This window comes from Pseudomonas sp. CCC4.1 (genome assembly GCF_035019225.1).
Lineage (GTDB): Bacteria > Pseudomonadota > Gammaproteobacteria > Pseudomonadales > Pseudomonadaceae > Aquipseudomonas > Aquipseudomonas bubulae.
In genome coordinates this window covers 1-115,343 of the sequence record NZ_JASJWL010000001.1, presented here as the reverse complement: position 1 = coordinate 115,343, position 115,343 = coordinate 1, and the positions used below count along the sequence as shown (strand labels likewise).

The window sequence follows — 115,343 nt, the reverse complement described above, 5'->3', positions numbered from 1 at the left end:
GGCGTGGCTGGTTGCCGGGCCAAGGCAGCCGAGCACACACCATTGAATATCACGTATTGGTCTTGAGCTTGGTCCACAAACGGGTGCTCAGACGGGCGATTTTGGCCGGCAGGTCTTCCACGGTGAACAGGGTGTCGATCACTTCACTGGACGGGTAGATCGCCGGGTCCTGTTTCACGTCCGGCGCCAGGTACGGGTCTGCCGCCTGGTTGGGGTTGGCGTAGTGGATATGGTTGCTGATAGTGGCAATCACTTGCGGGGTCAGCAGGTAGTTCATGTAGGTGTAGGCATTTTTTTCATGGGGCGCGCTCTTGGGCATGACCACCATGTCCAGCCATAACGTCGAACCTTCCTTTGGGATCGAATACGCAATGTCGATCCCGTTCCCGGCTTCCCGCGCACTTGCCGCAGCCTGTACCACATCACCATTGAAGCCGATCACCGCACAGATATTGCCGTTGGCCAGATCACTGATGTATTTGGATGCATGAAAATACTGAACATAAGGTCGTATTTTCAGCAGCGCCGCTTCGGCTTTCTTGTAGTCCTCAGGCTCATGACTATGGTGCGGCAAGCCCAGGTAGTTGAGAGTGATCGGCAACACTTGCGTCGGATTGTCGATAATCGCCACACCGCACTGGCTCAGTTTTTTGATGTTGTTTTCATCGAAAAACAGGCTCCAGGAGCGGGTGACATCCGTGGTACCAAAAATCGCCTTGATCTTCTCGACGTTGTAGCCGATCCCAGCCGTGCCCCACATGTAGGGGTAGCCGTACTGATTGCCGGGATCGTTGGCTTCCAGTTTGCTCATTAACACCGGATCCAGGTTCTTCCAGTTTGGCAACTGGCTCCTGTCCAGTTTCTGGATGGCACCGGCCTTGATCAGGCGGGACATAAAGTGGTTCGAAGGGCTGACCACGTCATAGCCGGTATTACCGGTCATCAACTTGGATTCCAGCACTTCGTTGCTGTCGTGAATATCGTAGGTCGCCTTGATCCCTGTTTCCTTGGTGAAGGTGGTCAGGGTGTCGTCGGCAATATAGCCGTTCCAGTTGGAAATATTCACGCTCTCGTCGGCGTGGCTGACGGCCGAAAACGCGGCGAGCATGACCGCAAGGGAGACCGGGCTGATGTTCATGTTCAATCACCTTTTCAAGGAGCTTTTATTCTTTTGTGGTGTGAGAGTGTTCAGATTTCTGTTTTGGCTCTGAGGGCTTCCATGCGCATGCGCAGCGCTGCACCGACGTCAAAAAATGGCCGTGGCGGCAACCAGCCCGGCTGCGCTCTGTCCATGACCGACTGCAGCAGGGGCGAGCTGGCGCCACAGGCCAGCTCTGCGAGCAGACGGCCCCACAGCGTGCCGCGGGCAACCCCGGAGCCATTGCAGCCCGCCACGGCATAGATGCCTTCCTCGACCTTGGCAAAGTACGGCTGGCCACTGCGGGTAGCGCTCAGATGGCCGGTCCAGGTGTAGCGGATGTCTTGCTCACCGAGCCCGGGGAAGCGACGTTGCAGGCCCAGTGCATGGTGTTTTCGACGCAGTGACAAGTCACTGCCGGACAAATCGCGCGTACGGTATTCCGCGGTATTGCGGATCATTACCCGCCGATCCGGAGTCAGTCGCACCGTGGCGCCCAGCGGCCTCGTCGACAGCACGCCCCAGGGCTCGACACTGCCGATGGCCTGATACTCCTTGTCGCTCAGGGGGCGGGTGAGGCTGGCGCTGAGCTCCATCGGGAAGGTTGCGCTGTTGTCGATCCCGGCGCGGGGGATAAAGGCATTCAGGCATACCAGTACCTGTGCGGCTTCAATGCTGCCCTGGATACCCTTGGCCCGAATGCGTCCGCCACTCAGGCGTTCAAGCCCGATGATGTCGGTGTTTTCAAAAAGGCTGACATTGGCCGGCAAGGCATCCAGCAGACCCTTGACGTATTTCGCCGGCTGCAACAACGCATTGCCATTGCCGCACCAGATGGCCGCCTGGTAATGGCGGGTGCCTAGTGTCTGCGCCAGTTGCGCGCCTTCCAGAAAGTGTGCAGATGCGCCGACTGCATGCAGGGTCTTGAGCTTGGCCTCAACCTGGGTCAATTTGCCCGGGTCGTTGACGGCGAAGTAGTAACCCGAATCCCGGTACTCGCAGTCGATGCCGTGGCGCGCAATGCGCATGCGCACTTCATCACCGGCCGCCTGGCCGATTGTCGAGTCCACGGCATAGCCGGCAAATCCGCTCTTGCCGATCAGCTCGTCATCAGCCGGGTTTTCATGGGCCACCGCGTAACCGGAGTTGCGTGCCGATGCCCCTTGGGCTGCACGTTGCCTGTCGACAATCAGGATGCGAGCTTGCGGGTGCAATTGCGCCAGGGAATGGGCCGTACTGAGGCCGGTAATGCCCGCACCGATAATCAACCAGTCGGCTTTCTCGACGCCTTTGAGGTGATCACGGAGGGGGGAGCTTCCTGCCAGGGCAATCCAGCCACATTCATTCTTCACGTTTCACCTCATTTGCCGGTCAGGGGGCTGCCCGGCCTTTGAATACATGCGCTAATTGCATGGCTGGCCGTTGCTGGCGCTGGTTATGGATGGAATTTAGGCGGTACCAAGTGATATAACCAACGCTATTAATTCATTGATTGATGCAAAAAACACATGGATAAGGTTCGTCACGTACCCTCGTTGCAGGGTTTGCAGGCACTGGTAGAGGTGGCTGAATCGGGCAGCTTCACACAGGCGGCGCAGACGCTGTGTCTGACCCAAAGCGCTATCAGCCGGAAAATCCAGCAACTGGAAGCTCACTTTGGTGTGACGTTGTTTGTCAGAACCAGTCGCAGCGTGCGCATGACCGTCGAAGGCGAACAGGTGCTGGCCAGTGCCCGCGGCATTCTTGAACAGTTAAAGCTGCTGGAAGATCGTTTGTCGCCGCAAAAGCGGCCCTTTCGCATCCGCATGCATGTATCGCTGGCCGTGCGCTGGTTACTGCCCAAGCTCAGTGACTTTTACTTGCAGCACCCGGACATAGCCTTGTCGATTGAAACGGTCGCCACCGAGGTTGTCGAACCGGCCAGCGACAGCGATGCCTACATCCTGTACTTGCCCCGACCCTCCACTGACCCGGCCTGCATGGCTTTATTCGATGAGGCTCTGGTGCCAGTGTGTGCACCCAGCCTGGGGCCGCTGGCGTCGATGGAGGATCTGCTGCGCTTTGCGCTGTTGCATCGCTCGGCCGACCAGCAAGCCTGGCACGACTGGCTCGCCGCCAATGACGGCAAGCCACTGCACAGCTATCGGCATATCCCGTTCAATCTCGATGAGCTGGCCCTCGATGCTGCCGCGCGTGGCTTGGGGGTGGCGGTCACGGACATGACCCTGGCGGCGGAGTCCATTCAACGCGGGGCACTGGTGATTCCGTTTGGTGAACCGTTGAAAACCGGTGGTAACTATTCGTTGTGCCTGCAACCTGCTGCAGACTTGCATCCGGCGTGTCCGGCGGTGCTGCAATGGTTCGCCAGTCAGGTCGAGCAAGGCGGAGGAGGGAGAACTTGTTAAATTTTGTAATAAGTCCGCTAACAGGAAATGAGTTTAATCGCTGTAGGATTGCATCCCCAATTCACTAAAGGCTTGTATGAACACCCTTCAGGAACCACCCAGTCGCAGTTTTGAATCTGCGCTTGCCCCAGGCTTGATCCTCGCAATCGAGCACGTGTTACCCATTCCCCGCCCTCTATTTTGCGCCAGCACCTCTGCTGCTGCGCTTGTCTGTGCGCGCTCGCCGTTAACCCAGCACCTTCGTGAGATTGACTGATACCTATGGAATGGATTGCAGATCCCACGGCCTGGCTCGGCCTGTTGACCCTGATTGTGCTGGAACTGGTACTGGGTATTGATAACCTGGTGTTTATCGCCATCCTCGCCGACAAACTGCCGCCGGAGCAGCGCGACCGTGCCCGGGTCATCGGCCTGACGCTGGCCCTGGTCATGCGCCTGGGCCTGCTGGCAAGCATCTCGTGGATGGTCACGCTGACGCAGCCTTTGTTCGAAGTCTTCGACAAAGCGTTCTCGGGGCGCGACCTGATCATGCTGTTCGGCGGCTTGTTCCTGTTGTTCAAGGCCACGATGGAGTTGCATGAGCGCCTGGAAGGGCATGTGGCCGAGCGCTCATCGGCGCTGGGCTATGCCATGTTCTGGCCGATTGTGGCGCAGATTGTCGTGCTCGACGCGGTGTTTTCCCTGGACGCGGTGATTACCGCGGTAGGCATGGTTGAACATCTGTCGGTGATGATGATTGCCGTGGTGTTCTCGATCGGCCTGATGATCATCGCCAGCAAACCGTTGACCCACTTCGTCAACAGTCACCCTACGGTGATCATGCTGTGCCTGGGCTTCTTGATGATGATCGGCTTCAGCCTGACTGCCGAGGGCCTGGGCTTTCATATCCCGAAAGGTTATCTGTACGCCGCCATCGGCTTCTCGATCCTGATCGAAGTACTCAACCAGATTGCCCGTGCGCGCCGCAAGAAAAGCGTGCAGGGCCTGCGACCCATGCGCGAGCGCACCGCCCATGCGGTGATGCGCTTGCTTGGCGGGCGCACCCTGAGTGCTGATGAAGTGGGCGAAGAGATTGCCGACATGCTTGACGGTGGCAGTCATCAGAACGTCTTCCATCGACGCGAGCGCGTGATGATCAGTGGCGTATTGCAACTGGCGGAACGGTCGATTCGCACGGTGATGACGCCCCGTGCCGAGATCGATCATATCGATCTGGCTGATTCGGCAGAGATCATTCGTACAAAGCTGATGCATTCATCGTATTCCCGACTGCCCCTGATCCGGGATGGCCGGGTAGATGAACCCTTGGGCTTTGTGCATAAAAAGGAGCTGCTCAAGGAGCTGTTGGCGGGGCATGAACCGGATCTGGAGGCGATGGCGCGCAAGGCCATCAATCTGCTGGACAGCTTCACGATTCTCAACGCTCTGGAACAGATGCGTAAAGAGTCGACGCACATTGCGTTTGTCATCAACGAGTTCGGTGACTTCATCGGCCTGCTGACCATGACTGACATTCTCGAGTCGATCGCTGGTGAACTGCCGGATGCCAGCGAGATAGAGGGGCCCAATATCGTTGCCCAGGAGGAGGGTTATCTGGTCAGCGGCGCCTTGAACCTGAGCCAGATTCGCCAGCACATCGGCTTTGCAGCCAAGGCCACGGATGACTATCAGACACTTGCAGGTATGGTCATGAGTTTACTGGATCGTCTGCCGATGATTGGCGACAAGCTGACGTGGGAAGGCTGGACCTTGACCGTAGTCGAGGTAGAAGAGCGGAGGGTGACGCGGGTGTTGCTGAGCAAATCCGCTCCCACAGTAAAAAGTTAGCGCGGTCATTGTGGGAACCGGGCTTGCCCGCGATGCAGGCAACCCGGTCTGTCTGAAGGACCGAGGCGCTGCTATCGCGAGCAAGCCCGCTCCCACAGTAAAAGGTTAGCGCGGTCAGTGTGGGAGCCGGGCTTGCCCGCGATGCAGCCGACCCGGTCTGTCTGAAGGACATAGGCGCTGCCATCGCGAGCAAGTCCGCTCCCACAGTAAAAAGTTAGCGCGGTCAGTGTGGGAGTCGGCCTTGCCCGCGATGCAGGCGACCCGGTCTGTCTGAAGGATCGAGGCGCTGCCATCGCGAGCAAGCCCGATCCCACAGTAAAAGGTTAGCGCGATCAGTGTGGGAGCCGGGCTTGCCCGCGATGCAGGCAACCCGGTCTGTCTGAAGGATCGAGGCGCTGCTATCGCGAGCAAGCCCGATCCCACAGGGGAGGGCAGTGCTTAGTTGCTGTCAGGCAGTGCGTAAGCGATCACGTAGTCACCGCGATCCGGCGACTGACGGGCACCACCAGCGGTGATCACGATGTATTGCTTGCCGGTTTTAGGCGAAACAAAGGTCATCGGACCGCCCTGGCTGCCAACAGGCAAACGGGCTTTCCAGGCTTCTTCACCGTTGGCCGAGTTAAAAGCGCGCAGGTAGAAGTCTTGAGTGCCAGCGATGAACACCAGGCCACCTTGTGTCGACAGGGTACCGCCCAGTGTAGGCATGCCGATCGGCAGTTGCAGACCCATCTTGATCCCCATCGGGCCGGTGTCCTGCACGGTACCGACCGGTACTTGCCAGGCGACCTTCTGAGTCTTCATGTCAATGGCGGTCAGCGTACCGAAAGGCGGGGCCTGGCACGGAATACCGGCTACCGACAGGAAGCGGTTTTTGTTCACCGCATAAGGCGTGCCCTTGAGCGGTACGGCACCCATGCCGGTGTTCAGCGCTTCACCGCCAGAAGAGGCCTTGGCGTCTTTTTGCTGCGGAACCATCTGCACCCACAAGCCCAGGCGCATGTCGTTGACGAAAATAAAGCCGTGTACAGGGTCAGTCGACAGGCTGCCCCAGTTCATGCCACCCAGCGAACCCGGGAAGCTCAACGACACATCAGTGCCCGGCGCGGTGTACAGACCTTCGTAACGCATCTTCTTGAAGGAAATACGGCACAGCATCTGATCAAACGGGGTTGCACCCCACATGTCCGATTCAGTCAGGGTCTGCGCACCAATCTGTGGCATGCCCACGGATTTTGGCTGGGTCAGCGAGTAGGGCTCGTCCGGAATGTTCGAGGCCTTGACCGGTACTTCTTCAACCTTGGTCAGCGGCTGGCCGGTGTGGCGATCGAGGACAAAAATCTGCCCGGCCTTGGTGCCAATCACTACCGCCGGGACCTTGCTGCCGTCCGCTTTGGCGAAGTCGATCAGGCTTGGTTGCATCGGCAGATCGAAGTCCCACAAGTCATTGTGGACGGTCTGGTATACCCATTTTTCTTCGCCAGTGGTGGCGTTCAGTGCCAGTACCGATGCACCGTACTTGTGGTTCAGCTCGGTACGTTCGACACCATAGATGTCGGTGGACGAGCTGCCCATCGGCAAGAATACGGTGTTCATCAGCGGGTCATAGGACATCGGTGCCCAACTGTTCGGCGTGCTGCGAACGTAGGTCTTGCCTTCTGCCGGTGCTTGCTTGTCCTGCGGGTTGCCCGGGTCGAAGGCCCAGCGCATGGCGCCGGTCACTACGTCGAAACCACGGATCACGCCACCTGGCATATCGGTCTGCACGTTGTCAGCCACGCGACCGCCAACCACCACCGTGGTACCTGCCATCAACGGTGCCGACGACAACTGGTAGTAGGAATCGGGCACATTGCCCAGGCCGGCCTTGAGATCGACCTGGCCATTACTGCCGAAGTCCTGGCAGAACTTGCCGGTGTCCGCATCGACGGCAATCAAGCGGGCATCGATGGTGTTGGTCAGCAGGCGACGCTGGCACGCCGCGCCCGGGGCAACGGTGACAGCTGCGGCCGGGGTGCTGCCATCGGTGGGTGCTGCGACTGGGGCGCTGGCATCAAAGTAGGCCAGGCCACGGCAACGCTGCCAGACGGCGGCCTTGGCATTGATGTTGTTCTTCCACAACTCTTTACCAGTATCGGCGTCCAGCGCGATCAGGTTGTTGTGTGGCGTACAGATAAACACTTTGTCGCCCACTTGCAGCGGGGTCATCTGGTCTTCTGCGCCATTGCCATCACTGATGGCCACATCGCCGGTCTGGTAGGTCCAGGCCGGTACCAGCTTGGACACGTTGCTACGGTTGATCTGATCCAGAGCAGCAAAGCGGCTGCCACCTTCGTCATTGCCGTAGTGTGCCCAGTCTTTCTGGGCTTTGGCCGGGTCAACCTTGGTCAGGCCCGGGCCGTCACCGGTCGGTGCGATCGAGGCGTGAGGCTGGAACATCCCCCAGAAGCCGGCGGCGATGGCCACGGCCAGCACTGCACCCAGCGCATAACCGGCGTTGCCGCTCAGGCCATTGGCCTTGCGCAGCGAAGGGTAAGCCAGCGCCACGACCAGGCTGAGCACAGCCAGGGCAAACAGACGTGAAACCAGCGGCCAGAACACCAGCCCGGCATCAGCCAGGGCCCAGATAACACTGGCGCCCATGATGGCAGCAAACAGCCAGGCACCTGCCAGGCGTCGCTTGAACAGCAACACGGACGAAGCGACCATGCCCAGGCCCGCAAGCAGGAAGTACAGGCTGCCACCGAGCGTGGCCAGGTAGCCGCCACCGGCGACATAGAGCAAACCGAAAACCAGCACGCCTAAAGCGGCGACCCAGATGGGCCAACGGCTTGCGGCTGCCGAAGGTTGAGCGTTATTCATTGTGCATGACCCTATTGATGCATGAACGGTTGGGAGGAGGGCATAGCGTTTAACTGTAGCGGCTTGCAAGGCAGGCGCAGACGTGTCGGCGTTTCTGCACGTCGTCGAGGCCTTGAACAGGCCAGGTCGACAGACCGGGAAACGTCCGAAACAGTTATGTACTAAACGGTTAGTTTTATAACTTTAACAAAAACCCGGGCCTGCGACAAATTGTCAGTGTCGAGAGTCCGATAAGAGGGGATGTCAGGGGGAGGGCAAAGGGCGCGCAGATGCCCTTCAGCCATAGGGGCTGCCATCTTTATGGACGAAGTGCCATGTGCCGTCGACTGCCGTCACCGCCTGTATATCGTCTGACGGGTAAGTCACGCTATCTCCGACACTACGGTCGCCTACTTCAAGAACCACGCAGAGGGTGTCAGTTTTATTCTCCAGATGGTGGGCAAGCCCTTTGGCGGGGAAGCCCGCAATCATCCCCGGAGCCAGTTGCACGCTTTCATCACCTCTGAACAAGGTCGGATGACCCTCCAGGACATAGATAAATTCGTCCTGTAATGAGTGCGAGTGATGAAGGGCGGAGAGACTGCCTGGCGGCAGGTGTACAAGGTTGACGCCAAAATTCTTCAAGTTGAACAGATCACCCAGAGGCCGTTTGGTGCGGCCCTGCATCAGGGACGCGAAGGGCTCGGGGTAGTTGCTGGGGCGGGTTCTCTGCGCTGCATCGCAAGCATTGATCGGGCCTTGCTCAGTGGGGCGGATCATGGTGCGTCCCTCAAGATCAACAGCCAAACACAGAGGGGCAGTGCAACCGCCTTGGCAATCTGCACTGCCTGAAAGTGCCATCAGACATCCAGCATAGCCGGCACGTGGCTGTGCTGCTCTGAAACATGGCTGTCATTGGCAGGGGCTTAAATAGTGACTCCTTCCACTCGAGAAGATCATCCATGTCACAGTTTCCAGTCCGCCGTCGCAGCCTGATCCAAACGCTTTCTGCGGGACTTGTGTTGCCCAGCCTCGCGCCGGCTATCCTGGCGAATGTCCAGGACAGGCCCCAGATGACAGACGGCGTGCAATCCGGGGATCTACTGGGTGACCGCGCGATGGTCTGGAGCCGTAGTGACAGACCAGCCAAACTGGTGGTTGAGTGGGACACCACCAGCACTTTTGCTCAGCCCCGGCGCGCCGCTTCGGCGCAGGCACATGCAGGCACTGACTACACCGCCCGGGTTGAACTCAGAGGGCTGCCCGCCGATCAATCTATCTTTTATCGCGCCTGGTTCGAGGACGCCCGCACCGGAACAGCGGGCGAACCGTGGTTCGGGCACCTGCGCAGTGTGCCAGGGCAGCCGCGGGACATTCGTTTTGTATGGAGTGGTGATACGGTCGGTCAAGGGTTCGGCATCAACCCTGACATAGGCGGCATGCGCATCTACGACGCCATGCGTCGACGCTTGCCGGATTTTTTCTTGCACAGTGGCGACACTATCTACGCAGACGGCCCGGTTCCGGCCCAACAGGTCGTGGAAAATGGTCGCGTCTGGCGCAACCTGACCACTGAAGCCAAAAGCCATGTCGCGGTGACTGTCGACGACTTCCGGGGTAACTACCGATACAACCTGATGGACGAGAACGTGCGGCGGTTTAATGCCGAGGTACCGCAGATATGGCAGTGGGACGACCATGAAACGACCAACAACTGGTCGTCAGGCAAACAGCTTGACTCACGCTATGGCAGTGCCGCCATCAGGGATCTGCTCGGTCCGGCACGGCAAGCCTGGCTCGAGTACTCCCCGATGCGTCCTCAGCCTGGCGATAAGGACGGTCGCATCTACCGGAGCCTCCCTTATGGACCTTTACTGGAGCTCTTTGTGCTGGACATACGCAGTTACCGAGGGAGCAATGACGCCAACTTGTCCGCTGTCCCGGGCCCACAGACGGCGTTTCTCGGGCGTACGCAACTCGACTGGCTCAAGCAGGCGCTGGCACATTCAACGGCCCAGTGGAAAGTGATCGCTGCCGATATGCCGCTTAGCCTGGCCGTGGCGGATGGCGAAATGTCGCCCGGAGTACCGCGCTGGGAGGCAATAGCCAACGGCGACAATGGCAAACCGTTGGGACGAGAAATGGAGATTGGCGAGTTACTGGATTTCCTGCGCCAACGACAGGTCCGTGATGTTGTGTGGCTAACTGCCGATGTGCACTACTGTGCAGCTCACCACTATCATCCTGATCGAGCAGCGTTCCAGCAATTTGAGCCGTTCTGGGAATTTGTCGCCGGACCTTTGAATGCGGGCAGTTTTCCGTCTTGTGCTCTGGACATGACCTTTGGCCCGCAGGTGGTCTTCGAGAAGGCACCGACTGAACCGAACATCTCGCCCCTGGCAGGGCTGCAGTTCTTCGGCGAGGTCAACATTAATGCTCGTGACAAGAGTCTCACGGTAACCCTTCGCGACCTGGACGGTGTAGCGGTGTTTGAGCAGCAGTTGAAGCCTTTCGGGCATGAGGTATAGGCAGGCTTAAGAGTGGAGCCAGTCGTAAATCCGGGCGAGTGGAGGGTAGTCCTGATCCGCTGACCCTGCCGGAGCGGGCATGTCACCATGCGCCAGTAGCAGTCCGGAAGGGGAAACAGGGGGAGGAGAACTGCTTGAACCGGCTTGATTCGCCGTTGTTCGGTCTGGGCATCAGGTCGATTCGCCAGCCAGCTTTCAGAGGGATACTTTCCGGGCGGGACGGGCGTTTTATTCTGAGATTCAAAAACTCCTATTATAACTAAACTAAACAACCATTTAGTAGAGTTATAACCTAATCATCTTAAAAAGACCGATAATAGCAGAATTGGCCTCTCATTCACCCAGTTTCGCGCCCGCGAAACTCTTGTCCTGGTGAAGTTTCTCAAGGAATTCCATCAGATCGGCCTCCCGATAGTCATGAAAGTGCCCGTGTAGAAGCTCTTTCAGCTCTGTTTCACTGAGCCCCAAGATGCCCACAGCCCTTGAGATTCGGCCTTCTGAGTAGGTAATTACCTGGCTGATTTGCGCAACAATTCGAGCTTTTCTGAACATTTCTTCGGGGTTGGCCATGCCGATATCAGCGTAAACGTTGTCTGGAATGTCCGATTTTTCGACTGGAATCAGGCTGTTAACTTCTTCCAATGTTAGCGTTTTGGTGCGATCTGCATTGATCTCTAACAGTCGTTGTTCAGCAATACGAACGTCCTCCAGATCTTCCAGATTGCTAGACTCGTTATCTGTTTTCATGGCTGATTAACCTTGAGCGGCTTGAGACATTTTGGTCAGCGTTAACGAACCGTCAGGCTGTTTTTCAACGGTCAGCGTGTCACCAATGACAAGGCCCATTTGGCTGAGCAGATCATCGGGCAACGGCACGATCATGTCGCCAGTGCTGTCGGCAGCGTCTTGGCAGGTCACAGTCCAGCGTTGGTTTTCAGTACCTGGTGCAGGGTTCATGGTTTTGATCCCAAGATGGTCAGAGGTTGATAATGCCAGTCTGCCTGTTGAAAAGCAGCCTCCACTGACCCTGACGCCCCAATACTAAGGTTCGCATAATGTATATTATGTTAAATCATGTTCATGAAGTTCATAAGGTACTGAATCGACGAATCCGCTTTTGACGTCCACTCTCCCAACGGACCATAGACTTCGATGAGGTGGCTGCCGATGAAGCTGATTCAGTGCCGCTTTTCTTCAGGTCAGCGTGTTCCGCTGCTCGTGCACGCTGCTAACCCGGAGCCGTTGCCCATACGCGTTCTGTTCATCTACGTCCAACTCAAACTCAGGCACCGCGCTTACTATCGGCGGCGGCACATCTGCCTGCGGTCCAGGCTTTCTATACCTATGCCCAAAGTCGAGACGCTCATTTGGATGGCGTCATCTTGGTCTGCCACTTCGAGTCGATTCTGGCGTTGAATAGCCGCGGATTCTCTAGAGCCCCCCGAGCCTCACAATTGAGACTGTTGGGAGCTGAATACCTAAAGCTGCTGCATTAACCGGGCTTTCAAGGTGAGGCTATGGTCGGGCCGCTCTGCTGCGGGTCATATGGATGAGTGCTGATCTACGACTATCCAGAGAACTTCTCTCTTCGACAGCAAAGGGCAAGAAGCCTAGTTTTGGATATAGCAGCAAGCCTGCTGTATTTTCATTGAAGCACGAGATCTGCACCTCTGTGGCGTCATAGCGGTCGAACGCCAGAGCAGTCATCGTCTCCACGATGAAGGTCGCCACACCTTTACCTCGTGCCTCTTGGGCAACGATGACATTGCCGATACAGCAAACTCCACCCGTTTCAGCCCGATAAAAGTTAGCAAAACCGACGACGCTATTCCCCGCTTCGACAACCGTCGAGTCGAATCGTTGAGTAATAGCGTTAGACAGCTGAGCTTCAGTCAGGGGGTATTGAGCTTTCGGGAACATATAAAACAGTTCCTGAGCGTTAAGGGGAAAGCTACAGATAGTTTTGATGTCATCTGCCTTCACTGGCCTGTGTTGCAATATCATCGCGCGTCCTTGAGGTCTATGCATTCGGCATTCTAGCCCACTACTATTTGCTCAAACACCTTGCCTGGTTATCGGGGCACCCTTTGATGCGGCAGCAGCTCCGCAATCTCACTTGCCCGCTGAGTCGACAGGCGCATGAGGACGTCCTTCAAAATGGGTACGCCGCCGTCATCGAGATAGCGCGACAGCGCCATTAAACCTGCCAATTCTTGCTAGAATCACTAAACCCATAAGCACGCTAGTCAAGTCGATCACTAAGGATTGAGATTGCATGATCAAAACCCTGCCAAAAATTATAATTTCAGTTGCTGCACTTTTCGGTATGTTTATTAATTTGCACTTGATCCACACACTTAGCGATCACTCTGCTGTCTCTGGCGTCGAGGAATTGCTCAGTCTAAGGATGTATGACTGGAGCCAGTCAGTGTCCAAGAAATCAGACTTGGGTGGCTTTGTTACGTTTTCGATTCTTGGCGCTGTGATTGCCGCATATGTAGCGTCTAAATTTGAGTTTAATTTGGAAAAGGCCCTGTATTCAATCATCGCTACCGCCATAATATCTGGATTTGTTTTGGGGGGCGTCCAGAATGCTGTGGTATCTCATATTGGCACTTCTTTGGTTGAGAAGTACCCCGCCGCCGCCAAGCGCGCTATTTCCACCTATTATGAGCAACGTCTTGCGTGGCGCGATAACGGCTATAAAAACGTACTCATCCCTGAATATTCCGGCGATAACATTCGCACAATTGAGTCGAAGCTATTCAGTGTCAATATGTTTTATTTGGTTGAGGACCCCCTTTTCGTGACAGGGGACAAGACCAGAGGCAAAGACCTTATGGCACTGTACTTCAATGATGCTGTTGACGCGCAAGTCAAGCAGCAACCATGGGGACTGCCTAAAGATAACTGGATATATGAAGGCTTTGTAAGGGAATTTGATACTGCCCACTACGATTTGCGAAGAGTAAATAATACTGTCGTTGTACCTGTTGTGTTGGCCACGACCATTTTCAGTCTGATCTTAAGCATCTTGGTTTTCATAGGTGAAGTATTTGGATTGGCTGGTGGTAGCTGGCTAAAGATAAGGGTTTATGCAGTGGCGGGTGTTGCTATTGCTTTGCTGGTCACTCCCTTATTCGTGCAAACTCACTATCACTTGACGCCAGCAATACAGCAATTTAACTGCAGCTACAGCTATTGTAATTTGGCACAAGCCGTTATTGATTGGCTTTTCAGATTCGAACTGGGAGTCGTCAAATTAATCTCATTCGTCACCTGAGAATCTAGAGAAGGTCTCATCAGCTGTCTGCTGGCAGGAGACGTTGACCGTCACCTGAGTGCCCTCCTCACCTGCCCGCTGCCAATCGGCGATTTGCTTGCACACTCGGGAGATCACCCAATTGCCGACCTGGGTAAACAGAAGAGCTTTTGTTCCCGTGCAGGCAAGTTTTTTCAACTGCCTGCACGGGCATGACCCTATTTGCTTTTGTGGTGCTTCAACACAAACCAGACCAACAGGCTCAATGCGCCGACCAGTGCAGCCGCCGTCAGTAAAACCATGCTGTGGGAGGCACTAAAAGCTTTTTGCCCGGCTGCAGCAAGCTGCTGGCCTTGAATGCCTCCAAGTGTTTTGGCCGCAATCATCGTTTCACCAATAGACCGGACGGCTGTCTCGGCCATGGCAGATGGAATGCCGTCAGGCAGCTGTATGGATTTTTCATAGGTGGATACGAGAAGAATACCGAAAACGGTTATGCCCAATCCGGTGCCAAGGTCGTAACTCGTGGCCTCAAGGGCTCCGGCAGAGCCCGCTTTCTCCATTGGAATACTGTTCATGATCGCCACTGACGAGGCGGTCAAACCAATGCTCAGGGAAAGCCCCAGTGCCACCAGCATCACAATAACGGCTACCCCGCCGCTGCCCAGGTGTATCTGGGCCAACCCGACCAGACTTGCCGCGGACACCAGCAACGAGCAACTCGCAACCCACCGCAGGCCAATCGCCTTAAGGATGACCCCGGCAAGAGGTCCACCGATTGCAGCCGCAATCATCAGCGGCATCATGAAAATACCGGCCTCCAGGGGGGTACGCCCCATGACGAACTGCAGTTCTTGAGCCAGCAGCAATTCGAACCCGGCAAGCGCACCCATGGTTACCAGGGCCATGACGATACCGGTGCTGACCGCCGGAATGGAAAAAAGGCTCAGATCCAGCATCGGGGTCGTGGTGTGAAGCTGCTTGCGTACAAACCAGACAAGCATCAGTGCTCCGAAGACAAAACAGGCACCGGTTACGAAAACAGAGCTGTTGGTTTTGAAGCCCGATTTGAGGGCGTAAACACTTGCCATGACACCCAGGATCAGAATCAAGGACTGTCCAATGGTCCAGTTTCCATCGCCGACCACACTTCGTCGCGGGATGTAGGCGATCACCAAGGGTATGACCAGCAGCATCACGGGCACATTGATCAGGAACACCGACCCCCACCAGAAATGCTCAAGCAATGCACCACCGACCAAGGGCCCGATGGCGGCTCCGGTGGAGGCAACAGCGCCCCAGATACCCAGCGCTACTGCTTGATCGCTCTGATCTTCAAAGGTTTGTCGAATAATCGCGAGGACGCTGGGCATGACCATGGCGCCGCCGAAGGCCATGAACGCCCGTGCCCCGATCAACGATCCGACATTGGGAGAAAAGGCGGCCAATACCGAACCTGCGCAGAAGATACCCAGCCCGGCCAGCAGCATTCGGCGATGGCCGACCCTGTCCGCAAGCGTGCCCATGGGAATCAGCAGGCTGGCCATCAACAACGGGTAGATGTCGATGATCCACAGAATCTCGGTGCCCGTTGCTTGCAACGCAAGGGTCAGTGACGGAACCGCGACATGAAGAATGGTGTAATCCAGGACAATCGGCATAAAAGCCAGAATGACCGACATGAGGACTAACCAACGGTTTGAGTTGCCATTAGACACAATAAAGAGACCTTTTTACCGGGATCCCGGTCTTCAAACGGTTGTGAGCCGTTTTAAGCCGTTGTTGTTACCACGCTTGCGCCCCAAGGCTGCGCCGCGATGCTAACCCATATCCCCCAGCTTTCCCGCCGTGCAAATGTGAAGCTTTGTGAAGTCCAGGGTTTGAACCAGGACGATCCAGCCCTGCCCTGGAAACTGTAATCTGGCCTGATGAAAAGACACTATCGGCGCCCAGGCAGGCCCTGCTCGACCTCTATCGACTCGGTCCCCCTCAGCAGCGTCTGCCGTTCGGATACTTCCAGTGGGGCTCGGATACAATCTGCTCCAGCCTCTGTGGGAGCGGGCTTGCTCGCGATGGTCGTTAACGATGATGCGTAGTTACTGGGTAAATGCGCGGCCCTGAAGATCATCACGAGCAAGGCCCCCCTATGACCAGCCGCCTCTCAACTATTCGTCGAGTTCATGCTCAAGCTTCAATGCTCGCTTCCAGCTGTCCAGTGCTGCCAGGCGTTGCAGGTAAGCCTGCAGATGTGGGTACTGCGCCCCGCACTTCATCTGCTCGACCACCGTGATGGCAACAAAAGCCAGCATGAAGTCAGCCCCTGACAATGTGTCCCCCACAATGAAGGTTCTGTTCGCAAGCGTACTGTCCAGAAACCTCAGTACTTTATCGAACTCAGTCCGGGTATAGCCGTCCAGGAACTTGAGCTGAGTCCCTGCATTGATTTCAAACTGGGTGAACAGCTTGAGTAGCACCGGCACCATCGCCGAGCTTTCTGCAAAATGAATCCATTGCAGGTACTGAAGATAATCCGGTGAGCTGAACGCGGGCTCCAGCCGGGGCGCAAAGCGGCGAATCAAGTATTCGACGATGGCGCCGGATTCAACCAGCACTTGTCCGTCGAGCTCAATCACCGGTGACTTGCCCAGCGGGTGAATGTCTTTCAGTGAGGCAGGGGCGAGATGAGTGGCAGGATCACGCTGATAGCGAATCAGGGTGTAAGGCTCTCCCATTTCTTCAAGCAGCCAAAGAATACGCAGTGATCGGGACGCGTTGAGGTGGTGAAGTGTGATCATGAAGACTCTCTCTGTTTATGATGGATGATTAGAAGTTCTTCTTATATATTTTCCCGCCTTTCATAATCATGCTGAGAGTTGCATCCGGGGCCTCCAGAAACCCCAGGCTCACCGTGGGATCTCCCTCGACAACCAACAGATCAGCCAATGCACCTGCTTCTATCCGGCCAATTTTACCGGGATATGGATTGCGGGCTCCCGACAGCCCCAACAGGTCCCCATTCATCTTTGTCGCCATGTTCACGACGTCGTGTGCAGCGTAAAACCGGGTCAACTTTGCAAGCTGTCTTCCCTGAGTGGATGTCTTTTGCGGATTAAATAAAACATCAGTCCCCCAGGCCGTTTTTATATTGAAGCGCTGAGCAAACTCATAGGCTCTCGCGGTGCCCTCAGCCACCACGCGCTGGCGCTCACGCCGTACAGGATCAGGATAAACATTGGCATCTTCATCTTGCAGAAAAGGCTGAAGACTCCACCAGATATCGTTGTCTGCCATCATGCGCGCGGTTTCTTCATCCGCCAGTTGGCCATGCTCGATCGATTTCACACCGGCGCGAATGGCACGCTGGATACTTCTGGGCGTGTACGCATGCACCATCACATAGGTGCCCCAATCGGCAGCGGCTTCAACCGCCATTCTTAATTCTGACTCCATAAACTGGGTGCTATCGAGATGGTCATACGTAGACGCAACGCCGCCACCGGCCATCAATTTTAGCTGTGATGCCCCAAGCATAAGCTGTTCTCTGGCCCGTCGGAGCACTTCGGCATCGCCATCAGCTATGGCTGCAGCACCCAGTTGCTCAGTCACGCTCAGTGGTCTGAGTGAGCTGCGGGGAATCTCTGATCGCTTCCTGAAATCACCGTGGCCAGAGGTCTGTGAAATCATTGCGCCGGAAGGATAAATACGAGGCCCTGCAATAACACCCTCATCAATGGCACGCTTCAATGCGAACGAAGGTCCTCCAGGATCGCGAACCGTCGTAAAGCCGCGCATCAAGGTGCTTTCTGCTTCGCGGGCGGCGACTAAATGGATATAGCCCGGGTCTGCGCTCATCGCGTCAAGTTGCGTGATGCCCGCTAACGTAGTGTGCCAATGGGCATCAATCAATCCCGGCATCACCACTCTTCGCCCGCAATCGATAACCACGGCGCCTTCAACCTCTGTATTGGCGGGTAGCAGTGAGTCGATCACGCCACCCTTGATCAGGATGCAGACGTTATCGTCAAGCACAGCGCTACCGTTGAATAAGCGAAGATTCTTGAGCAACAGCGTGCTCGCGCTGGATTCAGCGTTTGTACCTTGTCCTGAGGCACTCGATGCGCGCACTGCAGAAAGTTGTGCACCTTTGGGTTTGATACCGCTATAGACGTCACGTCGAGACAGATCAAGCATCATTCTCGCGTGAAAGTCCTGTATATCCGGCGAGCTACAGGTGCACAGGTCATGTACTTCACGTTCAACATGATGACTGGGTGTAAAACGCGTATTGGACCTGGCAGATTTAAGCCTCATATCGAACGTTCCGTAAGCATTTTCAGGAACAGAGACTATAGATCGAATTAAAAACGCTGATCGAGGGGAAAGCTCGAGAACATTTATCGTTTGTATCCCCGGTGCAGGTACACAGTGACAGGAAGCGCGGCACTGTCGCTTTCCTTTCAACCAGGCCGTGAAATACCGTGGTGTCGCAATTTGCGATAGAGCGTATTTCGGCTAATCCCCAGGCGGGCTGCAACATGGGCGATATGCCAATGTTCTGCCTCGATCAATGCCAGTAGCGTCTGCCGTTCGGATAAGCCAAGCGGATCTTCGGCCAACGCGACTGGCACTGCTACTGCCGGCAGCAACTCCGCCAAATCGTCCAGAGTGACACGCCCCTCCAATGACAACGCTACCAGCGTGCGCAGGCACGTACGCAGCTGCCGGACATTGCCCGGCCAGGGTTGCCTCAGCAAGCGCTCTCTGACGCCGGCCTCCAGCCGGATTCTTGTACCTTTTGTCTCTTCGAGCAGCAGAAGGTCGAGCACACTGCCCTTGTCTGATCGTTCACGCAACGGTGGAAGCTGCACGGTGAACCCGGCAATGCGATAAAACAGATCTTCGCGAAAGCGCCCCCCGACCACACCGGCGTTCAGATCCTGGTGACTCGCACTGATAAGGCGTACGTCGAGCGGACGTGCTGTCGCGCCACCTAGCGGCATCACCTGACGCTCCTCCAGCACTCGCAGCAGTCGGGTCTGAAGCGCCAGGGGCATATCGGCGATTTCATCGAGAAATAGAATGCCGCCATGGGCCTGCTCAAGTTTACCGACCATCCCGTCCTTGCGTGCGCCGGTGAAGCTGCCACCACGATAGCCGAACAGCTCGCTTTCGATCAGCGTTTCCGGAATGGCCGCGCAATTGATCGCCACAAACGGCTGGCCCGCTCTGGAGCTGGCACGATGCAGCGCTGCCGCAAAAGCTTCTTTGCCGGTACCGGTTTCGCCCTGTAAAAATACGGGAACGTCTCGCTCCAAAACCCGTAATGCGCGGGCAAAGCCGCGTTGCAGACGCGGGTCTTCCAGGCATACATGCACGTCGTTGATGATGGGCGCTGGCGGCGTTAGCAAAGGCGATCGGTGCACGGGTTCCCGCAACTGTCCGTAGATCAGGCGCCCGTCCACCAGCCGCATTGGCCAACAGACACTCGTCTGAGCGCTGGCCTGACTCATTATCTGATCCACAGGTGTTTCCAGCAGCATTGTCAGAGGCTGCCCAACCACCTGGTCACGGCTGAGGCCCAGCAGATCCAGCGCAGCATGATTGATTGAACAGATACGGGCACTCTCGTCGAAACTGAGCAGACCTTCACCCAGCAGCCCGACGAAACCAGCCTCAGGGTGCAAGCGCAGCAAGTAGCGATGCGGGTCATGCCCCAGGAAAAACGAGCTCTCGATCAGCCTGGCTGACAAGCTGGTCAATGCCATGGCCTGGAAGTGTTGCTGAAGGCTGTGGTCATCCCTCACGGATGAAAGGTTGAGTACGGCTAGCAGCTCTCCACTCGCATCGAATATCGGGCTCGCCGAGCAGGTAAGTCCGACGTGCTTGCCACGGAAATGCTCATCACGGCGGATGGTGACGTGCTGTCGCTCGACCAGGCAGGTACCGACACCGTTGGTGCCCTCACAATCTTCACTCCATACCGAGCCGAGCCACAACCCGGAACGCTGAACCTCTGCTCGCTCGGATTCGTTGAACACGCTGTCGATGGCCACCCCCCGTGCATCGGTGAGTAGTACCACATGGCCGTCACGCCCGAGTTGTTGGTGCAAGTTGCTCATCTGCCAATGCGCCACGGCGATGATGTGCTCCAGTGGCGCGCGGTGATCCTGCAAGCGTGGATGCTCAACCACGTTAGGTGCGCGGCGACTGGCAGGGTCGAGCTGATACTGGTCCAGGCAGCGGCGCCAGGAGCGTGTAATGGCCAGGTCAGCACCAGGGCTGTGGCTGGCGACAGTGCCCTGCACGGCTTGTAGCACTTGTTGTGCATGGGCGTTGATCAAGGCCGGCTTCATTATTCTTGTTCTCCGTTACGGTCAGGACACGGGTCTGTTGGCAGCTTATATGAAAAGATTGCAACGAGCGCTTTTTGCACCGGGTGACACTCTGTCATCAGCATTTCCAGAAACGTGACAGAGATCCGGATCAAGATCTGAGCCGTAATGCCGCAACGGCTCTGCAACGGGGTTTTGATAGAGATGGCCCGGGCCTTGCTCTGGGTAAGTTGTTACTAAAACAACAAGATCGGGAGAAGCCCCCATGAACATCGCTGTCGAAACCCCCCTGCACACGCCTACGGCTCAGCTTGCCGCTTGGATCGAGAGCCTCAACGAACGTCTCGCCCAGCGTGATCTGGACGGCACGCTGGCATTGTTTGCCAGCGAGTGTCACTGGCGCGACCTGCTGCTTTTCAGTTGGAACCTGGTGACCCTGGAAGGCAAACCTGCCATTCGCGACCTGCTTGAAACACGCCTCGACCAGACTCGCCCCGAGCGGTGGAAAGTGGAAGGTGAAGCGGCGCTGAATAACGGTGTACTCGAAGGCTGGATCAGCCTGGAAACACAAGCGGCGCGAGGTAAAGGCTATGTGCGGCTGAAGGATGGTTTGTGCTGGACGCTGCTGACGGCCATGCGCGAGCTCAAAGGTTTTGAAGAACCCAGTGGTCGCCGTCGTCCGATGGGTGCCAGTCATGGTCACGCCCACGCTGACAAGCGCAACTGGCTGGAGCGCCGCCGCGATGAAGAAGCATCGCTGGGGATCACCACTCAACCCTATTGCCTGATCGTTGGCGGCGGTCAGGGGGGGCTGGGGCTCGCTGCGCGGCTCAAGCGAATGGGCGTGCCTACCCTGATCATCGACAAGGCTGACCGACCCGGCGATCAGTGGCGTGGTCGCTACAAGTCGCTGTGTCTGCACGACCCTGTCTGGTACGACCATATGCCTTACCTGCCCTTCCCCGATCATTGGCCGGTTTTCACCCCAAAAGACCAGATTGGCGACTGGCTGGAAATGTACAGCAAAGTCATGGAGCTCAATTACTGGCCGCGTACGGAATGCGTGAGCGCCAGCTTTGACGAGCAAAGTGGCACCTGGAAGGTTGAAGTACAGCGTGATGGCGAACCTGTGACGCTACTACCGACCCAGTTGATTCTCGCCACCGGCATGTCTGGCGTACCCAATGTGCCACGTTATCCGGGTGCCGAGGTTTTCAATGGGCAGCAGTATCATTCCAGCCGCCATCTCGGTGGCGACGCCTGGAGCGGCAAGCGCGCGGTGGTCATCGGTGCGAACAATTCGGCTCACGACATCTGCGCCGACCTGGTGGAGAACGGCGCCGAGGTGACCATGGTGCAGCGCTCCAGCACCCACATCGTGCGTTCCGACAGTCTGATGGAGCTGGTCTTCGGCGGGCTCTACTCGGAAGACGCCCTGGAGACGGGTTTGACCACGGACAAGGCCGACATGCTGTTCGCCTCGATCCCGTACAAGGTGATGCCAGGCTTTCATCAACCCATCTTTGCGGCGATCAAGGAGCGTGACAAGGACTTCTACGAGCGCCTGGCCAAGGCTGGCTTCATGCTCGATTTCGGTGACGACGAGTCTGGCCTTTTCATGAAGTATGTACGCCGTGGTTCGGGTTACTACATCGATGTCGGCGCCAGCGAACTGATCGCTAACGGCACGATCAAGCTCAAGAGCGCACCTGGCCTTGGTGTCGAATGTATCGAAGCCGATGCCGTCGTACTCAACGATGGCAGCCGCCTACCGGCAGATCTGATCGTCTACGCCACAGGCTATGGCTCAATGAATGGTTGGGCGGCAAAGCTGATTTCCCAGGAAGTAGCTGACAAAGTCGGGCGCTGCTGGGGCCTGGGTTCTGGCACCACGAATGATCCTGGCCCTTACGAGGGCGAACTGCGCAACATGTGGAAGCCGACACAGCAGGAAAACCTCTGGTTCCACGGTGGCAACCTGCATCAGTCGCGGCATTATTCGCTGTATCTGGCGCTGCAGCTAAAAGCGCGCTTCGAAGGGATCAATACCTCCGTCTACGGCCTTGCAAAGAGTCACCACACTGGCTGATTCAAATGGCGCCCAGCTGTGGTTGGGCGCCTTTGCACAATTCCTAAGATAGATTTCGGACTAAGGGCCGCAGGTGTGTTCGCACGAAAGCGTTGTGTGCAGTCTCTGGTCATGATGACTATCCCCATGGCCTTGGCCCATATTCATACCGAAGCCTAAACGCTGCAAAAGCTTTGTCCTCGCTTCCTATGTTCAAGAAATCCGTCGTGCCGCCGACAACCTTTACCAACGCTGCATGGAGGCCATGCTGTGTCATACAAGGAGCATTACCCCATGCGACTCGGCGTCGATTTTGGTACCAGTTTTTGCAGCGCAGCGGTTTCCATCAACGGCACTATCGAGCACATCCGGTTTGGGCAGAGCTTGCAGTTTCGCACAGCAGTGTTCTTCCCGGACCGCCACGTGCCGGATTCGGACTTCGTCCTTACCGCAGAACACATTCGCAAAATCGACAACTCCGTAGCATTGGCGCGCAGCCTTTACAGCGAAGAATACGCGTTATATAGAGCCCGACTTTCAGAGATCGAAAGATCCCGAAAAGGACTCTTCAGTCAAACTGCCGAACAACTGGCGCAACGCCGGAAGTTGCTGACAAAGCCCAAGCAACACACAGACGATGAAGTCCGTCAGCGCACCTATGTCAATATCAAACGTGACTGGCGCGCCCAGCAAGACATCGCCACTTCGCAAGAACGCTTAAGCCTGCGCAAAGCCAACGGTCTATTCGGCGAGGAAGCGATCGACGCACTTTACAGTCAGGAACCAGGCAGAGTTGTTCAATCGCCAAAGTCGATGCTCGGGTTCAAGCTCGATCCTGAATCGGAAGATGTGGTCATTGGGTCGGTTACTGGAATCCTCAAGCATATTCGTTCGACTGCTAGCCGCCAGTTGGGACTTGAGATTACCGATGTGACCCTGGGACATCCTGTCCAGTTTCGTGGTGGGGCCGAGCAAAGTTCGGAGTACGCGCGGCAGGCTTTGAAGACCGCCGCGTTGAATGCGGGATTCACTGACATTCAATTCCTGGATGAGCCTTGCGCGGTTGCATATGGATACCGCTCTACAGAACCAGCACACGATGTGCTGATCATCGACATCGGGGGGGGTACCACTGATTTGGCCTATGCCAGAGTCGGTAGCGGGGTTCACGCACCAGTTATCCATCAGGCATGGGGTTGGGGTAAAGGCGGAACAGATATCGACCGAGCCTTGTCGATGTACGCGGCCATGCCCTTATTTGGCTGGCTGGATAATCCGGTCTTGCCTAAGCATGTGTATCGCAACGCTGCCAATGTCAGCGACTTGGGTGAACAAAGGAAGTTCATCAGGCACCCGTTGACCACGGTGGGGACGCCATTTCTTTCGCGGTTGAAAACACTGCAACAACCCGGCGTGACCGTAAAGGTCAATCATGATGTAGAGCAATTGAAAATTGCCCTTAGCGAAGTTGCCTTAACCGCGCAACCCCTGAGTTACATCGAATCTGGCTTGTTGATGGAGGCCTCACGTGAAGGCCTTGTAGTATGCACGGAACGCATGACGGATAGCTTGCGCGACTTCCTGGTGGAGGTCCGCAAACAACTTCCTGAGCAGTCACCTCGTATCTTGATGGCTGGTGGCACTTCGCGCGCACCGTATATCGTGCAGTGCGTGCGCGATGTATTCCCTGACTCTCAGATCACTCCTGGTGATGCCTCGTACGAGGTTGTAATCGGCTTGGCGCGGGCCGCTGAAGCCAGCCAGCCTTCTTGCCCAAAACCTAAGCCCAAAAACGAAGCAGCCATCGCAGCCGAGCGTAAGCACTTCATGGCCGGCATGGTCATTGCCGATCGAGTTGCGAAAACGTATGAGGCATCAGTAACTGCCTTTGAAGCGATGTACGCCGTTCAAAGACTACTGCTAAAAGGGACTACACCTGGACAATACCTGAAAGTGCTTAGTGCGCAGGTTTCTGAGGCAAAGTGGTTGAATGTGCAAGCAGGATGGCTGTGTCAGCATGCACAGTTCAGCGAGGAAGACTTTCTCAATGCGCTCATTCGCCGCGATCAAGGAGGTAAGCGGTTCAAGAACTATGCCCAGATCCCGTTTTTTCTACAAGAAGATGGCGATAATGATGAAGTCGATGAGGATTCGGACGAAGGCTTTCATATCTTCTGTGAGTTGCTTCGTGCAGAGTGCCGAGAGGCCTATGAGCAGATTAGGGAGCTTAGGGAAATCATGGATGATGAGCCAACTGGAGATGACATTTTCGACGCCATCGACTCATGGGCTGAAATGTCTGATGAAGACATCCAGTTGCGCAAAGAAGGGCAGGCACTGGCTAATAATCTCCGTGGAGGCTGGGAGGCATGTCGTAAAAAAGGGTTGGCATTACTCTGCATGGCGAACCAATGGGGAGACAACGACCCTGATTGGGATCTGGCGATGCACATAATGGAGAGCTAGTGAATACTTCCCCTGCTCATCTGGTTGCTTCACCAGGATTTCTCAACGTGATCCCGTTTCACATGAGTTCGGTTTTACATTCATTTCTGGACGGTGTTTAAACTTTGGGTAGGAGTACGGATTATGTCGATAGATTTGTGCTGCGACCTGCAGTGATCATCATCTTTTTATATGGGTTGGTTACTCGGTGCGCAGTGGTAGCAGCAGACAGTTACGGATGAGCGCATCTTCGACACTCTGTTTCTCACCCAGTACCAAGTGAACGACAACAAGAAGTTCGCCTTCTATGATTTCGTAGAAAACCCGCAATCTATCGGTGTTAAGTTCATGGTAATGGAGAACGCCTAACTCGCTGGCTTGCGGACTGACTTTATAACCCTTCGGATTGCTTGCAAGCTTTTGCTCTACCCCGTCAAGCGAACAAATCATGCGTTTAAAAGCAGACTCTACCCCTTGATGGATAGCCAGATGTTCTATCTGGTCTTCAACACTTAGTTCAGCTGTGTGAGTGTAGATCACAGAGTAGCGGTCTGATAGCAGCGTCATGTACGGTTCTCATATTGTTATGTGTCAGCAAACCTCCTGCTCAAGCGTGCTTTTAGTTCATCAGTAGAACAGTGCTTGCCTTGGGCATGATCGCGGGAACTGATGGCGAGTAGTTTCACCAGCGCAATTGCTTCATCGCGGCGTTTACGCTCAGCGTAAGACTCCACTACGTAGGCTGGAATACCGTTTTGAGTGACAACCATTGGCTCATCAAGAGGCAGATCAGATGCGTATTTTTTTAAAAAACTGACTGTTTCGACTCGCATTTGCGAAATCTCCTTGCGCGTCCCATTTTTGGGGCAGCAAAAGCTCTGTTTCCGGGCCAGACCCCCTCCCGCGGCTGAAAATTGCCTTACCGTACGCTCATTCTATCTTGGGGGTGGTCTATAGCAAGTCTTTTTGTGGGCCTGTTGTCGAGATATAGTCCCATTTACGGCTGGCTAGAACACCAAAAACAGCCGATCCGTCATCCAGGGGACTGGATTATGAAGCTGCCCAGGCCCACAGTAGAGCTGCAGGAGTTGGGCTGCTCAAAGATTTAGATGGGTTACAACCCTAGGTCTTCGGTGAACAACTCGCCACGAAGTTGTAAGTCCAGATTACAGCCCGGGATAGACTTAGCTGCCCTGTAGACATCCTGATTATCGCTTCCCGACAGGTACATGTTTGCCAGCGTAAAGGTAGCATCTGCCTTCAGAAGCTTAGCCAGCCTTCTCAGTTCGTAATCGTGGGCAGATTCAATACCGTACCGCAGTGGAATCAATTTCTCGCGAATGGCTTTCCCGTTCAACGCGCTGCCCAGGCAGGCTTGCTCGAATTCATCGCCGAACTGGAGCGTTGCGTGGAGCGAACAGCGTTCTATCTCAGGCGAATCCAGCCAGCTTTCGATGAGGTTGGCAATCGTACTGTTCATGGCGCAGTTCATCTTTCAAATGTGCGGCCCGTAATTCTACCGTACAAAAGGAGCCAGTCCATCTGCACGCAACGGCTATCTAAACCCTGTCTACACCGGTGCCGAAAACTTCCTCTAAGGGCTATCGAAGCACTCTATGGATCTGCGAAATCACCTGCATCGTTGCGTCTTCGATGGTTCCTTCATTACGGCATAAAACCCAGCCGTGATCTGCAATCGCCCGCTCGAACGCCTGGGTACAGGCAACATGTTCTTCCAGCTTATGGATCACCGTACTGTTCAGCCCTCGCGAGCGGGCCGCTGCCCTCGCCCATGAAATATCAGGGTCGGTGACAACCCCGACATGCAGGTCCGGGACTTGCACGTTTCGATCAATGTTCAACTGCAGAATCTCTGCAAACGGGATTATCCGGCGAAATGCGGCATCAGAGGGGTACCAGCGATCAATCAGGATGATGCTGTCGGGTGGCTGCTTAGCCAATACGTGCCGGGATATCCAGGTACGGCTGTCAGCAAGGCGTTCACAAACCCGCAACTCTAATTCCCGGCCGGGATTTCTGACGAGTTTGTTGACGAGGGCCATTGTTTCACCTCGATAGGGATCGCTTTTTTTCTCGCAAAGCCGGATCACCTTTTTGTTGTCTGCCCTCAGAGCTTTGGTGACGGCCTCCAGCAGTGTGGTTTTTCCAGCGCCCTTGGGCCCATCCAGAGAAACAAACAGCGCACGGTTCATTCTTCACTTAACAATTGATTCATTGATGAGCACTCTAACCTGAATAGGTACCAACGGGCCTGAAAATTACAGGCTTACAGCCGCTGCAGCCAAAGCCGCCAACCAGCAATCATCGCGTTTCACACCGCCACCACCACCCGCTCGACCGCAACACCCTCCCCATCCAAGCGTCGGGCCAGCAAACAGGTGAACGCCAGTACCGGAATCACGGCACAGGCAGCGGCTATCCACAACAGCATCGTGTAACCCTGACCCACCAGTTGCCCGGCCAGTGCCGGCCCGGCCATGGAGCTCAAGGCAAACGCGCCGGGGATCAGCATGATCGAGCGGCCACTGCGGTCCAGCCGTGCAATTGCTGCTGTCTGATAAACGCAGCCCCAGGTGAAACCTACTTCCCAGATCCATGCGCCCGCGGCATACATCACAAAGCCTTCGGCATTGCCCAGCAACAACAGCCCGGTGCCCAGCACCAGCATGACGATGAGATGCGGCACGCGTACGCCCAGGCGGTCACCGACCGCGGCCAGAGTTAGTGCTGCGGCCCCTCCCAGCAGTTTCAATACGGCAAAAACGATACCCAGTTCGCCCGGTTGCAGTGCCAGGCCATGGCCCAGTCGCTCCAGGAAAGCCCACAGGCCGATTTGCCCGGCGCCGAACAGGAAGAAAAACCCCAGCGCGGCATAAGCCGCTGGCGGTAATTGAAAACGTGACAACACCGAACCATCCCGCGGTGGTATGTCTCTTCCGATAAAGTCCTCGCGCCTGGGCAATGCCAGGGCACTGAGGCTCAGCAGCAGGATGATCGCTGCGAGCATTACTACGGCACCGGTGTAGTGGAAATACGCGATGACCAGCGAAGGCAGCGCGAATAACACGGCTGCCACCAACCCCAATTCAATGCCCAGGCGCAAGCCCAGGGCGCGCTCTTTGTTGGCCATTTCGCCCATGATACGCATGCCCAGGCAGGTCATGAGTGCGGCAAAAAAGCCAATCAGCGCCCACAACGGCAACTGCGCCGTGGCGGGCAGCCATGACGTCATCCAGTACGCTGCAGCCGCGCCAGTGGCGCAGCCCAGCGTCAGCCAGCGCCAGTTCAAACGGTCGATCAGCACGACGGCCATCAGGGTGCCCAGCAGGTAGCCGGCAAAACAAACGGCACCCAGCAGGCCGACCCGTTCGACACTGAAGCCCAGGCTGTCAACCATCGAGCCAAGCAGGATCGGCAAGGTATTGAACGGCAAGCCGCCAATGGTCGAGGCGAAGCTGGCGGCCAGCATGATCGCCATTGTCTTGCGGCCACTCATGTTCATTGCGCGTTCCTGCCCGGAGTTGATCAGTGATGGTCGACGGTGATGATTTCACTGCGCCCGGCAGTCGATGCCGGCACGCTGTCTTCGTCCATAAAGAACTGGGCGTACCAGTCGCGCAGTTGATAGACCGGACCATCACCTTCAGCCAGCACCGGTTTGTCGACCCGGATCTTGTGTTGCCAGATCACCACGTCCTGATAGAACGCATCGCGATTACGCAGCACATAATCCTGGGCCAGCGCCCTGCTCTGCTCTTCGCTCCAGCCCGGGATCTTTTTCACCATGCAACCAAAACGCAGCTCGAAACTGTTGGCGTCGATCGGGACGTGGCAGTTGAGCAGGATCGAGTGAATTTCCATGCCCTCGAACACTGCGCGCATGCGGGTAAAATGCGTCGCCGGGCCGTAATAGGCAGACTCGGCAACCAGGTCCCCGCCCAGCCGGTCCGAGTCGCCGTGGAAAATCTGCTGGGCAATATGGCCTTCGAAAATATTCGCGAAGTACTTGGTCGGCGTGCCATGCACCGGGCCGAAGTGCTGGGCGTCCGCGAGGTTGTCGACCAGTTCCCGGGGGTTGGTCTCAATGACCAGTTTGTCCATGTGCCAGTCATGCAGCCATTCATCGCTGTCCTTCTCCGGCAAATGCGGGATCACCACATTGTCTGCCGGGGCCTTGCCCTCAGGGTTGTTCCACACGAACAGCAGGTTGTTTTCTTCACAGGTCAACCAGCGGCGGGTTTTGGCCTTGGGCGGGATGCGCTTGCAATATGGAATCTCGACGCACTTGCCACTGGCGTCGTATTGCCAATGGTGAAAGGGGCACACAACCCGGTCGTTTTCCAGGGTGCCTTGTGACAGGTCGGCGCCCATGTGCGGGCAATGGGCATCGATCACGCTGATCTCGCCACTGGCCGTGGCAAACGCCAGCAAGCGTGTGCCGAAAATATTCAGTGTATGGAGCTGGCCATCACGGTAGTCGGCCGCATCACCCAGGCAATGCCAGCCCCGGCCAAAGCGAGGTGCCAGAATACTGTCAACGTTGATTGCTGCGAGTTTGGTCATTGTTATTGTCCTCGTGTGAAAATCCCCGGTCCTATGCCCGCTGGATTTTCACCGAACCCGCTGCCGTCCTCATCCTCCGCATGGACTAACAATGCCTGCTTTCAGGCACTGTTTTGCGTCAATCCGGTTTTTTTTCTGCTGGCCTTGGCGCCGGGCAATAACGCCAGCCCTGGCTTACCCAGGGCAACCACACTGTTGAGGATGATGCGCACCAGTTCAGTCTGGCGGCGCACACCGGTCTTCGAGAAAATCGAGCGCAGGTGTGCCCTTGCAGTATTACGACGCACATTCAACGCCTCGGCAGCTTCTTCCAGGGACAGGCCATTGGCCAGTTCCATCGCCAGGGCGGTTTCAGCCCGGGTCAGGTTGAACAGCTGCTTGGTCAGGGTTTCGCTGGCCATGGACCGTCCTGCAGCGTCGCGGATGTATACCACCACCCCTGGGGTGCCTTTGCCCTCGGCCCAGTCCTGAGTCGCAATGGCCTCGACCACCACCCCCAGGTTGATCTGCCCCGAGGGCCTGGAGACTGACATGGCTTCAGCCTGCGTGCCTTCCTGCACATTGCCGGTGTCACGGTTAAAGGCGTTGCGGACCAGGCGCTGCAGTTCGCGATTGTCGCTGGGGTAAGTCGCCTCAAGGTGTCCGCCAACCAGTTTGAGGCCGTCTGCCTGCTCCAGCAGTTCGCTGGCCATCGGGTTCAGGCTCAGGACCTTGCCCTGTTGATCCAGCACAATGGTGGCCACCGACAGGCGACTGATCGCCTGCGAGTACAGCTCGGTCATCGACTCGCTGCGGTCGATCAGGTTGTGCACATGCATGGCACGGCGCAAATGCGGTATGAACATGCCACACAGGCTGCGTTCACTGGCACTGAAGTTGGGCGCGGATTTTGGCCGGGTAATGCGAAAGCGCAGCTTGCCGCCATCAGGCGTGGAAATATCGGCAGCCATGATGTGGTAGGTGTCGTGCACGGTGCCATAGGTCTTGAAGTAAGCCGAGCGGGTCCACTGTTCCTCACTCATCAGGTCGTCGACAGTGAACACCCGGTCCATTGGCGGGTTGTTGAATGGCGTGAGCGCTTGTGGATAGGCCCAGTAACTCACCTCGCCTTCGCGGTCAATGTCACCCACTACGATCATCAGGCCCAGGTCAGGTTGCTCGGGGACGCGCAAGATCAGGATGACATAGTTGGCCTGGTACAGATTGCGCACATGGCGCAGGGTCTTGGCCATCAGCCTGGGCTCCAGCGAGCCGTCGTAAAACTCGCCGATAAGGCTGTCATACTCGGTCAGGTTCAAGCCCATGTCTGCCAGGGTCTGAACACTCAAGCCGCTATTATCCATCGCCCTCTCCTCACGGGACACCGCCTGGGCCCTGCCCGTTGTTATTGTTATGTCGTGCCTGACTGAGGTTTACCGACAGTCGCTGTAAACGGTATGCGGGGCATCGTGCAGAAGACCTGCCCCGCAGGCCGACCGGTCACTGGCTGGTATCCCCGACAAAAGCGGCCAGGCCAATGCGCTCCAGCACCTGTGCGCTGTACGGCACATAGCTGCGGCTGCTGTCATCACGGATAAACAGCGGGTCGCTGAATGCTGCAGGGGCATAGCCCTGACGTTGCAGGTCGACCTTGCGCAACTTGAAGGTACTGGTCAGGTCAGCCGCTGCCGATACCCGGACGAACACCGGGGCGGCGTAACGCGGCAAGCGCGTTTCGGTCAATGCATAGAACGCCTGCGGGTCGAAGCGGCGGCCCGGCTGCATCAACACCGCCGCCATACCGGCGCGCCCCTCCTGCCCGGGTACTTGCACGCCATAAATGTTGATCAGCTCAAGGCCTTCGAAGTCGCCCAGCGCAGCCGCCACCTCAAGGGTGGAAACGTTTTCACTTTTCCAGCGGAAAGTGTCGCCAATGCGGTCGATAAAATACAGGTAGCCGTCCTTGTCAAAACGCAGCAGGTCACCTGAACTCCAGTAGGCATCGCCCTGGCTGAACACATTGCGACGAATCTTGCTGGCAGTCGCCTCGGCTGAGGTATAACCCTCGAAACGCCCGCCGCCGATGTCGGGATGGTTGATGATAAAACCCAGGGCCTCTCCCACCTCGCCCGCCTCGCACAGCTGGTAGAAGCCATTTTCGTCCCGTGGGTGGCTGTCGGTTTCAACGTCATAGCGCACCAGGCGCAAGTTGCTCTTTTCCCAGTACGGCACACGGCCGCAAGCCCCCAGATAATTGTCGACATTGACCACATTGGTGTTGGACTCGGTGGAGCCCCAGCCTTCAAACACGTGGATCGGCCCGAAACGGCGCAGCCAGTTCTGCCAGCTTTCGCGGGTCAACCCGGCGCCGAGCATGCAGCGCAGACCGTGGTCACGTTCACCGGCCACCTCGGGCTGGTTGAGCAGATAGCGGCAGATTTCACCGATGTACTGGAACACGCTCACATGATGCTTGCGCACATCATTCCAGAACTCACGGACACTGAATTTGCGCCGTACCACAATGGCTGCACCGGTTTTCAGCGCGGTGGACGTCACGGACGTGGCGGCTGCACCGTGATACAGCGGCAAGCAGCAGTAAAACACGTCATGGGCAGTGGTTTGCAGGGTGATTTCCATGATGTCACCGGTCGACATCCAGCGCATATGGCTATAACGCGCCGCTTTCGGCAGGCCGGTGGTGCCCGAGGTAAAGATCAGCAGGCACGGGCTCTCGGCTCTCAGGTCGGCGCGCACATCACGAGGGAATGGCATGGCGGGGGCTGTGGCCAGTGCTTGAGCCAGTCCGGTATCGACCTGTGACGGCATGGCCCCGGTCCATGGCTGCTCGGCATCCGCTACCAGCCATAAGGGCAGCGGTGGCAAGCCTTGAGTGGCAAGCACATTGCCCAGCACCTCTTCGCCGACCAGCATGGCCTTGGCATCGATCGCCTGCAGCGCGTGCACCAGTGGCCGGCCGCTGACCTGGGTATTGACGAAACCCGCCACCACGCCGAGCTTGGCCAGGGCGAACCAGCAACAGAAAAACTCCGGGCGGTTCTCCATCGCCAGGGCGCAGACATCACCCGGACGCAGGCCGCGGGCATACAGGACATGGGCCAAACGGTCGGCGCGGGCATTGATCAGGGCGAAACTGAGACGCTGTTCGCCATAAATGATAAAGGGCCGTTCGCCGTGACGTTGCGCCTGCTCTTCGAGGCGATCGGCAAGGGTGTAGCGATCGGCCGGTTTGATCCGGGCACTGGCGGCGGCCCGCAAATCGAGAATTGCCTGCGTCTGCTCCCGTGGCACAACTGCGCGTTCGGCACTGGACAGCAGGGTTGCGTTGTTGAAATCGTTCATCCTTATCTCCGATATTGGGGCCACTGCGTAACTCAGCGTTGTGTGCGCGGCATGCCCAGGCCGAACTGGGCAATCAGCTCGCGCTGGATCTCATTGGTGCCACCGCCAAAGGTCAGGTTGACCGATGCCCGCACCTCATATTCCAGCTCGCCAAGCAGATAAGCCGCTGCCGAACCGGCCCGGGTCAGGCCACTGGCACCCAGGATGGCTGACAGCTTGCGCAGGATCTCGATCGCCGACTCCGAGCCGTAGACCTTGGTGGTCGAGGCCAGTGCGACGTCCACACGGTCGCGTTCAAGGTCGGCGGCAATCCGGAAATTGATCAGGCGCATCGCTTCAAGCCGGGCATAACACTCGGCCAGATCGCGCTTGACCCAGGCCACATCGGTGGCGCGGTGGCCCTGCTCATCGGCGCAACGTGCCCACAGATAGACGCGGTTGAACAGGCTGACCACTTTGTCGGACCAGGCCCCCAGGCCCAGGCGTTCGTGGTTGAGCTGAGCCGTAATCAGTTTCCAGCCGCCATGCAGCTCACCCACCAGCATGTTGCGTGGCACCCGCACATTGTCGTAATAGGTGGCCGCCGTAGGGTTGCCGGAGGTCGGGATCAGGGTGCTGGAAAACCCTTGGGCAAGGGTGTCGAGAATCAGGATCGAAATGCCCTTGTGACGCGCCTGCTCGGGGTCGGTACGGGCCGCCAGCCAGATGAAGTCGGCCGCATCGGCGCCCGAGGTCCAGAGCTTGCTGCCATTGACCACAAAACCGTCGGCATCTTCACGGGCGGTGGTTTTCAGTACCGCCAGATCGCTGCCAGCACTGGCTTCGGAGTAACCGATGGCGAAGTTGATGTCCCCGGCGGCGATCCCTGGCAGGAATTTATCCTTTTGCAACGCCGAGCCGTGGGCCATCAGCGCCGGGCCAACGGTACTGATGGTCACGAATGGCAGTGGCGCACCGGCGATATTGGCTTCTTCAAAGAAAATCAATTGCTCGGTAGGGCCATAACCCTGCCCGCCATAGGCCTTGGGCCAGCCTACCGCCAGCCAGCCATCGCGACCGATTTGCGCGATGGTGCGGCGAAACAGCTCGCCACCTTCGGTACCGCGCATCTGCTGGCGCAGCTCGGGAGTCATCAGGTTCTGGAAATAGTCCCGGACCTTGAGTCGCAATGCATGCTGTTCAGGGGTGAGATCGACAAACATGGGGACGCGCCTCCAGACTGTTAGAAAACGTGCTTGTGTGCGGCTCACTCTAAGGCTGTCTGCGCCCCGCCGCTTCGTCTGTATGGACGAACAAAACAACCGTCTGCCAGGATCAATCCCGAGTGATCTGCGCCAGCATTGCCGCCTCGAAATGCTCGCTATAAGGCGGCAGCAAGCCCCATTCGCCGCGCGGATCGTGGTCGGGTGCCTTAAGTACGGTGCGCAGGTGGCTGAATTCAAGGAACCCTTCACGGCCGTGGTAATGGCCCATGCCCGAGCCGCCGATACCGCCGAACGGAGCATCATGCAAGGCGGCATGCATCATCACGTCATTGAGGGTGACGCCACCGGACAGGGTGTGCTCCAGCACATGACGCTGTTCAAGGGCATCGTTGCCAAAGTAGTAGAGGGCCAGTGGCCGTGGCCGGTCATTGATATGCGCAATCACCTGGTCGACCTCGTCGTAGGGCAGCACGACCATGGCCGGGCCGAAGATCTCTTCGTGCATGATCAGGCTGTCTTGAGGCGGGTCGATAACCAGTTGCAACGGACGCCGACGGTTTTGCATATCGACCGCTTGCGCATAGGGCAGGCTTATCACCCGGGCACCGGCCTGACGGGCCTGGTCAACCAGATTTTCCACCCGGGCCAGATGTTGTGGGTTGACCACGGCAACTACATCCGGGTTGTCGCTTACCTCGGGGATGAACCCGCGGTAAGCGCCAGCAAAGGCATTGATAAACGCCTCAAGCTGCTCACGGGCAACGTAGACCAGGTCCGGGTTGATGCAGACCTGACCGCTGTTGGTGGTCTTGGACAGAGCAATGCGAAAGGCCGCCGTGGCGAGATCCGCGCTGCGGGCAACGATCACTGGCGATTTACCGCCCAGTTCCAGTGTCACCGGCACCAGATTTTGCGCTGCATTACCCATCACCGAGCGGGCCACGGCGGTACTGCCGGTAAACACCAGGTGATCAAAGGGTTGCGCAGTAAAAGCCTGGGCCAGGTCGGCGCCGCCGGTGACCACCCCCACTTCCAACGGGTCGAACAGTTCGGCAAACAGCCTGGCAACCAGCGCGGCAGTGCGCGGTACCACCTCCGAGGGCTTGAGGATCGCCCGGTTACCTGCCGCCAGCGCCGAAGCCAGCGGGCTGAGCAGTGTGTACAGCGGCGCGTTCCAGGTCCCCAGAATGCCCACGGTGCCCTTGGGCTGGTACATCACCCATGCCTGGGCACCGAGCTGGTCATAGGGGCTGAAGACCTGTCGCGGTTCATCCTGCATCCAGCTTTCGAGGTGGTCCCGGGCGTGCTTGAGCGAGCCCAGTGCCCCCAGCACATCGTTCATCAATGAGAACCCCCGGGGGCGACCGCCAAAGTCGGCATCCATCGCCTCGGCCAGCGCCAGGTGGTGGTCCACCAGTATGTCGATTACCCGCTGGATTCGCGCCCGGCGCTGCGCAGCGCTGACTGCGCCCTGAGCGTTGAACGCGGCTTTCTGCTCAAGCAACAGGGCTGCCAGACCATCAGCGCAAGAAATTGCACAACTCATTGATGCCTCCTCAACTGAACAAGGGCCCGCACAACACCCTGAGCGAAAGCTAGCCCGATCCTGCGTGCAAGCGCCTCGTCCAAGTGGACGAGTAAGTCAGAGTGGCCCCGTAACCTGTACACCCCGCCAAGGGCGAAGGTTTCCTCTGGTTGCGGTTGTCCCGCGCTTGGATTAACGTTCAGTCCAACTGCCAACGTGACTTGAATCCCGTCACTACCTGCCCTTTCAGGAGGGCTGTCGGATGCAACGGTGCTTGCCGCTGAGTCTGCTGTTCATTGCCCTCGCAGGTTGTACCCTGGGGCCTGACTTTGTTCGTCCCGAAGTCGCTGCGGATGCCGGTTACTCCACGCACAACCTTACGACCACCGCCCGGTCCGATATCGACGCTGGCGGCGCTGCGCAACGCCTGATTGCCGGCATGGATATACCCGGGCAATGGTGGACATTGTTCCGCTCGCCGGAATTGAACGCTCTGGTGGAAGAGGCCTTGCGCGCCAACCCGGATATCAGCGCCGCGCAAGCAGCATTGCGCCAGGCCAATGAGCAGGTGTATGTCGATCAGGCTTCCTTGTTTCCCGCCCTGAGCGGCAATTTGTCGAAAACCCGCCAGAAAGTCTCCGGGACCACATCCGGTACGGCGTCGTCGCCGATTCTCACGCTCAGCTCCGCGTCACTGAGCGTGTCCTATGCGCCGGATGTCTTCGGCGGTACGCGGCGGCAGATCGAGTCGTCCACGGCGCAAGCCGAGTACCAGCGTTTTCAGCTTGAGGCCACCTACCTCACGCTATCCACCAATGTGGTCAATACCGCCGTCAGCCTGGCGTCCCTGCGCGATCAGATTGCGGCGACCGGGCAAATCATCCAGCTACAGAGCGACCAGCTCGACCTGCTGCAGGCGCAGCGGCGCCTCGGTGCCATTGCCGATACCGATGTATTGACCCAGCAAACTGCCCTGGCGCAAACCCGCGCTACTCTGGCGCCCTTGCAAAAGCAGTTGGCGCAAACCCGGAACCAGTTGATGGCCTACCTGGGCAGGTTCCCCAATCAGGACAAGGGCGAGCGTTTCAACCTGGCGTCCCTGCATCTGCCGCAAGAATTGCCAGTGAGTCTGCCCTCGGCAATCGTCGAACAGCGTCCGGATGTGCGCTCCGCTCAGGCGCAACTGCATGAGGCCAGTGCCAATATTGGCGTGGCGGTGGCCAATCAGTTGCCACAGTTCAGCATTACCGGTTCATTGGGTTCCACGGTAGCCAGCGGCAGCACGCTGTTTTCCGCAGGCTCGGGTGTATGGAGCCTGGCCGGGGCAATTGCCCAACCGCTGTTCGATGCTGGTGCGCTTGAACACCGAAAACGGGCGGCGGTTGCGGCATATGACCAGTCGGCGGCGCAGTACCGCGGTACGGTGCTTGCCGCATTCCAGGATGTGGCCAACGCGCTCAGGGCGCTGGAGGCCGATGCCGAGGCGCTCAAGCAGCAAGTGGCTGCGGAGCAGTCCGCCCAGGCCAGCCTTGCCCTGGTGCAGGCGCAGTATCGCCTGGGAGCGGTGGCTTATATCAACTTGCTCACGGCGCAGCAAACCTACCAGAACACCGTGCTCACCCGGGTCCAGGCCCAGGCCGTGCGCTACAGCGATACCGCAGCGCTGTTCCAGGCTCTGGGCGGCGGCTGGTGGAACCGCAGCGACCCTGACCCCCAGGGCCGCCCTGACCGATTCGGCTTGCCGACCTGGCAAGAACTCATGCCGAGTCACAACAAGACCGCGCCCGCCAAACCCACGCGGCTCGACTGAATACCATTGAAACAGCGAGAACAACCATGGCTGACGTCAACAACGACTCACTCGCGCAACCCACTGCAAGGCGCAGGCTGTGGCGGCCGATGCTTATCATGATCGGGGTGGTGCTGGTGATTGTCACGATCATCGCCGGGGTCAAGTTCGCGCAGATCTCAGCCATGATTAACCAGGCAAAGCAGCCCTTGCCCGCCGCCGTCGTCACCGCCATGCAAGTACCGTTCGACGACTGGCAGCCGACGGTGACCGCCGTGGGCTCGATAAAAGCCGTGCGCGGGGTCGATGTGACCACCGAAGCGGGCGGCATTGTGCGCAGCATCGGTTTTACACCGGGCCAGGAAGTGGCAGCACAGGCGCTGCTGGTTCAATTGAATGCTGATTCGGACATCGCCCTGCTCCATTCGCTGGAAGCCACGGCGGACCTGGCCGCCATCGTCCTCAAGCGTGACCGCGCACAACTGGCGGTCAACGCCGTGTCCCAGGCGCAAGTGGACACCGACAACGCAGACCTCAAAGCCAAACTGGCCGCCGCAGAACAGCAGCGGGCGCTGGTGGCGCAAAAAACCATTCGTGCGCCCTTTGCCGGGCGTATAGGCATTACCGCTGTCAACCCCGGGCAATACCTCAACCCCGGTGACAAAATCGCCACGTTGCAAACCTTCGACCCCATCTATATCGACTTCAACGTGCCCCAGACCCAACTGGAAGCCATTGCCGTCGGCCAAAAAGTATCGGTGACCGCCGACGGCCTCTCCAACCAGACATTCACGGGGCGCGTCAGCACCATAGACACCCGCTTCGACCCGACCACGCGTAACGTCACGGTCGAAGCCAGCGTTGCCAACCCCGGGAAGAACCTGGTGCCCGGCATGTTTGCCCGCGCAGTTGTCGACTCGGGGGCGGTGCTGCGCTACCTGACCGTGCCACAGACAGCCGTCACCTATAACCCCTACGGCACCACCGTTTTTATCGCGCTGTCGAGCAAGAACGACAAGGGTGAAGACGTTCTCACGGCACAACAGACCTTTATCAAGACCGGACCGACCCGTGGCGATCAGGTCGCCATCCTGTCCGGTGTGAAGGAAGGCGACCTGTTGATCACCAGTGGTCAGATGAAACTCAAAAATGGCTCACCGGTGCAGATCGACAACAGTGCTGCGCCGCTCAACGATGCGGCGCCAACGCCTCAAGAACATTAAAGGTGACCCATGAAGCTCACCGATACCTTTATCCAGCGCCCGGTCTGGGCCGTAGTGGTTTCGCTGTTTATCCTGATCTTGGGGCTACGTTCGATCTTCGAATTGCCGGTCAACCAATGGCCGCGAACCGAAAATGCGGTGGTCACTATTACTACCGCCTACTACGGCGCCGATGCAGCCACAGTTGCCGGGTTTATCACCCAGCCACTGGAGTCGGCGATCGCCCAGGCCCAGGGCATCGATTATCTGTCTTCGTCGAGTATTACCGGGGTCTCGACCATTACCGCCACGCTGCGGCTGAACTTCGACGCCAGCAAGGCCCTGACCGAGATCAACACCCAGGTCAACTCGGTCAAGAACCAGCTACCGGCCCAGGCCCAGGAACCGGTGCTGTCGGTTGCGGTGGGGCAAACCACGGATGCCATGTACCTGGGGTTCTACAGCGACACCCTGCCCACCAATAACATCACCGATTATCTGGTGCGGGTGGTCAAACCCAAGCTCGACTCGATCCAGGGCGTGCAAACCGCAGAAATCCTCGGTGGGCGCCAGTTCGCCCTGCGTGCCTGGCTGGACCCGGACAAACTGGCGGCCCATAACGTCACCGCCCAGGACGTAGTCGCGGCGCTGGCCAACAACAACTACCTGTCTGCCGTGGGTTCAACCCGCGGGCAAATGGTCACGGTAGACCTGACGGCCGGAACCGACTTGCACACGGTGGATGAATTCAAGCGGCTGGTGATCAACAACAACGACGATGCCCTGGTGTACCTGGAAGATGTCGCCACTGTGACCCTGGGTGCAGAAAGCTACGACAGCAGCGTGGCGTTTTCCGGCAAACGTTCGGTGTTTGTCGGTATCAAAGCCGCGCCCAATGCCAATATCCTCAGCGTTGCCAGCAGCGTGCGCGACGCCTTCCCCGAACTGCAAGCGCAATTGCCTGCAGGCGTGCGCGGCGAAATCGTTTATGACTCCACAGCGTTCATCAATACTTCGATTGTCGAGGTGGTCAAGACCCTGGTGGAAGCAATGGTCATAGTGTCGGTGGTCATCTACCTGTTCCTCGGCTCATTCCGCGCGGTGATAGTGCCACTGGTGGCGATACCGCTGTCGCTGGTCGGCACCTTCTTTGTCATGTATCTGCTGGGTTACTCGATCAACCTGCTGACCTTGCTTGCATTGGTTCTGGCCATTGGTCTGGTGGTGGACGACGCGATTATCGTGGTGGAAAACGTCGACCGGCATATCAAGGAACAAGGCAAAAGTGTATTTGAAGCCGCGTTGATGGCGGCGCGTGAACTGGGCGGCCCGATCATCGCGATGACGGTGGTGCTGATTGCCGCCTATGTGCCGATCGGGCTGCGCAGCGGCTTGACGGGGGCACTGTTCAAGGAGTTCTGTTTTTCCCTGGCCGGTGCGGTAACGGTATCGGCAGTGGTGGCCATGACGCTGTCACCGATGATGACCTCCCGGCTGTTGCAACCCGGGCAGGATGAAGGTCGCTTCGCGCGCCGGCTCGATCAGTGTTTTGACTGGCTGCGCGGGCGTTACCATCGCGTTTTGTCAGCCGGTCTGGATAGTTGGCCGGTGCTGGTGACCTTTGGCTTTGTCCTGTTTGTACTGGTCGCCGCCAGTGGCATGACCGCCAAAAGCGAACTGTCACCGACCGAAGACCAAGGGCTGGTGTTCATGATGATCAAAGGCCCGCCGACAGCTGCACCGCAACAGATGGAGCGCATTGCCGACCAGGCGTTTCAGATCGCCAGCAAGGAGCCTGAATACGCGCAGATGTTCCAGCTGACCGGGCTGCCCGCCCTCAATCAGGGCCTGGGCGGGGTCTTGCTCAAGCCCTGGAGCGAGCGCACACGCTCCCAGGCCGAGCTGATCTTCGATCTTCAGCAAAAATGGAACCAGGTGCCGGGGGCCACCGTCGCTGCCTTCCCATTGCCTTCGTTACCGGGCGCCCAGGGATTGCCGGTGCAGTTTGTGATCACCACCACCGACTCGGTAGAAAACCTCAATGAAGTGGCTCAGGCCGTGATGGCCGAAGCCCAGAAGCAACAGCTGTTCTGGTTTGCCGACATGGACCTGAAACTGGACAAACCGCAGGCCAGACTGGTGGTCGACCGGGAAAAAATTGCCGCACTGGGCATGACCCAGGCAGATGTCGGCGCAGCCCTGTCAGCTGCATTGGGTGGCAACTACGTCAATTACTTCTCGACCGCCGGGCGCTCATACAAAGTCATCCCGCAAGTACTGCAGGTTGACCGGCTCAACCCCGAGCAGATTCTCGATTACTACATCCGTACGCCCGCCGGTGTGATGATCCCGGCGCGCACGGCGGCGCATATCGAGACCTCGACACAACCCGAGTCGATCAATCACTTCCAGCAGTTGAACTCGGCGACCCTCTCGGGCGTCAGCGGTGTGGCCCAGGGCGAGTTGCTGGCCAGGCTCAACACTATCCTGAACGATATTGCGCCCTCGGGTTACACCTCGGACTTTTCCGGCGAATCGCGTCAGTTCATGCAAGAGTCCGGCGGCTTTGTCGGCTTGCTGCTGTTCTCGATATTAATCGTCTACCTGGCCCTGGCCTTCCAGTTCGAAAGCTTCCGCGATCCGGTGGTCATTCTGTTCTCGGTGCCGCCGGCACTGTTTGGTGCGCTGGCCTTTATTACCATGGGCTTTGCCTCGATCAATGTGTACACCCAGGTGGGCCTGGTGACGCTGCTGGGGCTGATCACCAAGCACGGGATCCTGATCGTGCAATTTGCCAACGAGTTGCAACGCGCAGGCCGCAGCAAGCGTGAGGCCATTGAGGAAGCCGCCGGCGTGCGTCTGCGGCCGATCCTGATGACCACGGCCGCGATGGTACTGGGCGTGGTGCCGCTGGTCTGGGCTTCCGGTGCCGGGGCTGCAGGGCGCCATGACATGGGTCTGGTGATCTTCGCCGGGCTGTCTATCGGCACCCTGCTGACGCTGTTCATGGTGCCGGCGATGTATATGTTTATCGGTTCCAGCCATCACCTCCAGGCTGCACGACCCTCGACAGATCCGCGCGGCGGATGAATACAGGGAGCAAGGTTGACAGGGTCGCATACGTGCTCTAGGTTGACGCAAACGTAAACGTAAGCACAAAAACAAGCCAAAACAATAATTATAAGAGAGCCACCCATGAGCACGATGGCGATACTGATATCCCTTCTGTTGTTGATGTTTTTCGCCTACCGGGGCGTGACGGTTTTGATCCTGGCGCCGTTGATGGCCGCGCTGGCCGTTCTTCTCAGCGGGGCAGCCGCAGATATCATGCCCACCTTTACCCAGCTGTTCATGAAGGAGCTGGGGCTCTATGTGATCAAGTTTTTCCCCCTGTTCATACTCGGTGCCCTGTTCGGCAAGCTGGTCGCCGACTCCGGAGCAGCGCATACCATCGCTGACTGGTTTATGCGCAAACTCGGCCATCGCCATGCAATTCTCACCGTAGTGCTGGCCTGTGCGCTGTTGACCTACGGTGGCGTATCGCTGTTTGTGGTGGCCTTTGCCGTATACCCGATCGGGGCGGCAATTTTTCGTGAGTCCGGCACGCCAAAACGCTATATGCCAGCGGCCATCGCGCTGGGGGCCTTTACCTTCACCATGACCGCGCTGCCTGGCGCACCGTCGATACAGAACTCGATTCCCACGGCTTATCTGGGCACCACCACCTTCGCCGCCCCGGGCCTGGGCATCATCGCGTCGATCGTCATGCTGTGGATGGGCAGCTGGATGCTGCAATCGCGAGCCCGCAAGGCCATGGCCAAGGGTGAAGGCTACGGCCCCCATGACGACGAAATAGCGTCGAATGCCAGCATAAAAAAACCCGGACTGCTCGTAGCCCTGCTGCCCATAATCGTGGTGATCGGCCTGAACGCGGCGTTCAGCTACTGGATCCTGCCTGCCCTGGACCTCAGCGTTTTGCGTGAAGAGCGCTTTGGCAATATCGACCCGGTGAGCGTCATAGGGCTGTGGTCCGTGCTGTTGGCCCTGATGTGCGCAATCGTATTTGTGATCCTGCTCAACTGGCGCCGCTGGGACAACCTGACGGTCACCCTCAACAAGGGCACCATCGGCGCCCTGCTGCCGATCTTCAACACAGCTTCGGAAGTGGCCTATGGCGCGGTGATCGCCGGTATGGCCGGATTTGCGCTGATCAAGGACACCATCCTCAATGTCTCGCCGGAGCATCCGCTGATTTCGGCCGTGCTCAGCATGAACGTGCTGGCAGGCATTACCGGCTCCTCGTCCGGAGGCCTGAGCATCGCCTTCCGCACCCTGGGCGCGGACTATCTGCGCATGATCGAAGCCGCGGGCATCAGCCCCGACCTGTTTCACCGGGTCGCTACCATTGCTGCCGGCGGCCTGGACACCCTGCCCCACTCGGGCGCGGTGATCACCTTACTGGCAATTTGTAACCTTACGCACCGCCAGTCCTACCCGCAAATTTTCATGATGACGACCGTTGTGCCCATGACCGCCTTGCTGGTGGTCATGGTGCTGGGTTCAACGTTCGGCAGCTTCTGACCATGGCGCATAACAACAAGGACTCGACCATGAACACGGCACCTTTCTCTCCCAGCGACCCGCAACGGGATGCTTCGCAGCGTTTCAATATTGCCCGGGCTTGCTGTGACCGCTGGGCTGACGACCCCGAACGCATTGCGATCATCCAGAAAAATGCCGATGGCACGGTTCAATACCACAGCTTTTTGGCCTTGCAACAACAGGCCAACCGCCTGGCCAACAGTTTGCGCGCACAAGGTATCAACGCAGGTGACAGGGTCGGGATCATGCTCCCTCAAGGCCTGGAGGCCGGCACCGCCCATATCGCGCTGTACAAGCTGGGCGCCATTGCGGTTCCGCTGTTCAAGCTGTTCGGTGCGGACGCCATCGAACATCGCGCTTCGAACTGTTCAATGCGTGCGCTGATCACCGACGCCAGCGGCCTGCAGAAGATCGACGGAATTCGTGCCGGCCTTGCCCACTTACATCTGTGCTACGTTATCGATGCACCCGCGCATCGTAATGACGTGCTTGATTACCATGAGCAACTGCAGTGCCACAGTGACCAGTTCGAGACCCTCGATACGGCGGCCGAGGATCCGGCACTGATCATCTACACCTCCGGCACCACCGGCCATCCTAAAGGCGCTTTGCATGCCCATCGCGTGTTGCTCGGGCATTTGCCCGGCGTGCGCAGTTCACACGACGACTTCCCCCAGCCCGGTGACCGGATGTGGACCCCGGCAGACTGGGCATGGATTGGCGGGTTGCTCGATGTGCTGCTACCTGCCTGGTATCACGGCGTGCCGGTGGTGGCCCACCGCGCTGACAAGTTTGTACCTGAAGACGTATTTGCCCTGATTGAAGCATTGCAGATTAAAAATGTCTTCTTCCCGCCCACCGCCCTCAAGCTGTTACGCCCTGTCGAAAACCCGCAACAGCGCTGGCATCTCGCGCTGCGGTCGGTTGCCAGTGGTGGCGAGTCACTGGGTGATGAACTGCTGGCCTGGGGCGACCAGGCGCTGGGTGTGCGCATCAATGAATTTTATGGCCAGACCGAATGCAATCTGGTGGTGTCCTCCTGCGCCAGCCAGGGGATCTACCGCCCCCATGCCATTGGCCGCGCGGTCGAGGGGTTTGACGTGGCCATCGTCGACGACTATGGCGTGCCCGTGCCCACAGGTGGTTCAGGGCATATTGCCGTGGCCACGCCCAACGGCAGCCAGATGCTGCGCTATTGGGAAAACAGCCAGGCCACTGCCGAGAAATACCTCAACGGCTGGCTGGTGACGGGCGACAAGGGCTCGATGGATGAGGATGGCTATATCTTCTTCCTTGGACGCAACGATGACGTCATCACCAGCGCAGGCTATCGCATCGGACCGACCCCCATCGAAGACTGCCTGATCAAGCATCCGGCGGTGAAAATGGCGGCGGCTATCGGCAAGAAAGATCCGATTCGTACCGAGGTGGTCAAGGCGTTTGTCGTCCTCAACCACGGCTACGCCGCCAGCGACAACACCATACGCGAGCTGCAGGCGCATGTTCGCGCACAACTGGCGGCCCATGAGTACCCCCGTGAAATTGAATTCCTCGACGAACTGCCTATGACCACGACGGGCAAAATCATTCGCAAGGCCCTGCGCGAACTGGAAGAACAACGCACTGCGATGGAGCTGCAAGCATGAATTTTCTAGGAAAGGCTTTCGACGAAATTACCCGGGGCGAAACGTTTGGCCAGTCGCTGACCATCGATGCGTCACACATCAGCCGTGCCTGCGGCATGTTTGGTGACTTCAACCCGTTGCACAGCGATGCCCAATTTTGTGCCAGCAGCCGTTTCGGTCGACCGATCCTGCATGGGCCAATGACCAGCGCCTTCATGTCTGCTTCCATCGGCATGTACTTCTACGGCACCGCCGTGGCCTACCTTGAGCATAACTGCCGGTTTATCGCTCCGGTGTTTGCAGGCGACACCCTGAGTGTCGAATGGACCATTACCGAAACCCTCGACAAACCCCGCAGCAATGGCGGTATTGCGGTACTCAACGGCTATTGCAGCAACCAGCGCGGCGAGCAGATTGCCGAGGCCAGCGGCAAGATTTTGCTCAGCAATCGGACGCCGGTTTAGACCTTTTCCAACAGCCCGGCTGGCTGTGAACATTGCCCGCCACGACAAGTCGGCGGGTCCTTGAGGATGAATATGATATGTCCCGGCTAACGACCTCTCTGCAAGACACCGCAGCCCCCGATGGAGTCTGTTATGGCTGCGGCAGCCACAACCCTCACGGCTTGCATATCAAGAGTTACTGGCACGCAGACGGTGTGCATGTGATCGCCGAACACCTGCCGGACCCCAAATATTGCGGTTGGCCCGAACTGGTATACGGCGGCATGATCGCCATGCTGGTGGACTGCCATTCGAACTGGACGGCCATGGCTTATCACTACCGCATGGAGCAGCGCGATGCGGCCAGCCTGCCGCGGATCAATTGCGTCACGGGCAACCTGGGAATCAAATTTATCAAACCGACGCCCATGGGCGTACCGCTGACCTTGCGGGCCCGGGTGGAAGGCGACGTGGGGCGTAAAACGCGGATTTTATGCGAGGTCTATGCCGGGGATGTGCTGACGGCGGTGGGCGATTCGATTTTCGTACGGGTCGACACCGGGCAACTGGCCACGGCAGCCCATGGCCGCGCTGCGGGTTAAAGCTGATCGGCGTGACATCATCGCGAGCAAGCTCGCTCCCACCCTGATTGCCAGCAGCGCAATCGGTGGGAGCTGACTGGTCCGGGATCCAGCCGTTATTTACTCAGGACTCTGGCGTCTTTGGTGCGGATCTCCTTGATTACCGCATTGACGCGATTGACCAGCACATAGTGGCCGCTGATTTGCACCCACTGTTCATGTTCATCAGGTTTTGGCAGGCCCCGGGCGTGCCAGTCCTTGATCGCCTCCGCGTCCCGGATGAATTGATCAGGCGCCTTGTCGCCGTTGCCATAGCAACTGCTCAGGTCCATGGACTCAGCCAGTATCTGCCCCGGCTTGCAGTCCCCGGGTTTGTCGTCATCAGCCTGTGCTGCGTAAGGCATGGCGCACAAAAGACCGGCCATTATTGATGCAGAAATCAAGCTGCGCATGTTCACCTCAACGTATGGGAGTACAGGCTTTATGGACAAGCCCTCACTGCAGTACGTTCCAATATCTTAATCAAGAATATTGATCACGAGATCAGCAATGACGATTGGACTGCACTTATAGCTTGAGGTGAAGTAACCACAAGGCCGCTGAAAATAATAAACGGCCATTTGTGGAGAACAGCATGTCATTCAATATCAACAGCTTCAAGCTTGAGGGGCGTCGGGCCCTGATCACCGGATCAGGCCAGGGTATCGGGCTTGAACTGGCCCGCGGCCTGGGCGCAGCTGGCGCAACGGTGGTGATCAACACTCGCAATATCGATAAATCTCGTGCCGTGGCCGCTCAACTGCGCGACGAAGGGCTGAAGGCTGAATCCGTGGCCTTCGATGTGACCGACCGCGAGCAATTGCTAGCCGCGATCAACACCTTTGAGAGCGATGTCGGGGCCATCGATATTCTGGTCAACAACGCCGGCATCCAGCGTCGTGCGCCACTGGAGGACTTCAGCGCCAGCGACTGGCACGACGTGATGCGCACCAACCTGGACGGTGTGTTCCATGTTTCCCAAGCTGTTGCGCGGCACATGATCGCCCGCGGTCGCGGCAAGATCATCAATATCTGCTCGGTGCAAAGCCAGCTGGCACGCCCGACCATCGCCCCTTATGCCGCCTCCAAAGGCGCAGTGAAGATGCTCACCAAAGGCATGTGCGCCGAGTGGGCACGGCATGGCATCCAGGCCAATGGCCTGGCCCCGGGCTATTTTGCCACCGAAATGAATCGCGCCCTGGTCGATAACCAGGAGTTTTCCGAGTGGCTGTGCAAGCGCACCCCGGCTGGCCGCTGGGGCCGGGTTGATGAGCTGTGCGGAGCCGCGGTGTTCCTGGCTTCGCCGGCTTCGGACTTTATCAACGGGCAAACCCTGTTTGTGGACGGGGGCCTGACCAGCGTTGTTTGACCCGCACCTGAAAAACAATAACAAGGAACACCCCATGAGCACGCTTAAAGAACCAGCACTGCCCTTGAGCGAGATCGGCAGTGCGCAGGTCAAGACCCAGGGCTTCGCGACCAAACGCTGGCTGTATCTGATCCCGCTGATATTCATTACTTACAGCCTGGCCTACCTGGACCGGGCCAACTACGGCTTTGCCAGTGCGGCGGGCATCGAGCAGGACCTGGGCATCACCAAGGGCATGTCCTCGCTGATCGGTGCGCTGTTTTTTCTCGGTTACTTTTTCTTCCAGGTACCGGGGCGATCTACGCGCAGAAGTACAACGTGCGCAAACTGGTGTTCTGGAGCCTGATCCTGTGGGGCTTTTGCGCCATGGCCACGGGGTTGGTGACCAATATCCCGATGCTGATGTTTATTCGGGTTTCCCTGGGCATTGTCGAAGCGGCCGTGATGCCGGCCATGCTGATTTTCATCAGCAACTGGTTCACCCGCAAAGAGCGCTCGCGGGCCAATACCTTCCTGGTGCTGGGCAACCCGGTGACCGTATTGTGGATGTCGGTACTGTCCGGCTACCTGATCCAGGCCTGGGGCTGGCGCGAAATGTTCATCATTGAAGGCGCGCCAGCGGTGCTCTGGGCCTTCGTCTGGTGGCGCATGGCGCGAGACAGGCCTGAACAGGTGAACTGGTTGACGCCACAGGAAAAAGCCCGACTGGCGGCGACCCTGGCTGATGAACAGAAAGGCATGCAACAAGTGCGCAATTACCGTCAGGCGTTTACCAGCCCTGTGGTGATCCAGTTGTGCTGTGTGCATGCGCTGTGGAGCATTGGCGTGTACGGTTTTATCATGTGGCTGCCGAGCATTATCAAACAGGCAGCGGCGGCGGACATCGTGACAGTTGGCTGGCTAAGCGCAGTTCCTTATGTCGCAGCGGTAGCGACGATGCTGGCTGTGTCCTGGGCTTCGGACAAAACCCAGCAGCGCAAACCCTTCATCTGGCCGCTGCTGGCCTTGGGGGCGCTGGCCTTCTTCTGCTCGTTCCTGCTCGGGTCTTCACATTTCTGGTTGTCGTTTGCTTTGCTGACTATTGCCGGTGCTGCACTTTACGCACCTTATGGGCCTTTTTTCGCACTGATACCGGAGATTATTCCTTCGAACGTGTTCGGCGGAGCCATTGGCCTGATCAATGCCTGTGGCGCTCTGGGGGCCTTTGTCGGCTCCTGGATCGTGGGCTACCTGATCGGCCTTACCGGCAATCCGGGGGCGGCGTATATCTTTATGACGGCCGGGGTGCTGTCTTCGGCATTGCTGATGGCCTGGGTGAAAGTGCTGCGCTAGACATATCCAGCTTTGAGAGTGTTTCTCAAAGGGGTGACAGCGAAACAGGGAATGTTATACAGTATCAGTACTTTATAACATTCCCTTGCCAGCGACCCTTCAATGACCCTCCCTACTCCCCCCTTGAATCAGCGCCTGCTGTCCATCGATGCCCTGCGGGGCCTGGTTATCCTCTTTATGCTGCTGGACCACGTGCGCGAGACATTCTTCCTGCACCGGCAAGTAGCCGACCCGATGAATATCGAGATCACCGACCCTGCACTGTTCTTCAGCCGTACCCTGGCCCATCTGTGTGCGCCGGTATTTGTCTTGCTGACCGGCCTGTCGGCGTATCTGTATGGCGAAAAGTATCAGGGCAAACGCGATGTTTCGGCGTTCCTGTTCAAGCGCGGGCTGTTTCTGGTGCTGCTGGAGTTCACTCTGGTCAACTTCGCCTGGACTTTCCAGTTGCCGCCGTCGGTGATCTACATGCAGGTCATCTGGGCCATTGGCGTCAGCATGATCGCCCTTGCCGCCCTGGTGTGGCTGCCACGCCCGGTTTTGCTGATACTTGGCCTGGGAATCATCGCCGGGCACAATCTGCTGGATAACCTGCATTTTGCGGCGGGGTCGATGATGCATGTGCCCTGGGCGATTTTGCATGATCGCGGCTGGATTGAAGTGGGCGACAGCTTACGCATGCGCACGTCCTATCCGGTGTTGCCGTGGATCGGCGTGATTGCTCTGGGTTATTGCCTGGGCCCCTGGTTCACCCGCTCCACCCCGCCAGCCCTGCGCCAGCGCTATCTGTTGCTGGCGGGCAGTGGCGCCCTGCTCGGCTTTATGCTGCTGCGTTTGTTCAATGGCTATGGCGAAGCCCCCTGGGCAAGCCATGACTCCGCCATGCACAGCGTGATGAGTTTTTTCAATATCACTAAATACCCGCCTTCGCTGTTGTTTCTCGCCTTGACCCTGGGTGTGGGCCTGTTGCTGTTGCTGACGTTTGAGCGGGCACAACAGCGCAAGTGGATCAGCACCCTGGCCGTGTTTGGCGCAGCCCCGATGTTTTTCTATCTGTTGCATCTGTATGCACTCAAAGTGCTGTACCTGGCCAGTGTTGCCCTGTTTGGCTTGAATCAGGGCAACTATTTCGGTTTCGACAGTATCGGGGCGGTGTGGTTAACGGCCGTGCTGCTGGCCATTTCGTTGTATTTGCCGGTGCGCTGGTTCGCCAGCTTGAAAGCCCGCCGGCGGGATATCACCTGGCTCAAGTATTTCTGATTCTGACGGCGCCCCCCTTTGCCCAACAGGATCGATTATCATCTCGCCGCCGGTCCCCCCTAGCGGGGGGTTAAAAGGGAATCCGCAGTGCTTTTACAGCACCCAACGGAACTGCCCCCGCAACTGTAGATGACGAGCCTGCTCCAAGATTGCCACTGGGATACCCCCCGGGAAGGCTGGAGCAAGCGATGACCCATCAGTCAGGAGACCTGCCGGCAAAGTCCACACACTAACCGGCGGGGTGTCCGGGGAGGCATCCTGCTTTGTACTGTTGCTGCAGCAGTACCCGATGATGCATTCCCGTCCGTGCACCTGTGCCCCGTGTACGATCAAATGGAGATTGCATCATGCTGTTGCACCGCGTTGTTACGCTCATGGTCACGCTGGCCTTGCCGGCCCTGGCCCATGCGACCCCCACGCAATACCCCCTGACCCTGCAGAACTGCGCCACCCCGCTGACGTTTGAGCATGCCCCCAAAAGCGCGGTAACCATTGGCCAGGCCGGCACCGAAATGCTCTATGCCCTGGGCCTTGGTGACAGGCTGGTGGGTACTTCTTTGTGGTTCAACGATGTCCCCGTGCAATACAAGGCACAGAACGACAAGGTTGAGCGCCTGGCCGACAATGACCCGAGCTTTGAAGCCGTCATTGGGAAACGCCCGGAGCTGGTGGTCGTGCAGCTGGAGTGGATGGTGGGGCCGCAGGGTGTGGTGGGCACCCGCGAGCAGTTTCACGAACTGAAGATACCGACTTACCTGATGCCTTCTGACTGCGAGGGCAAAGACAACCTGGTTGGCGCCGACGGCACGCGCATGCAGCCATTCAGTATCGACACTGTCTACAAGAGCATCAGCCAGCTGGCAGAGATCTTCGATGTGCAGGCGCGCGGTGAACAACTGAACAACCAGCTCAAGGCGAGCCTGGAAAAATCCATTGCCTCGCTCAAGGGCAAGGACCTGAGCGCCACCAGTGCGCTGTTCTGGTTCTCCAGTGCGGACATGGATATCGACCCATATGTTGCCGGGCGCAAGGGTATCCCCGACTTTATGCTCAACACCCTGGGCGTGCGCAATGTGGTGGAGTCCGATGAAGAATGGCCAACTGTCGGCTGGGAAACCCTGGCCAAGGCCAACCCGACATTTTTGGTCATCGCGCGCATGGATCGCCGACGCTTCCCGGCGGATGACGTCGAGAAAAAACTTGAATTCCTGCGTACCGACCCGGTAACCCGCAATATGGATGCCGTGAAAAACAACCGCATCATTGTCCTCGATGCCCACGGGATGCAGGCCAGCCTGCGCCTGTTCGACGGCATCGAAACACTCGCAACTGCGATCAGCCGCCACGACCTGCCTAAATGACTGCACGGTTGATCACTGCCTTCGCCGCCTGTACAGCACTGCTGCTGGCTGTACTCGCCGGGGTCGCTATCGGTGAAACTCCGATCGCACCCGATGTGGTGCTGCAGGTACTGGCCAACAAACTGTGGGGCGCCGGGCATGCACTGGACCCGATCGACGAAGGCATTGTCTGGAACTATCGCCTGACCCGAGCTCTGGTGGCCGCGGCCTGCGGTGCGGGGCTGGCCATCTGCGGCGTGGTATTGCAGTCCTTGCTGCGCAACCCGCTGGCCGACCCCTACCTGCTGGGCATTTCTGCCGGGGCGTCCACAGGTGCCGTTGTGGTCGCGGTGCTTGGCCTGGGCGCCGGGGCCATTTCACTGTCGGCCGGGGCCTTTGCCGGGGCGATTTGCGCCTTTGCCCTGGTTATTCTGCTGGCACGGGCCAGCGGGCCCTCCGGTGTAAGTGCCCGGATCATCCTGGCAGGCATTGCCGGTTCTCAGTTGTTCAACGCAATCACTGCCTTCCTGATCACCAAATCGGCCAGTTCCGAGCAGGCTCGCGGGATCATGTTCTGGTTGCTGGGCAACCTCAGTGGCGTGCGCTGGCCTTCGGTATGGCTGGCAGTGCCTGTTGCGGTGCTGGGGCTGGCGGTGTGCCTGTGGCATCGACGGGCGCTGGATGCGTTCACCTTTGGTGCTGACTCTGCGGCCTCATTGGGTATCCCGGTGCGCCGGGTGCAGCTATTGCTGATCAGTTGTACGGCGCTGGTGACGGCGGTGATGGTGTCGATTGTAGGCTCCATCGGTTTTGTCGGGCTGGTCATTCCCCACGCCGTGCGCTTGCTGGCCGGTACCGGGCATGGCCGCCTGCTGCCCGTCAGCGCCCTGGGCGGGGCCTTGTTCCTGATTGCCGCCGATGTGCTGTCACGCACCTTGATAAAAGGCCAGGTGATTCCCGTCGGCGTGGTCACTGCCCTGGTGGGCGCGCCCGTATTTGCGCTGATCCTGATCGGCCGGAGACATGCACGATGACGGTACTGAGTTGTAGCAACCTGAGTTACCGCGTGGGTGATACCCAGCTGTTGCAGGGCATCACCCTCAGTGTGCAGCGCGGCGAAACCCTGGGGATAGTCGGGCCCAACGGCTCCGGCAAGTCCACATTGCTCAAGCTGCTGGCCAACCTGCGGGTGCCCGGCCAGGGCCAGATTTTACTGCACGGGCAAGCGCTGCGCAAAATGAGCCAGCGCAACATTGCGCAAACCCTGGCGGTGGTCGAGCAGCATGCCGACACCCACGACAGCATTGGCGTTTTTGATGCCGTCGCGCTGGGCCGTACACCCTGGCTGTCGGCGCTAAGCCCGTGGTCAGCCGGGGACACGGCCATTGTCGAGCAGGCACTGGCCGATGTGGATGCTACGCATCTGCGCAACCGTACCTGGCGCGGGCTCTCGGGTGGTGAGCGACAACGCGTGCATATCGCCCGGGCCCTGGCCCAGCGCCCGCAAATCCTGTTGCTGGATGAGCCCGCCAATCATCTGGATATCCAGCATCAGCTGGCCATATTAAAAACCATACATGCCCTGCCCGTGACCACCCTGATCGCCATGCACGACCTCAATCAGGCCCTGAGCTGTGATCGCCTGGCGATTCTTGAACGTGGCCGCTTGATGGCGCTTGGTAAACCCCTTGAAGTCCTGACCCCGCAACGGCTGCAGAGCACATTCGGGGTACAGGCGCATTACCTGACTGACCCTTTTGACGGCGCGCAGATCCTGCGTATGTGCGTTTGAATACTATTTAAGAGAGCCACCCATGCGTATTTCATCCCTGACCCTGCTGCTGACCACTGCCCTGCTCTGTACTTCGGCACTGGCACAAACCCACGAAGTGAAAATGCTCACCCGCAGTGCCACGGCCGGTATGGTCTATGAACCGGATTACCTGCAGATCGCCCCCGGCGACACGGTCAGGTTCATCCCCACACAAAGCGGCCACAATGCGGCCACACTGCCCGGACTGCTGCCTGAAGGTGCGCAACCGTTCAAGGGCAAGATCAACCAGGAGGTAGAGCAAACCTTCAGCGTGCCCGGCCTCTACGGCATTCAATGCACCCCGCACCTGGCCATGGGCATGGTCATGCTGATTCAGGTGGGCGAACCTTCTGCCGAGCCCCCGGTGCTGCCCGCCACGTTACCCAAACGCGCACTGGACCGTTTGACTGCTGCACTGCAACAGCAGCAGGTGGCGAAATGAGTGCCGTGGGTACGCGCTCCGCGATCCTGATCGCCCTCGCCAGCCCCCTGGCCGTGGCGGAGTCGGCCCAGGAGCAAGCCAAGGGCTTTATTGAAGACAGCACCTGGAGTGTGGTCAACCGTACGGTCTACGACAGCCGTGAGTATCGCCACGGAGCCAGCAACAGCGGCGCACGCAATGCCTATAAATCGCGCTCCGATCGCAATGGCTATGCCGAAGAGTGGGCCTACGGCTTGATGGGCACCTTGCAATCAGGCTTTACCCAGGGCCTGATCGGTGTCGGGGTGGATGCCCACGCCTATATGGGCCTCAAGCTGGACAGTGGCGGCGGTCGCGCCGGCAAGGCCCGCCTGCTTGGGCTGGACAACGACGGCTACCCCAAGGACAACTACGGCCGGGGTGGCGTGGCGCTCAAGCTGCGTATGTCAAACACGGTGCTGTCCTGGGGCGAGCAGCGGGTCAAGACCCCGGTGTTCAGCTCATCCGACAGCCGCTTGCTGCCGGAAACGGCCACGGGGGTGTTCCTCACCAGCAACGAGTTCAATGCCCTTAAAATGGTCGGTGGGCATTTCACCGAAAGCACCGACCGCAATGCCAGCAGCCACAATCAGGGCTTTGTGGTCAATTATTCCAATGGCCCCAAAGGCAATGCATTCGACCTGGCCGGGCTGGTGTATACCCCGAGCAAAAACCTCAGCGCCAGCCTTTATACCTCGCGCTACGAAGACACCTGGAACCAGCATTACCTGGGCGCCGTCTTCAGCCACGCGCTGGATGAAAACCGCTCGCTGTCGCTGAACCTCAACCTGTACCGCACGACCGATGAAGGCAAGGCGCTGTCGGGCAATATCGATAACACCACCTGGAGTTTGCTGAGCACCTATGCCCAGGGCCCGCACAGTTTCAGCGTGGGCTATCAGAAAGTGCATGGCAACACGCCATTTGATTATGTGACACGGGGCGCGATTTTCCTGACCAATGCGGTCCAGTTATCTGACTTCAACGCACCCAACGAACAATCATGGCAAGCGCGTTACGACCTGGCGATGACACCCTGGGGTATGCCGGGGCTGGTGTTCAGCGCAGCGTATGTGCGAGGTAGCCAGATTGACGGCAGCCATGTAGATCCGCGGGGCGGCTATGCGTACCTGGGCTATGGCAAAGGCGGGAAGCACTGGGAACGGGATCTCGAAGCGCGCTATGTGGTGCAGAGCGGTGCAGCCAAGGGCACCATCATGTCATTGCGACATAATGTCCATCGCGGCAATACCGCACAGGCCGAACTGGATGCGGACCAGATACGCCTGGCGGTCGAATACCCGCTGACGGGCAGGTTTTAGGTAAACCAACCGTAGCAGCTGCCGAAGGAACGAGGCTGCTGCTACGGCGTTTAACTGCGAATCAGTGCATCGAACCATGATCGTGGTGCATCGGCATGCTATTAAGTGCACGCGCCTCGGCCTTCACCTCAATCTGTTCCTTGACCCCTTTGCTGTCTTCAACAATAAGGGTCAAAGGTACCTGGTCACCGGCTTTGACCTGATTGACCAGGTCAATCAGCATCACATGGTAGCCCTCAGGTTCGATGGCCACGCTCTTGCCCGCCGGTAGCGCTACCGATGTCACTGGCTGCATGCTCATCACGTCGTTTTGCATCTTCGATTCGTGGATCTGTACGGTCTTGGCTACCGCAGAACGGACTTCAACCAGCTTGCTGTCGGTGCTCGAAGTAATGTGCATAAAGGCACCGGTCGAAGGCTGACCGGCCACGGTGGCGCGTACCCAGGCATCATCAACAACGGTTTGCGCAGAAACGTGCAGGCTCATGCCCAGCAGTGACAACAGTAGATACTTAACAGGCTTCATAGGGTTGGCTCATTCCAAAGTGCACAGGATTAGCAGACTGACATCACGGTGAGCAGGTCTTCGGCACACTGCTTGGCTGACAGTGAAGGCGACAGGCCAAGACGCAACACACCACGGGAATCGAAAACGAAACTGGTTGCGGTGTGAGACAGGGTGTAAGAATCACCGGTAGGGATCTTCTCGTAAAACACCTTGAATTCCTTGGCCGTAGCCGCGGTTTCTTCAAGTGTGCCGGACAAGGCAATAAAGCTCGGGTCAAAGGCTTTTACATAGGCATCAAGCATCGCCGGCTTGTCGCGCTCCGGGTCCAGGGTGATAAACACCACCTGCAAGCGGTCGCCGTCGGGGCCCATCATTTTCTTCGCCTGGGCGGCACGGGCCAGCGCGGTCGGGCACACGGCCGGGCACTGGGTAAAGCCGAAGAAAATCATCGGCATCATCCCGCGAAAACTGCCCAGCATCATCTCGTTGCCTTGAGCATCCCTGAGCTTGAACTTGCGCCCGAGGATTTCATTGCTGAGGTCTTTGCCGTACTTGTATGACAAACCGCTGCCAGGGTCGCAACCTGCGATCAAGCCCAGGCTGAGCAAGCCAAGACCGGTGACTACGCGGCGGCGAGTCAGTAAATCATTCATGTCAGGTTCCTTTAAGCGGCCTTTTCCAACGGAAAAGGCCTTTAACCTGCGTATTATCAGGCAGGTGTGTACGCTGCCCGATGCCAGGAGTGACCGGCTTGGCGCGCACGATTGCTGTGGGGTAGACGTGTTGCATGGGCGCAGAATTTACCACTGTCGCTAGGCTGTCGCACGGCAGTCACGCCCCTCAATGGTGCACTACAGCGCCAGCAGCCTGTAAAACCGGGGGATGCAGCAACGCCTGCGACAAATCGACACAGGCATGATTTCTGGCGGATTCAGCGCTTTGCACTATGGGCAATCACCTGTCGCACCGTTATAAACAGCAACGCAGACAACACGGCATACAGGCCAAAGAGCCAGGCGGCAGCATTGGCGGCACCCTCCACGCCACCCGTAGCGGATAAACCGGCCATATTCGCAATCATCCCCGCCAGTGCCGCGCCAATCGCCGTGGCAATCAGTTGCACGGTGGTAATGGACGCACCGGCAATGTCCTTTTCGCTGTCAGGCACATTGGCCAGTACTCGGGTAAGCAGATGCGGCCACGCCAGCCCGATCCCTGTACCGACGCCGATCATTGCCAGGGAAACGCCGGTCAGGCTGATCAATGAACTGCCGCTTTGCGGCACACAGACAGCCGCCAGTGCCAGCCCCGACACCACAAATACGGGGCCGCAGCAGATTGCCCGGTTGGCAGATGCCAGCGCCAGGCCGCTGCTGTAAAAGGCGCCAAGGGTCCAGCCGGCCGCCATCAGCGCTGCAATATAGCCCGCCACCAGCGGGGTTTGCAGATGCAAAACCTGCAAGAAGTACGGTACAAACACTTCGCTGGTCATGCCAATGACCATCAGGCTCATCGACAGATAGATCGGCAACAGCGCACTGCCAGGGCTCAGGCTGTGCTTGGGCAACATGCGGTGCCTGTCGCTGCTTTCAACACGGTACACGGCATACAGCAGTACCAGCCCGATCACCAGCCCAAGCGCGTTATACAGCGGCGATGGCTTGATGCTGCCCAGGGCAATCGCCATCACCACGCCAGTCAACAGCAACAGTTGCAGCCAGGGCAAGACCAGACGAGGTGATGCCTCGACTCTTTTCCCGGGCAGCATGGCCCAGGCCAGTAGCATAAACAGCAGGGTTACCGGGATCAGCGCCCAGAATGCTGCACGCCAGGCATCGTACTGCGCAAACACCCCGCCAACGGCCGGGCCAATCAAGGTCGCGGCGCCCCACATTCCTGAAATCAGGGCCATCGCCCTTGGCCACAGGGTTTGGTTGAACACCAGTCGGATCATTGAATATGGCAGGGCAAACAACAGTCCGCCGCCAAGGCCTTGAATGGTGCGCCCCAACACCAGCACGGCCATGTCAGGGGCGCTGCTGCACACCCCGCAACCCAGCGCAAAGACCAGCCCGGCGAGGCTATACGCGAGCCTGGGGCCAAGGGCCGACAGGCATTTGGCCGATACTACCGAGCCAATGATCGAGGCCACCACAAACAGTGTGGTGTTCCAGGCGTAGTAATCCAGCCCGCCGATATCCTTGACCACCGAGGGCAAAATGGTTGTCACCAGATACACGTTGATGGCATGCAACGCCACTCCGCCTGCCAGTGCCACCGATCGCAGCCCGTTGCGGCCCCATAGCAATGCCGACCATCCCGATGCCGTTGTCATTTCCCTTCCTTGAGTTCCATTTCGATGCAATCAGCCTATTATAAAAGCAAATGCTTTGGTAATTATTTATCCTCCAAGCGGTATGATCCCCCCATAAACCTCATTACCCTGATGACTTTGTACGATGCCCGTGACCGACTCTCCTGATATTGCACGCAACACCGGGGCCACTGCCGAGCGGATCCTGTTTCTGCTTAAAACCCGTGGGCCATTGAAAACCGCGGATCTTGGGGCAATGCTCGATATCACCCCGGAAGCTGCGCGCCAGCAGATTCAGAAGCTGGTAGACGGCGCCATGATCGTTGGCTGCCTGATGCCGCCGGTTGGGGCCGGGCGCCCTTCGCAAAAATGGGTATTGACCGATACCGCTCAAGCCAGATTCCCCAATACCCATGCGCAGCTCACGGCGCAGTTGATTGATTCAATCAAGCTGATCTACGGCAATGAAGGGATCGACAAAGTGGTCGAGAGCATGGAACTGGCCAATACCCGCGAATACGTTGCAGCCTGTGAGCAAGGGCGAAACCTGCAAGAGAAAGTTCAGGTGCTGGTGGCCATACGCGACAGCGCCGGGTATATGGCGAGCATGGAAGCTGAAGGCGAGAACTGGCTGATCATCGAAAATCACTGCCCGATCTGTGTTGCAGCGCAGCAATGCCAGGGCTTTTGCCGGGCAGAGTTGCAAGTGTTTCAGGCGGCCATCGGGGACTCGGGGCAGGTTGAGCGAACAGAACACATGATCACAGGCAGTCGCCGTTGCGTGTATCGGGTAACCCCTGCTTGACGCGCATTTTTTTCACATAGGCTTCACCTCTCCGCCACTTCCTCCCGATTAACGTGCTGGCCATAACTTACGTCGATAACAGGCGCGCAGATGGAAAGCATGGCTGGCGTTGTACCTTGCAATACCCGCACTCGAGGTGTTGAGCGCTGGGCAATACCCGGTTTGATCCTGGCTTTTGTCGTATTTTATCTTTTGCCGCTGATGAGCCACGGCTTATGGATACCTGACGAAACCCGCTATGCCCAGATCAGCCAGGAAATGCTCCATAGCGGCAACTGGGTAGCCCCACACTTTATGGGCTTGCGCTATTTCGAGAAGCCGGTTGCCGGTTACTGGATGATCGCTATCGGGCAAGCTGTATTCGGTGACAACCTGTTTGGTGTGCGGATCGCCTCGGCACTGAGTACCGGGCTGAGTGTCTGGCTGGCATGGCTGATTGCCGGGCGCCTGTGGCATGACCCGCGCAAGCGTTTTGCCAGCGCACTGCTGTATATGAGTTTTGGACTGGTGGCCGGGCAAGCCGGCTATGCCAACCTCGACCCGCAGTTCACCTTCTGGGTCAACCTCAGTCTGGTAGCACTCTGGTATGCCTTTGACAGCACCACCCGCCGCGCGCGCATCGGTGCCTGGGCCGTGCTGGGCGTGGCCTGCGGCATGGGCTTTATGACCAAGGGGTTTCTGGCCTGGTTACTGCCCGTGTTGATCGCCGCTCCCTATGCCTTGTGGCAGCGGCGCGTCAAGGAAGTGCTGAGCCATGGCCCGTTGGCGATCCTTGTCGCAGTGGCTGTCTGCCTGCCGTGGGCGCTGGCGATCCACCATCAGGAACCGGACTTCTGGCAGTTTTTTTTCTGGAACGAACACGTACGCCGTTTCAGCGCGGCCGATGCACAACATACCCAACCCTGGTGGTTCTACCTGCCGATCCTGTTGGCCGCCAGCCTGCCCTGGGCGGCCTTGCTGCCGAAAACCCTGATGGATGCCTGGAAACACAAGCGCCAACCTGCGATCGGCTTTCTGCTGTTGTGGATGCTGCTGCCACTGGCCATCTTCAGCATGAGCAAGGGCAAGCTGCCCACCTACATCATGCCGTGCCTGCTGCCTTTGGCGCTGCTGATGGGCCGAGCCGTGGTTTCATGGATTGAACAGGCAAAGGGCCGCACCCTGCGTATCAACGGCCTGTTGAATGTGCTATTGGCGGTTGCCGGCCTGGTTGGACTGGCTTACCTGCAATTCAGTCGCCCGGTGTATGAGAACACCGAGGTGTTCAGCCTGTCTCTGGCCTATATCGTGTTGCTGGGCTGGCTGCTTAGCAACGCCCTGCAAGCCCTACGCCCGCTGCTGCTGTGGGCAGCACCTGCGATGGGCATGGGTGTGCTGGTGGCGCTGTTGCCCGCTGCGATGCCGGGAGTGATCATCAACAGCAAAATGCCCGATCAGTTTATTGCCGAGCATGTACAGGAACTGAGTCAGGCCCGCACGCTGCTCAGCAATGACCTGGGCGCGGCATCGGCCCTGTCCTGGCGCCTGGGTCGGCCTGATATCACGCTCTATAACAGCACCGGAGAGCTTAAATATGGTTTGGATTATGCCGATTCAGCCGGGCGTCAGGTTGATATGGATAGCATCGATCGCTGGATGAAGGAGGCACGTTTACGCGGCTCGGTCGGCGTGGTCATGCGCGCTCATTCGGCACTGGAAACCCACGAAGTCGAGCTGCTGCCGCTGGGTGGCAAGCGCTACGAACGCGGTGATCTCGCGATTTTCATCTTTCCCAAGGTTCAGCCTGTATGACTCTGATCAAACGCTGGAACAGCGAGCAAAAAGGCTTGCTGGTGTTGTTGGCCGTATCTGCCCTGCTCTTGTTGCTGGGCCTGGGTTCACGGGAGCTCTGGGGCCCGGAAACCCGCTGGGCCAATATCGCCCTGCAGATGCTGCAGAGCGGTGATTACCTGGATCCTTATCTGAAAGGCTCGCCCTACTACGACAAGCCCCTGCCCTCGTACTGGCTGATCACGGCAACCGCAAGCTTGATGGGTGGCCTGGGCAACTGGTCCTTGCGCCTGTCATCCGTTATTGCCGCCTGGCTAAGCGTGTGGCTGGTGTACCTGCTCGGCGAGCAGTTGTTTCGCAAGGGCACCGGGCTGATCGCTGGCTGGATGCTGGCCACGACCTTCTACTTTGTATTCTGGGCGCGGGTGGCCACGGCGGACATCCTTACGGTGTTCGGCTTGCTGGCGGCAGTCTGGTGGTACTGGCGCGGCCCCGATGACACCCGTCTGAGCCGGTACTGTGTGTTTTTCCTGTTGCTGTCCCTGACCTCGCTGCTCAAGGGGCTGATCGGTTTTATCCTGCCAGGGCTGGTGCTGTTGCCTCATCTGCTAAGTGAACAACGCTGGAAGCGTCATCTGAACCTGCGTTTGCTCCTCGCCCTGGTGGTTGCCGGGGCCGTATATATGCTGCCCTTCGTGCTGTCCCACCTGTATGGCGCGCCCACCTATGGCGAAAGCGGGCTGGAACTGGTGCTACGTGAAAACGTGGTGCGGTTCTTCAACCCCTTTGACCATATGGGGCCGATCTACACCTACCTGATCTACTTGCCGGCCTACACCCTGCCCTGGGCACCATTCTGGATGATCGGGCTGTGGGTGGCCGTACGTCAATGGCGGCATATCGAGCCCAATACGCGGTGGCTGGTGTGGGGGCTGGGTTTGCTGTTTGTATTTTTCACCGCCAGCGGCAGCCGGCGCAGTTATTACGTGTTGCCGCTGGTGCCGTTGGCCCAGCTGCTGGCGGCCTGGTGGGTGACCCGGCGCATGGCGCAAGGCAAAACCAACCCGCGCCGCTGGAACATCGGTTTCGGCATGAGTGCGACGTTACTGCTGTTGGTGCTGGGGGTGTTCTATCCGTGGTCCAACGGCGGCGGCGGGGTTATCCAGTTTGGCCAGGATGTGAAAGCGCGGGCCAGCCAGCAGGCGCCCTGGGATCAGTGGCGCATGGTGATGATTGATGTCGACAACAAACTGCCCATGTATGTGCAGAATGAAGGCGAGCCGTTCTTCTATATCGACCAGAGCCAGGATTACCCTCGCGATGGCGACAGTGCCGGGTTAATGGCCTGGCTGGACAAAACCAGCGGCCAGCATTTCAACCCGCAACGTACGCTGATTTTTGCCCAGTACCGCAGTGGCGATCCCCTGCCCCTTGGCTACTTGAGCATGGATCACCAGACCCTCACCAGCCAGCCGGACAATGGCGACCGGTTGTTGCACAAACGCGAAGGTGGCAGCGTGGTGTATATCCCGCAATTACCCTGACCATACCCTGTGGGAGCGGGCTTGCTCGCGATTGCATCGACGCGCCGTGACAGGTACACCGCGCCGCTTCTATCGCGAGCAAGCCCGCTCCCACAGGTATTCAGAGAATTCGGTAGAGCAGGCGTTCGATCCGTACCCGGCTTACGCGACGCAGGAACTTGGCCACCGCTGGCGGATAATCAGCCAGGGTTTCCAGGTCCTTGAAGTTGTCGATACGTTGCGTATGGGCAAAGATAGCCTCCAGCTCCTTGCTGCGCGGCTCCAGCAACTCACGGCGCGGATCGTCGATCAACAGGCCGTTTTCCAGATCCAGGCGGAATGCCCGAGGATTGAGGTTATTGCCGGTCAGCAAGGTGTAGCGGTCATCCACCCACATGCCTTTAAGGTGGTAGGTGTTGTCACCTTCGCGCCACAGATGCAGGTTCAACAGACCGTTGTCGATCATGCGCTGATGGCTCTTGGCGAAGCGGCGCAGGCTCAGCTCATACAGATACGGCAGCGCTGCGATAACCCGAAACGGTTCGCTCGGCGGGATATAGAAGTCGTTGGCGGTCTTGTCGCCCACCACGATATCAATCCGCACTCCACGTTCCAGAGCCCGGTTGATTTCACGAGTCACCGGCAATGGCAGGTTGAAGTACGGGGTGCAGATGGTCAGCTGTTGCTGGCTGCTGGCGATCAGTTCACAAATAACCCGGCTCAGCTGATTGTTTTTACCCACCCCCAGTAGCGGGCTGACCGACAGGCCAAAGTGGCCGACAGTCCCGGCGCTGGTATCGTAGCTGGCTTTTTTCAGGTGGCTGCGAAAATCCCCGATAGCGCTGCGCAGGCTGCGAGTGGTAGGCAATGTGGGCAGGTCGAGGCGATGCACGGCCTTGCTCTCGATCAGATCATGCTGGACAAAGTGCTGCATGCTGTCAGCCAGCGGTTTGTTGTGCAGCAGGTGGTAACGGTCGAATCGATACTTGTCGAGCTTGTGCAGGTACACGTTGTTCAGGCTTGCACCGCTGTAGATCACGCAGTCATCCACGATAAAGCCCTTGAGATGCAGCACCCCGAACAGTTCGCGGGTCTGCACCGGCACGCCATAAATCGGCACATGGGTGTCGTGGGCTGCGGTTTGTGCCTGATACCAGGCCGCGTTGCCGGGCTGTTTGCCTGCACCGATCAACCCGCGCTGGGCGCGCAGCCAGTCAACCACCACGGCAATTTCCAGCTCGGGGCGCGCGGCCTTGGCGGCGTGCAGGGCATCGAGGATCTCCTGCCCGGCTTCGTCCTGTTGCAGGTACAAGGCCACCAGCGTGATGCGATGGCGTGCACCTGCAATCTGCTCCAGCAGGCAGCGGCGAAAATCCGCAGGGCTGGGCAAGATGCTCAGCGCATCGGCGGACAACGGAAAGCTGCGCAGTTTAGGCAGCAAGGAGCGTTTGAAGAGCGACGGCATAGGGCTCGCTAAGGGTCGAATGCGAAGAGCCGCAAAGCTTACACGATTCTGTGATGTGTAGCCTCAATGCGGGAGCTGGCTTGCCTGCGATGCAAACGACGCGGTCGATCTGGCAAACCACAGCGATGCTTTCGCGAGCAAGCTCGCTGCCACAGGGGGGGATTTAACCCCGGGCCAGGATCAGCAACCGCGCAATATCCCGCGCCCGGTCGGTGAGCAATGGTGCTGCCCGGGCGCAGGCGTCCTGCAGGGTCATCGGGCCGCTGGCAATTGCAAATGCCGCGTTGATGCCGTGCTCATACAGCGCCTGATACCCCTCGCCCAACGTGCCGGCCAATACCACCACCGGGACCCCTTCAGCGCGGGCGATGCTCGCCACGCCAAAGGGGGTTTTGCCGCGCAGGGTCTGGGCATCGAAACGGCCTTCACCGGTGATCACCAGGTCTGCGCCCTTCACCGCTTCTGCCAACCCTACAAGCTCGGCCACTACTTCAACCCCGGCGCGAAACTGCGCGCCGAAGAACGCCTTGGCAGCAAACCCCAGCCCGCCGGCAGCGCCCGAGCCCGGCTCGTGTCGCACATCCTTGGGCAGCACGTTTGCACAGTGATCGGCAAAGTGCCCCAGCGCCTGATCCAGCAAGCGCACCTGTTCGGCGGATGCGCCTTTTTGCGGGCCGAAGATTGCCGAAGCACCGTGTTCGCCACACAGCGGGTTGTTGACGTCGGCGGCAATTTCAAAGCGTACTTCGGCCAGGCGCGGGTCCAGGTCTGACAGTTCGATACGCGCCACATGGGCCAGCGCCAGGCCGCCACGCGGCAGGTGATTGCCCTGGGCATCGAACAAGCCCAGACCCAGGGCCTGCAACGCGCCTGCCCCGGCGTCGTTGGTTGCACTGCCGCCGATAGCCAGGATCACCCTGCGGGCACCGGCGTCCAGGGCAGCCTTGATCAGTTCGCCAGTACCGAAGGTGCTGGTGATGCAGGCATTGCGCTGCTCCGGCTTGAGCAGTTGCAGGCCGCTGGCTTCGGCCATTTCGATGATGGCTGTGTGGCTGTCCGGCAGCCAGCCCCAATGGGCCTCGATCGGCGCGCCCAGAGGGCCTTGCACATGATTGCGGCGCAACTGGCCATTACCGGCGGCGACGATCGCCTCGACTGTGCCTTCACCACCATCGGCCATCGGGCATTTGATCAACTGCGCGTGGGGCATGACATCAGCCAGACCGGCAGCGATCGCATCGGCGACTTTTTCGGCACTCAGACTGTCTTTGAACGAGTCGGGGGCAATCACGATTTTCATGGGGCGCATCTCCAGTTCTTATGCCTTCCATGCTGCCAGCAACGGGGCGAAAACACGCCAGTCGGGCGCACAAGCAATCACGGGCTTTGTTGTTCATTTGGACAATGCTCAGCTCTGGGGCAGTAACTGCACCCCCAGATAAAGGGCCAGCATGCCATTGAGGCTCAAGGGGTCGACGCCGCTCAATTCCGCGATGCGCTCCATCCGATAACGCAGGCTGTTGCGATGAATCCCCAGCGCATCGGCGCAGGCCTGGCTCTGGCCGTCGTGCTCGCACCAACTGCGCAGTGTGGTAATCAATTGGCCATTGGCGTCCTTGGCCACTACTTTGTGCAGCGGGCCGAGCAGTTCTTCCAATGCATCATCATTGCGATGGCGCCACAGCATTACCGGCAAGCGATAGCGATCAAGGGTTAACAACCGGGTGTGCGGCAGCACATCACGGCCATAGGCCAGCAAGTCCCCCACCCGGCGGTAACAGCGGCGCAACCCCTTGAGCGCATCGGCCTGCCCGCCCGCAGCAATGCGCAATACCTGCCAGCCCTGGCCGTCGAGCCTCTCCAGCAAACGCAGATCATCCAGTGCAGCGGTTGCAGGGCGGCACCACAGCAGGGACCCGGTTGCCGGGCACACACACCAGCTGTCCGGGTAGCGTGATTGCAACCAGGCACTCAAAGCCTCGGCACTTTGTCCCTTACCCAGCTCGAACAGATAGGGGATGCGAGACAGCTGCGGCTTGAGCCCCAGCTGCTGGGCCTCATCAATCAGGCGCGGGGAGTCACCGCCCTCGCTGAGCAGCAAAGCCACCAAGTCATCACAACGCTGGCGTCGCCATTGTTGCTCGGCCTGCTGAAAGCGCTGGCCCACCAGCATTTCAGCGGTCATGCGCACCAGTTCGGCATAGGTACGCAGCAGTTCGGGCTCGCCAGTCAGGCCCAGCACCCCGATCAGTCGCTGGTCGAGCAGCAGTGGCAAGTTGATACCCGGCTGCACGCCCTTAAGGCATTTGGCCGTTTGTGCGTCGATTTCCACCACCCGTCCATTGGCCAGCACCAATTGCGCCCCTTCGTGCCGGGTATTGATACGCTCGGGCTCGCCACTGCCCAGGATCAGGCCCTGGCTGTCCATAACGTTTACGTTGTAAGGCAAAATGGCCATCGCACGGTCAACGATGTCCTGCGCCAAATCGTGGTCCAGTTCAAACATGGGGTGACTATCCTTGGGTACATTTGTTCACGGGCACAGAGCGCTTGGCGAAATGCTGTGCGACAGCACAAAGACAGCAGCGTTGTGGTGACCGAGACTCAAGCTGCGGTCAACGTTACCCCTGGATCGTGAAAAAACATAATAAAGAGAGACATAAGATGTCACAGAGCGCCACCGCATCGCTGATCAGCGATGACGATAAAAACGCCATCTACAAACGCATCACCCTGCGCTTGATTCCGTTTATTTTTATCTGCTATCTGTTCAATTACCTCGACCGGGTAAACGTTGGCTTTGCCAAATTACAGATGCTTGACGCCCTCAAGTTCAGCGAAACGGTCTACGGCCTGGGTGCCGGGATCTTCTTTATCGGCTACGTCTTGTGTGGCGTACCGAGCAATCTGGCCCTGACCCGATTCGGCCCCAGGCGCTGGATTGCAGTGATGATGATCAGTTGGGGCACACTGTCGACCTGCCTGATGTTTGTCACCACGCCTACTGGCTTCTATACCCTGCGCCTGCTGACCGGCGCGGCTGAAGCGGGCTTTTTCCCGGGCGTGGTGCTGTATCTGTCGCAGTGGTTCCCGACGTTTCGTCGTGGCCGGATCATGGCGCTGTTCATGTGTGCCATTCCTGTTTCGGGCTTGATCGGTGGGCCGTTCTCCGGCTGGATCCTCAGCCACTTCGCTGCAGGCCAGGGCGGCCTTGCCGGCTGGCAGTGGATGTTCCTGCTGCAAGGCGTGCCTACAGTGTTGCTGGGCGGCCTGGCGATCTACCTGCTCAGTGACAGTTTTGCCAACGCCAAATGGCTGGGTGCCCACGAGCGGGCGGTACTGGAAGCCGACCATCGCCTGGACGCGGACAGCAAGCCGGCCTCTTCCACCGATTCGCTGCTGGCAGTGTTCAAAAACCCGGCCATCTGGGCCTTTGGCCTGATTTACTTCTGCATCCAGAGTGGCGTGTACGCGATCAACTTCTGGCTGCCGTCGATCATCAAGAACCTGGGTTTCAGCGACACCCTGGTGATTGGCTGGATCAGCGCCATTCCCTACCTGCTGGCAGCGGTATTTATGCTGCTGGTCGGGCGCTCGGCAGACCTGCACAAAGAGCGGCGCTGGCACCTGGTGGTGCCGATGCTGATGGGTGCGCTGGGGCTGGTGATTGCGGTGAATTTCGCCACCCAGCCGGCCATAGCGATTCTGGGCCTGACCATTGCCACCATGGGTGCACTGACCGGTTTGCCGATGTTCTGGCCGGTACCGACGGCGATGCTCAGCGCAGGGGCGGCCGCAGGCGGCCTGGCACTGATCAACTCAATGGGGCAAATGGCCGGTTTCCTCAGCCCGTATCTGGTGGGTTTTGTCAAAGACGCCACCGGTTCCACTGACGTGGCGCTGTACTTGCTGGCAGCGGTCATTGTGGGTGGCAGCCTGCTGGCACTGCGCATGACCCGTGGAATCAAAAACGCATAATCAAGCACAACCTGTGGGAGCCGGGCTTGCCCGCGATGGCAACACCGCGGTCTGACAGACAGACCGCGGCGTCTGCATCGCAGGCAAACCAGCTCCCACTGATTATCTGGCGCCCACAATCAATCAAGCATTTGCCCTGCAGCTCGCAGAGCCTCAAGCTACGCACTTCTAATAATCAAAATGCGTGTTTCAACGAGGCTGTTGTGTCCAAAGGTATTGTTCTGTCTGTTCTGGCATCGAGCCTGTTCGGTGTCATGTATTACTTCACATCCCTGCTCTGGCCCTTGAGCGGCGCCGAGATCTTCGGCTGGCGGATGCTCCTGACCCTGCCCTGCATGACCCTGTTCATGTGTTTTTCCGGTGATTGGCGGCTAGTGCCGGTGATTTTCTCGCGGCTGCGCCAACAACCGAAATTCCTTGCCGTGCTGTTGGCGTCCAGTGCCCTGGTGGGCGTGCAACTCTGGTTGTTTCTGTGGGCACCGCTCAACGGCCACAGCCTGGACGTTTCGCTGGGTTACTTCCTGTTGCCGCTGACCATGCTGCTCACCGGGCGCCTGGTGTATGGCGAGCAGTTGTCCCATCTGCAAAAAATCGCGGCTGCGCTGGCAACCCTGGGGGTTGCCAACGAGGTGTATCGAGTGGGTGGGTTCTCCTGGACCACATTGGTGGTGGCCATCGGGTACCCCTTGTACTTCGTGCTGCGCAAGCGCTCAGGCACCGACAACCTCGGCGGCCTGTGGGTCGACATGTTGCTGTTGATGCCGGTGGCCTGGTGGTTTGTGCAAAGCGGCGAACAGGGCTTTGATGTGGCCAGCCATCGCCCGGCACTGTACGCGCTGATTCCGGTTCTGGGAGGCATCAGTGCCCTGGCCCTGATCAGCTATATCCTCGCCAGCCGCATGCTCGCATTCAGCCTGTTTGGCCTGCTCAGTTATGTCGAACCGGTATTGCTGGTGCTGGTAGCGTTACTGCTGGGTGAAAGCATCAGCGCCGGGCAATGGCTGACCTACCTGCCGATCTGGCTGGCCGTGCTGGTGTTGATTTTTGAAGGCTTCAAGCATCTGGTACGCCAGCGCCGGTCTGTGTAAACAGTGGGAGCGAGCCTGCTCGCGAAGGCATCACTGCGATTTCCTGCAATGCTCGCGTTGCCTGCTTCGCGAGCAGGCTCGCTCCCACAATCTGCCCTTTTGCACCGTAACAGCCCACCGTTAATCAGTTTTTTTCAAAACACGAACGCACGTTTTAAACGACTTTGGCCCAGTAATTGCTTGCGATTTTCAAAGTTAAACATCACCAACAAGAATTACTCCCAAGTAACTGGTTTAAAAGGCGTTTGCCAATGACCGCCAACAGCCTCAAGCTATGCGCCCACTCACACGAGTAACGTTGTAGATCCATTGAGGTTGTTGTGTCTAAAGGCATTGTTCTATCGATTTTGGCTTCCTGTCTGTTTGGCGTTCTGTACTGGTTCACTTCCCTTCTCTGGCCCCTCGATGGCCAGGAAATCTTCGGCTGGCGAATACTGATCTCGCTGCCCTTCATGACCCTGTTTATCTGCCTCTCTGGCGACTGGAAATGGGTTCCTATAATTTTCAAACGCTTACGCGATAAACCTCTACTGATTCCTTGCGTGCTGCTTACCAGTTTCCTGGTCGGTCTACAGCTGTGGATGTTTATGTGGGGGCCGCTCAATGGACACGGTCTGGATGTGTCGCTGGGTTACTTCCTGTTGCCCCTGACGATGATCCTCACCGGCCGCATTGTGTACGGCGAGCACCTGTCGCACCTGCAGAAAATCGCCACGGCCCTGGCCGTGGTCGGTGTGGCCAATGAGCTGTATCGCACCGGCGGCTTCTCCTGGACGACCCTGGTGGTGGCCATCGGCTACCCGATGTACTTCGTGCTGCGCAAGAAGATCGGCATCGACAACCTGGGTGGCCTCTGGCTGGACATGTTGCTAATGGTTCCGGCGTCCCTGTGGTTTGTGCTGGCAGGGCCGCATATCGACCTTGGCGAGCAACGCCAGGCACTGTATGCGCTGGTGCCGCTGATGGGCATTATCAGTGCTGCGGCCGGCTTCTCGTACATCCTGGCCAGCCGCCTGCTGCCCTTCAGCTTGTTTGGCTTGCTCAGCTATGTCGAGCCGGTGCTGCTGGTCGCTGTCGCCCTGTTGCTGGGCGATAGCCTGGAAGAGGGTCAATGGCTGACCTATGGCCCTATCTGGCTCGCGGTGGTCGTGCTGATTATTGAAGGCTTGAAGCATGTGAGTCGCCAGCGACGTTCCATCTAGGTCGCAGTCTCCTTCTTCAGGCCGGCAACCAGAGCTTGAAGCGGGCGCCGCCCAGAGGCGATTGTTCGACATTCAGCGTCCCGCCCTGCGCTTGCAGGGCGCGACGACTGATCGCCAGGCCCAGGCCGAAGCCCCCGGTTGCCCGGTCGCGACTGCGATCCAGGCGGTAGAACGGCTCAAAAATTCGCTCGCGTTCCTGTTCGGGAATGCCGATGCCATCGTCATCTACCCACATCTCACAGCCTTGCGCAGTGACGCTTACACCCACCTGAATTCGTCGGTCGCAATAACGCATGGCATTGCGCAACAGGTTTTGCAGCGCCCGGGCAGTCAGGTGCGGATCAAGGGCAAAACGCTCTTGAGCACCGTGTAACAACACATCCAGCACGATTTCGGGCGCTTCGAGCTCCTCATCGAAACTGCCGAGGATGCTGTCGATAAACTCGTCCAGCGAGACCTCTACCCTTTCCGGCATCAAAGCCGGGTTTTGCAGGCGGCTGAATGACAGCAGCTCAAGCACCAGCCCATCCAGTTCGCGAATATGCCCCACCAGCACTTGCAGGCGCTCACGGCTAGCCCGGGGCAAGTCGTCGCACAAAACCAGGGCCAGGCCGAAGTCCAGGCGCGTCAATGGCGTACGCAACTCGTGGGATACCGCATTGAGCAGGTCCCGCTGCTGGTTGAGCAGGTGCTCGACATCCTGCGCCATGGCGTCGAACACCGTGGCCAGGCCGTGAATATTGGAACGTTGGGAGATCTGCGTACGCTCGCTGAGTTGCCCCTGACCGATACGTGCCGCGGTCAGTTTGAGCCGCTCCAGGTCGCGCCAGTGCGGTCGCAGCCAAAGCAGCAAGCCACCGAGCATGGCGGCACCGATCAGTACGTTGATGCTCCAATACAGCACATTCATGTCAAAGGGGTCAGGCGGCATGACCCATTCAATTGCAACCTGATCGTCCAGCGGTGAAACCACCAGCGTACGCCAGCCCCACTCGCCAATGCGCAAGACGCCCTGCCCCTGCTTCAACTGCTGTTGTTCCCCGGCAGTGAACTTGGCATCGCTAATGGGCAGCAGATTGACCCGTATCGGTTGGAACTGCGTGTCGATTTCTCGGGCGAGTTCAGGCCATTGCTCAGGGGGCAGATGATGGAACTGTTTGACCAGCAAGGCCTGCATGCCCCGCGACATGTCGATGTTGTAGTTCATGAAGCGCTCATGAAACAGCGACACGATCACCCCGGGGATCAGGTAACTGGCCGTGGCAAACGTCACGATGGTCACCAGATACAGGCGTATCAGAATCTTGAGCATGGATTCAGCATTCCCATTCCGAGCGACTGAACAGGTAGCCCTTGCCCCATACGGTCTTGATCTTGCGCGCTTCGCCGGCGCAGTCATCGAACTTTCGCCGCAGCTTGGAAATGGCCACATCGACCGAGCGATCAGTACCGTTGAACTCAATGCCACGCAGACGCTGCAGAATCTGGTCACGGCTCAGCACTTCGCCGGCATGCCGGGCCAGCACCACCAGCAGGTTGTACTCGCCGCTGGACAATTCGATCATCTGCCCGCGCCAACTGACGGTGCGTTCCGACAGGTCGATGCACAGGTTGCCGATAACGATACGGTCACTGGCTACTTGCGGCTCGGCCAGGCTGCTGCGACGCAAAAGAGTGCGTACCCGGGCCAACAACACCCGTGGCTCGCAAGGTTTTGTCACATAATCGTCGGCCCCCATCTCTAGCCCCAGCACCTGATCATGGCTATCGTCGCGGGCTGTCAACATCAGGATCGGCAGGCTTGCTGACTCGGTACGGAGCAAACGGCAGACTTGCAGGCCATCAAGGCCTGGCAACATCAGGTCAAGAATGACCAGGTCAGGCGGGTTGCTTCTCGCCCTGTCACAGACTTGATCACCTCGGGCAATCACGCTGACTTGATAGCCATTGCGCTCCAGATAGCTGGCAATCAGCTCCGAAAGTGCGGCATCGTCTTCGACCAGCAAAATAGTGGGCATAATAACTGCTTACAACCGGGGGAAACCCGAAGGATATACAACCTGGCAGGGATAGCCGCATAACCTTCACACTTTTTCACACTCCCTCTACATAGCTTCACAACGCCCCTTGCGTGCTGCGCTTAGCATGCCAAACAGAAACATCCCGCATATTTCAGAAGGCACGATCGTTGAAAAAGCTCTTCGCCCCTCTATTTCTCACGGCCCTGGCCCTGGCCATCAGTGCCTGTGACAAAAGTCCGGTCGCTGAAACCCGACCTCCTTTGGCCAAAGTGCGCAGCGAAGTCATCGCTACGGCGCCGCTGTCGGTCAATAACGAATTGAGCGGGCGCGTGGTCGCCCCGCGCGTGGCGCAAGTCAGTGCCCGTGTTGCAGGCGTGGTGCTCAAGCGCGTGTACATCGAAGGCAGTGAAGTCAAACAGGGCGACGTGCTGTTTTTGATCGATCCTGCACCGTTTCAGGCCGATCTGGACAGCGCTCAGGCAGCATTGCGCAAATCCGAGGCAGTGGCCCTGCAGGCAAAACTGCAGGACCAGCGTTATGCCGAGCTGATCGGCATCAATGCCATCAGCCGCCAGGATCATGACAACGCACGGGCAGCGGCCCAGCAGGCCAACGCCGATGTGGCTGCCAACAAGGCCGCCGTCCAGCGGGCAAAACTGAACCTGGGCTATGCCACCGTGACCGCGCCGATTTCCGGGCGCATTGGCCGGGCGCTGGTTACCGAAGGTGCACTGGTTGGCCAGGGCGAGGTCACGCCAATGGCGCGCATCCAGCAACTGAACCCGATCCATGTCGACCTCACCCAGTCCACCCGCGACCTGGACAACCTGCGTGAAGCTTTCCGCGCTGGCGAATTGCAACAAGTTGGCAAGCAACAGGCCAGGGCCACCCTGATTCGTGACAATGGCAGTCTCTACCCGTTGCCGGGCAAGCTGCTGTTCACCGACGTCACCGTGGACCCGAGCACCGGGCAGATCATTCTGCGCAGCGAGTTCCCCAACCCGGACTACGACCTGTTGCCCGGCAGCTTTGTGCGGGTACGCCTGGAACAGGCCGTCAACAAGGAAGGCATCAGCGTGCCGCAACGGGCAATCCTGCGCGACAGCGCCGGCATCGCCCAGGTGCTGCTGATCGATGCCGACAACCGCGTGCAGCTGCAACCGGTACAACTGGGCGGCGCGCAGAATGATCGCTGGGCGGTCACGTCCGGGCTTAAGGCCGGTGACCGGATTGTCACTGAAGGCCTGCAACACGCCCGCCCGGGCGAACAAGTACAAATAGATGACCCGACACTTCCTCTCGCACACTCCACGGATCGGTGAGCATGCCGCAGTTCTTTATCGACCGCCCGGTCTTTGCCTGGGTCGTTGCGTTGTTCATTATGCTGGCGGGGGCTTTGGCCATCCCGCAGCTGCCCGTCGCCAAATACCCCGATGTGGCACCGCCGCAGGTCGAGGTGTACGCGATTTACCCCGGCGCCTCGGCACAAACCCTGGACGAAAGCGTAGTCAGTCTGATCGAGCAGGAGCTCAACGGTACCGACGGCCTGCTCTATTTCGAATCCCAAAGCAGCCTGGGCAGTGCCAGCATTACCGCGACGTTCAAACCCGGCACTGACCCGGAAATGGCCCAGGTGGATGTCCAGAACCGCCTTAAAGCGGTGGAATCACGCCTGCCCCAGGCGGTTATCCAGCAAGGCTTGCAGGTGGAGAAGATCTCCTCGGGCTTTCTGATGCTGGTGACCCTGACCGCCGACAGCACCAGCACGCTGGACGAGGTCGCGCTAAGCGACTACCTGGCGCGCAACGTGATGAACGAGGTCAAGCGTATCGACGGCGTCGGCAAGGCCCAGCTGTATGGTGCCGAGCGGGCCATGCGCATCTGGATCGACCCGCAGAAGCTGATCGGTTTCAACCTGACCCCAGCGGATGTCAACCAGGCCATTGCCAGCCAGAACGCCCAGGTATCGGCAGGCAGCATCGGCGACTTGCCGGGTCGTTCTACCCAGGAAATAACCGCCACGGTACTGGTCAAGGGTCAGCTCTCAACCCCGCAAGAGTTTGCCGATATTGTCCTGCGCGCCAACCCGGACGGTTCAACCGTGCGCGTCAGCGATGTGGCCCGGGTTGAGATCGGTAGCCAGGAATACCAGTACGGCACCCGCTTGAACGGCAAGTCGGCCAGCGCCTTCAGCGTCAAGCTGGCCCCGGAAGCCAACGCGCTGAATACCGGCAACCTGATTCGCGCCAAGATGGACGAGCTCAGCCGCTACTTCCCGGCCGGTGTCGAGTACACCATCCCCTATGACACCACGCCCTTTGTCAAAGTCTCGATTACCAAGGTCATCTACACCCTGGTCGAAGCCATGGTGCTGGTGTTTCTGGTGATGTACCTGTTCTTGCAGAACATTCGCTACACCCTGATCCCGACCCTGGTGGTGCCGGTGGCGCTGATGGGCACGTTCGCCACGATGCTGGTACTGGGATTCTCGATCAACGTCCTGACCATGTTCGGCATGGTGCTGGCCATCGGCATTCTGGTGGACGATGCCATTGTGGTGGTGGAGAACGTCGAGCGGATCATGGTCAGCGAGGGGTTGTCGCCCCGCGAGGCCACACGCAAGGCGATGACCCAGATCAGCGGCGCGATTGTCGGCATCACCCTGGTGCTGGTGGCCGTGTTTATTCCGATGGCATTCATGCCGGGCTCGGTGGGGGTTATTTACCAGCAGTTCTCGCTGTCGATGGCGACCTCGATTCTGTTCTCGGCATTTCTGGCCCTGTCATTGACCCCGGCGCTGTGCGCAACCCTGCTCAAGCCGATCGCCAAGGGCGAGCATCACGCCAAGGGCGGGTTTTTTGGCTGGTTCAACCGCAAGTTCGAGCACCTGAGCGCAGGTTATGAAAACTGGGTGGTGCATCTGATCAAGCGCAGCGGCCGCTATCTGCTGCTATATGGTGCTTTGCTGGTGGTTCTGGTGTTGTGCTTTGCGCGCCTGCCCTCGTCTTTTTTACCGGTCGAGGATCAGGGTTACATCATCACCGATATCCAGTTGCCACCCGGTGCCAGCCAGAACCGCACAATCAACGTGGTCGAGCAGATCGAGGCCCACAACGCCAGCGAGACCGGCGTGGGCAACACCACGATGATTCTGGGTTTCAGCTTCTCGGGCAGCGGGCAAAACGCGGCACTGGCCTTCACCACCCTGAAGGACTGGTCGCAACGCGGCGCCAAAGACTCGGCGTCTGCCATCGCCGATCGGGCCAACGCTGCCTTCAGTGAAATCAAGGACGCGATTGCCTTTGCCATCTTGCCACCCCCGGTCAGCGGCCTGGGTACGTCCAGTGGTTTTGAGTTCCGCCTGCAAGACCGCGGCGGGGTCGGTTATGACGCCTTGATGCAAGCCCGCAGCGAACTGCTGGCACTGGCGGAAAAAAGCCCAGTGCTGGCCAATGTCCGCGAAGAAGCACTGGCAGAGAGCCCGCAAGTGCAGCTGGAGGTCGATCGCAAGCGCGCCAATGCGCTGGGCATCTCCTTTGCAGACATCGGCGCAGTGCTGTCTACCGCCGTAGGGTCGGCCTATATCAACGACTTTCCGAACCAGGGGCGCATGCAGCGGGTCGTGGTGCAGGCTGAAGGCGACCAGCGCAGCCAGGTCGAAGACTTGCTGAAAATCAATGTGCGCAACGACCAGGGCAAGATGGTACCGCTCTCGGCCTTTGTCGAGGCCCGCTGGATCCAGGGGCCATCGCAGTTGACCCGCTACAACGGTTACCCGGCGATTAGCATCTCCGGCGAGTCGGCTGCCGGCCACAGCACCGGCGAGGCGATGGTAGAAGTGCAGCGTCTGGTCGACCAGTTGCCTGCAGGTCTGGGGCTGGAATGGACCGGCCTGTCCTTGCAGGAGCAGGTTTCCGGGGCGCAGGCACCGGTTCTGCTGGCCTTGTCGCTGCTGATCGTGTTCCTGTGCCTGGCAGCGTTGTACGAGAGCTGGTCGATACCGACTGCGGTGTTGCTCGTAGTGCCATTGGGCGTCCTGGGCGCCGTGCTGGCAGTCACGCTGCGCGGGATGCCCAATGACGTATTCTTCAAAGTAGGCCTGATTACGATTATTGGTTTGTCCGCGAAGAACGCCATCTTGATCATCGAGTTTGCCAAGACGCTGTACGACGAAGGCCATGATCTGGTGGACGCTACCGTGCAAGCCGCCCGCCTTCGTCTACGGCCGATTGTCATGACATCGCTGGCGTTTATCCTCGGTGTAGTGCCACTGGCCATTGCCACGGGGGCCAGCTCGGCCAGCCAGCAGGCCATCGGTACGGGGGTGATTGGCGGCATGATCGTCGCCACCCTGGCAGTGGTATTTGTGCCAGTGTTCTTCGTTGTTGTAATGAAACTGACAAGAAGTAAACCTCGTCAGCGTTAAGCCAGCGCGCTGCGTGCTAAGGTGCTGTATTAACTGGTAACAGGGATTGTTTATGCCGCACCTTGCCCGCACCCATCCTCGCCTTACTGTCGCCACCCTGATCGGGGTGGCAGTAGGCATCTTTGCTCCAGCCTCCACTCTGACCAGCAAATTCCTGCTGGGCTGGAATGCCGGTGTCTGGCTGTATCTGGCAATGACGCTCTGGCTGGTGATCCGTTCCAAAGCCAGTGACGTGAAAAGTACAGCCGAAGTGGAAGATGAAAACGCCAGTATGGTGTTGATCACCGTATGCATAGCTTCGATTGCCAGTCTGGCTGCCGTTACCCTTGAACTGTCAGGCAGCAAGCTCAGCGATGACGATCGCCTGATGCATTACGGTTTTACCGGGCTGACGGTGGTGGGTTCGTGGTTGATGATCGGGGTGATTTTCAGCCTGCATTACGCAAGACTGTTCTATAACAACGAAGGGACTGAGCCGGCGTTGCGCTTCCCTGAAGGGGAACTGAACCCGGACTACTGGGACTTTATGTACTTCTCTTTCACCCTCAGTGTTGCGGTACAAACAGCTGATGTGAGTATCGCTACCCGAGAAATGCGCAAGGCGGTGCTGGGGCATTCACTGCTGGGGTTTTTGTTCAACACGGCCGTGCTGGGGTTTTCGATCAATATTGCGGCGGGATTGTTTTAACCGGGCAGTTCAAAGCCCCTCTCCCTTTGGGAGAGGGGCTTTTAGTCAGCAGCTCTGTTAGTCAGCGCTCAATACGCCACGACGTACCTGGTCGCGCTCGATGGATTCGAACAACGCTTTAAAGTTGCCCTCACCAAAACCGTCATCACCCTTACGCTGAATAAACTCAAAGAACACCGGCCCCATCAGGGTTTCCGAGAAGATCTGCAGCAGCAGACGCTTGTCATCCGAGTCAGAGGAACCGTCCAGCAATATGCCACGCGATTGCAGGGCTTCAACCGGCTCGCCGTGATTCGGCAGACGCCCTTCCAGCATTTCGTAGTAGGTCTCAGGCGGTGCCGTCATAAAGCGCATGCCGATTTTTTTCAGGGCGTCCCAGGTCTTGATCAAGTCATCGCTGAGGAAAGCCACGTGCTGAATGCCTTCGCCATTGAACTGCATCAGGAATTCTTCGATCTGGCCTGCGCCCTTGGACGACTCTTCGTTCAAGGGAATGCGGATCATGCCGTCCGGAGCGGTCATGGCCTTGGAAGTGAGGCCGGTGTATTCGCCCTTGATGTCGAAATAACGAATTTCACGGAAGTTGAACAGCTTCTCGTAGAAGTTGGCCCAGTAAGCCATACGTCCGCGATACACGTTATGGGTCAGGTGATCGATGATCTTGAGCCCGGCACCTACCGGGTGGCGGTCTACACCTTCGATAAAGACAAAGTCGATATCGTAAATCGAACTGCCTTCACCGTAACGATCAATCAGATACAGCGGCGCGCCGCCAATGCCTTTAATGGCTGGCAGGTTCAGCTCCATTGGCCCTGTAGGGATATGCACTGGTTGTGCGCCAAGTTCCAGCGCGCGGTTGTAGGCTTGTTGCGCATTGCGCACGCGAAAAGCCATGCCACAAACCGAAGGACCGTGTTCCGCCGCGAAGTAGGACGCAACACTGTGGGGCTCATTGTTGAGGATCAGATTGATATCGCCCTGGCGATACAAGTGCACGTCCTTGGAGCGATGGGTTGCTACCTTGGTGAAGCCCATGATTTCAAATACAGGCTCAAGGGTATTGGGTACAGGGGACGCGAATTCGATGAATTCAAAGCCCATCAGGCCCATCGGGTTTTCGTATAGATCAGCCATTTTTGGCGCCTCATCATGGTCATTTTTAGAATTAACAGAGGTTATTTGCTAAGAATGCGGATGCTGGCAGGAGGCGCACAGGAGATCCCGCGTACACTGCGCGCGAGAAAATCACCGTAGATCAATTGCAACCCGAATCGCTTCATTTCGATCCATCTCTTACGCGGTAGGGCTTCTGCTCGCAGAAGTCGTTATTCTTGTATGCGTAAGCCGATTCTACATGGCGTAATCATATTTGTCCTACGCCATATGAAATTGCCCTGTGTGCGGCGCATGCCTTTACTATTGTTCTGTCAGTTTGCACCCAAGCCATCCCCACGCGTTACCAGGATCCTGCATGCCACTCACTCTGAAGCTGAGCCGAAAATGGACTGATCGCTACGCCCTGATTGTACTTAGCGGCTTGTTGCCAGTAGTACTGGGGGTTCTGATCATTGTCTGGCAGGCCAACCGGTCACTCAAACAGGAGACCACACAAACCGCCCAAGAGGCAGTGCGTCAGTTTGACTTGATGCTGGACAATGCAAAGCTTGCTGCCGATGTCGTCTTGCCGCTGGCAGGCCAGGACTGCGAGCACGTTGAACTGGCCTTGCGCGATCAGGTCACGCGCCGACCCTTCGTGCGTTCGGTTAACCTGGTGTGGGACAACCAGATTTACTGCACTTCTTTATTTGGCAATTTCAAAGAAGCCGTAACCCCCGAAAACTATGCGGGTGGTGTGTTGTGGCTGATGCCAGGCACGCTGGTGACACCCAATGACCCCGTCCTGGTTTATCGGCAAAACCAGGAAAAGCGCGGCGTGCTGATCAGCCTGTACGGTTTTCATCTGGTTAACGTTTTAGGGCTGATCAATCAGAAAACCCAATTACTGATAGAAGTTGGCAATGTATGGATTGATCGCTATGGCCTGGTGCGCAACACACCGTCACCTCATCTGCCCGTAGCTCAAGCAACAGTACCTTCAACTGATTACCCCTACCGCGTAGTCGCCGGGTTTAATGAGGGTGAAATCTGGCGCTATGTCGCCTCGCAATACCCGGGCTTGATGGCTTTATTTATGTTCCTCGGGGTTATTTCTGCGGCGACAGTTCATCAACTCAAAAAACGCGCCACCTCCCCCACCCATGAACTGCAGCGAGCCCTGGACGCTGCCGAATTTATTCCTTACTTGCAGCCGGTTGTAAGGGGCGACACCAAACAATGGGCCGGCGCCGAAGTATTGATGCGCTGGCAACACCCTAAAGAAGGGCTGGTTCGTCCCGATCTGTTTATCCCGTTCGCAGAACATTCGGGATTGATTGTGCCGATGACGCGCTCGCTGATGGAACAAACCGCACTCTTGCTGGCCCCTCATGCCAATAGCATGGAGCGCGGGTTTCACCTGGCATTCAATATTACCGCTCATCATTGCCAGAATCTGGAGTTGGTAGAGGACTGCCGGCGCTTTCTCGAAGCGTTCCCGCCAGGGCATATCAATCTTGTACTGGAACTTACCGAGCGCGAGTTGATCGTACCGAGCACCACAACCCATCAATTGTTTAGCCAGTTGCACGCACTGGGGGTCATGATTGCCATTGATGACTTTGGCACCGGCCATTCCAGCTTGAGTTACTTGCGCGAGTTCAACGTTGATTACTTGAAAATCGATCAGAGCTTTGTCGCCATGATCGGCGCCGATGCATTGTCCGGGCATATTCTGGAGAGCATTATTGAACTAAGCGCCAAGCTGGACCTGGGCATTGTCGCCGAAGGCGTAGAAACACAAGAGCAAAGCCAGTACCTGGCCGACCATGGGGTTGATTTTTTGCAGGGCTATTTATTTGCCCGGCCAATGCAACCGGTCGACTTTATCCGGGCTTTGCAGGCGCAGTTAACGACCACTTAATAATAAACAGCCGTGCAGTTTAAAAACTTTTTTCAAACTGCCCCGCGCGGGACTTGGCAGCACAAGAATTAACAACTACAATTTTTTTGTCGCGACACGAACTTTAAATGATTGCATCAACAGGCGTGCCGACCAGGAGCAACCCCCTTGGACGCACGCACTGTAAATCTTGTGCATTCCAAACCAAACATCATTAATTCGCCTCGGTCACGTACCACCGAAGCTGTGAATGGAGTAATGACTTTGTCTAGACTTGCTGAGTTTCGCGCTGCTGAAAAAGCGCTACAAGAACAGCTGGCTCAATTGGAAGCCTTGAAAAATGATGCCGGACTTAAAAAAGAAATCGAGTTCGAAGAAAAACTTCAAGCCTTGATGAAAACCTACGGTAAAAATCTTCGGGACATCATCGCCATCCTTGACCCCAACCCTGCGGCGTCAAAAGGGGCATCTGCGCCCAAGCAGCGCAAGGCGCGGGTGCTTAAGGTCTATCAGAATCCGCACACCGACGAGCTGATAGAAACCAAAGGCGGCAACCACCGCGGTTTGAAAGCCTGGAAAGAAGAATACGGCGCAGCCACCGTGGATACCTGGCTTCGTGCATAAAGCCCGTGCACACTCTAAGCCCTGCCTGTGCAGGGCTTTTTTATCCGCACAACTTTTAAAGCTGTTTAACTAAAAGGTTCAACTTGATTCAACTTTGCTTAATCTTGGGCGGATGTTTAATGCACCACATGAAGGTGCCAGCCAGAAAAGGCACTGCCCGCTTCCGTCGTTGAATATGCCTGCATCAATAACTGCCCCGCCCGTGCGCCAACACTCAACTGACTACGGCTAAAACAGTAATACCGAGTAGGAATTATCCTGTTGTGACATCCATGCGTCCAAAAGACCGTGAACACGCCGGCGCTTCACAATTTTTTCACATCGCGGGTCACAGGATAGAGGCTGCTAAAGGACTAGCGCCCCATGCCCGCTTCGGCGGGCTTCTTTTTGCCCGTGATTTGCCCCGCAACCCAACTGCCTCCCTGCCGCAGACCGCTTGCGCCCTGAAAACGGGTTTGGCGCCAGACGTCACATTCCGTATCATTCGCCCATCACGCTCAACGTAGCGACCGATCACCTATGCCTTATTTTCGGAGGGTTCATGAGCCTGCAAGACCTGAACAACATTCCCGGCGTCACTGCTTCCCCGGATAGCGCTACGCACAACTTCGTTTTCAACCACACCATGCTGCGCGTCAAGAACATCGAGAAATCCCTGGATTTCTATACCCGCGTCCTGGGTTTCTCGCTGGTTGAGAAGCGCGACTTCCCTGAAGCCGAGTTCAGCCTGTACTTTCTGGCCCTGGTGGACAAGGCGCAGATCCCGGCAGACGACGCAGCCCGTACACTGTGGATGAAGTCCATCCCCGGCATCCTGGAGCTGACCCATAACCACGGTTCAGAAACCGATGACAGCGTGGTCTACCACAACGGCAACACCGACCCGCGCGGCTTTGGCCATATCTGCATTTCGGTACCGGATATTCGTGCTGCCTGCGAGCGCTTTGAAGCTCTGAATGTGGACTTCCAGAAGCGCCTGAACGATGGGCGCATGAAATCCCTGGCATTCGTCAAGGACCCGGACGGTTACTGGGTCGAAATCATCCAGCCACAACCGATGTAAAAATCGGACGAAAAAAAACCCCATGACTGCTCATGGGGTTTTTTGTTTGCGCCCGGTTATTCCGGCGCTGAAGAACGGATCAAGTGATCAAAGGCACTCAGTGAGGCTTTGGCGCCCTCGCCCACTGCAATCACGATCTGCTTGTATGGCACGGTGGTCACGTCACCGGCGGCAAAAATGCCGGGGATCGAGGTTTCACCGCGGGCATCGACAACGATCTCGCCGCGGGGCGAAAGCTCGACAGTACCCTTGAGCCAGTCAGTGTTTGGCAACAGGCCGATCTGTACAAAGATCCCTTCCAGTTCGACCGTATGAACTTCACCGGACTGACGATCCTTGTAGCGCAGGCCGCTCACTTTCTGGCCGTCACCGGTGACCTCGGTGGTCTGTGCATTGGTGATGACCTTCACGTTAGGCAAACTGTGCAGCTTGCGTTGCAACACGGCATCGGCACGCAGTTTGGAATCGAACTCCAGCAGGGTGACATGCGCCACAATACCCGCCAGGTCAATGGCTGCTTCGACGCCAGAGTTGCCGCCGCCGATTACCGCGACGCGCTTGCCCTTGAACAGCGGACCGTCGCAGTGCGGGCAGTAAGCCACGCCACGGCTACGGTATTCCTGCTCGCCGGGCACGTTCATTTCACGCCAGCGCGCACCGGTGGCCAGAATTACGGTCTTGGCCTTGAGCGAAGCGCCGCTGGCAAACTTCACCTCGTGCAACTCACCTGCCTTGCTGGCAATCAGCTTGTCGGCACGCTGCAGGTTCATGATATCGACGTCGTATTGCTTGACGTGCTCCTCAAGTGCAGTGGCGAGCTTTGGCCCTTCAGTTTCCTGAACCGAGATAAAGTTCTCGATGGCCATGGTGTCCAGCACCTGACCGCCGAAGCGCTCGGCAGCCACACCAGTACGGATGCCTTTGCGGGCAGCATAGATCGCCGCGGCAGCACCGGCCGGGCCGCCGCCGATCACCAGCACGTCAAAAGCATCCTTGGCGCTGATTTTTTCGGCCTGACGCTCAATTGCACTGGTGTCCAGCTTGCCCAGAATCTCTTCAAGGCCCATGCGGCCCTGACCAAAGTTGACACCGTTAAGGTAAACGCTGGGTACCGCCATCACTTGACGCTCGGTCACTTCGTCCTGGAACAGGGCACCGTCAATCGCCACATGGTGAATGTTCGGGTTAAGCACTGCCATCAGGTTCAGCGCCTGCACAACGTCAGGGCAGTTCTGGCAGGACAGCGAGAAATAGGTCTCGAAGTTGAACTCGCCTTTAAGGGAGCGAATCTGTTCAATTACTTCGGCACTGGCTTTCGATGGGTGGCCGCCTACTTGCAGCAAGGCCAACACCAGCGAAGTAAATTCGTGGCCCATCGGAATGCCTGCAAAACGCAGGCTGATATCGCCGCCCGGGCGGTTCAGCGAAAACGAAGGCTTGCGCACATCGTTACCGTTGTCCAGCAGGGTGATCATGCTGGAAAGGCTGGCGATTTCTTTTAACATGTCATGCATTTCACGGGATTTCGCACCGTCGTCGAGAGAGGCAACAATCTCGATCGGCTGCGTGACCCGCTCCAGGTATGACTTCAACTGAGCTTTTAGATTGGCGTCCAACATACGGGCGATCTCCTTTGAACATGAATTTTTTACAAAAAAACGCCCGAGCGAATCTCGCCCGGGCGTTTTGAGGGCGATGCGGCTTACAACTCAGGTGCGGATCACCGCCCTTGGCTGGTTCACGGCCTTAGATCTTGCCAACCAGGTCCAGCGATGGAGCCAAGGTGGACTCACCTTCTTTCCATTTGGCAGGGCACACTTCGCCCGGGTGAGCAGCAACGTACTGAGCGGCCTTGATTTTGCGCAGCAGCTCGGAAGCGTCACGGCCAACACCGCCATCGTTCAGCTCGACGATCTTGATCTGACCTTCAGGGTTGATCACGAAAGTGCCGCGGTCAGCCAGGCCTGCTTCTTCGATCAGTACGTCGAAGTTGCGGGAGATGGTCAGCGTAGGGTCGCCGATCATGGTGTACTGGATTTTGCCGATGGCTGGCGACGTGTTGTGCCAGGCAGCGTGGGCAAAGTGGGTATCAGTCGACACGCTGTAGATTTCCACGCCGAGCTTCTTGAACTCTTCGTAGTTGTCAGCCAGGTCTTCCAGTTCGGTTGGGCAAACGAAGGTGAAGTCGGCCGGGTAGAAGAACACCACCGACCACTTGCCTTTCAGGTCAGCGTCCGACACTTCCACGAAGCTGCCGTTTTTGTAGGCAGTTGCTTTGAATGGTTTAACTTGGCTGTTGATGATAGGCATCGTTGACTCTCCGTCAGGGTTGAAAAGTTGATGGGGTGAATCCTAACAACACATTTCGTATCTGGCTCATTGGCAAAGCTGATGCTGACGATTGGTTTTAGCTATCAGGCGTACCTATAAATAGCCGAAAACTAAATATGATCCACCTGAACAGGTTTCAACTTGATGTCGATCAGTTGCCGATGTTTTTTTGCGCGGTGATGCTCATCCCGGTAAACGGGGTGGCTTCAACATAGCGCATGGCTGACTTTATGTCTTTCCAGCCGACGTAATTCATCAGTGACTTCAAGTCCCAGCCACTTTGATGGGCCCATGTCGCAAAACCGCGACGCAGGGAGTGACTGGTGTATTGCTCGGCCGCAATGCCCGCACGCTCCAGCGCCTGGCGCAGCAACGGGATCACACTGTTGGCGTGCAAGCCCTCCTCCCCCAGGTTGCCCCAGCGATCGATTCCGCGGAACACCGGGCCGCGGACCAACGCCGCGGTATTGAGCCATTCGATGTAGGCGCGCACCGGGCACAGTCGCAGCAGGGCCGGGGTCTGAAAGGTTTTGCCGAGGTTGTCGCGGTCACTTTTGCTGCGTGGCAGATACAAGGTAATGCCTGCCCCTTCTACAGCCTGCACATGCTCGACTTGCAGGCGGCACAACTCATCACTGCGGAATCCGCGCCAGAAACCGAGCAGGATCAGGGCGGCGTCACGCCTTGCGCGCAGCAGCCCCGGCTGATCACCACTGGCTTGCGCCGCCAGGGCCTCAGCCTCCAACCACTCGACCACCTGTTCAAGATGCTGCAATTGCAGCGGTGCCGCCTGCTTCTCCTGCACGGGATGCAGTGCCCGAATACCCTTGAATACCTTGCGCACCATCGGCGCCTTGGTCGGGTCGGCAAACCCCTGACTGTTGTGCCACTGGGCAATCGCTGACAGGCGCAGCTTGAGGGTGTTGATCGACAATTGCCCGGCATGAGCCACCAGATAACGCGCCACGCTATCGCTGGTGGCCGGCAGAAACCCGCCCCAGGTCACTTCGAAGTGCTCAATGGCCGCCCGATAACTGCGGCGGGTGTTGTCGCGGGTCGCGGCGTTCAGGTAGCGATCCAGCTCGCTCATGGGCAGCTCTCTTGTGTGGCGTACCGAAAACAGGCCTTAAAAGCAGTTTCAAGGCTCTGGCACGGGATAATACCAGTATATCCCGTCTTATTTTTCATTAAATAACATCAATAAAATGTGCTAATCTAGTATGTAATTACATGATACATACCACAGTACATAATCGTAGGAGATGACCATGGCCCGTGGCGGCGTAAACAAGGCAGTGGTGCAAATTGCACGCACCGCGATCCTGGCTCGAGGCGAACACCCGAGCATTGATGCGGTACGTATCGAGATGGGCAATACCGGGTCGAAAACCACGATCCATCGCTATCTGAAGGAGCTCGACGAGGTTGACTCGCGCCGCGGCGTGCCTCGTGAGCAAATCGATGATGAACTGACTGAGCTGGTTGCCCGCCTCGCCCAGCGCCTGCAGGAGCAGGCACAAGAGCCCATTGACCGGGCTCAGGCGCATTACGAGCAGCTCAAAGTGCAACTGCAGGCGCAGTTGAACGAAGCACAGGACGCTCGGGCACAGCTTGAGCAGCAACTGGAGATCCAGGGCGCAGCGCTGCATCAGGAAAGCACCCAACTCGACGCCACCCGCTCAATGCTGCAAACCGAACAGACTCGCAACGCAGCCCTGAATCAGGCTTGCAGCGACTTTGACCTGCGCCTGAAAGATCGTGACGAGCAGATTCGCTCGCTGGAAGAAAAGCACCTGCACGCCCGCGATGCGCTGGAGCACTATCGCAGCGCGACCAAGGAACAGCGCGAGCAGGATCAGCGCCGTCATGAAGGCCAGTTGCAGCAGGTGCAAATGGAACTGCGTCAGGCCCAGCAAAGTGCATTGGTACGCCAGGATGAAATCACTCAGCTGCATCGCGACAATGAGCGCGTACTGAGCGAGAGCCGCGCACTGGGCAAGGAACTGAACCAGGCCAATGACCTGCAGCACAAGCTGGGCAACCAGAATACGCAGCTCAACACCCAACTCAGTCAGCTGCAAAGTGAACGCACCCTGCTTCAAGAGCGCCTGCGCGTAGCCACGCAGGAAAGTGAAGGCTTGAAACAGGCCCACGCACAGATCCAGGCAAGCCACGCAGCCCTTTCCTTGCGCGCCATAAAGGCTGAAACCGCGCTGGAAAGCCTGCAGGAGCTAAAGAAGGATGCTGAACAAAGCGTGCTCACCAAAGACCAGTAGAACTACCTGACTCGATCCAGGCCCGCTCCCGCAAAAGCTGAATAGACACCCCCATCTTCGTTCAGCAACCGTTCAGCAAATGCAATCGATTCTTGTTTGGCAATACGTATCAGTATGTTACAAATTAGCACCCTAACTAATTTGTGACGCGGTAGCCCACCATGCTGGTTCCATTTCTGATCATGCTGCGCGAAGGGATAGAGGCCGCACTTATCGTCGGCATCATTGCCAGTTATCTCAAGCAAACAGGCCGCGGGCAGTGGATGCCCGCCGTATGGGTAGGGGTGTTTCTGGCCGCCGCCCTGTCTTTGCTGGTGGGCGGCGGGCTGGAGTTGATGAGCGCCGAGTTCCCGCAAAAACAGCAAGAACTGTTCGAAGGCATCGTCGGCCTCATTGCCGTGGGCATTCTCAGCTCAATGGTATTCTGGATGCGCAAGGTCGCGCGCTCGATCAAGCATTCGCTGCACACCTCCCTCGATCACGCCCTCGCCGGCTCCCGGCATCAAGTCACGGCACTGATTGCCATGGTCTTTTTTGCCGTCGCCCGGGAAGGGCTTGAAACCGTATTTTTCCTGTTAGCCGTCTTCCAGCAAAGCGAAGGCCCCGCCGCACCCCTGGGCGCCCTGCTCGGCCTGCTGCTGGCCATCGGCGTCGGCTTTGCCATTTACAGCGGCAGCATGCGCCTGAACCTGGGGCTGTTTTTCCGCTGGACCGGCCTGTTTATTCTGGTGGTCGCCGCGGGCATCCTGGCCAACTCGGTACAGGCCCTGCACGAGGCAGGCCTGTGGAACCACTGGCAAGACGTGGTCTTTGATATCAGCGCCCACTTGCCGATGGATGGCCCGCTAGGCTCCGTACTGGCTGGCATGTTCGGCTATCAGGACGCCCCCACCTTCAGCGTGCTCGGTGCGTATGTGATTTATCTGGTCGTCACGCTGGTGATGTTCTTTCGCCCGCCGGCGCCCGCCAAAACCGCACACACTTCTTCAGTAACAAACCCATAAGGTCAAGCATGCCAACCCCTGCAAGCGGTACACCCCCACGCGCCCTGCGCTGGGCGGTGGCCGGCTCGGTGATCGTGATGATCGCAGCCGGCGGGTTGTTCTACTACGCCTCGCAACTGGCCGCGGCCAAGCGCAAGGCTCACGGCACTGAAATAACCGTGACCATCCACCCGCATAGCTGCGAACCCGACGCCCTGACTGTACCGGCCGGCTTCAACAGCTTTCGCATTATCAATGCCTCCGAGCGCGCGGTGGAGTGGGAAATTCTCGACGGCGTGCTGGTGGTCGAAGAGCGGGAAAACATTGCCCCGGGCCTGAGCCAGGTGATCAACGCGACACTCGCTCCCGGCGATTACGCCATCACCTGCGGTCTGCTCAGCAACCCCCGCGGCACCCTGCATGTGACGCCCACTGCAGCGTCCGAAGCCAGCGCCAATGCCAGGCCTACGATGGTGGCCTTTGTTGGGCCGTTGTCAGAGTTTCGGGTTTACCTGAGCCAACAGGGCAGCGCCCTGACCAGGGCTGTCGATGCCCTGTCGCAAGCCATTAGCGCCGGTGATCTGGAACAGGCGCAGGCTCTGTATACCCCCGCACGCGAGGCCTATCAACGCCTGGCGCCGGCAGCGCAACGCCTTGCCGAGCTGGACAACGCCATCAATGCTCGCGCCGACTATTTCGAAAAGCGCGAGCAGGATCCGGGGTTTACCGGTTTCCACCGCCTGGAATACGGCCTGTTTGACCAGCGCAGCACTCAAGGCCTGGCGCCGATTGTCCAGCAGCTGCAAGCCAATAGCCTGCTGCTCAAGCAACAGTTGCTTGCTCAATCGTTGCCCCCCGAACAACTGGTCAGCATCGTCGCCCGCACCCTGCACAACCTAGCGGATAACCGCGCCAACAGCGGCGAAGAGGAGCGCTACAGCCATATTGACCTCAATGGCTTTGCCGCCAACCTTGAGGCTGCGCACAAAGTGGTTGATCTGCTGCGCCCTTTGCTGCTCAAGAAAAATGCCGACCTGCTGCACACCATAGACGGTGCCAGCAGCGCGCTGGATGCCGAACTCAATGGCCTGAAAACCCCGCAGGGCTACCGCACCTACGACACCGTCAGCGCCCCGCAGCGCCAACAAATCAGCAACAAGGCCAAGGTTATGGCCGATGCACTCGATGGAATCGATCCCGCCCTCGGCCTTAGCGGCCTGTAATTGCAGACGAGACGTACATGAGCGATTCACCACACATCCCGAACGAGTTCAACCTGCAACGCCGGCGCATCCTGATGGGCATGGGGGTCGCCGGGGCGGCACTGGCTGGCGGCGCCCTGAGCTGTCCGGCCATGGCCGCCGCCAACCCGGCCAATGCTCAAGTCACCCAGGCGCCCAGCAGCGACAAGACCCAGGATCATCACGACTTTCACGGCCAGCACCAAAATGGCATTGTCACCCCGCGCCCGGCCGCCGGTATGCTGGTGGCCTTTGATGTACTGGCCACGGACCGCGAAGGTCTCGAACGCCTGCTGCGCACCCTGAATGAGCGCATCGCCTTCCTGATGAAAGGCGGCCCGGTCGCCCAGGTCGATCCCAAGCTGCCGCCAGTGGACTCGGGCATTCTCGGCCCGGTGGTCAGCCCCGATAACCTGACCATTACCGTGTCCGTGGGCGACTCCCTGTTCGATGAGCGTTTTGCCCTGGCCAAGATCAAACCCAAACACCTGAGCCGCATGCAGGGCTTCCCCAACGATGCCCTGGACCCGGCCCAGTGCCACGGCGACTTGAGCCTGCAGTTTTGCGCCAATACCGCCGACACCAATATCCACGCCCTGCGTGACATTGTGAAAAACCTGCCCGACTTGCTGCTGGTGCGCTGGAAGCAGGAAGGCACCGTGCCGCCGCAAGCACCGGCCAAGCCCGGCGAGCCGGCGCAAAGTGCGCGCAACTTCCTGGGCTTTCGTGATGGCTCGGCCAACCCCGACTCCAACGACAACACAGCGATGAACCAGATTGTCTGGGTCCAGCCCGACAGTGGCGAGCCGCAGTGGGCGGTCAACGGCAGCTATCAGGCAGTGCGCATCATCCGCAATTTCGTCGAACGCTGGGACCGTACCCCCCTGCAGGAGCAGGAAAGCATTTTCGGCCGCAACAAGGCCAGCGGCGCGCCCATGGACGGTGCCCGGGAGACCGATGTGCCGGATTACAGCAAGGACCCCCACGGCAAGGTCACCAAACTTGACGCCCACATCCGTCTGGCCAATCCGCGTACCGCGCAGACACGCAACAGCCTGATTTTACGCCGGCCGTTCAACTACTCCAATGGCGTCAACAAGAACGGCCAGCTGGACATGGGCTTGCTGTTCATCTGCTACCAGCGCGACCTGGAACAGGGCTTTATCGCCGTGCAAACCCGGCTCAACGGTGAACCCCTGGAGGAGTACCTCAAGCCTGTGGGCGGCGGATACTTCTTCACCCTGCCGGGCGTGCGCGACGAACAGGATTTTATCGGCCGCTCGCTGCTCGATGCTGCTACACGCACCTGAACCTCAACCCACCGGAAAAAGTCCCATGAAGAAGACCCCGCTCGCACTGTTCCTGGCCCTGGGCTTGCTCCACACCCCTCTGTCGGCGCTCGCTGCAACCGCGCCACTGGATTTGGTGCAACCCGTGTCCGACTACAAGATCTACGTCACCGAGCAGCTGGATGAGCTGGCCAGCAACACGCAAAAATTCACCGATGCCGTGAAAAAGGGTGACCTGGTCACGGCCAAAAAACTCTACGCCCCGACCCGCGTTTACTACGAGTCGATTGAGCCGATTGCCGAACTGTTCAGCGACCTGGACGCCTCGATCGATTCACGCGTAGATGATCACGAAAAAGGCGTCACTGCGCCTGACTTCACCGGTTTTCACCGCATCGAGTACAGCCTGTTTGCCGAGAACAGTACCCAGGGGCTCGACACGCTCGCAGACGGCCTGAATAACGACGTCAAGGACCTGCAGACCCGCGTTGCCGGGCTGACCTTCCCGCCGGAAAAAGTCGTCGGCGGTGCTGCAGCATTGATGGAAGAAGTGGCCGCCACCAAAATTTCCGGCGAAGAAGACCGCTATAGCCACACCGACCTGTATGACTTCCAGGGCAACGTGGACGGCGCGAAAAAGATCTTCGATCTGTTCCGTGCGCAAATAGAACAGAGCGACAAGGCCTTTGCTGCCAAGGTCGACAAGAACTTCGCCACGGTGAACAGCATCCTGGCCAAGTACAAAACCGCCGACGGCGGCTTTGAGACCTATGACAAGGTCAGGGAAAACGACCGCAAGGCCCTCATCGGGCCGGTCAACACCCTGGCCGAAGACCTGTCGACCCTGCGCGGCAAGCTGGGTTTGAACTGATTCAAGGTTTCTCGCAGCGCCAACCGATGTGACTCACGTCACATATCCGCAGGTTGGCGCTGGGCTTTGCCTGCGCACTTGTTACTCATTAGTCATAAAAGCTGTGCTGAATCACTGTTCAAAATCGTTCAGTCAATGTAAGAATCTTCCTGTTTAAGAAAAGTACTACTGTCAAGTCAGACAATGCTTGGGCGCTGTAAATACTTTCCTGAATAGCACCTGTCTAGCGTTTAGATAGGATGCACTGTTGACCCAACTTTTATAGGTTTTTCACAAGGACGCGTTTAACGTATGCAACAGCAACGAAAGCAATGCCCCAAGACTTTGCAACAAAATCATGTAGATAACGCTTTAGAACGACTTTACCTTTGTTAGAAACAGGCTTTACTCGTAAAGGGCCCGGATCTTTAACGCGCCCTGAGTTTGGTCGACAAAGACATGTCGTCTTGTGCCATTGAAACTGACTGGAACGAATACTTTGAAACCCTACCCAATCCAGTGTGTGTCGATCGTCATTCCGGTCTACAACGAAGAAGAAAGTCTGCCCGAGCTCTTGCGTCGCACAGAAGCCGCCTGCGCACAACTGAGCCAGGCCTATGAAATCGTACTGGTCGACGACGGCAGCCGGGACAAATCGGCGCAAATTCTCGAAGACGCTGCCGCACGTGAAGGCAGCCCCGTAGTTGCGGTTATTCTCAATCGCAACTACGGCCAGCATGCTGCAATCATGGCCGGCTTTGAGCACTCCAAGGGCGATGTGGTGATCACGCTGGATGCCGACCTGCAAAACCCGCCGGAAGAAATTCCGCGCCTGGTGGCACAGGCTGCTCTTGGGTACGACGTGGTCGGTACGGTACGCAACAACCGTCAGGACTCCGCCTGGCGCCGCTGGCCTTCACGGCTGATCAACCTGGCCGTACAACGCTCCACCGGGGTTGCCATGAGCGACTATGGTTGCATGCTGCGCGCCTACCGTCGCAGCATCGTCGACGCCATGCTCGCCTGCCGCGAACGCAGCACCTTTATCCCGATCCTGGCCAACAGCTTTGCCCGCCACACCACCGAGGTACTGGTCGAGCACGCCGAGCGCGAGCACGGTGACTCCAAGTACAGCGCCATGCGCCTGATCAACCTGATGTTCGACCTGATCACCTGCATGACGACCACGCCCCTGCGCCTGCTGAGCATCATCGGTTTCAGCATGGCAGCACTGGGCGCGGTCTTCGCCATTGCCCTGATCATGTTGCGCCTGATCTTCGGTGCAAGCTGGGCCGGCGACGGTACTTTCGTATTGTTTGCGGTGCTCTTCGTGTTTACCGGCGGCCAATTTATCGGCATGGGCCTTCTGGGTGAATACCTGGGCCGCATGTACAGCGATGTAAGGGCACGGCCACGATTCTTCATTGAAAAAATCGTACGCGCCGACTCTGCAACGCCTTCCGTTACAACCAGCACCCCGACTTCCTCTACTTCGACACAGGTTCAATCATGAGTTTGAAAGCCGTTGTTTTCGCCTATCACGATATTGGCTGCACAGGCATCGAAGCCTTGCTCAATGCAGGCTACGAAATTGCTGCTGTATTCACCCATGCTGACGACCCCAAAGAAAACAACTTCTACGGTTCGGTTGCCCAGCTGTGTGCACGCAAAGGCATTCCGGTTCACGCTCCTGAAGACGCCAACCACCCATTGTGGATCGAGCGCATTCGCAAACTGAACGCCGACTACATCTTCTCGTTCTATTATCGCCACCTGCTGGGCGAAGAGTTGCTGGCAAGCGTCAGCAAGGGCGCCTTCAACCTGCATGGTTCCCTGCTGCCACGCTACCGTGGACGCGCACCGGCCAACTGGGTACTGGTAAACGGCGAAACCGAAACCGGCGTAACCTTGCACCGCATGGTCAAACGCGCTGACGCAGGCGATATCCTGGCCCAGCATCGTATCAGCATCGAGCGTTCGGACACGGCCCTGACCCTGCACGCCAAGCTTCGCGAAACCGCCGCCCAACTGCTGGCCGAAGCCCTGCCACTGCTGCCACAAGGCAAGCTCACCGAAACCCCGCAAGACGAATCCAAAGCCACTTATTTTGGTCGCCGCACCCCGGCTGACGGCTTGCTGCAATGGAACCGCCCGGCTGAAGAACTGTTCAACCTGGTACGTGCCGTGACCCAACCTTATCCGGGCGCCTTCTGTGCCGTGGGTGAGCACAAGCTGATTGTGTGGGGCGCCGAAGTGGTTGCCGGCAACCAGGGCCATGCACCTGGCCAAGTCATCAGCTGCGAGCCGCTGCGTATTGCCTGCGGCACAGACTCGCTGGTCATCACCGCAGGCCAGCGCAACGACAACGGCCTGTACCTGAGCGGCCCGCAACTGGCCCGCGAGCTGGGCCTGGTAGAAGGTTCGCGCCTGCGAGGCAGCGAGTCCGGTCGCCCGGCACGCCGCACCCGAGTGCTTATCCTTGGGGTTAACGGCTTTATCGGCAACCATTTGTCCGAGCGCCTGCTGCAGGACGACCGCTACGAAGTCTACGGCCTCGATATCGGCTCCGATGCTATCGATCGCCTGCGCAGCCACCCCAACTTCCACTTTGTGGAAGGCGATATCAGCATCCACACTGAATGGATCGAATACCACATCAAGAAGTGCGACGTGGTCCTGCCGCTGGTGGCCATCGCGACGCCAATCGAATACACCCGCAACCCGTTGCGCGTGTTCGAACTGGACTTCGAAGAGAACCTCAAGCTGGTGCGCTACTGCGTCAAGTACAACAAGCGCGTGATTTTCCCGTCCACGTCCGAAGTGTATGGCATGTGCCAGGACAAGAACTTCGACGAAGACACCTCCAACCTGATTGTTGGCCCGATCAACAAACAGCGCTGGATCTACTCGGTCTCCAAGCAACTGCTGGATCGCGTTATCTGGGCTTACGGTACCAAGGGCCTGAAATTCACCCTGTTCCGTCCGTTCAACTGGATGGGCCCACGCCTTGACCGCCTGGACTCGGCACGGGTTGGCAGCTCACGCGCCATCACCCAACTGATCCTGCACCTGGTGGAAGGTACCCCGATCCGTCTGGTTGACGGCGGCGAACAAAAGCGCTGCTTCACTGACGTGGCCGATGGTATCGAAGCTCTGGCGCGCATCATCGACAACAAGGATGGCAAGTGCGACGGCCAGATCATCAACATCGGCAACCCGGACAACGAAGCCAGCATTCGTCAACTGGGCGAAGAGTTACTGCGCCAGTTCGAGGCGCATCCGCTGCGTGACAACTTCCCGCCGTTTGCCGGTTTCCGTGATGTTGAAAGCCAGTCTTTCTACGGTACCGGTTACCAGGACGTCAGCCATCGCAAGCCAAGCGTGGAAAACGCCCGTCGCCTGATCGACTGGACACCCACCACCGAGCTGAGCGAAACCATTGGCAAGACCCTGGACTTCTTCCTGCGTGAAGCCATGGTAGAAATCGCGGAAAAACGCTGATGCAAGCTGGACTGCGTATCGATGTCGACACGTACCGCGGCACCCGTGAGGGGGTGCCGCGGCTACTCGAACTGCTCGACGAAGCCCAGATCAAGGCGACGTTTTTTTTCAGCGTGGGGCCGGACAACATGGGCCGCCATTTATGGCGGCTGATCAAGCCCCGGTTCTTCTGGAAAATGATGCGCTCCAAGGCTGCCAGCCTGTATGGCTGGGATATTTTGCTGGCTGGCACCGCTTGGCCCGGCAAACCGATCGGCAAGGATCTGGGGCACCTGATGCGCCAGACCCTTGCCGCCGGGCATGAGGTCGGCCTGCACGCCTGGGATCACCATGGCTGGCAGGCCAATACCGCGCGCTGGAGCGAGGCGCAGCTGATCGAGCAGATCCGCCGGGGTGTCGACACCCTGAGCGACATCACCGGGCAAGCCGTCGAATGTTCGGCGGCCGCTGGCTGGCGTGCCGACGAGCGCGTGGTCCGGGCCAAGGAAACCTTTGGTTTTCGCTACAACAGTGATTGCCGCGGGCACAGCCTGTTTCGGCCAAGGTTGGCCGACGGCAGGCTGGGGGCGCCGCAAATCCCTGTGGACTTACCCACATTCGATGAAGTGGTCGGGCCCGAGCTCAGTGCCGCCGATTTCAACTCATTCATTCTTGACCGCTTCAGCCCGCAAAAGCTGAATGCGTACACCATCCATGCTGAAGTAGAAGGGATTCTTATGGCCAATGACTTCCGTCAATTACTGGCGCAGGCCCGTGCCCGTGACATTCATTTCCAACCCCTGCGGGACTTGCTGCCCGCCGACCTCGAGAGCCTGCCCGCCGGGCAATTGAGCCGTGGCGTGCTGGAAGGCCGTGAAGGCTGGTTGGGAGTGCAGAAGCCATGACTTCACGCTGGACAATACCGCTGCTGGTTCTGGCCTTTATCGCCTTTTACCTGTTGCCATTGGGCACCCACGGCTTGTGGATCCCGGACGAAACGCGCTACGCGCAGATCGGCCAGCAAATCCTGATCGACGGTAACTGGGTCACCCCGCACTTTATGGATTTGCGTTACTTCGAGAAGCCGATTGCCGGCTACTGGATGATTGCCATCGGCCAGGCCATTTTTGGCGAAAACCTGTTTGGCGTGCGCATTGCCTCGGCCATCGCCACCGGTTTGAGCGTGTTCCTGGCCTATGCCGTGGCCCGTCGCCTGTGGAACGATCCGCGCAAGAGCTTTGCCTGTGCCCTGGTGTACATGACCTTTGGCCTGATTGCAGGCCAGGCCGGTTATTCCAACCTTGATCCGCAGTTTACCCTGTGGGTCAACCTGAGCCTGGTGGCGCTGTGGTTCGCCGTCGACAGCAGCTCCAATCGTGATCGCCTGATCAGTTGGGCGGTACTGGGTTTTGCCTGCGGCATGGGCTTTATGACCAAGGGTTTTCTGGCTCTGCTGCTGCCGGTACTGATCGCCCTGCCCTACATGCTCTGGCAAAAGCGCTTTCTGGAACTGGTCAAGTACGGCCTGGTGGCCATGCTGGTGGCGGCCATTGTCTCGCTGCCGTGGGTGTTGGCAGTACACGCCCAGGAGCCTGACTACTGGCGCTTCTTCTTCTGGCACGAGCATATCCGCCGTTTTGCCGGTGACGATGCCCAGCACGGTCGCCCATGGTGGTTCTACCTGCCGCTGCTGGTGGTTTCCAGCCTGCCTTGGGCAGCGTTGTTGCCGGTGGCCTTCAAGGACGCCTGGAGCAACAAACGCCATGCAAGCATTGTGTTCGTGCTGCTATGGCTGCTGCTGCCACTGGGGCTGTTCAGCCTGAGCAAGGGCAAGCTGCCAACCTACATCATGCCGTGCATGTTGCCGTTGGCACTGCTGCTGGGCCACGCAATGATGCAACGGGTTGAACAGGCCAAAACCTGCGCCCTGCGCTTCAATGGCGCGGTCAACCTGATCGGCGGCAGTGCGGCATTGCTGGCCCTGGTGTATTTCCAGGTCAAACAGCCCTTCTATGACAACGAACCGCTGCATATGGCCCTGCTGGTCGTGGTGCTGCTGACGTGGATCATTACCGGCCTGCTGACACTGACCAAACCTCTGAAAATGTGGGCTGCGCCGGCACTGGCCATGGGTGTTCTGGTACTGGTACTGCCAGCCGCCATGCCGAGCAGCGTGGTTCACAACAAAATGCCTGACCAGTTTGTCCTGGAACATATGGATGAGCTGTCCCGGGCCAAGACATTTCTGAGTAACGACCTGGGCGCAGCGTCTGCTTTGGCCTGGCGTCTGCGCCGACCTGACGTGACACTTTACAACACCCAGGGTGAGGTCAAGTACGGCCTGACCTACGACGATGCCAAAGGTAAAAGCATTAGCCTGACCGAAGTTGGCCCGTGGATGGCTGAAGCTCGCCGCAAAGGCCCGGTCGGTGTGGTAATGCGGGTCAAGGACAGCGATGAGAGCCATGAAATGGACGAGTTGCCCAAAGACGCCAAGCGCTATGACGAAGGCAATATGGTGATTCTGATTTACCCGCAGATTGCTCCATGACCCTGACGCTATTGCTGTTGGCCTGTCTGTTGACCTGTGCTGGCCAGATCGCCCAGAAATACGCGGTCGAAGGTTGGCGCGGGGTTGACACCGGGGTGGCGCAAAAACTGCGCTCCCCCTGGTTATGGCTGGCACTGCTATGCCTCGGCCTGGGTTTGCTGGTGTGGTTGCTGGTACTGCAACGGCTCGAGGTCGGGGTTGCTTACCCGATGCTCAGCCTAAATTTTGTACTGATCACCCTGGTGGCCCGTTATCTGTTTAAAGAAACCATCGACCTGCGCCATTGGCTGGGCGTTGGGCTGGTAATAGCCGGGGTGGTTTTACTGGGGCAACACGCATGAGCCTGTACCGTGGATTTGCCTTTGCCTCAGGCAGTGTACTACTGGTCAGCGGCGCCCAACTGGGCATGCGCTGGAGCATGACGCGGTTGCCGCAGCCCGCCCAATGGCTTGAAGCGTTCAGCCAGGGCAGTGTCTCGCTCCCGGCGTTGGCCATGGTAGTTGCCGCCATTGTCGCGTATGCACTGTCGATGCTCTGCTGGCTGCTGGCCCTGCGCGATTTGCCCTTGGGCCGCGCCTATTCGCTGCTAAGTGTCAGCTATGCATTGGTCTACCTGCTGGCTGCCAGCCTGCCGATTTTCCATGAAAGCTTCACCCTTTCAAAAACCCTCGGTGTGACGCTGGTCATTCTTGGGGTGCTTGTGATCAATTCTCGACGTACTTCCGGAAACAGCGCATGAAAATCAGTGTATTTGGTAGTGGTTATGTAGGCCTGGTGCAGGCGACGGTTCTGGCGGAAGTCGGCCATGACGTCTTCTGCATGGACATTGACCAGAAAAAGGTCGAGTCGCTGCAACAAGGTCACGTCAGCATTTTCGAGCCCGGGCTTTCAGCCTTGGTGCGTGAAAACCTCGAGAGCAAGCGCCTGCGTTTTACCAGCGATGAAAAAACCGCTGTCGAGCACGGCGAGGTACTGTTTATCGCCGTGGGCACGCCTCCGAGCGAGGACGGCTCGGCTGATCTTGGCCAGGTGTTCTCCGTGGGTGACGCCGTTGCCCGCCACCGCAAGGAGCCGCTGATCCTGGTCGAGAAATCCACCGTGCCCGTAGGCACTGGCGACGCGCTGACCGCCCATATCAACAAGGCCCTGGAGCAGGCCGGACGCTCGCTGCAATTTGACGTGGTGTCCAACCCGGAATTCCTCAAGGAAGGCTCGGCCGTCACTGATTGCCGCCGCCCGGACCGCATCATCATTGGCTGTGCCCGTGAAGAAGTGCGTGAAGTCATGCGCGACCTGTACGCGCCGTTCAACCGCAACCATGACCGGATCATTTTCATGGACCTGCGCAGCGCCGAGCTGACCAAGTACGCCGCCAACTGCATGCTGGCGACCAAGATCAGCTTTATCAACCAGATCGCCGAACTGGCCGAGCACCTTGGGGCCGACATCGAAGCCGTGCGCCTGGGCATTGGCGCCGACCAGCGCATTGGCTATCACTTCATCTACCCTGGCTGCGGCTATGGCGGTTCGTGCTTCCCCAAAGACATGCGCGCGCTGATCCACAGTGCCCAGCAGGTCAATTGCTCCAGCGATCTGCTGCAAGCGGTCGAAGCGATCAACGAGCGGCAGAAGCACAAGCTGTTCGAACGCATCAACGCGTTTTTCAAGGGCAACCTTGAAGGCAAGACCTTTGCGTTGTGGGGCCTGGCATTCAAACCCAATACCGATGACATGCGCGACGCACCCAGCCGCGTATTGATGGAGGCCCTGTGGGCTGCGGGTGCCAATGTGCGCGCTTTCGACCCCGAAGCCATGCAGGAAACCCAGCGCCTTTACGGCGATGAAGCGCGCCTGAGCCTGATGGGCACACCGGAATCTACCCTTAATGGCGCCGACGCATTGATCGTCTGCACCGAGTGGCAGCAATTCAAGGCGCCGGACTTCGACCTGATCAAGCAACGCCTGAGCGCGCCGGTGATTTTTGACGGGTGCAACCTGTATGACGGTGAGCGCCTGGCCAAGGCCGGCTTGCAGTACTTCCCGATGGGGCGTGGCGAGTCGTGCAACTTGCCGGTCGGGTCAACAACCCTTTGATGATTCAGCAGCGCCGCCATTGGCAACAATGGCGGCGTTTTTTTTGTGCGTCCCGATGAGACAAGGAAACTCGACATGCGTGCCGATTTCACCTCCCCCGCCCTGCTCACCTTGCGCAGGCAATCGCTGATTCTGGGCGCGCTCGCCTTGCTGCTGTTTATCCTGGGCAACCATCAAGAGGCCGCGATTGGCTTTGATTCGCGCTTTGTCATGTTCGCCAATGAAATGCTGCGTCACGGCCCCGGTTTTTTCCCGACCACCTACGGCCAGCCTTACGCGGACTACAGCGCAACCTCGACCCTGCTTACCTGGCTGCTGTCCCTGCCCTTTGGCAAAGTCACCAGCCTGACAGCTTGGCTACCTACGGCCATTGCCAGTGCAAGCATTGTGACCTTGATGTATCGCCTGGTAGCGGCGCAATCGCGCACCTGGGCGCTGGTCAGCGTGGCACTGCTGTTGCTGAGCATGACTTTTATCACCGAAACACGTGCGGTATCGCTTGACCAGATGCTGGCAGCGCTCAGTTTCAGTGCCTTCTACCTGGCTTACGCCCACGATCACTTTGCGGCACCACGCCGTCATTTCTGGCTGTTGGCCCTGCTGGTACTGGGTTTTGCCGTGCGCGGGCCGATCGGCCTGGTCATTCCCAGCGGTATCCTGTGCAGCTATTACCTGCTTAATGGCCAGTGGCGGCGCCTGATCAGCTTTGGCCTGCAAGCGCTGGTCTTGCTGATCCTGTGTATTGGCACGTTATTGATGCTGGCCTGGATCAGTGGCGGTGAGGCTTTTGTACATGAAGTCATCCGCATGCAAGTGACAGGACGCATGGATGGAACCGAAGGCGCCAGCGGCGTGCTGTATTACTTCACCAGTTCCATGGGCAATTACGCGCTGGCTTATCCGCTGGCCGTTTTGGTGCTGCTGGCGATCCTGATTACCGGGCGCAAGCCGTCGGGGCCAGCCTTGCAACTGGTCAAGTACTGCGTTGGTGCAGCCCTGATCGTGATGATCGGCCTGTCGATTCCCCAGGCCAAAAAGGCCCGTTACCTGCTGCCCATGTTACCGATGGCCGCGATTATTGCGGCCTACCCGTTCCAGGTCATGCACGGGCGGGTATTTGCTGGCCTGCGCGGCTTGATTCAGGGGTTGTTCCTGCTGCTGCCGGGTTTACTGATTATCGGTCTGGTGATTGTACGCAAGCGTTTTGGTGAAGAGTTGCCACCCTTGACCGTCATATTCGTGGCCCTGGCAGTGCTTCAGGTTCTGGCCGTTGGCGTACTGTTCAAAGCCCAATGGCGTGTTGCGGGGCTGGCAACCTGTGCGGTGCTGGCGATGTGGAGCAGCTATATCATGGTCTTCGAACCTGCAGAGCGCAGCCTTTACGATACGCGTACCTTTACCCTCAAGGCCATGCAACTGATCGACCAGGCTCCGGCCCCAGTAGTACTGCATGGCATGGGCAAGGACGCCAAGGCGATCAAGTTCATGGTTAACGTGGATCGTGATCTGCTACCGCTGTTCACCCAGTCATCCGCTGAACTGGCAGCATTGCCGGCTCCGGCCTGGATCATCATGGATCGCAAGGACTATGAGGCCTTGCAAGGCAGTGACCTGGGTAATATTGCCCCGACGCTGAGCGGTCGTTTCGACAAGAACGACTATGTGTTGCTGCATCGGCCTTGATCCTGTGGGAGCGGGCAACCCCGCTCCCACAACTACGGCAAAACGCCAGAGCACAAACAGTGCGCCTGCAGGTACAATCCCCGCCCTTCTCTCTCCCCAAGGAATCCCAATGTCAGGGCTTGAACTGTTTGCCGCCGCACTCGGCGTCATTGCTGTCTGGTTGACAGTCAAACAGAACCCCTGGTGCTGGCCCATCGGTCTGGTGATGGTGCTGCTCTACAGCTGGATCTTCTTCGAGATCAAACTGTATTCAGGCATGCTCCTGCAGGTATTTTTTGCCCTGTTGCAAGTCTATGGCTGGTGGCAGTGGACACGCGCAGGGGCACAGCATGAAGGCCGTGTCGTCAGCCGGTTAAGCCCATTGCAAGTGCTGGGCGGGGTGATTGCAGGCGCCATCGGCAGCGTGGTTCTCGGCGCCTCAATGGCCCATTGGACCGATTCCACTTTCCCCTGGTCAGATGCCACGCTGACAGCCTTCAGTCTGGTTGCCCAATTATGGATGGCGCAAAAACGCCTGCAGTGTTGGGCATTGTGGTGTGTCATCGATGTGCTTTATATCGGCTTTTTTGCCTGGCAGGACCTGTACTTCACCGCCGGCCTGTACGCGTTGTTTACCCTGATAGCCATTCAAGGCTGGCGTGACTGGCGCCGCGACCCGGCGCTGCGCACATGAAGGTGGTCGTTCTGGCGGGGCCGGAGTCGAGTGGCAAGAGCTGGCTCGCTGCGTTATTGCAGCAGCGCTTTGGCGGCACCATGGTGGGCGAGTATGTGCGCTACTTTATCGAGCAAAACCCTCGCGAGACCTGCCTGGCCGATATTCCGGACATCGCTCTCGGGCAGCTTCGCTGGGAAGACGAAGCGCGCGCCCAACACCCCGCGCTGCTGATTCTGGATACCCATTTACTCAGCAATATCCTCTGGAGCCAGACCCTGTTTGGTGACTGCCCACAGTGGCTTGAAACTGAACTGCTCAAGCGCCACTACGACCTGCATTTGCTGCTGTCCCCCGACGATGTGGAGTGGACCGCTGACGGTCAACGCTGCCAACCCTCACTGGCGGAACGCCAGGCGTTTTTTGCGGCCAGTCTTGACTGGCTCACCGATCATCAACAAACCGTACAAGTGATAACCGGCGACTGGCAGGCCCGGCAACAGCATGCCTGCGCCGCAGTCGAACAATTAATGGGTAGTCGGGAAACTTGCTCAGACAGTATTAGTCCATAAGTTAGGTTGTTTACAACAAACAACTGGCAAGCGAGTTACTTAATGCTTTCAGCTTCTTGCCAATGTCCGTTGCTGTTACATGAAAATTTCGTGAAGCCTCTAAAACATTGGTTTGAGGCACGACTTTGCGCAACTGTAAGGTTAACGAGACACCCCCCTGCCCCACGTAATTTGCAACCCGGCCCTTATTGTACAAGGGCCGGGGCTGCACACTGACATCTCATGTTCGTTACACCTGATCCCGCCCGGAACAGTCATCGTGCTGTGTGCTGTTGTTTTCAAACATTAAATTAGAAATGGCACAGCTCATGCTCTCTTCCTATCACGCTTGCCAGGGCCAGCGTCGATAAGGGAGCACAGTCATGGGGCACGCATGTTGTGGTAATGGTCACCTGCTGATGGCTTGCAGCCTGAGCGCCTTGCTGGGCTGGTGCGCCGTTGTTCAGGGCGCCGGTAATGGCGAGATAGTGCTTACCCGTACCGTGCAACCCCATGCGGTGGGCAATCCGCCCATGCATCCCGATCCTGACCCGCTAACCGTCAATGCCAGCCCCTTGGTTCAAGTCATGGGTGCAACCCGTGAGCTGAGCGATGGTGATTTTGCCAGCGTCAGCAGCGGAACTGCGATCACCCGGTCCATTATGCCCAGTGGTAACACACTGCCCGGCCTCACCACCAGCAACGGCCTGCCAGGCATGAGCAATGGTCATGCTGGCGGCAGCGCAAACAGCATTTCCGGCACGATTGGCAACAGCATTAGCCAAGGGATGCGCCCGCTCTCTGCCCTGGGCCAGGGGAAATAACATGATTGCCTGCCGCCTGCCTGCACTGATTGCCGCGCTGCTGGTCACCTCCTTCGCTGTGGCGGCTTCCGATAACAACGCCACGATCAAGGATTCGGGGGCCAACTACCATGGCAATGTCTCGCTTAACCAGGCCTCTGGCGATCAGCAACAGCAAGTCAATATCCGTGCAATTGCCATCGGCACCGAGGCACGCGCTACGACTGCAGTGACCCAGAAACTCAATACCCCCGCCGACACCTCGCTCAATGCCCGGGCAACTATCGGTGGCAATTCCTTCAGTAATGGCAGCGGCGTGATCGGTATCAACCAGTCAGCCGGAGCCAATAACCAGATGGTCAATGCCGTGCGGGTCAGCATCAGTGCCCGGCCGCAAGGTATCGACGACAGCGCCTTGTCCCAGCAGAACGTGGCGCTGCTTCCAGACTCGGGTACCGCATCCCCCGCCAGCGGCAGTCGCCAGATCGTTACCAGCGATCAGGCCTTCACCGGCAGCCGAGGGGTGGTGCAGTTGAACCAGAGTGCAGGGGTGGGGAACCGCATGGCTAACACCCTGAATATCCGGGTTGCTGACTGACCCGGCAACAACGCAGTGCAATTGGAAAGTGCCAACACTTAACCCAACTAATGATGCACGGAGAAACACCATGAAACCGTCAATCGCTCTGAAGCCACTGGCTTTCGCTCTGGCAACACTGGTGGCCGTATCTGCTCAAGCCAACGGTAACGGCAACGGCAACGGCAACAACAATCCGCCGCCTCCATCGACACCGCCTGCATACACCCTTGACCCTAATGCCGCCGCCGCTGCAGTCGTGATTGACGTGCAAAACAGTCACAACAACAAAGTGACCAACAAGGCGGTCGAAAACAATGCAACCATCAAGGACTCGATCAAAGGGTCTGAAGGCAACATGGGCGCGAACGCCGCTTCCGGCTCCGGCAACCAGCAAGACAACGCCGTAGCGATCGCCACTTCAGACGAGAGCTTTGTGTTTGGTACCGCTGCGTCCCTGACCAGCGCCACCCAGACCAACAGCCACAACAACTCGCACAACTATGGCGCACAAAACAACGCCTCGATCAAAAGCTCGGCCAATGGCAGTTCGGGTAACGTCGGCATAAACGTTGCTTCGGGCGAGTTCAACCAACAGAAAAACAACCTGGCCATCGCCGTATCCAATGGTCGTATCGCCAGCGCCGGGGCAACCGCCTCGCAAACCTCGAACAACCTGTCGGTGATCAACGAAGCCGGTGCGTCTTACCTGAGCAATGTGAATACCTGGAATCAAGGGTCGGGCTGGAACAACAAAACCCCTGTCGTCAACAACGCCACCATGGACCATTCGTTCAATGGCTACTCGGGTAATGGCGGTGCCAATATTGCGGCAGGTACCGGCAACCAACAAAGCAACTCGCTGTCCATCGCTGCCGGCTGCAAGGTCTGCATGTAGTCGCGACGCTAAAGAAGGGTCTCGTTTATGAGACCCTTTTTCCTTATTCAGGCGTATCAATCATGCGTATTGTCGCCCTCACCCTCTTCCTCGGCCTGAGCGCAATGGCCCATGCCGCACAGATGCCAATCGCTGCCCTGCCTGGCGGCAACCTGGTGTTCAAGCAGGTGCAGAGCATTCGTGAAAGGCGCTTTGCGGATATCGTTGAACAAAAAACCGATTTCAGTTGCGGCGCTGCGGCGCTCGCCACCGTGCTGCGTCAGGCCTATTGGCTGGACGTCAACGAAGACCAGATCATCAAGGGGATGCTGCAAAACGCTGATCAGGATCTGGTTCGCACCCAGGGCTTCTCAATGCTCGACATGAAGCGCTACGTTGAGAGCATCGGCATGCGCGCCCGGGGTTACCGAATTCCGGCGCAGAGCCTTGAAAGCGTGAACATACCCGTTGTGGTGCTACTGGACATCCGTGGCTACAAGCACTTTGTGGTGCTGCAACGCGCGCAAAAAGACTGGGTGTATATCGGCGACCCTGTACTGGGGCACAAGCGCTACTCCCACGCAGATTTCCTCAAAGGCTGGAATGGCATTGTGTTTGCCATCATCGGCCCCGGTTACGACAAGACCAATGCGTTATTGACCCCGCCTGCCCCGCTGACCGCAAAAAACCAGCTCGACGGGTTTAACCCGGTCAAAGACGCAGAACTCATGGACTTCGGTTTTATCCAAAGCGACTTTTTTTAAGGTGCGTCAATCATGACTACGGGGCCCGACGCTCCAGGAGCCGTACATGAATACTTCCATTTGGCTGATTGCCGCATGCCTTGCGACCAGCCTGCACGCCCAGGCGGCGTCCTTTAAACCGGTTGAATTGAAAGACACTGAAATGGCCGAGTTGCGCGGCCGCTATGTGATGCCCGGGCGGATCATCAGTTTCGGCATCGTGATGAACAGTACCTGGACCAGCAGCAATGGTGGCGTAGTCGGCGCCAGTACTTCCATGTATGTGCAAAACACCATTGAACCCAAGTTTTACGTGTCCACTTACAGTTCTGCCGGTAACGGTGCCCCTGGCTCAAACGGCACTGGTTCGGTTACCGGTGGTGCGGGCCTGACCACAGCCCAGGGCGTCACCCAGAGCGTTCGGGCTGCGGGTGACAACAACAGCGCCTATAACAACGTCGACATCAATGTCAGCGAGGCCGACCAGGCCCCCGTGGTCAACCAGCAAGGGGTTTTACTCACGACCAATACGTCCATCACCCAGGCTGCTGGTGCGGGCAATGTGACCGTCTCGGCCACGGCTGGGGGCGTTCAGCTGGCCATCCAGGCCAACAACAATCAAGGCAACTCACTGCAGCAAATCGCCCAGGGTGGCGTATTGCAAAGCACTACTTTGCTGGGCGGCGGTAATAGGGTCAATAACATGGCACAACTTAACGTGGTGCTGGGTAACAACCTGCCCAGCCCCGGCGCGCTCGATTGCAACCTCAATCAATTAAAAGGCCTTCGCAATATGGGTTATTGAACTAGGCTCAGGCTCTACAACTTGGCTTATCTGGACGGCTTATTTCATGCATCGATCGATAACCTTTCGCGCAGTTGTATGTATGAGCACTATATTCCCGTCACCCCTGTTATATGCAGCGGCTGATGCCGATCTAGCGCTACTAAAACAAGAACTTATGGAGCTTCGCCAACGTTACGAACAACAGCAAAAAGCCCTGGCAGTGCTTGAGCAACGGGTGCGTGAAGTTGAGGATCAGCCTGCGACGCCGCAACCCAGGCGCCTGGCCAAATCACCGGCCGACATGAAGGGCAACCAGAACGTTACGGCTGCCAGTGGCACCAGTACCGCTGCACAAGGCAGCTCTTATGGCGCCGCGCTCAAGGATGACTCCGCCCCCGCCCAGAGTGTGGTCAACCTCTACGATGAAGCCAGCGGCTTTTTCGGCGGCGGCAAGTTCAGCCTCGAAACGGGTATTACCTATTCGCGTTATGACACACGCCAGCTGATTCTCAATGGTTTTCTGGCGCTGGATTCAATTTTCCTGGGCAACCTCAACCTCGACCGGATCAAGGCCGACAACTGGACCCTTGACCTCACCGGACGCTATAACCTGGATAACCGCTGGCAGTTTGACGTTAACGTTCCGGTGATTTACCGCGAGAGTACTTACCAGTCCGGCGGGGCCAACGGCGGTGATGCGCAAGCCACTTCAGAGCAAACGGTCACCCGCGACCCGACCATTGGCGACGTCAACTTCGGAGTCGCGTACAAGTTCCTCGACGAGTCGGTCAATACCCCGGATGCAGTCTTCAGCGTGCGGGTCAAGGCCCCCACCGGCAAGGACCCGTTTGGCATCAAACTGGTCAAAGCCTCTGAAAACACCAACTTGTTTGTCCCTGAAGACCTGCCCACCGGCAATGGTGTGTGGTCGATCAGCCCTGCCATTTCCCTGGTCAAGACCTTCGACCCAGCTGTGCTGTTCGGCTCTCTCTCGTATACCCATAACCTTGAAGAGTCATTTGACGACATCAGTTCCACGCAAAACCTGAAGCAGCCTGGCAAGGTCAAACTGGGTGACAGCTTCCAGATTGGCGCAGGGGTTGCTTTTGCCCTCAACGAAAAAATGAGTATGTCGTTTTCCGTCTCCGACCTGATTCAGAAAAAGAGCAAACTCAAGCAGGATGGCGGTGACTGGCAAACAGTTACCACCAGTGATGCCAACGCCGGTTACTTCAATATCGGCATGACCGTAGCAGCGACCGATAACCTGACCATCGTGCCCAACCTGTCCATAGGCTTGACCGACGATGCGCCAGACTTCACCTTCAGCCTGAAATTCCCTTACTACTTCTAAACAGCAAAAGGCCCTCCGCGCTTGAGCGCTGGGGGCCTTTTGCTGTTTTTAACGAATGTGATGCTTGTGCAGTAACCGATAAAATGTCGGCCGCGAAACCCCAAGCACCTTGGCGGCCATGCTCAAATTGTCGCTGTGCCGGTCCAGCACCTCGCACAGTGCCTGGCGTTCGGCGCGGTCCTTGTATTGTTCAAGGGTGTTCATCGTGCCGACCAACAACGGGCGCAACTCCAGGCCCAGATCATGCGCTTCGATCTGCCGCCCTTCGGCCAATACCAGGCCACGACGCACGCGGTTGGCCAGCTCGCGGACATTTCCCGGCCAGCCATGATTGCCCATGGCAATCAACGCCTCGTCACTGAACGTACGCGGGCGACGGCCTGTTTCCAGACTGTAGAAACGGGCAAAGTGACTGGCCAGCATGGCCAGGTCACCATGTCGCTCTCGCAAGGGGGCGGTGGTTAATTGCAACACGTTGAGGCGGTAATACAGGTCTTCACGAAATTGACCGTTGGCGACTGCCGCCTCGAGATCAACATGGGTCGCTGCCAGAATACGAACATCGATGGGGATCGGCTGGTTGCCGCCGACTCTCTCGATGTGTTTTTCCTGCAAAAAGCGTAACAGGCTGGCTTGTAATTCCAACGGCAGATCGCCAATTTCATCCAGAAAAAGCGTACCGCCATTCGCGGCCTCAATGCGTCCAACCCTGCGCTGATGGGCGCCGGTGAAGGAGCCCTTTTCATGGCCGAACAGCTCAGACTGGATCAAGTGGTCGGGAATGGAGCCGCAATTGATTGCAATAAAGGGTTTGCCGTTGCGCTGGGATTGACGGTGCAGTGTGCGGGCGACCAGTTCCTTGCCCGTACCGCTCTCGCCGCGAATCAGGATGGGCGACTGGGTGGGTGCAAATTTGCTCACCGTCATGCGCAGGTCCCGCATCAATCGGCTGTCACCCAGCAGTTCATCTTCCTGTACATCGGACGGGGTTGAAGTTTGCCCTCGCAGGCACGCCATGCCAAAGGCCCGGCCGAGTGTGACCTGGACCCGGGAGACGTCAAAGGGCAAGGTGTGAAAGTCAAAAAACCATTCGCAGACAAAATCCCCCACATTGTTCATTTTCAGTACGTCAGGGGTGAGCGCCGCAATCCACTCGGTACCACTGCGACTGATCATGTCTTTTACCGCTTCGGGACGTTCCAGATGAAAAGGTTGCAGCCTGAACAGGCCAACATCGCAAGAGCGGTCAACAACGGTTGCCAGAGTGCAGCTGTCGACCGCCCAGCCTATGGTTCGCAGACCGGGGAGCAATTCATGACAATCCGCACAGGGATCGACCACCAGCAGACGTCGGGGAGAGGACATTGCAAGCATGACTGTTCCTTGGCGCCAGAAAAACATAAAACAGCATTAAAAACAGTCCCTTGTTCAACTTACGCGTAACCTTAGCAAGCCATTGGGCGCTTTCTGGATCGTTTGTTTATAACCCTAATAGCCAATCAAACTGTACAGCCTCGTTCCAAGAGCAGGGGCGATAGATACACTCACTGAAAATTGATCTGGATCAGTCATATAAAAAAACTTTTAAAAATATGACGAAAGTGTGTGACCTGATGCCCCTCTAAAGTCATCAGTACAAGTAACCAACCGAACGGTAAGCCCAGCCGACGGTTAATCACTTGATGGGCATACTTGAGAGAACACCCTATGAACGCCCCGCTCCGTTTCAACGAAGCTCTTTTGATTGCCGGCCACGCTTTTGAACCTTTTCAATGCGTTGCCTGGGCTGCACAGGATGGTCATGGCGAGTTGAGCCTGACTGTTATCGATCGCACCAATACCCGTATCGGCCGCAAACAGATCCCGCGCAGCGCCTGCGCTGACGCCGCTCAGCTGGAAAGCCTGCTGGCACAAGCCCGCGCCGAGATCAGCAGCGAAGGCTACACCCTGCAGCCTTGGGTCATGCCTGCTTGAGAAGCGGCTGACTGATTTGGGAGCTGGTTGACCAGCTCCCACAAATAATCAGCCATCAATGTGTACATACTCTGCATTCAACTCGGCGGCCATTTGACGCGAGCGGCCCAAACGAAGCGGGCCACGCTCGATATCGATCAACAGTCCCGGGCAGTCAATGGCCGGCAGCGTTGACCACTCTTTCAGTCGGCCATCGGTCAACAGTAAAAAGCGCTGTTGTTCCTCTGGACACTGTTTGCGGCGCCTTTCAAGCCAGTCAGCGACTTCCTGCAAGGCCTCCAGCAAAGGCGTCCCGCCTCCAGCACCCAAGCCCTGCAACCAGTCATTCAAGGCAGCAGACGCCTTGGAGCCGATGACCTGCCACTGCGGCGCCTTTGCGCTGACCGTCATCACCGCCACCCGCACCCGCTGGCGATACGCATCTTCAAACAGTTGGGCCAGCAGCCCCTTGGCGTCACTCAGCGCCTGATGGCGACGGGTTGAAGCAGACGCATCCACCACCACCAGCCAGAGTTCCGGCGCTGCACTTTGCCGGGTTTTCCAGGCCAGATCAGCGTGCAGCCGGGGACGACCGCCGAGCAGGGTTTTCACCCAGTCGATCATCCCGCTGCCGGCGCTGCGGCTTGCGCCTTGCCTGCCCGCAGAGAGCTGACCTGACCGGGGCCTGGCATCCGCCCCCACTGCAGAACGGGGGCGGATGCCTAGGGCTTTTTTGGCCAGCTCGGCACTTCACGGCGCGCGCCCATGGGTTGCACCTGTGCAGGCAGTTCGCCCCACTGGCCCTGCCCCGATTGAGGCGAAGCATTGCTGGCCTGAGGGGGTGACTGCGGTGGTGGTGTTGACGCCTGGCCTTTAGGTTCTCGGCGGCGATGACGCAAGGCAAACTCGGCCACGGCATCAATATCGTCCAGGCTGATGGCCGTGGCCCCGCGCCAGGCGGCATGGGCCCGCGCTGCGCGCAGCCAGACCAGGTCGGCACGCATGCCATCCACCGCGGCGGCAAAACAGCGCTCAGTTACAACAGCCAGAGACTGATCATCCAGAGCGATGCTGCCCAGCCGTTCACGGGCCTGCTGGCAGCGCTCGCGCAAGGTCGTTTGCGCCTCATCCCATTGCGCGCAAAACTTCTGCGGATCAGCGTCAAAGGCCAGGCGCCGGCGGATGATTTCGCTGCGTTCTTCCGGTTGCGGCTGGCCGCTGAGCATCACATTCAGGCCGAAGCGGTCGAGCAACTGCGGGCGCAACTCGCCTTCTTCCGGATTCATGGTACCAATCAGCACGAAACGCGCAGCATGCCGATGGGAGATACCATCACGCTCGACCACATTGGTGCCGCTCGCTGCCACGTCCAGCAGCACGTCCACCAGATGGTCGGCAAGCAGGTTGACTTCATCGACGTAGAGCACGCCGCCGTCGGCCTTGGCCAGCACCCCCGGGGAGAACTGCGCCTTGCCCTGGCCCAGTGCGGCATCCAGGTCGAGGGTACCAACCAGACGCTCTTCGGTTGCGCCCAACGGCAAGGTGACAAACTGGCCGCTGGCAAGCAGGTCGGCCAGACCGCGTGCCAGCGTCGACTTGGCCATGCCGCGCGGGCCTTCGATGAGTACGCCGCCAATTTTCGGGTCAATGGCGGTCAGGCACAGCGCCAGTTTCAATGAGTCCGCGCCGACCACCGCCGATAACGGGAAATGTGGGGTGTCAGTCATGTTTTCGGGCTCCAGATTTTAGAATATTGATCGGCCTCAAAAGCTCCTCACCCCAGCCCTCTCCCAAAGGGAGAGGGGGCCGATTTTTGGTGAGGTATAAATCCTGAACATCCCCCGATCAGTCCCCTCTCCCTCCGGGAGAGGGTTAGGGTGAGGGTTGCCTGGTTACTCTTCCTCTATATCCAGCAACAGATTCTCCAGCGCCGCTTGATACTCCCCCGGTTCACTCCACAGCCCGCGCTGCTGCGCTTCGAGCATGCGTTCAGTCATGTCGCGCAGGGCATGCGGGTTGTGCTCACGCACAAACTCACGGGTATCCGGGTCCAGCAAATAGGCATCCGCCAGCAATGCATATTGATGATCATCGATCAGGTGCGTGGTTGCATCAAAGGCAAACAGGTTGTCCAGGGTAGCGGCCATTTCAAATGCGCCTTTGTAACCATGGCGTTTGACCCCTTCTATCCATTTCGGGTTGGCCGCACGGGATCGGATAACCCGGTTCAACTCTTCCTTGAGCGTACGGATCTTCGGCAGATCCGGCTGGCTGTGGTCGCCGTGGTAGCTGGCTGCGGCCTCCCCACGCAAGCTCTCTACCGCCGCCAGCATGCCGCCCTGAAACTGGTAGTAGTCATTGGAATCGAGCAGGTCATGTTCACGGTTGTCCTGATTTTGTACCACCGCCTGCATCTGCCCCAATCGCTGGGCAAACTGACCGCGGGCCGCCGTGCCTTCATCGGCGCCGCCATAGGCATAACCGCCCCAGTTCAGATACACCTCGGCCAGGTCGTCGCGGCTTTGCCACAAACGCCCATCGATTGCGTTCTGTACCCCGGCACCGTAAGCCCCGGGTTTGGCACCAAACACCCGCCAGCCCGCCTGACGGGCCGCCAGTTCCGGGGCCAGCCCTTCGCGCTCCAGCTGTTCACGCTCGCTGCGCACTTTTGCCGCGAGCGGATTCAGGTCATCAGGTTCGTCCAGCGCCGCCACCGCCTGAACAGCGGCATCGAACAGGCGAATAAGATTGGCAAAGGCATCACGGAAGAACCCGGATACACGCAAGGTCACGTCCACCCGCGGCCGGTCCAGCAGGCTCACCGGGAGGATTTCAAAGTCATCCACCCGCTGGCTACCCGTGGCCCACACCGGGCGCACGCCCATCAGCGCCATGGCCTGGGCGATATCATCACCGCCGGTGCGCATGGTCGCAGTGCCCCATACCGACAGGCCGAGCTGACGCAGGTGATCGCCGTGGTCCTGCAAATGACGCTCAAGAATCAGGTTGGCCGACTGAAAACCGATACGCCAGGCCGTGGTGGTGGGCAAGTTGCGTACATCCACGGAAAAGAAATTACGCCCGGTAGGCAGTACGTCCAGGCGCCCGCGGCTCGGTGCACCACTGGGGCCGGCAGGGACAAAACGCCCCGCCAGAGCATCGAGCAGACCCTGCATCTCGGCCGGGCCGCAGGCATCCAGACGCGGTGCAACAACCCCAAGCAACGCCTCAAAAATCCCTCGCACTTCGCTCCATTGCTCGGTGTCGGGCAATTGCAACGTGCCCGCCAACGCCTGCTCGATCAGATGCGCAGCATACAGTTCCAGACGTTCGCGGGTATCGCCTGCGGTGCGCCACAGCGCCTCGCTGACTGCTTGCAAAGGCGCGGGGCGACGTGCCGTCCAGGGCTCGGCCAGCGCACAGTCCAGCGGATCAAAACTCAGCCCGAAGGCTTTGGCCAACGCCCGCAGCACGCTTGATTGCGCCCCGCGTCCATCACCGCGGGGGATGCGCAGCAATGCCAGCAAGGTGTCGATGCGCAGACGCCCGGCAGGCGATTCACCAAAAATATGCAGGCCGTCGCGGATTTGCGATTCCTTGAGGTCGCACAGGTAGGTATCCAGCCGTGGTAGCCAGATTGCGGCATCGCTGTCGCTGTCGAGGTGTGCGTCCAGTTGCAGCTCGCGGTCGATATGGGTATCGCGCACCAGCTTGAGAATATCCCGTTGCAACTCCCGCGCCCGGCGCGGATCAAGCAGTTGCGCTTCGTAATACTCGTCGGCCAGCAGCTCCAGGTCACGCAGAGGGCCATAGGTTTCGGCCCGGGTCAGCGGCGGCATCAAGTGGTCAATAATGACCGCCTGGGTCCGGCGCTTGGCCTGTGCGCCCTCACCCGGATCATTGACGATAAACGGATAGACGTTGGGCATGGGGCCCAAAATAGCATCCGGCCAGCAGTGTTCAGACAGCCCGACGCCCTTGCCCGGCAACCATTCCAGATTGCCATGCTTGCCCACATGCACCACCGCATGGGCGCCGTAGGTGTTGCGCAGCCAGAAATAAAACGCCAGATAAGCATGGGGCGGTACCAGGTCCGGGTCATGGTAGACCGCACTGGCATCGACCTGATATCCCCGCGCCGGTTGAATGCCGACAAAGGTCAGGCCAAAACGCAGCCCGGCAATCATCAGGCGACCGCTGCGAAACATCGGGTCGTGCTGTGGCTCGCCCCAACGCTCAATCACCGCCTGGCGATTGGCTTCTGGAAGACGATTAAACATCGCCTGGTATTCATCCAGCCCAAGGCTTTGATGGCACGGGCGCAGGTCGAGGCTGTCGAGGTCGTTGCTAACACCGCCCAACAGAGCTTGAATCAACGCGGTGCCGGTATCCGGGAGCTCAGCAGCCACCGGGTAGCCTTCGCCCTGCAAGGCGCGCAAAATATTCAGCGCCGCAGCCGGGGTATCCAGCCCTACGCCATTGCCGATACGGCCATCGCGGGTCGGGTAGTTGGCCAGGATCAGGGCGATACGCTTTTGCGGGTTCGGCACACGTGCCAGCTCCACCCAGCGCCGTGCCAGTTCTGCGACAAAATCCATCCGTTCGGGATGCGCTCTGTAACACACCACATCCGACTGACTGCGCTCACTGCGCCACGCCAGGTCCTTGAAGCTGATCGGCCGGCTGATGATCCGCCCGTCCAGTTCCGGCAAGGCAATGTGCATGGCCAGGTCCCGCGGGCCCAGACCCTGCTCGCTGGCTTGCCAGCCGGGCTGGTTGTCCTGGGCACAAATGGCCTGGATCACCGGGATATTGCGGCGAAACGGGCGCAAATGCGGAGCTTCCGGGCTGGACTGGGCAAACCCGGTGGTATTGAGAATGACCCCTGCGCCAACTTCATCGAGCAAGTCCTGTACCACCGCCAGGCAGCCCGGCTCCTTCAGGCTGGCGACCGCAATCGGCAGCGGATTTAGCCCTGCCGCCTGCAGTCGCTGGCAGAACACATCGACAAATGCCGTATTGGCCGCCTGCAAATGCGAGCGATAGAACAAGAGCGCCGCCACCGGTTGGCCCGGCTGCCAGTCGCCTTGCCAGTCCTGCAGTGCAGGGCTGGAATGGGCCGGATGATAAATGGCAGTACGGGGCAAGGTGTGCGGTTCGTCCCAGGCATAGTCGCGGCCCAGCCATTGGCTGGCCAGGCAACGATAAAGCTGCAGGGCGTTATGCCGCCCGCCCTGGCGCAAAAAGTGCCAGAGCCGCTCCGCCTGTTCGGCGGGTACCGTGCTCAGAGCGCCCAGTTCCGGGTCGGGGCGGTCATCCCCGGGCACCAGAATCAGGGTCACACCGCGTTCAGCCAGTTGCACCAGCCGTTCAATGCCGTAGCGCCAGTAGCCGATGCCACCGTGCAGCGACAACAAAATAACCTTGGCGTGTTGCAGGACCTCATCGACATACAGGTCGACCGAGCCGTGGTTTTGCACCTGCATCGGGTTGGCCAGACGCAGGCTTGGATAATCGTCAGGCAACTGCTGCGCCGCTTCGGCGAGCAGGGCCAGGCTTGAATCACCGCTGCACAGGATCACCAGCTCGGCGGGGGTCTGGCCGAGGTCGGCAATATTGTCGTCCGCTACAAAGCCGCCGGGCTGGGTCCTGAGCAAATGCATGGTTTAGGCGCTCAATGCTGTACGCAGGGTGGACTCGAGCAGGGCCGCGTCCAGGTCCTGGCCGATCAGCACCAGTTTGGTGGTACGCGCTTCGTCGCTGCCCCAGGCGCGATCGAAGTGCTTGTCAAAGCGCGTGCCCACGCCCTGGATCAGCAAGCGCATCGGTTTGCCCGGAATCGCGGCAAAGCCCTTGACCCGCAGAATGCCGTGCTTGACCACCAGTTGGCTCAGAGCATCCATCAGCGCGCGCTCCTCTGCCTGAGGCAGCTCGATAGAGATCGAGTCGAAGGCATCGTGATCGTGGTCGTCGTGGTCATCATCGCCATCGTGATGATGGTCGTGATGGCTGTGGCGGCCATCGATATGGTCTTCCGAACCCGTCTCCAGGCCCAGCAGCACGTCCAGCGGCAAGCGACCGCTGCTGGCTTCGATGATCTTGACCGCCGGTGGCAGTTCTTCAGCCACTTCGGCACGTACACGGGCCAGGTCTTCAGGGCTGATCAAGTCAACCTTGTTGAGAATCACCAGATCGGCACTGGCCAGTTGGTCAGCAAACAGCTCGTGCAGCGGCGACTCGTGGTCCAGGTTAGGGTCGAGCTTGCGCTGGGCATCTACCTGATCCGGGAAGGCCGCGAAAGTGCCAGCCGCCACCGCCGGGCTGTCGACCACGGTAATCACCGCGTCAACTGTGCAGGCGCTGCGGATTTCCGGCCACTGGAAGGCTTGAACCAACGGCTTTGGCAGGGCCAGGCCCGAGGTTTCGATAAGGATATGGTCGATATCGCCACGGCGCGCCACCAGCTCACGCATCACCGGGAAGAATTCTTCCTGCACCGTGCAGCACAGGCAGCCATTGGCCAGTTCATAGACGCGTCCCTTGGCCTCTTCTTCGGTGCAGCCAATAGCGCATTGCTTGAGGATTTCGCCATCGATACCCAGTTCGCCGAATTCGTTGACGATCACTGCAATGCGACGGCCGTTGGCGTTGTCCAGCATATGACGCAGCAAGGTAGTCTTGCCCGAACCGAGAAAGCCGGTAACGATAGTGACGGGGGTTTTGGCCAGTGTTTTCATCGGATGCCCTTTGGCAAAACGGCGGGCATACGGGACGACGGCCGCAAGCAGTGCGCGGTCAGTCTTCGCCACCGGATCACCCCGCCCGGTTGAAGTAAGAATCTGTTACGAGGCAGGTCTCCTGGCTTACGGCTGATACCTACCTTGCGCCTTCCCGCCTGTGAAGCAGTGGCATTGCAAGATCAACGACCGTTTACAGTTGCGGGGGCAGCCGCGGCATACCGCGTTCCCTTCTTAGCTTCGCGCTGCGAAGAACCTCGAACGCGCAAGGCTACGCAGTGCTTTGTAACAGGTCAACACAGATACGTTTAGATACCCTGACCTATTGTGGGAGCGAGCCTGCTCGCGAACGACCTTCGCGAGCTGTCTCTTATACACATCT

The 115,343-nt window shown here is 58.3% G+C and carries 94 protein-coding genes, 1 pseudogene and 2 riboswitches (1 of these 97 running past the window's edge); of the genes and pseudogenes, 56 read left to right on the top strand and 39 right to left on the bottom strand.

All coding sequences use genetic code 11. The annotated features are described in order from the left end of the window. A protein-coding gene (locus QN377_RS00475; RefSeq protein ID WP_095000205.1) for a PLDc N-terminal domain-containing protein crosses the window boundary here: on the top strand, positions 1 to 46 show its final stretch. The gene continues 152 nt to the left of window position 1, outside the view; only the last 46 of its 198 coding nucleotides appear in the window; the start codon falls outside the window, past its left edge; it ends in the stop codon at positions 44 to 46. A 3-nt stretch (positions 47 to 49) separates the two neighbouring features. Here QN377_RS00475 and QN377_RS00470 read toward each other — a convergent pair whose 3' ends face one another. Continuing rightward, positions 50 to 1,138 carry a polyamine ABC transporter substrate-binding protein gene (locus QN377_RS00470; protein ID WP_301447895.1) on the bottom strand — a complete coding sequence of 363 codons (1,089 nt, stop codon included), beginning with the start codon at positions 1,136 to 1,138 and terminating at the stop codon, positions 50 to 52. A gap of 50 nt (positions 1,139 to 1,188) precedes the next feature. Continuing rightward, positions 1,189 to 2,490: an NAD(P)/FAD-dependent oxidoreductase gene (locus tag QN377_RS00465; protein WP_095019145.1), complete on the bottom strand. Its 1,302-nt coding sequence runs from the start codon at positions 2,488 to 2,490 to the stop codon at positions 1,189 to 1,191. Positions 2,491 to 2,646: 156 nt separating this feature from the next. Between QN377_RS00465 and QN377_RS00460 the strand changes: the two genes are divergently transcribed. Together QN377_RS00460 and QN377_RS00455 are read left to right on the top strand one after the other, a co-directional pair. Then, positions 2,647 to 3,543 carry a LysR substrate-binding domain-containing protein gene (locus QN377_RS00460; RefSeq protein WP_095019146.1) on the top strand — a complete coding sequence of 299 codons (897 nt, stop codon included), beginning with the start codon at positions 2,647 to 2,649 and terminating at the stop codon, positions 3,541 to 3,543. A 261-nt stretch (positions 3,544 to 3,804) separates the two neighbouring features. Further along, a complete protein-coding gene (locus tag QN377_RS00455; protein ID WP_095019147.1) occupies positions 3,805 to 5,370 on the top strand; it encodes a TerC family protein in 1,566 nt (521 codons plus the stop codon). A 438-nt stretch (positions 5,371 to 5,808) separates the two neighbouring features. Here QN377_RS00455 and QN377_RS00450 read toward each other — a convergent pair whose 3' ends face one another. Both QN377_RS00450 and QN377_RS00445 read right to left on the bottom strand, forming a co-directional pair. Further along, complete coding sequence (locus QN377_RS00450; RefSeq protein WP_095019148.1) at positions 5,809 to 8,229, bottom strand: glucose/quinate/shikimate family membrane-bound PQQ-dependent dehydrogenase; 2,421 nt, start codon at positions 8,227 to 8,229, stop codon at positions 5,809 to 5,811. Positions 8,230 to 8,505: 276 nt separating this feature from the next. Next, positions 8,506 to 8,988: a cupin domain-containing protein gene (locus tag QN377_RS00445; RefSeq protein ID WP_095019149.1), complete on the bottom strand. Its 483-nt coding sequence runs from the start codon at positions 8,986 to 8,988 to the stop codon at positions 8,506 to 8,508. Positions 8,989 to 9,170: 182 nt separating this feature from the next. Between QN377_RS00445 and QN377_RS00440 the strand changes: the two genes are divergently transcribed. Further along, entirely contained in the window at positions 9,171 to 10,736 is a 1,566-nt protein-coding gene (locus QN377_RS00440) for an alkaline phosphatase D family protein (protein WP_322212884.1), read from the top strand. Between the two features lie 333 nt (positions 10,737 to 11,069). Here the strand turns inward: QN377_RS00440 and QN377_RS00435 are convergent, their stop codons facing one another. The 3 genes from QN377_RS00435 to QN377_RS00425 form a co-directional block, all read right to left on the bottom strand. After that, positions 11,070 to 11,483 (bottom strand): XRE family transcriptional regulator, encoded by a 414-nt coding sequence (locus tag QN377_RS00435; protein ID WP_095019151.1) that lies wholly within the window; start codon positions 11,481 to 11,483, stop codon positions 11,070 to 11,072. A 6-nt stretch (positions 11,484 to 11,489) separates the two neighbouring features. Next, positions 11,490 to 11,693 carry a hypothetical protein gene (locus QN377_RS00430; RefSeq protein WP_095019152.1) on the bottom strand — a complete coding sequence of 68 codons (204 nt, stop codon included), beginning with the start codon at positions 11,691 to 11,693 and terminating at the stop codon, positions 11,490 to 11,492. A 558-nt stretch (positions 11,694 to 12,251) separates the two neighbouring features. After that, complete coding sequence (locus QN377_RS00425; protein WP_095019153.1) at positions 12,252 to 12,740, bottom strand: GNAT family N-acetyltransferase; 489 nt, start codon at positions 12,738 to 12,740, stop codon at positions 12,252 to 12,254. A gap of 271 nt (positions 12,741 to 13,011) precedes the next feature. Here QN377_RS00425 and QN377_RS00420 point away from each other — a divergent pair, with 271 nt between their 5' ends. Then, positions 13,012 to 14,019 carry a hypothetical protein gene (locus QN377_RS00420; protein WP_095019154.1) on the top strand — a complete coding sequence of 336 codons (1,008 nt, stop codon included), beginning with the start codon at positions 13,012 to 13,014 and terminating at the stop codon, positions 14,017 to 14,019. A 197-nt stretch (positions 14,020 to 14,216) separates the two neighbouring features. Here QN377_RS00420 and QN377_RS00415 read toward each other — a convergent pair whose 3' ends face one another. The 4 genes from QN377_RS00415 to QN377_RS00400 all read right to left on the bottom strand — a co-directional run bounded on the left by QN377_RS00415 (position 14,217) and on the right by QN377_RS00400 (position 20,351). Further along, positions 14,217 to 15,680 carry an MFS transporter gene (locus tag QN377_RS00415; protein ID WP_095019155.1) on the bottom strand — a complete coding sequence of 488 codons (1,464 nt, stop codon included), beginning with the start codon at positions 15,678 to 15,680 and terminating at the stop codon, positions 14,217 to 14,219. 483 nt (positions 15,681 to 16,163) lie between these two features. Continuing rightward, positions 16,164 to 16,793 (bottom strand): glutathione S-transferase family protein, encoded by a 630-nt coding sequence (locus QN377_RS00410; protein ID WP_322212885.1) that lies wholly within the window; start codon positions 16,791 to 16,793, stop codon positions 16,164 to 16,166. Between the two features lie 28 nt (positions 16,794 to 16,821). Next, entirely contained in the window at positions 16,822 to 18,192 is a 1,371-nt protein-coding gene (locus tag QN377_RS00405) for an amidohydrolase family protein (RefSeq protein ID WP_322212887.1), read from the bottom strand. Between the two features lie 263 nt (positions 18,193 to 18,455). Next, positions 18,456 to 20,351, bottom strand: coding sequence for a sigma-54-dependent Fis family transcriptional regulator (locus tag QN377_RS00400; protein WP_095019157.1), 1,896 nt, complete (start codon positions 20,349 to 20,351; stop codon positions 18,456 to 18,458). A 244-nt stretch (positions 20,352 to 20,595) separates the two neighbouring features. On the opposite strand from QN377_RS00400, the gene QN377_RS00395 reads away from it, so the two are divergent. Together QN377_RS00395 and QN377_RS00390 are read left to right on the top strand one after the other, a co-directional pair. Beyond that, a complete protein-coding gene (locus tag QN377_RS00395) occupies positions 20,596 to 22,419 on the top strand; it encodes an NAD(P)/FAD-dependent oxidoreductase (RefSeq protein WP_095023915.1) in 1,824 nt (607 codons plus the stop codon). Between the two features lie 273 nt (positions 22,420 to 22,692). Next, on the top strand, positions 22,693 to 24,864 hold the full coding sequence (locus QN377_RS00390) for an Hsp70 family protein (RefSeq protein WP_095019159.1): 2,172 nt from the start codon (positions 22,693 to 22,695) through the stop codon (positions 24,862 to 24,864). 180 nt (positions 24,865 to 25,044) lie between these two features. Here the strand turns inward: QN377_RS00390 and QN377_RS00385 are convergent, their stop codons facing one another. The 10 genes from QN377_RS00385 to QN377_RS00340 all read right to left on the bottom strand — a co-directional run bounded on the left by QN377_RS00385 (position 25,045) and on the right by QN377_RS00340 (position 35,520). After that, on the bottom strand, positions 25,045 to 25,410 hold the full coding sequence (locus QN377_RS00385) for a type II toxin-antitoxin system RelE/ParE family toxin (protein ID WP_095019160.1): 366 nt from the start codon (positions 25,408 to 25,410) through the stop codon (positions 25,045 to 25,047). A 17-nt stretch (positions 25,411 to 25,427) separates the two neighbouring features. After that, positions 25,428 to 25,676, bottom strand: a complete 249-nt coding sequence (locus QN377_RS00380) for a prevent-host-death protein (protein WP_095019161.1) — start codon at positions 25,674 to 25,676, stop codon at positions 25,428 to 25,430. 281 nt (positions 25,677 to 25,957) lie between these two features. Continuing rightward, positions 25,958 to 26,323 carry a hypothetical protein gene (locus QN377_RS00375; protein ID WP_095019162.1) on the bottom strand — a complete coding sequence of 122 codons (366 nt, stop codon included), beginning with the start codon at positions 26,321 to 26,323 and terminating at the stop codon, positions 25,958 to 25,960. Between the two features lie 121 nt (positions 26,324 to 26,444). Next, positions 26,445 to 27,056: a dTMP kinase gene (locus QN377_RS00370; RefSeq protein ID WP_095019163.1), complete on the bottom strand. Its 612-nt coding sequence runs from the start codon at positions 27,054 to 27,056 to the stop codon at positions 26,445 to 26,447. Between the two features lie 119 nt (positions 27,057 to 27,175). Further along, positions 27,176 to 28,366 (bottom strand): MFS transporter, encoded by a 1,191-nt coding sequence (locus tag QN377_RS00365; RefSeq protein WP_095019164.1) that lies wholly within the window; start codon positions 28,364 to 28,366, stop codon positions 27,176 to 27,178. A 23-nt stretch (positions 28,367 to 28,389) separates the two neighbouring features. Continuing rightward, positions 28,390 to 29,427, bottom strand: a complete 1,038-nt coding sequence (locus QN377_RS00360) for a Rieske 2Fe-2S domain-containing protein (protein WP_322212890.1) — start codon at positions 29,425 to 29,427, stop codon at positions 28,390 to 28,392. 101 nt (positions 29,428 to 29,528) lie between these two features. Continuing rightward, positions 29,529 to 30,770, bottom strand: coding sequence for a LuxR C-terminal-related transcriptional regulator (locus QN377_RS00355; RefSeq protein WP_218723473.1), 1,242 nt, complete (start codon positions 30,768 to 30,770; stop codon positions 29,529 to 29,531). A 136-nt stretch (positions 30,771 to 30,906) separates the two neighbouring features. Further along, positions 30,907 to 32,769, bottom strand: a complete 1,863-nt coding sequence (locus QN377_RS00350; protein WP_322212891.1) for a long-chain-acyl-CoA synthetase — start codon at positions 32,767 to 32,769, stop codon at positions 30,907 to 30,909. Positions 32,770 to 32,801: 32 nt separating this feature from the next. Beyond that, positions 32,802 to 33,971, bottom strand: a complete 1,170-nt coding sequence (locus tag QN377_RS00345; protein ID WP_095019168.1) for an acyl-CoA dehydrogenase family protein — start codon at positions 33,969 to 33,971, stop codon at positions 32,802 to 32,804. 112 nt (positions 33,972 to 34,083) lie between these two features. After that, the gene (locus QN377_RS00340) at positions 34,084 to 35,520 is read right to left on the bottom strand and encodes a coniferyl aldehyde dehydrogenase (protein ID WP_095019932.1); all 1,437 of its coding nucleotides are present in this window, start codon (positions 35,518 to 35,520) and stop codon (positions 34,084 to 34,086) included. A 241-nt stretch (positions 35,521 to 35,761) separates the two neighbouring features. Between QN377_RS00340 and QN377_RS00335 the strand changes: the two genes are divergently transcribed. The 7 genes from QN377_RS00335 (at position 35,762) to QN377_RS00305 (ending at position 45,762) form a co-directional block, all read left to right on the top strand. Next, positions 35,762 to 37,309, top strand: a complete 1,548-nt coding sequence (locus QN377_RS00335) for an efflux transporter outer membrane subunit (protein WP_095019170.1) — start codon at positions 35,762 to 35,764, stop codon at positions 37,307 to 37,309. 89 nt (positions 37,310 to 37,398) lie between these two features. Beyond that, positions 37,399 to 38,511 (top strand): efflux RND transporter periplasmic adaptor subunit, encoded by a 1,113-nt coding sequence (locus QN377_RS00330; RefSeq protein ID WP_176464307.1) that lies wholly within the window; start codon positions 37,399 to 37,401, stop codon positions 38,509 to 38,511. 9 nt (positions 38,512 to 38,520) lie between these two features. Then, on the top strand, positions 38,521 to 41,580 hold the full coding sequence (locus QN377_RS00325) for an efflux RND transporter permease subunit (RefSeq protein WP_322212892.1): 3,060 nt from the start codon (positions 38,521 to 38,523) through the stop codon (positions 41,578 to 41,580). Between the two features lie 105 nt (positions 41,581 to 41,685). Then, a complete protein-coding gene (locus QN377_RS00320) occupies positions 41,686 to 43,071 on the top strand; it encodes a GntP family permease (protein WP_095000237.1) in 1,386 nt (461 codons plus the stop codon). 29 nt (positions 43,072 to 43,100) lie between these two features. Continuing rightward, the gene (locus QN377_RS00315; protein ID WP_322212894.1) at positions 43,101 to 44,738 is read left to right on the top strand and encodes an AMP-binding protein; all 1,638 of its coding nucleotides are present in this window, start codon (positions 43,101 to 43,103) and stop codon (positions 44,736 to 44,738) included. Then, a complete protein-coding gene (locus QN377_RS00310; protein WP_095032312.1) occupies positions 44,735 to 45,181 on the top strand; it encodes a MaoC family dehydratase in 447 nt (148 codons plus the stop codon). The genes QN377_RS00315 and QN377_RS00310 overlap by 4 nt, the downstream gene beginning before the upstream one ends. A gap of 77 nt (positions 45,182 to 45,258) precedes the next feature. Next, entirely contained in the window at positions 45,259 to 45,762 is a 504-nt protein-coding gene (locus tag QN377_RS00305) for a PaaI family thioesterase (RefSeq protein WP_095023905.1), read from the top strand. Between the two features lie 95 nt (positions 45,763 to 45,857). Here the strand turns inward: QN377_RS00305 and QN377_RS00300 are convergent, their stop codons facing one another. Beyond that, on the bottom strand, positions 45,858 to 46,193 hold the full coding sequence (locus tag QN377_RS00300; RefSeq protein WP_095000240.1) for an RcnB family protein: 336 nt from the start codon (positions 46,191 to 46,193) through the stop codon (positions 45,858 to 45,860). A 182-nt stretch (positions 46,194 to 46,375) separates the two neighbouring features. Here QN377_RS00300 and QN377_RS00295 point away from each other — a divergent pair, with 182 nt between their 5' ends. The 8 genes and pseudogenes from QN377_RS00295 to QN377_RS00260 all read left to right on the top strand — a co-directional run bounded on the left by QN377_RS00295 (position 46,376) and on the right by QN377_RS00260 (position 54,676). Continuing rightward, positions 46,376 to 47,149 carry an SDR family NAD(P)-dependent oxidoreductase gene (locus QN377_RS00295; RefSeq protein WP_095000241.1) on the top strand — a complete coding sequence of 258 codons (774 nt, stop codon included), beginning with the start codon at positions 46,376 to 46,378 and terminating at the stop codon, positions 47,147 to 47,149. A 34-nt stretch (positions 47,150 to 47,183) separates the two neighbouring features. Next, positions 47,184 to 48,481, top strand: a pseudogene (locus QN377_RS00290) (MFS transporter). Between the two features lie 102 nt (positions 48,482 to 48,583). Next, entirely contained in the window at positions 48,584 to 49,741 is a 1,158-nt protein-coding gene (locus QN377_RS00285; RefSeq protein ID WP_095019176.1) for a DUF1624 domain-containing protein, read from the top strand. 33 nt (positions 49,742 to 49,774) lie between these two features. Next, positions 49,775 to 49,973, top strand: a riboswitch (cobalamin riboswitch). Positions 49,974 to 50,088: 115 nt separating this feature from the next. Next, complete coding sequence (locus tag QN377_RS00280; RefSeq protein ID WP_095000244.1) at positions 50,089 to 51,102, top strand: ABC transporter substrate-binding protein; 1,014 nt, start codon at positions 50,089 to 50,091, stop codon at positions 51,100 to 51,102. Next, positions 51,099 to 52,115: a FecCD family ABC transporter permease gene (locus QN377_RS00275; protein WP_095019177.1), complete on the top strand. Its 1,017-nt coding sequence runs from the start codon at positions 51,099 to 51,101 to the stop codon at positions 52,113 to 52,115. Before QN377_RS00280 ends, QN377_RS00275 begins: the two co-directional genes overlap by 4 nt. Beyond that, positions 52,112 to 52,873: an ABC transporter ATP-binding protein gene (locus QN377_RS00270; RefSeq protein WP_095019178.1), complete on the top strand. Its 762-nt coding sequence runs from the start codon at positions 52,112 to 52,114 to the stop codon at positions 52,871 to 52,873. Before QN377_RS00275 ends, QN377_RS00270 begins: the two co-directional genes overlap by 4 nt. 22 nt (positions 52,874 to 52,895) lie before the next feature. Beyond that, entirely contained in the window at positions 52,896 to 53,336 is a 441-nt protein-coding gene (locus QN377_RS00265; protein WP_095000247.1) for a pseudoazurin, read from the top strand. Further along, positions 53,333 to 54,676: an OprD family porin gene (locus QN377_RS00260; RefSeq protein ID WP_095019179.1), complete on the top strand. Its 1,344-nt coding sequence runs from the start codon at positions 53,333 to 53,335 to the stop codon at positions 54,674 to 54,676. The genes QN377_RS00265 and QN377_RS00260 overlap by 4 nt, the downstream gene beginning before the upstream one ends. 61 nt (positions 54,677 to 54,737) lie before the next feature. Here QN377_RS00260 and QN377_RS00255 read toward each other — a convergent pair whose 3' ends face one another. The 3 genes from QN377_RS00255 to QN377_RS00245 all read right to left on the bottom strand — a co-directional run bounded on the left by QN377_RS00255 (position 54,738) and on the right by QN377_RS00245 (position 57,519). Continuing rightward, a complete protein-coding gene (locus QN377_RS00255) occupies positions 54,738 to 55,202 on the bottom strand; it encodes a copper chaperone PCu(A)C (RefSeq protein WP_095019180.1) in 465 nt (154 codons plus the stop codon). A gap of 29 nt (positions 55,203 to 55,231) precedes the next feature. Next, entirely contained in the window at positions 55,232 to 55,837 is a 606-nt protein-coding gene (locus tag QN377_RS00250; RefSeq protein WP_016780913.1) for an SCO family protein, read from the bottom strand. A 278-nt stretch (positions 55,838 to 56,115) separates the two neighbouring features. After that, on the bottom strand, positions 56,116 to 57,519 hold the full coding sequence (locus tag QN377_RS00245) for an MFS transporter (RefSeq protein WP_322212895.1): 1,404 nt from the start codon (positions 57,517 to 57,519) through the stop codon (positions 56,116 to 56,118). Between the two features lie 124 nt (positions 57,520 to 57,643). On the opposite strand from QN377_RS00245, the gene QN377_RS00240 reads away from it, so the two are divergent. From QN377_RS00240 to QN377_RS00230, 3 genes are all read left to right on the top strand, one after another. Further along, positions 57,644 to 58,303 (top strand): helix-turn-helix transcriptional regulator, encoded by a 660-nt coding sequence (locus QN377_RS00240; RefSeq protein ID WP_095019182.1) that lies wholly within the window; start codon positions 57,644 to 57,646, stop codon positions 58,301 to 58,303. Between the two features lie 99 nt (positions 58,304 to 58,402). Beyond that, positions 58,403 to 60,094, top strand: a complete 1,692-nt coding sequence (arnT, locus tag QN377_RS00235; protein ID WP_176464309.1) for a lipid IV(A) 4-amino-4-deoxy-L-arabinosyltransferase — start codon at positions 58,403 to 58,405, stop codon at positions 60,092 to 60,094. Then, positions 60,091 to 61,617, top strand: coding sequence for an ArnT family glycosyltransferase (locus tag QN377_RS00230; protein ID WP_256938048.1), 1,527 nt, complete (start codon positions 60,091 to 60,093; stop codon positions 61,615 to 61,617). Before arnT (QN377_RS00235) ends, QN377_RS00230 begins: the two co-directional genes overlap by 4 nt. Before the next feature lie 100 nt (positions 61,618 to 61,717). Here QN377_RS00230 and pssA read toward each other — a convergent pair whose 3' ends face one another. From pssA to QN377_RS00215, 3 genes are all read right to left on the bottom strand, one after another. Beyond that, complete coding sequence (pssA, locus tag QN377_RS00225; protein WP_095019184.1) at positions 61,718 to 63,061, bottom strand: CDP-diacylglycerol--serine O-phosphatidyltransferase; 1,344 nt, start codon at positions 63,059 to 63,061, stop codon at positions 61,718 to 61,720. Positions 63,062 to 63,224: 163 nt separating this feature from the next. Beyond that, positions 63,225 to 64,361, bottom strand: a complete 1,137-nt coding sequence (locus tag QN377_RS00220; RefSeq protein ID WP_095019185.1) for a glycerate kinase — start codon at positions 64,359 to 64,361, stop codon at positions 63,225 to 63,227. Positions 64,362 to 64,469: 108 nt separating this feature from the next. Further along, positions 64,470 to 65,567: a sugar diacid recognition domain-containing protein gene (locus QN377_RS00215; RefSeq protein WP_095000255.1), complete on the bottom strand. Its 1,098-nt coding sequence runs from the start codon at positions 65,565 to 65,567 to the stop codon at positions 64,470 to 64,472. Positions 65,568 to 65,725: 158 nt separating this feature from the next. Between QN377_RS00215 and QN377_RS00210 the strand changes: the two genes are divergently transcribed. The 3 genes from QN377_RS00210 (at position 65,726) to rarD (QN377_RS00200) (ending at position 69,329) form a co-directional block, all read left to right on the top strand. Continuing rightward, the gene (locus QN377_RS00210; protein ID WP_095000256.1) at positions 65,726 to 67,039 is read left to right on the top strand and encodes an MFS transporter; all 1,314 of its coding nucleotides are present in this window, start codon (positions 65,726 to 65,728) and stop codon (positions 67,037 to 67,039) included. A 203-nt stretch (positions 67,040 to 67,242) separates the two neighbouring features. After that, a complete protein-coding gene (gene rarD, locus QN377_RS00205) occupies positions 67,243 to 68,127 on the top strand; it encodes an EamA family transporter RarD (protein ID WP_095000257.1) in 885 nt (294 codons plus the stop codon). 320 nt (positions 68,128 to 68,447) lie between these two features. Beyond that, a complete protein-coding gene (gene rarD / locus QN377_RS00200; protein ID WP_095019186.1) occupies positions 68,448 to 69,329 on the top strand; it encodes an EamA family transporter RarD in 882 nt (293 codons plus the stop codon). A 16-nt stretch (positions 69,330 to 69,345) separates the two neighbouring features. On the opposite strand, the gene QN377_RS00195 is transcribed toward rarD (QN377_RS00200), so the two are convergent. Next, positions 69,346 to 70,641 carry an ATP-binding protein gene (locus QN377_RS00195; RefSeq protein ID WP_095000259.1) on the bottom strand — a complete coding sequence of 432 codons (1,296 nt, stop codon included), beginning with the start codon at positions 70,639 to 70,641 and terminating at the stop codon, positions 69,346 to 69,348. 4 nt (positions 70,642 to 70,645) lie between these two features. Then, complete coding sequence (locus tag QN377_RS00190; protein ID WP_095000260.1) at positions 70,646 to 71,347, bottom strand: response regulator transcription factor; 702 nt, start codon at positions 71,345 to 71,347, stop codon at positions 70,646 to 70,648. A gap of 170 nt (positions 71,348 to 71,517) precedes the next feature. Here QN377_RS00190 and QN377_RS00185 point away from each other — a divergent pair, with 170 nt between their 5' ends. The 3 genes from QN377_RS00185 to QN377_RS00175 are packed head-to-tail and all read left to right on the top strand — an operon-like array spanning position 71,518 to position 76,464. Next, on the top strand, positions 71,518 to 72,672 hold the full coding sequence (locus QN377_RS00185; protein WP_095000261.1) for an efflux RND transporter periplasmic adaptor subunit: 1,155 nt from the start codon (positions 71,518 to 71,520) through the stop codon (positions 72,670 to 72,672). 2 nt (positions 72,673 to 72,674) lie between these two features. Next, the gene (locus QN377_RS00180) at positions 72,675 to 75,776 is read left to right on the top strand and encodes an efflux RND transporter permease subunit (RefSeq protein ID WP_095000262.1); all 3,102 of its coding nucleotides are present in this window, start codon (positions 72,675 to 72,677) and stop codon (positions 75,774 to 75,776) included. A gap of 52 nt (positions 75,777 to 75,828) precedes the next feature. Next, on the top strand, positions 75,829 to 76,464 hold the full coding sequence (locus tag QN377_RS00175; protein WP_095000263.1) for a DUF1345 domain-containing protein: 636 nt from the start codon (positions 75,829 to 75,831) through the stop codon (positions 76,462 to 76,464). A gap of 57 nt (positions 76,465 to 76,521) precedes the next feature. Here QN377_RS00175 and hppD read toward each other — a convergent pair whose 3' ends face one another. After that, on the bottom strand, positions 76,522 to 77,598 hold the full coding sequence (gene hppD / locus QN377_RS00170) for a 4-hydroxyphenylpyruvate dioxygenase (RefSeq protein ID WP_095000264.1): 1,077 nt from the start codon (positions 77,596 to 77,598) through the stop codon (positions 76,522 to 76,524). Between the two features lie 337 nt (positions 77,599 to 77,935). Between hppD and QN377_RS00165 the strand changes: the two genes are divergently transcribed. From QN377_RS00165 to gloA, 3 genes are all read left to right on the top strand, one after another. Next, positions 77,936 to 79,483: an EAL domain-containing protein gene (locus tag QN377_RS00165; RefSeq protein ID WP_138737997.1), complete on the top strand. Its 1,548-nt coding sequence runs from the start codon at positions 77,936 to 77,938 to the stop codon at positions 79,481 to 79,483. A 243-nt stretch (positions 79,484 to 79,726) separates the two neighbouring features. Then, positions 79,727 to 80,086, top strand: a complete 360-nt coding sequence (locus QN377_RS00160) for a histone-like nucleoid-structuring protein, MvaT/MvaU family (RefSeq protein ID WP_322214119.1) — start codon at positions 79,727 to 79,729, stop codon at positions 80,084 to 80,086. Between the two features lie 541 nt (positions 80,087 to 80,627). Next, positions 80,628 to 81,149 (top strand): lactoylglutathione lyase, encoded by a 522-nt coding sequence (gloA, locus tag QN377_RS00155; RefSeq protein WP_095019190.1) that lies wholly within the window; start codon positions 80,628 to 80,630, stop codon positions 81,147 to 81,149. Positions 81,150 to 81,205: 56 nt separating this feature from the next. Here the strand turns inward: gloA and ahpF are convergent, their stop codons facing one another. From ahpF to QN377_RS00140, 3 genes are all read right to left on the bottom strand, one after another. Further along, positions 81,206 to 82,768, bottom strand: a complete 1,563-nt coding sequence (gene ahpF, locus QN377_RS00150) for an alkyl hydroperoxide reductase subunit F (protein ID WP_322212904.1) — start codon at positions 82,766 to 82,768, stop codon at positions 81,206 to 81,208. A 127-nt stretch (positions 82,769 to 82,895) separates the two neighbouring features. Next, the gene (ahpC, locus tag QN377_RS00145) at positions 82,896 to 83,459 is read right to left on the bottom strand and encodes an alkyl hydroperoxide reductase subunit C (RefSeq protein ID WP_016780891.1); all 564 of its coding nucleotides are present in this window, start codon (positions 83,457 to 83,459) and stop codon (positions 82,896 to 82,898) included. A 172-nt stretch (positions 83,460 to 83,631) separates the two neighbouring features. Further along, positions 83,632 to 84,570 (bottom strand): site-specific integrase, encoded by a 939-nt coding sequence (locus tag QN377_RS00140; protein ID WP_095000268.1) that lies wholly within the window; start codon positions 84,568 to 84,570, stop codon positions 83,632 to 83,634. 178 nt (positions 84,571 to 84,748) lie between these two features. Between QN377_RS00140 and QN377_RS00135 the strand changes: the two genes are divergently transcribed. The 21 genes from QN377_RS00135 (at position 84,749) to QN377_RS00035 (ending at position 106,271) form a co-directional block, all read left to right on the top strand. Next, positions 84,749 to 85,756, top strand: coding sequence for a DNA-binding protein (locus QN377_RS00135; RefSeq protein WP_322212906.1), 1,008 nt, complete (start codon positions 84,749 to 84,751; stop codon positions 85,754 to 85,756). Positions 85,757 to 85,917: 161 nt separating this feature from the next. Next, entirely contained in the window at positions 85,918 to 86,760 is an 843-nt protein-coding gene (gene efeU / locus QN377_RS00130; RefSeq protein WP_322212907.1) for an iron uptake transporter permease EfeU, read from the top strand. An 8-nt stretch (positions 86,761 to 86,768) separates the two neighbouring features. Beyond that, a complete protein-coding gene (gene efeO, locus QN377_RS00125; protein ID WP_095019948.1) occupies positions 86,769 to 87,962 on the top strand; it encodes an iron uptake system protein EfeO in 1,194 nt (397 codons plus the stop codon). Between the two features lie 17 nt (positions 87,963 to 87,979). Further along, positions 87,980 to 89,290, top strand: a complete 1,311-nt coding sequence (gene efeB, locus QN377_RS00120; protein WP_095019949.1) for an iron uptake transporter deferrochelatase/peroxidase subunit — start codon at positions 87,980 to 87,982, stop codon at positions 89,288 to 89,290. A 25-nt stretch (positions 89,291 to 89,315) separates the two neighbouring features. After that, a complete protein-coding gene (efeO, locus tag QN377_RS00115; protein ID WP_095000273.1) occupies positions 89,316 to 90,140 on the top strand; it encodes an iron uptake system protein EfeO in 825 nt (274 codons plus the stop codon). 478 nt (positions 90,141 to 90,618) lie between these two features. Continuing rightward, positions 90,619 to 91,632: an undecaprenyl-phosphate 4-deoxy-4-formamido-L-arabinose transferase gene (gene arnC / locus QN377_RS00110; RefSeq protein WP_095000274.1), complete on the top strand. Its 1,014-nt coding sequence runs from the start codon at positions 90,619 to 90,621 to the stop codon at positions 91,630 to 91,632. Continuing rightward, positions 91,629 to 93,620, top strand: coding sequence for a bifunctional UDP-4-amino-4-deoxy-L-arabinose formyltransferase/UDP-glucuronic acid oxidase ArnA (gene arnA, locus QN377_RS00105; protein WP_095000275.1), 1,992 nt, complete (start codon positions 91,629 to 91,631; stop codon positions 93,618 to 93,620). Before arnC ends, arnA begins: the two co-directional genes overlap by 4 nt. Then, entirely contained in the window at positions 93,620 to 94,504 is an 885-nt protein-coding gene (arnD, locus tag QN377_RS00100) for a 4-deoxy-4-formamido-L-arabinose-phosphoundecaprenol deformylase (protein ID WP_095019952.1), read from the top strand. The genes arnA and arnD overlap by 1 nt, the downstream gene beginning before the upstream one ends. After that, entirely contained in the window at positions 94,501 to 96,150 is a 1,650-nt protein-coding gene (arnT, locus tag QN377_RS00095) for a lipid IV(A) 4-amino-4-deoxy-L-arabinosyltransferase (protein ID WP_095019953.1), read from the top strand. The genes arnD and arnT (QN377_RS00095) overlap by 4 nt, the downstream gene beginning before the upstream one ends. Further along, a complete protein-coding gene (arnE, locus tag QN377_RS00090) occupies positions 96,147 to 96,491 on the top strand; it encodes a 4-amino-4-deoxy-L-arabinose-phosphoundecaprenol flippase subunit ArnE (protein WP_095000278.1) in 345 nt (114 codons plus the stop codon). The genes arnT (QN377_RS00095) and arnE overlap by 4 nt, the downstream gene beginning before the upstream one ends. Beyond that, the gene (gene arnF, locus QN377_RS00085) at positions 96,488 to 96,889 is read left to right on the top strand and encodes a 4-amino-4-deoxy-L-arabinose-phosphoundecaprenol flippase subunit ArnF (protein WP_095000279.1); all 402 of its coding nucleotides are present in this window, start codon (positions 96,488 to 96,490) and stop codon (positions 96,887 to 96,889) included. The genes arnE and arnF overlap by 4 nt, the downstream gene beginning before the upstream one ends. Then, positions 96,886 to 98,244: a UDP-glucose/GDP-mannose dehydrogenase family protein gene (locus QN377_RS00080; protein ID WP_322212913.1), complete on the top strand. Its 1,359-nt coding sequence runs from the start codon at positions 96,886 to 96,888 to the stop codon at positions 98,242 to 98,244. Before arnF ends, QN377_RS00080 begins: the two co-directional genes overlap by 4 nt. Positions 98,245 to 98,319: 75 nt before the next feature. After that, positions 98,320 to 99,927: an ArnT family glycosyltransferase gene (locus tag QN377_RS00075; RefSeq protein WP_169916271.1), complete on the top strand. Its 1,608-nt coding sequence runs from the start codon at positions 98,320 to 98,322 to the stop codon at positions 99,925 to 99,927. Positions 99,928 to 100,036: 109 nt separating this feature from the next. After that, positions 100,037 to 100,600, top strand: coding sequence for a nicotinamide riboside transporter PnuC (gene pnuC, locus QN377_RS00070; protein WP_095000282.1), 564 nt, complete (start codon positions 100,037 to 100,039; stop codon positions 100,598 to 100,600). Then, complete coding sequence (locus QN377_RS00065; protein ID WP_095023891.1) at positions 100,597 to 101,151, top strand: AAA family ATPase; 555 nt, start codon at positions 100,597 to 100,599, stop codon at positions 101,149 to 101,151. Before pnuC ends, QN377_RS00065 begins: the two co-directional genes overlap by 4 nt. 362 nt (positions 101,152 to 101,513) lie before the next feature. Continuing rightward, on the top strand, positions 101,514 to 101,954 hold the full coding sequence (locus QN377_RS00060; protein WP_095023890.1) for a hypothetical protein: 441 nt from the start codon (positions 101,514 to 101,516) through the stop codon (positions 101,952 to 101,954). A gap of 1 nt (position 101,955) precedes the next feature. Then, entirely contained in the window at positions 101,956 to 102,531 is a 576-nt protein-coding gene (locus tag QN377_RS00055) for an adhesin (RefSeq protein WP_133144590.1), read from the top strand. 70 nt (positions 102,532 to 102,601) lie between these two features. Beyond that, positions 102,602 to 103,408 (top strand): heme utilization protein, encoded by an 807-nt coding sequence (locus QN377_RS00050; RefSeq protein ID WP_322212918.1) that lies wholly within the window; start codon positions 102,602 to 102,604, stop codon positions 103,406 to 103,408. A 62-nt stretch (positions 103,409 to 103,470) separates the two neighbouring features. Next, positions 103,471 to 104,151 carry a C39 family peptidase gene (locus QN377_RS00045; protein WP_095000286.1) on the top strand — a complete coding sequence of 227 codons (681 nt, stop codon included), beginning with the start codon at positions 103,471 to 103,473 and terminating at the stop codon, positions 104,149 to 104,151. Positions 104,152 to 104,197: 46 nt separating this feature from the next. After that, a complete protein-coding gene (locus tag QN377_RS00040) occupies positions 104,198 to 104,935 on the top strand; it encodes a hypothetical protein (RefSeq protein ID WP_095024693.1) in 738 nt (245 codons plus the stop codon). Positions 104,936 to 104,981: 46 nt separating this feature from the next. Next, positions 104,982 to 106,271: a transporter gene (locus QN377_RS00035; RefSeq protein WP_095000288.1), complete on the top strand. Its 1,290-nt coding sequence runs from the start codon at positions 104,982 to 104,984 to the stop codon at positions 106,269 to 106,271. Between the two features lie 48 nt (positions 106,272 to 106,319). Here QN377_RS00035 and QN377_RS00030 read toward each other — a convergent pair whose 3' ends face one another. After that, positions 106,320 to 107,645 carry a sigma-54 dependent transcriptional regulator gene (locus QN377_RS00030; RefSeq protein ID WP_095000289.1) on the bottom strand — a complete coding sequence of 442 codons (1,326 nt, stop codon included), beginning with the start codon at positions 107,643 to 107,645 and terminating at the stop codon, positions 106,320 to 106,322. Positions 107,646 to 107,978: 333 nt separating this feature from the next. Between QN377_RS00030 and QN377_RS00025 the strand changes: the two genes are divergently transcribed. After that, positions 107,979 to 108,245 (top strand): hypothetical protein, encoded by a 267-nt coding sequence (locus tag QN377_RS00025; protein WP_095000290.1) that lies wholly within the window; start codon positions 107,979 to 107,981, stop codon positions 108,243 to 108,245. A gap of 48 nt (positions 108,246 to 108,293) precedes the next feature. On the opposite strand, the gene QN377_RS00020 is transcribed toward QN377_RS00025, so the two are convergent. The 4 genes from QN377_RS00020 to cobW all read right to left on the bottom strand — a co-directional run bounded on the left by QN377_RS00020 (position 108,294) and on the right by cobW (position 114,961). Next, positions 108,294 to 108,848, bottom strand: coding sequence for a vWA domain-containing protein (locus QN377_RS00020; protein ID WP_095038825.1), 555 nt, complete (start codon positions 108,846 to 108,848; stop codon positions 108,294 to 108,296). A gap of 98 nt (positions 108,849 to 108,946) precedes the next feature. Further along, entirely contained in the window at positions 108,947 to 109,951 is a 1,005-nt protein-coding gene (locus tag QN377_RS00015) for an ATP-binding protein (protein WP_095000292.1), read from the bottom strand. Between the two features lie 165 nt (positions 109,952 to 110,116). Then, positions 110,117 to 113,887, bottom strand: a complete 3,771-nt coding sequence (cobN, locus tag QN377_RS00010; RefSeq protein ID WP_095019209.1) for a cobaltochelatase subunit CobN — start codon at positions 113,885 to 113,887, stop codon at positions 110,117 to 110,119. A 3-nt stretch (positions 113,888 to 113,890) separates the two neighbouring features. After that, positions 113,891 to 114,961, bottom strand: a complete 1,071-nt coding sequence (gene cobW, locus QN377_RS00005) for a cobalamin biosynthesis protein CobW (RefSeq protein WP_095019216.1) — start codon at positions 114,959 to 114,961, stop codon at positions 113,891 to 113,893. Between the two features lie 93 nt (positions 114,962 to 115,054). Further along, positions 115,055 to 115,236: riboswitch (cobalamin riboswitch) on the bottom strand. Between the last annotated feature and the right edge of the window lie 107 nt (positions 115,237 to 115,343).

Excerpts from the sequence above, each read along its gene's own strand:
- QN377_RS00470 (WP_301447895.1), bottom strand. The coding sequence starts at position 1,138 with ATGAACATCAGCCCGGTCTCCCTTGCGGTCATGCTCGCCGCGTTTTCG.
- QN377_RS00460 (WP_095019146.1), top strand. The coding sequence starts at position 2,647 with ATGGATAAGGTTCGTCACGTACCCTCGTTGCAGGGTTTGCAGGCACTG.
- QN377_RS00455 (WP_095019147.1), top strand. The coding sequence starts at position 3,805 with ATGGAATGGATTGCAGATCCCACGGCCTGGCTCGGCCTGTTGACCCTG.
- QN377_RS00450 (WP_095019148.1), bottom strand. The coding sequence starts at position 8,229 with ATGAATAACGCTCAACCTTCGGCAGCCGCAAGCCGTTGGCCCATCTGG.
- QN377_RS00445 (WP_095019149.1), bottom strand. The coding sequence starts at position 8,988 with ATGATCCGCCCCACTGAGCAAGGCCCGATCAATGCTTGCGATGCAGCG.
- QN377_RS00440 (WP_322212884.1), top strand. The coding sequence starts at position 9,171 with ATGTCACAGTTTCCAGTCCGCCGTCGCAGCCTGATCCAAACGCTTTCT.
- QN377_RS00435 (WP_095019151.1), bottom strand. The coding sequence starts at position 11,483 with ATGAAAACAGATAACGAGTCTAGCAATCTGGAAGATCTGGAGGACGTT.
- QN377_RS00430 (WP_095019152.1), bottom strand. The coding sequence starts at position 11,693 with ATGAACCCTGCACCAGGTACTGAAAACCAACGCTGGACTGTGACCTGC.
- QN377_RS00425 (WP_095019153.1), bottom strand. The coding sequence starts at position 12,740 with ATGATATTGCAACACAGGCCAGTGAAGGCAGATGACATCAAAACTATC.
- QN377_RS00420 (WP_095019154.1), top strand. The coding sequence starts at position 13,012 with ATGATCAAAACCCTGCCAAAAATTATAATTTCAGTTGCTGCACTTTTC.
- QN377_RS00415 (WP_095019155.1), bottom strand. The coding sequence starts at position 15,680 with ATGTCGGTCATTCTGGCTTTTATGCCGATTGTCCTGGATTACACCATT.
- QN377_RS00410 (WP_322212885.1), bottom strand. The coding sequence starts at position 16,793 with ATGATCACACTTCACCACCTCAACGCGTCCCGATCACTGCGTATTCTT.
- QN377_RS00405 (WP_322212887.1), bottom strand. The coding sequence starts at position 18,192 with ATGATGCTTGATCTGTCTCGACGTGACGTCTATAGCGGTATCAAACCC.
- QN377_RS00400 (WP_095019157.1), bottom strand. The coding sequence starts at position 20,351 with ATGAAGCCGGCCTTGATCAACGCCCATGCACAACAAGTGCTACAAGCC.
- QN377_RS00395 (WP_095023915.1), top strand. The coding sequence starts at position 20,596 with ATGAACATCGCTGTCGAAACCCCCCTGCACACGCCTACGGCTCAGCTT.
- QN377_RS00390 (WP_095019159.1), top strand. The coding sequence starts at position 22,693 with ATGCGACTCGGCGTCGATTTTGGTACCAGTTTTTGCAGCGCAGCGGTT.
- QN377_RS00385 (WP_095019160.1), bottom strand. The coding sequence starts at position 25,410 with ATGACGCTGCTATCAGACCGCTACTCTGTGATCTACACTCACACAGCT.
- QN377_RS00380 (WP_095019161.1), bottom strand. The coding sequence starts at position 25,676 with ATGCGAGTCGAAACAGTCAGTTTTTTAAAAAAATACGCATCTGATCTG.
- QN377_RS00375 (WP_095019162.1), bottom strand. The coding sequence starts at position 26,323 with ATGAACAGTACGATTGCCAACCTCATCGAAAGCTGGCTGGATTCGCCT.
- QN377_RS00370 (WP_095019163.1), bottom strand. The coding sequence starts at position 27,056 with ATGAACCGTGCGCTGTTTGTTTCTCTGGATGGGCCCAAGGGCGCTGGA.
- QN377_RS00365 (WP_095019164.1), bottom strand. The coding sequence starts at position 28,366 with ATGAACATGAGTGGCCGCAAGACAATGGCGATCATGCTGGCCGCCAGC.
- QN377_RS00360 (WP_322212890.1), bottom strand. The coding sequence starts at position 29,427 with ATGACCAAACTCGCAGCAATCAACGTTGACAGTATTCTGGCACCTCGC.
- QN377_RS00355 (WP_218723473.1), bottom strand. The coding sequence starts at position 30,770 with ATGGATAATAGCGGCTTGAGTGTTCAGACCCTGGCAGACATGGGCTTG.
- QN377_RS00350 (WP_322212891.1), bottom strand. The coding sequence starts at position 32,769 with ATGAACGATTTCAACAACGCAACCCTGCTGTCCAGTGCCGAACGCGCA.
- QN377_RS00345 (WP_095019168.1), bottom strand. The coding sequence starts at position 33,971 with ATGTTTGTCGATCTCACCCCTGAACAGCATGCATTGCGACTCAAGGTC.
- QN377_RS00340 (WP_095019932.1), bottom strand. The coding sequence starts at position 35,520 with ATGAGTTGTGCAATTTCTTGCGCTGATGGTCTGGCAGCCCTGTTGCTT.
- QN377_RS00335 (WP_095019170.1), top strand. The coding sequence starts at position 35,762 with ATGCAACGGTGCTTGCCGCTGAGTCTGCTGTTCATTGCCCTCGCAGGT.
- QN377_RS00330 (WP_176464307.1), top strand. The coding sequence starts at position 37,399 with ATGCTTATCATGATCGGGGTGGTGCTGGTGATTGTCACGATCATCGCC.
- QN377_RS00325 (WP_322212892.1), top strand. The coding sequence starts at position 38,521 with ATGAAGCTCACCGATACCTTTATCCAGCGCCCGGTCTGGGCCGTAGTG.
- QN377_RS00320 (WP_095000237.1), top strand. The coding sequence starts at position 41,686 with ATGAGCACGATGGCGATACTGATATCCCTTCTGTTGTTGATGTTTTTC.
- QN377_RS00315 (WP_322212894.1), top strand. The coding sequence starts at position 43,101 with ATGAACACGGCACCTTTCTCTCCCAGCGACCCGCAACGGGATGCTTCG.
- QN377_RS00310 (WP_095032312.1), top strand. The coding sequence starts at position 44,735 with ATGAATTTTCTAGGAAAGGCTTTCGACGAAATTACCCGGGGCGAAACG.
- QN377_RS00305 (WP_095023905.1), top strand. The coding sequence starts at position 45,259 with ATGTCCCGGCTAACGACCTCTCTGCAAGACACCGCAGCCCCCGATGGA.
- QN377_RS00300 (WP_095000240.1), bottom strand. The coding sequence starts at position 46,193 with ATGCGCAGCTTGATTTCTGCATCAATAATGGCCGGTCTTTTGTGCGCC.
- QN377_RS00295 (WP_095000241.1), top strand. The coding sequence starts at position 46,376 with ATGTCATTCAATATCAACAGCTTCAAGCTTGAGGGGCGTCGGGCCCTG.
- QN377_RS00285 (WP_095019176.1), top strand. The coding sequence starts at position 48,584 with ATGACCCTCCCTACTCCCCCCTTGAATCAGCGCCTGCTGTCCATCGAT.
- QN377_RS00280 (WP_095000244.1), top strand. The coding sequence starts at position 50,089 with ATGCTGTTGCACCGCGTTGTTACGCTCATGGTCACGCTGGCCTTGCCG.
- QN377_RS00275 (WP_095019177.1), top strand. The coding sequence starts at position 51,099 with ATGACTGCACGGTTGATCACTGCCTTCGCCGCCTGTACAGCACTGCTG.
- QN377_RS00270 (WP_095019178.1), top strand. The coding sequence starts at position 52,112 with ATGACGGTACTGAGTTGTAGCAACCTGAGTTACCGCGTGGGTGATACC.
- QN377_RS00265 (WP_095000247.1), top strand. The coding sequence starts at position 52,896 with ATGCGTATTTCATCCCTGACCCTGCTGCTGACCACTGCCCTGCTCTGT.
- QN377_RS00260 (WP_095019179.1), top strand. The coding sequence starts at position 53,333 with ATGAGTGCCGTGGGTACGCGCTCCGCGATCCTGATCGCCCTCGCCAGC.
- QN377_RS00255 (WP_095019180.1), bottom strand. The coding sequence starts at position 55,202 with ATGAAGCCTGTTAAGTATCTACTGTTGTCACTGCTGGGCATGAGCCTG.
- QN377_RS00250 (WP_016780913.1), bottom strand. The coding sequence starts at position 55,837 with ATGAATGATTTACTGACTCGCCGCCGCGTAGTCACCGGTCTTGGCTTG.
- QN377_RS00245 (WP_322212895.1), bottom strand. The coding sequence starts at position 57,519 with ATGACAACGGCATCGGGATGGTCGGCATTGCTATGGGGCCGCAACGGG.
- QN377_RS00240 (WP_095019182.1), top strand. The coding sequence starts at position 57,644 with ATGCCCGTGACCGACTCTCCTGATATTGCACGCAACACCGGGGCCACT.
- arnT (WP_176464309.1), top strand. The coding sequence starts at position 58,403 with ATGGCTGGCGTTGTACCTTGCAATACCCGCACTCGAGGTGTTGAGCGC.
- QN377_RS00230 (WP_256938048.1), top strand. The coding sequence starts at position 60,091 with ATGACTCTGATCAAACGCTGGAACAGCGAGCAAAAAGGCTTGCTGGTG.
- pssA (WP_095019184.1), bottom strand. The coding sequence starts at position 63,061 with ATGCCGTCGCTCTTCAAACGCTCCTTGCTGCCTAAACTGCGCAGCTTT.
- QN377_RS00220 (WP_095019185.1), bottom strand. The coding sequence starts at position 64,361 with ATGAAAATCGTGATTGCCCCCGACTCGTTCAAAGACAGTCTGAGTGCC.
- QN377_RS00215 (WP_095000255.1), bottom strand. The coding sequence starts at position 65,567 with ATGTTTGAACTGGACCACGATTTGGCGCAGGACATCGTTGACCGTGCG.
- QN377_RS00210 (WP_095000256.1), top strand. The coding sequence starts at position 65,726 with ATGTCACAGAGCGCCACCGCATCGCTGATCAGCGATGACGATAAAAAC.
- QN377_RS00195 (WP_095000259.1), bottom strand. The coding sequence starts at position 70,641 with ATGCTCAAGATTCTGATACGCCTGTATCTGGTGACCATCGTGACGTTT.
- QN377_RS00190 (WP_095000260.1), bottom strand. The coding sequence starts at position 71,347 with ATGCCCACTATTTTGCTGGTCGAAGACGATGCCGCACTTTCGGAGCTG.
- QN377_RS00180 (WP_095000262.1), top strand. The coding sequence starts at position 72,675 with ATGCCGCAGTTCTTTATCGACCGCCCGGTCTTTGCCTGGGTCGTTGCG.
- QN377_RS00175 (WP_095000263.1), top strand. The coding sequence starts at position 75,829 with ATGCCGCACCTTGCCCGCACCCATCCTCGCCTTACTGTCGCCACCCTG.
- hppD (WP_095000264.1), bottom strand. The coding sequence starts at position 77,598 with ATGGCTGATCTATACGAAAACCCGATGGGCCTGATGGGCTTTGAATTC.
- QN377_RS00165 (WP_138737997.1), top strand. The coding sequence starts at position 77,936 with ATGCCACTCACTCTGAAGCTGAGCCGAAAATGGACTGATCGCTACGCC.
- gloA (WP_095019190.1), top strand. The coding sequence starts at position 80,628 with ATGAGCCTGCAAGACCTGAACAACATTCCCGGCGTCACTGCTTCCCCG.
- ahpF (WP_322212904.1), bottom strand. The coding sequence starts at position 82,768 with ATGTTGGACGCCAATCTAAAAGCTCAGTTGAAGTCATACCTGGAGCGG.
- ahpC (WP_016780891.1), bottom strand. The coding sequence starts at position 83,459 with ATGCCTATCATCAACAGCCAAGTTAAACCATTCAAAGCAACTGCCTAC.
- QN377_RS00140 (WP_095000268.1), bottom strand. The coding sequence starts at position 84,570 with ATGAGCGAGCTGGATCGCTACCTGAACGCCGCGACCCGCGACAACACC.
- QN377_RS00135 (WP_322212906.1), top strand. The coding sequence starts at position 84,749 with ATGGCCCGTGGCGGCGTAAACAAGGCAGTGGTGCAAATTGCACGCACC.
- efeU (WP_322212907.1), top strand. The coding sequence starts at position 85,918 with ATGCTGGTTCCATTTCTGATCATGCTGCGCGAAGGGATAGAGGCCGCA.
- efeO (WP_095019948.1), top strand. The coding sequence starts at position 86,769 with ATGCCAACCCCTGCAAGCGGTACACCCCCACGCGCCCTGCGCTGGGCG.
- efeB (WP_095019949.1), top strand. The coding sequence starts at position 87,980 with ATGAGCGATTCACCACACATCCCGAACGAGTTCAACCTGCAACGCCGG.
- efeO (WP_095000273.1), top strand. The coding sequence starts at position 89,316 with ATGAAGAAGACCCCGCTCGCACTGTTCCTGGCCCTGGGCTTGCTCCAC.
- arnA (WP_095000275.1), top strand. The coding sequence starts at position 91,629 with ATGAGTTTGAAAGCCGTTGTTTTCGCCTATCACGATATTGGCTGCACA.
- arnD (WP_095019952.1), top strand. The coding sequence starts at position 93,620 with ATGCAAGCTGGACTGCGTATCGATGTCGACACGTACCGCGGCACCCGT.
- arnT (WP_095019953.1), top strand. The coding sequence starts at position 94,501 with ATGACTTCACGCTGGACAATACCGCTGCTGGTTCTGGCCTTTATCGCC.
- arnE (WP_095000278.1), top strand. The coding sequence starts at position 96,147 with ATGACCCTGACGCTATTGCTGTTGGCCTGTCTGTTGACCTGTGCTGGC.
- arnF (WP_095000279.1), top strand. The coding sequence starts at position 96,488 with ATGAGCCTGTACCGTGGATTTGCCTTTGCCTCAGGCAGTGTACTACTG.
- QN377_RS00080 (WP_322212913.1), top strand. The coding sequence starts at position 96,886 with ATGAAAATCAGTGTATTTGGTAGTGGTTATGTAGGCCTGGTGCAGGCG.
- QN377_RS00075 (WP_169916271.1), top strand. The coding sequence starts at position 98,320 with ATGCGTGCCGATTTCACCTCCCCCGCCCTGCTCACCTTGCGCAGGCAA.
- pnuC (WP_095000282.1), top strand. The coding sequence starts at position 100,037 with ATGTCAGGGCTTGAACTGTTTGCCGCCGCACTCGGCGTCATTGCTGTC.
- QN377_RS00065 (WP_095023891.1), top strand. The coding sequence starts at position 100,597 with ATGAAGGTGGTCGTTCTGGCGGGGCCGGAGTCGAGTGGCAAGAGCTGG.
- QN377_RS00060 (WP_095023890.1), top strand. The coding sequence starts at position 101,514 with ATGGGGCACGCATGTTGTGGTAATGGTCACCTGCTGATGGCTTGCAGC.
- QN377_RS00055 (WP_133144590.1), top strand. The coding sequence starts at position 101,956 with ATGATTGCCTGCCGCCTGCCTGCACTGATTGCCGCGCTGCTGGTCACC.
- QN377_RS00050 (WP_322212918.1), top strand. The coding sequence starts at position 102,602 with ATGAAACCGTCAATCGCTCTGAAGCCACTGGCTTTCGCTCTGGCAACA.
- QN377_RS00045 (WP_095000286.1), top strand. The coding sequence starts at position 103,471 with ATGCGTATTGTCGCCCTCACCCTCTTCCTCGGCCTGAGCGCAATGGCC.
- QN377_RS00040 (WP_095024693.1), top strand. The coding sequence starts at position 104,198 with ATGAATACTTCCATTTGGCTGATTGCCGCATGCCTTGCGACCAGCCTG.
- QN377_RS00035 (WP_095000288.1), top strand. The coding sequence starts at position 104,982 with ATGCATCGATCGATAACCTTTCGCGCAGTTGTATGTATGAGCACTATA.
- QN377_RS00030 (WP_095000289.1), bottom strand. The coding sequence starts at position 107,645 with ATGCTTGCAATGTCCTCTCCCCGACGTCTGCTGGTGGTCGATCCCTGT.
- QN377_RS00025 (WP_095000290.1), top strand. The coding sequence starts at position 107,979 with ATGAACGCCCCGCTCCGTTTCAACGAAGCTCTTTTGATTGCCGGCCAC.
- QN377_RS00020 (WP_095038825.1), bottom strand. The coding sequence starts at position 108,848 with ATGATCGACTGGGTGAAAACCCTGCTCGGCGGTCGTCCCCGGCTGCAC.
- QN377_RS00015 (WP_095000292.1), bottom strand. The coding sequence starts at position 109,951 with ATGACTGACACCCCACATTTCCCGTTATCGGCGGTGGTCGGCGCGGAC.
- cobN (WP_095019209.1), bottom strand. The coding sequence starts at position 113,887 with ATGCATTTGCTCAGGACCCAGCCCGGCGGCTTTGTAGCGGACGACAAT.
- cobW (WP_095019216.1), bottom strand. The coding sequence starts at position 114,961 with ATGAAAACACTGGCCAAAACCCCCGTCACTATCGTTACCGGCTTTCTC.